The 115,343-nt window shown below is 40.4% G+C and carries 111 protein-coding genes (2 of these 111 running past the window's edge); 68 read left to right on the forward strand and 43 right to left on the reverse strand.

Annotation, left to right across the window (positions count from 1 at the left end; genetic code table 11):
* From J8M01_RS02530 to J8M01_RS02555, 6 genes are all read left to right on the forward strand, one after another.
* On the forward strand, positions 1 to 483 hold the 3' end of the coding sequence (locus J8M01_RS02530; protein ID WP_211056894.1) for a bi-domain-containing oxidoreductase. It extends 1,656 nt beyond the left edge of the window; 483 of the gene's 2,139 nt are visible here — the last part of the coding sequence; its start codon lies beyond the left edge, outside the window; the stop codon is at positions 481 to 483.
* Positions 484 to 521: 38 nt separating this feature from the next.
* A complete protein-coding gene (locus J8M01_RS02535; protein ID WP_348772707.1) occupies positions 522 to 2,123 on the forward strand; it encodes an alginate lyase family protein in 1,602 nt (533 codons plus the stop codon).
* Positions 2,120 to 3,280: a glycosyltransferase family 4 protein gene (locus J8M01_RS02540; RefSeq protein ID WP_211056896.1), complete on the forward strand. Its 1,161-nt coding sequence runs from the start codon at positions 2,120 to 2,122 to the stop codon at positions 3,278 to 3,280. The genes J8M01_RS02535 and J8M01_RS02540 overlap by 4 nt, the downstream gene beginning before the upstream one ends.
* Positions 3,281 to 3,282: 2 nt before the next feature.
* A complete protein-coding gene (locus J8M01_RS02545) occupies positions 3,283 to 4,221 on the forward strand; it encodes an SDR family oxidoreductase (RefSeq protein ID WP_348772708.1) in 939 nt (312 codons plus the stop codon).
* Between the two features lie 9 nt (positions 4,222 to 4,230).
* Positions 4,231 to 4,779 (forward strand): sugar transferase, encoded by a 549-nt coding sequence (locus tag J8M01_RS02550; RefSeq protein ID WP_211056897.1) that lies wholly within the window; start codon positions 4,231 to 4,233, stop codon positions 4,777 to 4,779.
* 357 nt (positions 4,780 to 5,136) lie between these two features.
* Positions 5,137 to 7,092, forward strand: a complete 1,956-nt coding sequence (locus tag J8M01_RS02555; RefSeq protein ID WP_211056898.1) for a nucleoside-diphosphate sugar epimerase/dehydratase — start codon at positions 5,137 to 5,139, stop codon at positions 7,090 to 7,092.
* Positions 7,093 to 7,164: 72 nt separating this feature from the next.
* Here the strand turns inward: J8M01_RS02555 and J8M01_RS02560 are convergent, their stop codons facing one another.
* Positions 7,165 to 9,294 (reverse strand): YjbH domain-containing protein, encoded by a 2,130-nt coding sequence (locus J8M01_RS02560; protein WP_247670956.1) that lies wholly within the window; start codon positions 9,292 to 9,294, stop codon positions 7,165 to 7,167.
* Between the two features lie 486 nt (positions 9,295 to 9,780).
* Between J8M01_RS02560 and J8M01_RS02565 the strand changes: the two genes are divergently transcribed.
* On the forward strand, positions 9,781 to 11,391 hold the full coding sequence (locus J8M01_RS02565) for a hypothetical protein (protein ID WP_211056899.1): 1,611 nt from the start codon (positions 9,781 to 9,783) through the stop codon (positions 11,389 to 11,391).
* A 307-nt stretch (positions 11,392 to 11,698) separates the two neighbouring features.
* Here the strand turns inward: J8M01_RS02565 and J8M01_RS02570 are convergent, their stop codons facing one another.
* The gene (locus J8M01_RS02570) at positions 11,699 to 12,376 is read right to left on the reverse strand and encodes a hypothetical protein (protein ID WP_211056900.1); all 678 of its coding nucleotides are present in this window, start codon (positions 12,374 to 12,376) and stop codon (positions 11,699 to 11,701) included.
* A 610-nt stretch (positions 12,377 to 12,986) separates the two neighbouring features.
* On the opposite strand from J8M01_RS02570, the gene J8M01_RS02575 reads away from it, so the two are divergent.
* The 4 genes from J8M01_RS02575 to J8M01_RS02585 are packed head-to-tail and all read left to right on the forward strand — an operon-like array spanning position 12,987 to position 14,172.
* Positions 12,987 to 13,127, forward strand: a complete 141-nt coding sequence (locus tag J8M01_RS02575) for a hypothetical protein (RefSeq protein WP_211056901.1) — start codon at positions 12,987 to 12,989, stop codon at positions 13,125 to 13,127.
* Positions 13,124 to 13,249, forward strand: coding sequence for a hypothetical protein (locus J8M01_RS24130; RefSeq protein ID WP_282100498.1), 126 nt, complete (start codon positions 13,124 to 13,126; stop codon positions 13,247 to 13,249). Before J8M01_RS02575 ends, J8M01_RS24130 begins: the two co-directional genes overlap by 4 nt.
* A gap of 18 nt (positions 13,250 to 13,267) precedes the next feature.
* Entirely contained in the window at positions 13,268 to 13,816 is a 549-nt protein-coding gene (locus J8M01_RS02580; RefSeq protein WP_211056902.1) for a hypothetical protein, read from the forward strand.
* Positions 13,816 to 14,172 (forward strand): hypothetical protein, encoded by a 357-nt coding sequence (locus J8M01_RS02585; protein ID WP_211056903.1) that lies wholly within the window; start codon positions 13,816 to 13,818, stop codon positions 14,170 to 14,172. The genes J8M01_RS02580 and J8M01_RS02585 overlap by 1 nt, the downstream gene beginning before the upstream one ends.
* Positions 14,173 to 14,180: 8 nt before the next feature.
* Here the strand turns inward: J8M01_RS02585 and J8M01_RS02590 are convergent, their stop codons facing one another.
* Positions 14,181 to 14,645, reverse strand: coding sequence for a helix-turn-helix transcriptional regulator (locus tag J8M01_RS02590; protein WP_211056904.1), 465 nt, complete (start codon positions 14,643 to 14,645; stop codon positions 14,181 to 14,183).
* 157 nt (positions 14,646 to 14,802) lie between these two features.
* Here J8M01_RS02590 and J8M01_RS02595 point away from each other — a divergent pair, with 157 nt between their 5' ends.
* From J8M01_RS02595 to J8M01_RS02680, 21 genes are all read left to right on the forward strand, one after another.
* A complete protein-coding gene (locus J8M01_RS02595; protein WP_211056905.1) occupies positions 14,803 to 15,057 on the forward strand; it encodes a pyocin activator PrtN family protein in 255 nt (84 codons plus the stop codon).
* Positions 15,058 to 15,060: 3 nt separating this feature from the next.
* Positions 15,061 to 15,288: a hypothetical protein gene (locus tag J8M01_RS02600; RefSeq protein WP_211056906.1), complete on the forward strand. Its 228-nt coding sequence runs from the start codon at positions 15,061 to 15,063 to the stop codon at positions 15,286 to 15,288.
* On the forward strand, positions 15,285 to 15,464 hold the full coding sequence (locus tag J8M01_RS02605) for a hypothetical protein (protein ID WP_211056907.1): 180 nt from the start codon (positions 15,285 to 15,287) through the stop codon (positions 15,462 to 15,464). Before J8M01_RS02600 ends, J8M01_RS02605 begins: the two co-directional genes overlap by 4 nt.
* Positions 15,461 to 15,667 (forward strand): hypothetical protein, encoded by a 207-nt coding sequence (locus tag J8M01_RS02610; protein ID WP_211056908.1) that lies wholly within the window; start codon positions 15,461 to 15,463, stop codon positions 15,665 to 15,667. The genes J8M01_RS02605 and J8M01_RS02610 overlap by 4 nt, the downstream gene beginning before the upstream one ends.
* A complete protein-coding gene (locus J8M01_RS02615; RefSeq protein ID WP_211056909.1) occupies positions 15,664 to 15,888 on the forward strand; it encodes a hypothetical protein in 225 nt (74 codons plus the stop codon). The genes J8M01_RS02610 and J8M01_RS02615 overlap by 4 nt, the downstream gene beginning before the upstream one ends.
* The gene (locus J8M01_RS02620; protein WP_211056910.1) at positions 15,881 to 17,899 is read left to right on the forward strand and encodes a replication endonuclease; all 2,019 of its coding nucleotides are present in this window, start codon (positions 15,881 to 15,883) and stop codon (positions 17,897 to 17,899) included. Before J8M01_RS02615 ends, J8M01_RS02620 begins: the two co-directional genes overlap by 8 nt.
* A gap of 121 nt (positions 17,900 to 18,020) precedes the next feature.
* Entirely contained in the window at positions 18,021 to 18,218 is a 198-nt protein-coding gene (locus J8M01_RS02625; protein ID WP_211056911.1) for a hypothetical protein, read from the forward strand.
* 3 nt (positions 18,219 to 18,221) lie between these two features.
* The gene (locus J8M01_RS02630) at positions 18,222 to 18,668 is read left to right on the forward strand and encodes a hypothetical protein (protein ID WP_211056912.1); all 447 of its coding nucleotides are present in this window, start codon (positions 18,222 to 18,224) and stop codon (positions 18,666 to 18,668) included.
* A complete protein-coding gene (locus J8M01_RS02635; protein ID WP_211056913.1) occupies positions 18,580 to 19,053 on the forward strand; it encodes a hypothetical protein in 474 nt (157 codons plus the stop codon). Before J8M01_RS02630 ends, J8M01_RS02635 begins: the two co-directional genes overlap by 89 nt.
* A complete protein-coding gene (locus J8M01_RS02640) occupies positions 19,043 to 19,831 on the forward strand; it encodes a hypothetical protein (protein WP_211056914.1) in 789 nt (262 codons plus the stop codon). Before J8M01_RS02635 ends, J8M01_RS02640 begins: the two co-directional genes overlap by 11 nt.
* Positions 19,832 to 20,070: 239 nt before the next feature.
* The gene (locus tag J8M01_RS02645) at positions 20,071 to 20,901 is read left to right on the forward strand and encodes a major capsid protein P2 (protein ID WP_211056915.1); all 831 of its coding nucleotides are present in this window, start codon (positions 20,071 to 20,073) and stop codon (positions 20,899 to 20,901) included.
* Positions 20,902 to 20,910: 9 nt separating this feature from the next.
* Positions 20,911 to 21,234 carry a hypothetical protein gene (locus J8M01_RS02650; RefSeq protein ID WP_211056916.1) on the forward strand — a complete coding sequence of 108 codons (324 nt, stop codon included), beginning with the start codon at positions 20,911 to 20,913 and terminating at the stop codon, positions 21,232 to 21,234.
* A complete protein-coding gene (locus tag J8M01_RS24135; RefSeq protein ID WP_263973689.1) occupies positions 21,231 to 21,356 on the forward strand; it encodes a hypothetical protein in 126 nt (41 codons plus the stop codon). Before J8M01_RS02650 ends, J8M01_RS24135 begins: the two co-directional genes overlap by 4 nt.
* Positions 21,353 to 21,583 carry a hypothetical protein gene (locus J8M01_RS02655; protein ID WP_247670957.1) on the forward strand — a complete coding sequence of 77 codons (231 nt, stop codon included), beginning with the start codon at positions 21,353 to 21,355 and terminating at the stop codon, positions 21,581 to 21,583. The genes J8M01_RS24135 and J8M01_RS02655 overlap by 4 nt, the downstream gene beginning before the upstream one ends.
* A gap of 9 nt (positions 21,584 to 21,592) precedes the next feature.
* On the forward strand, positions 21,593 to 22,522 hold the full coding sequence (locus J8M01_RS02660; protein WP_211056917.1) for a hypothetical protein: 930 nt from the start codon (positions 21,593 to 21,595) through the stop codon (positions 22,520 to 22,522).
* Positions 22,522 to 23,544: a hypothetical protein gene (locus J8M01_RS02665; RefSeq protein ID WP_211056918.1), complete on the forward strand. Its 1,023-nt coding sequence runs from the start codon at positions 22,522 to 22,524 to the stop codon at positions 23,542 to 23,544. Before J8M01_RS02660 ends, J8M01_RS02665 begins: the two co-directional genes overlap by 1 nt.
* Positions 23,544 to 23,999 (forward strand): virion protein, encoded by a 456-nt coding sequence (locus J8M01_RS02670; protein ID WP_211056919.1) that lies wholly within the window; start codon positions 23,544 to 23,546, stop codon positions 23,997 to 23,999. The genes J8M01_RS02665 and J8M01_RS02670 overlap by 1 nt, the downstream gene beginning before the upstream one ends.
* Positions 23,992 to 24,369: a hypothetical protein gene (locus J8M01_RS02675; RefSeq protein ID WP_211056920.1), complete on the forward strand. Its 378-nt coding sequence runs from the start codon at positions 23,992 to 23,994 to the stop codon at positions 24,367 to 24,369. Before J8M01_RS02670 ends, J8M01_RS02675 begins: the two co-directional genes overlap by 8 nt.
* 4 nt (positions 24,370 to 24,373) lie before the next feature.
* Positions 24,374 to 24,508 carry a hypothetical protein gene (locus tag J8M01_RS24140; RefSeq protein ID WP_282100499.1) on the forward strand — a complete coding sequence of 45 codons (135 nt, stop codon included), beginning with the start codon at positions 24,374 to 24,376 and terminating at the stop codon, positions 24,506 to 24,508.
* A complete protein-coding gene (locus tag J8M01_RS24145) occupies positions 24,505 to 24,630 on the forward strand; it encodes a hypothetical protein (protein ID WP_282100500.1) in 126 nt (41 codons plus the stop codon). Before J8M01_RS24140 ends, J8M01_RS24145 begins: the two co-directional genes overlap by 4 nt.
* Positions 24,631 to 24,936: 306 nt before the next feature.
* Positions 24,937 to 25,599, forward strand: a complete 663-nt coding sequence (locus J8M01_RS02680; RefSeq protein ID WP_211056921.1) for a DNA adenine methylase — start codon at positions 24,937 to 24,939, stop codon at positions 25,597 to 25,599.
* Between the two features lie 31 nt (positions 25,600 to 25,630).
* On the opposite strand, the gene J8M01_RS02685 is transcribed toward J8M01_RS02680, so the two are convergent.
* The gene (locus J8M01_RS02685; protein ID WP_211056922.1) at positions 25,631 to 26,701 is read right to left on the reverse strand and encodes a site-specific integrase; all 1,071 of its coding nucleotides are present in this window, start codon (positions 26,699 to 26,701) and stop codon (positions 25,631 to 25,633) included.
* Positions 26,702 to 26,811: 110 nt separating this feature from the next.
* Here J8M01_RS02685 and dusA point away from each other — a divergent pair, with 110 nt between their 5' ends.
* The 7 genes from dusA (at position 26,812) to J8M01_RS02720 (ending at position 32,272) form a co-directional block, all read left to right on the forward strand.
* Positions 26,812 to 27,822 carry a tRNA dihydrouridine(20/20a) synthase DusA gene (gene dusA / locus J8M01_RS02690; protein ID WP_211056923.1) on the forward strand — a complete coding sequence of 337 codons (1,011 nt, stop codon included), beginning with the start codon at positions 26,812 to 26,814 and terminating at the stop codon, positions 27,820 to 27,822.
* Between the two features lie 228 nt (positions 27,823 to 28,050).
* Complete coding sequence (locus J8M01_RS02695) at positions 28,051 to 28,728, forward strand: PspA/IM30 family protein (RefSeq protein WP_211056924.1); 678 nt, start codon at positions 28,051 to 28,053, stop codon at positions 28,726 to 28,728.
* 69 nt (positions 28,729 to 28,797) lie between these two features.
* Complete coding sequence (locus J8M01_RS02700) at positions 28,798 to 29,013, forward strand: PspC domain-containing protein (RefSeq protein ID WP_210995433.1); 216 nt, start codon at positions 28,798 to 28,800, stop codon at positions 29,011 to 29,013.
* Positions 29,014 to 29,023: 10 nt separating this feature from the next.
* Positions 29,024 to 29,344 carry a hypothetical protein gene (locus J8M01_RS02705; RefSeq protein WP_210995434.1) on the forward strand — a complete coding sequence of 107 codons (321 nt, stop codon included), beginning with the start codon at positions 29,024 to 29,026 and terminating at the stop codon, positions 29,342 to 29,344.
* Between the two features lie 88 nt (positions 29,345 to 29,432).
* Positions 29,433 to 29,957, forward strand: a complete 525-nt coding sequence (locus J8M01_RS02710; protein ID WP_211056925.1) for a copper chaperone PCu(A)C — start codon at positions 29,433 to 29,435, stop codon at positions 29,955 to 29,957.
* Between the two features lie 2 nt (positions 29,958 to 29,959).
* Positions 29,960 to 30,946, forward strand: coding sequence for a DUF2333 family protein (locus tag J8M01_RS02715; RefSeq protein WP_211056926.1), 987 nt, complete (start codon positions 29,960 to 29,962; stop codon positions 30,944 to 30,946).
* Positions 30,947 to 31,510: 564 nt separating this feature from the next.
* On the forward strand, positions 31,511 to 32,272 hold the full coding sequence (locus tag J8M01_RS02720) for a TIGR04219 family outer membrane beta-barrel protein (RefSeq protein ID WP_211057019.1): 762 nt from the start codon (positions 31,511 to 31,513) through the stop codon (positions 32,270 to 32,272).
* 51 nt (positions 32,273 to 32,323) lie between these two features.
* Here J8M01_RS02720 and J8M01_RS02725 read toward each other — a convergent pair whose 3' ends face one another.
* Complete coding sequence (locus J8M01_RS02725) at positions 32,324 to 33,202, reverse strand: TIGR03899 family protein (protein WP_211056927.1); 879 nt, start codon at positions 33,200 to 33,202, stop codon at positions 32,324 to 32,326.
* Positions 33,199 to 33,708 carry a hypothetical protein gene (locus J8M01_RS02730; RefSeq protein WP_211056928.1) on the reverse strand — a complete coding sequence of 170 codons (510 nt, stop codon included), beginning with the start codon at positions 33,706 to 33,708 and terminating at the stop codon, positions 33,199 to 33,201. The genes J8M01_RS02725 and J8M01_RS02730 overlap by 4 nt, the downstream gene beginning before the upstream one ends.
* 208 nt (positions 33,709 to 33,916) lie before the next feature.
* On the opposite strand from J8M01_RS02730, the gene J8M01_RS02735 reads away from it, so the two are divergent.
* Together J8M01_RS02735 and J8M01_RS02740 are read left to right on the forward strand one after the other, a co-directional pair.
* Positions 33,917 to 36,133 carry an EAL domain-containing protein gene (locus J8M01_RS02735; protein WP_211056929.1) on the forward strand — a complete coding sequence of 739 codons (2,217 nt, stop codon included), beginning with the start codon at positions 33,917 to 33,919 and terminating at the stop codon, positions 36,131 to 36,133.
* A gap of 143 nt (positions 36,134 to 36,276) precedes the next feature.
* Positions 36,277 to 38,457, forward strand: a complete 2,181-nt coding sequence (locus J8M01_RS02740) for a YgiQ family radical SAM protein (RefSeq protein ID WP_211056930.1) — start codon at positions 36,277 to 36,279, stop codon at positions 38,455 to 38,457.
* A 73-nt stretch (positions 38,458 to 38,530) separates the two neighbouring features.
* Here the strand turns inward: J8M01_RS02740 and J8M01_RS02745 are convergent, their stop codons facing one another.
* Positions 38,531 to 39,856: a peptidoglycan DD-metalloendopeptidase family protein gene (locus tag J8M01_RS02745; protein WP_210995441.1), complete on the reverse strand. Its 1,326-nt coding sequence runs from the start codon at positions 39,854 to 39,856 to the stop codon at positions 38,531 to 38,533.
* A gap of 158 nt (positions 39,857 to 40,014) precedes the next feature.
* On the opposite strand from J8M01_RS02745, the gene tyrS reads away from it, so the two are divergent.
* Positions 40,015 to 41,214 carry a tyrosine--tRNA ligase gene (gene tyrS, locus J8M01_RS02750; RefSeq protein ID WP_192508589.1) on the forward strand — a complete coding sequence of 400 codons (1,200 nt, stop codon included), beginning with the start codon at positions 40,015 to 40,017 and terminating at the stop codon, positions 41,212 to 41,214.
* 108 nt (positions 41,215 to 41,322) lie between these two features.
* On the opposite strand, the gene J8M01_RS02755 is transcribed toward tyrS, so the two are convergent.
* From J8M01_RS02755 to folE2, 4 genes are all read right to left on the reverse strand, one after another.
* The gene (locus J8M01_RS02755) at positions 41,323 to 42,231 is read right to left on the reverse strand and encodes a cobalamin biosynthesis protein (protein WP_247670958.1); all 909 of its coding nucleotides are present in this window, start codon (positions 42,229 to 42,231) and stop codon (positions 41,323 to 41,325) included.
* A 49-nt stretch (positions 42,232 to 42,280) separates the two neighbouring features.
* Positions 42,281 to 42,988 carry a 5'-methylthioadenosine/S-adenosylhomocysteine nucleosidase gene (mtnN, locus tag J8M01_RS02760; RefSeq protein ID WP_192508368.1) on the reverse strand — a complete coding sequence of 236 codons (708 nt, stop codon included), beginning with the start codon at positions 42,986 to 42,988 and terminating at the stop codon, positions 42,281 to 42,283.
* A 123-nt stretch (positions 42,989 to 43,111) separates the two neighbouring features.
* Positions 43,112 to 43,702 carry a DUF2726 domain-containing protein gene (locus tag J8M01_RS02765; RefSeq protein WP_210995442.1) on the reverse strand — a complete coding sequence of 197 codons (591 nt, stop codon included), beginning with the start codon at positions 43,700 to 43,702 and terminating at the stop codon, positions 43,112 to 43,114.
* Positions 43,703 to 43,799: 97 nt separating this feature from the next.
* The gene (folE2, locus tag J8M01_RS02770) at positions 43,800 to 44,720 is read right to left on the reverse strand and encodes a GTP cyclohydrolase FolE2 (RefSeq protein WP_211056931.1); all 921 of its coding nucleotides are present in this window, start codon (positions 44,718 to 44,720) and stop codon (positions 43,800 to 43,802) included.
* A 211-nt stretch (positions 44,721 to 44,931) separates the two neighbouring features.
* On the opposite strand from folE2, the gene arcB reads away from it, so the two are divergent.
* Positions 44,932 to 47,265, forward strand: coding sequence for an aerobic respiration two-component sensor histidine kinase ArcB (arcB, locus tag J8M01_RS02775; RefSeq protein ID WP_211056932.1), 2,334 nt, complete (start codon positions 44,932 to 44,934; stop codon positions 47,263 to 47,265).
* A gap of 89 nt (positions 47,266 to 47,354) precedes the next feature.
* Here the strand turns inward: arcB and arcA are convergent, their stop codons facing one another.
* The 5 genes from arcA to trmB all read right to left on the reverse strand — a co-directional run bounded on the left by arcA (position 47,355) and on the right by trmB (position 52,350).
* A complete protein-coding gene (gene arcA / locus J8M01_RS02780; protein WP_192508364.1) occupies positions 47,355 to 48,071 on the reverse strand; it encodes a two-component system response regulator ArcA in 717 nt (238 codons plus the stop codon).
* A 107-nt stretch (positions 48,072 to 48,178) separates the two neighbouring features.
* Positions 48,179 to 48,694: a YfiR family protein gene (locus J8M01_RS02785; RefSeq protein ID WP_210995445.1), complete on the reverse strand. Its 516-nt coding sequence runs from the start codon at positions 48,692 to 48,694 to the stop codon at positions 48,179 to 48,181.
* Positions 48,694 to 50,313, reverse strand: coding sequence for an ATP-binding protein (locus J8M01_RS02790; protein WP_211056933.1), 1,620 nt, complete (start codon positions 50,311 to 50,313; stop codon positions 48,694 to 48,696). The genes J8M01_RS02785 and J8M01_RS02790 overlap by 1 nt, the downstream gene beginning before the upstream one ends.
* A 236-nt stretch (positions 50,314 to 50,549) precedes the next feature.
* Positions 50,550 to 51,587: a methyltransferase gene (locus tag J8M01_RS02795; protein ID WP_211056934.1), complete on the reverse strand. Its 1,038-nt coding sequence runs from the start codon at positions 51,585 to 51,587 to the stop codon at positions 50,550 to 50,552.
* Positions 51,588 to 51,624: 37 nt separating this feature from the next.
* A complete protein-coding gene (gene trmB, locus J8M01_RS02800; RefSeq protein WP_211056935.1) occupies positions 51,625 to 52,350 on the reverse strand; it encodes a tRNA (guanosine(46)-N7)-methyltransferase TrmB in 726 nt (241 codons plus the stop codon).
* A 126-nt stretch (positions 52,351 to 52,476) separates the two neighbouring features.
* On the opposite strand from trmB, the gene mutY reads away from it, so the two are divergent.
* Both mutY and J8M01_RS02810 read left to right on the forward strand, forming a co-directional pair.
* Positions 52,477 to 53,535, forward strand: a complete 1,059-nt coding sequence (gene mutY, locus J8M01_RS02805; RefSeq protein WP_211056936.1) for an A/G-specific adenine glycosylase — start codon at positions 52,477 to 52,479, stop codon at positions 53,533 to 53,535.
* Between the two features lie 34 nt (positions 53,536 to 53,569).
* The gene (locus tag J8M01_RS02810) at positions 53,570 to 53,845 is read left to right on the forward strand and encodes an oxidative damage protection protein (protein ID WP_010361512.1); all 276 of its coding nucleotides are present in this window, start codon (positions 53,570 to 53,572) and stop codon (positions 53,843 to 53,845) included.
* A gap of 71 nt (positions 53,846 to 53,916) precedes the next feature.
* Here the strand turns inward: J8M01_RS02810 and ispB are convergent, their stop codons facing one another.
* A complete protein-coding gene (gene ispB, locus J8M01_RS02815) occupies positions 53,917 to 54,888 on the reverse strand; it encodes an octaprenyl diphosphate synthase (protein WP_211056937.1) in 972 nt (323 codons plus the stop codon).
* Between the two features lie 365 nt (positions 54,889 to 55,253).
* On the opposite strand from ispB, the gene rplU reads away from it, so the two are divergent.
* The 5 genes from rplU (at position 55,254) to J8M01_RS02840 (ending at position 58,189) form a co-directional block, all read left to right on the forward strand.
* A complete protein-coding gene (rplU, locus tag J8M01_RS02820; RefSeq protein ID WP_010361515.1) occupies positions 55,254 to 55,565 on the forward strand; it encodes a 50S ribosomal protein L21 in 312 nt (103 codons plus the stop codon).
* A 17-nt stretch (positions 55,566 to 55,582) separates the two neighbouring features.
* Entirely contained in the window at positions 55,583 to 55,840 is a 258-nt protein-coding gene (rpmA, locus tag J8M01_RS02825; RefSeq protein ID WP_010361516.1) for a 50S ribosomal protein L27, read from the forward strand.
* 173 nt (positions 55,841 to 56,013) lie between these two features.
* Positions 56,014 to 57,174: an Obg family GTPase CgtA gene (cgtA, locus tag J8M01_RS02830; protein WP_010361517.1), complete on the forward strand. Its 1,161-nt coding sequence runs from the start codon at positions 56,014 to 56,016 to the stop codon at positions 57,172 to 57,174.
* Between the two features lie 68 nt (positions 57,175 to 57,242).
* Positions 57,243 to 57,734, forward strand: coding sequence for a type 3 dihydrofolate reductase (gene folA / locus J8M01_RS02835; RefSeq protein ID WP_318782612.1), 492 nt, complete (start codon positions 57,243 to 57,245; stop codon positions 57,732 to 57,734).
* 80 nt (positions 57,735 to 57,814) lie between these two features.
* Complete coding sequence (locus J8M01_RS02840) at positions 57,815 to 58,189, forward strand: DUF3718 domain-containing protein (protein WP_192508356.1); 375 nt, start codon at positions 57,815 to 57,817, stop codon at positions 58,187 to 58,189.
* Positions 58,190 to 58,375: 186 nt separating this feature from the next.
* On the opposite strand, the gene J8M01_RS02845 is transcribed toward J8M01_RS02840, so the two are convergent.
* Positions 58,376 to 58,735 carry a RidA family protein gene (locus J8M01_RS02845; protein WP_211056938.1) on the reverse strand — a complete coding sequence of 120 codons (360 nt, stop codon included), beginning with the start codon at positions 58,733 to 58,735 and terminating at the stop codon, positions 58,376 to 58,378.
* 193 nt (positions 58,736 to 58,928) lie between these two features.
* Here J8M01_RS02845 and J8M01_RS02850 point away from each other — a divergent pair, with 193 nt between their 5' ends.
* The gene (locus tag J8M01_RS02850; RefSeq protein WP_211056939.1) at positions 58,929 to 59,849 is read left to right on the forward strand and encodes a DMT family transporter; all 921 of its coding nucleotides are present in this window, start codon (positions 58,929 to 58,931) and stop codon (positions 59,847 to 59,849) included.
* 22 nt (positions 59,850 to 59,871) lie between these two features.
* Here the strand turns inward: J8M01_RS02850 and J8M01_RS02855 are convergent, their stop codons facing one another.
* Entirely contained in the window at positions 59,872 to 60,687 is an 816-nt protein-coding gene (locus tag J8M01_RS02855) for a sterol desaturase family protein (RefSeq protein WP_192508353.1), read from the reverse strand.
* A complete protein-coding gene (locus J8M01_RS02860; RefSeq protein WP_211056940.1) occupies positions 60,677 to 61,084 on the reverse strand; it encodes a hypothetical protein in 408 nt (135 codons plus the stop codon). Before J8M01_RS02860 ends, J8M01_RS02855 begins: the two co-directional genes overlap by 11 nt.
* Positions 61,085 to 61,141: 57 nt before the next feature.
* Here J8M01_RS02860 and J8M01_RS02865 point away from each other — a divergent pair, with 57 nt between their 5' ends.
* Positions 61,142 to 62,119, forward strand: coding sequence for an AraC family transcriptional regulator ligand-binding domain-containing protein (locus tag J8M01_RS02865; protein WP_211056941.1), 978 nt, complete (start codon positions 61,142 to 61,144; stop codon positions 62,117 to 62,119).
* A 52-nt stretch (positions 62,120 to 62,171) separates the two neighbouring features.
* Here the strand turns inward: J8M01_RS02865 and metK are convergent, their stop codons facing one another.
* On the reverse strand, positions 62,172 to 63,323 hold the full coding sequence (metK, locus tag J8M01_RS02870) for a methionine adenosyltransferase (protein ID WP_211047853.1): 1,152 nt from the start codon (positions 63,321 to 63,323) through the stop codon (positions 62,172 to 62,174).
* A gap of 267 nt (positions 63,324 to 63,590) precedes the next feature.
* Here metK and tkt point away from each other — a divergent pair, with 267 nt between their 5' ends.
* Positions 63,591 to 65,588, forward strand: coding sequence for a transketolase (gene tkt, locus J8M01_RS02875; protein ID WP_192508349.1), 1,998 nt, complete (start codon positions 63,591 to 63,593; stop codon positions 65,586 to 65,588).
* Between the two features lie 704 nt (positions 65,589 to 66,292).
* On the opposite strand, the gene J8M01_RS02880 is transcribed toward tkt, so the two are convergent.
* From J8M01_RS02880 to lptD, 7 genes are all read right to left on the reverse strand, one after another.
* Positions 66,293 to 68,308, reverse strand: a complete 2,016-nt coding sequence (locus tag J8M01_RS02880; protein ID WP_211056942.1) for a methyl-accepting chemotaxis protein — start codon at positions 68,306 to 68,308, stop codon at positions 66,293 to 66,295.
* Positions 68,309 to 68,424: 116 nt separating this feature from the next.
* Positions 68,425 to 69,225, reverse strand: coding sequence for a symmetrical bis(5'-nucleosyl)-tetraphosphatase (locus J8M01_RS02885; protein WP_211056943.1), 801 nt, complete (start codon positions 69,223 to 69,225; stop codon positions 68,425 to 68,427).
* A 6-nt stretch (positions 69,226 to 69,231) separates the two neighbouring features.
* Positions 69,232 to 69,621: a Co2+/Mg2+ efflux protein ApaG gene (gene apaG / locus J8M01_RS02890; RefSeq protein WP_211056944.1), complete on the reverse strand. Its 390-nt coding sequence runs from the start codon at positions 69,619 to 69,621 to the stop codon at positions 69,232 to 69,234.
* Positions 69,605 to 70,411: a 16S rRNA (adenine(1518)-N(6)/adenine(1519)-N(6))-dimethyltransferase RsmA gene (gene rsmA, locus J8M01_RS02895; RefSeq protein WP_211056945.1), complete on the reverse strand. Its 807-nt coding sequence runs from the start codon at positions 70,409 to 70,411 to the stop codon at positions 69,605 to 69,607. The genes apaG and rsmA overlap by 17 nt, the downstream gene beginning before the upstream one ends.
* Entirely contained in the window at positions 70,411 to 71,400 is a 990-nt protein-coding gene (pdxA, locus tag J8M01_RS02900; protein ID WP_211056946.1) for a 4-hydroxythreonine-4-phosphate dehydrogenase PdxA, read from the reverse strand. The genes rsmA and pdxA overlap by 1 nt, the downstream gene beginning before the upstream one ends.
* 13 nt (positions 71,401 to 71,413) lie before the next feature.
* Complete coding sequence (gene surA, locus J8M01_RS02905) at positions 71,414 to 72,706, reverse strand: peptidylprolyl isomerase SurA (RefSeq protein ID WP_192508343.1); 1,293 nt, start codon at positions 72,704 to 72,706, stop codon at positions 71,414 to 71,416.
* A 16-nt stretch (positions 72,707 to 72,722) separates the two neighbouring features.
* Positions 72,723 to 74,969, reverse strand: a complete 2,247-nt coding sequence (gene lptD, locus J8M01_RS02910; protein ID WP_211056947.1) for an LPS assembly protein LptD — start codon at positions 74,967 to 74,969, stop codon at positions 72,723 to 72,725.
* 89 nt (positions 74,970 to 75,058) lie between these two features.
* On the opposite strand from lptD, the gene J8M01_RS02915 reads away from it, so the two are divergent.
* From J8M01_RS02915 to djlA, 3 genes are read left to right on the forward strand one after another with little or no spacing between them, the layout of a single operon-like run.
* On the forward strand, positions 75,059 to 76,069 hold the full coding sequence (locus J8M01_RS02915; RefSeq protein ID WP_348772709.1) for a phosphotransferase: 1,011 nt from the start codon (positions 75,059 to 75,061) through the stop codon (positions 76,067 to 76,069).
* Positions 76,066 to 76,743 (forward strand): N-acetylmuramate alpha-1-phosphate uridylyltransferase MurU, encoded by a 678-nt coding sequence (gene murU / locus J8M01_RS02920; protein ID WP_211056948.1) that lies wholly within the window; start codon positions 76,066 to 76,068, stop codon positions 76,741 to 76,743. The genes J8M01_RS02915 and murU overlap by 4 nt, the downstream gene beginning before the upstream one ends.
* Positions 76,733 to 77,572, forward strand: a complete 840-nt coding sequence (djlA, locus tag J8M01_RS02925) for a co-chaperone DjlA (RefSeq protein ID WP_192508339.1) — start codon at positions 76,733 to 76,735, stop codon at positions 77,570 to 77,572. The genes murU and djlA overlap by 11 nt, the downstream gene beginning before the upstream one ends.
* Before the next feature lie 29 nt (positions 77,573 to 77,601).
* On the opposite strand, the gene J8M01_RS02930 is transcribed toward djlA, so the two are convergent.
* Positions 77,602 to 78,417 (reverse strand): DUF3530 family protein, encoded by an 816-nt coding sequence (locus J8M01_RS02930; protein WP_210995464.1) that lies wholly within the window; start codon positions 78,415 to 78,417, stop codon positions 77,602 to 77,604.
* A 269-nt stretch (positions 78,418 to 78,686) separates the two neighbouring features.
* Here J8M01_RS02930 and J8M01_RS02935 point away from each other — a divergent pair, with 269 nt between their 5' ends.
* The 4 genes from J8M01_RS02935 (at position 78,687) to J8M01_RS02950 (ending at position 83,391) form a co-directional block, all read left to right on the forward strand.
* A complete protein-coding gene (locus J8M01_RS02935; protein ID WP_211056949.1) occupies positions 78,687 to 79,415 on the forward strand; it encodes a GGDEF domain-containing protein in 729 nt (242 codons plus the stop codon).
* Positions 79,416 to 79,553: 138 nt separating this feature from the next.
* On the forward strand, positions 79,554 to 80,489 hold the full coding sequence (locus J8M01_RS02940; RefSeq protein ID WP_348772710.1) for a DUF368 domain-containing protein: 936 nt from the start codon (positions 79,554 to 79,556) through the stop codon (positions 80,487 to 80,489).
* A 212-nt stretch (positions 80,490 to 80,701) separates the two neighbouring features.
* Positions 80,702 to 82,111, forward strand: a complete 1,410-nt coding sequence (gene nhaD / locus J8M01_RS02945) for a sodium:proton antiporter NhaD (RefSeq protein ID WP_210995585.1) — start codon at positions 80,702 to 80,704, stop codon at positions 82,109 to 82,111.
* A gap of 296 nt (positions 82,112 to 82,407) precedes the next feature.
* On the forward strand, positions 82,408 to 83,391 hold the full coding sequence (locus J8M01_RS02950) for a hypothetical protein (protein WP_211056950.1): 984 nt from the start codon (positions 82,408 to 82,410) through the stop codon (positions 83,389 to 83,391).
* A 62-nt stretch (positions 83,392 to 83,453) separates the two neighbouring features.
* On the opposite strand, the gene J8M01_RS02955 is transcribed toward J8M01_RS02950, so the two are convergent.
* Positions 83,454 to 83,846 carry an MmcQ/YjbR family DNA-binding protein gene (locus J8M01_RS02955; protein ID WP_210995467.1) on the reverse strand — a complete coding sequence of 131 codons (393 nt, stop codon included), beginning with the start codon at positions 83,844 to 83,846 and terminating at the stop codon, positions 83,454 to 83,456.
* 547 nt (positions 83,847 to 84,393) lie between these two features.
* On the opposite strand from J8M01_RS02955, the gene J8M01_RS02960 reads away from it, so the two are divergent.
* Entirely contained in the window at positions 84,394 to 84,588 is a 195-nt protein-coding gene (locus J8M01_RS02960; protein WP_192508334.1) for a hypothetical protein, read from the forward strand.
* A 3-nt stretch (positions 84,589 to 84,591) separates the two neighbouring features.
* Here J8M01_RS02960 and J8M01_RS02965 read toward each other — a convergent pair whose 3' ends face one another.
* Both J8M01_RS02965 and J8M01_RS02970 read right to left on the reverse strand, forming a co-directional pair.
* Positions 84,592 to 86,844 carry a bifunctional diguanylate cyclase/phosphodiesterase gene (locus J8M01_RS02965; protein WP_211057023.1) on the reverse strand — a complete coding sequence of 751 codons (2,253 nt, stop codon included), beginning with the start codon at positions 86,842 to 86,844 and terminating at the stop codon, positions 84,592 to 84,594.
* 94 nt (positions 86,845 to 86,938) lie between these two features.
* The gene (locus J8M01_RS02970; RefSeq protein ID WP_211056951.1) at positions 86,939 to 89,611 is read right to left on the reverse strand and encodes an insulinase family protein; all 2,673 of its coding nucleotides are present in this window, start codon (positions 89,609 to 89,611) and stop codon (positions 86,939 to 86,941) included.
* Positions 89,612 to 89,772: 161 nt separating this feature from the next.
* Between J8M01_RS02970 and sixA the strand changes: the two genes are divergently transcribed.
* The 6 genes from sixA (at position 89,773) to yegD (ending at position 96,483) form a co-directional block, all read left to right on the forward strand.
* Positions 89,773 to 90,240, forward strand: coding sequence for a phosphohistidine phosphatase SixA (gene sixA, locus J8M01_RS02975; protein ID WP_211056952.1), 468 nt, complete (start codon positions 89,773 to 89,775; stop codon positions 90,238 to 90,240).
* 492 nt (positions 90,241 to 90,732) lie between these two features.
* Positions 90,733 to 93,042 (forward strand): TonB-dependent receptor, encoded by a 2,310-nt coding sequence (locus J8M01_RS02980; RefSeq protein WP_211056953.1) that lies wholly within the window; start codon positions 90,733 to 90,735, stop codon positions 93,040 to 93,042.
* A gap of 132 nt (positions 93,043 to 93,174) precedes the next feature.
* Positions 93,175 to 93,474, forward strand: coding sequence for a hypothetical protein (locus J8M01_RS02985; RefSeq protein WP_192508330.1), 300 nt, complete (start codon positions 93,175 to 93,177; stop codon positions 93,472 to 93,474).
* Between the two features lie 38 nt (positions 93,475 to 93,512).
* Entirely contained in the window at positions 93,513 to 94,172 is a 660-nt protein-coding gene (locus tag J8M01_RS02990) for an HAD family phosphatase (RefSeq protein WP_210995471.1), read from the forward strand.
* 48 nt (positions 94,173 to 94,220) lie between these two features.
* A complete protein-coding gene (locus tag J8M01_RS02995; protein ID WP_192508328.1) occupies positions 94,221 to 95,060 on the forward strand; it encodes a DNA ligase in 840 nt (279 codons plus the stop codon).
* A 52-nt stretch (positions 95,061 to 95,112) separates the two neighbouring features.
* Complete coding sequence (yegD, locus tag J8M01_RS03000) at positions 95,113 to 96,483, forward strand: molecular chaperone (protein WP_211056954.1); 1,371 nt, start codon at positions 95,113 to 95,115, stop codon at positions 96,481 to 96,483.
* Between the two features lie 134 nt (positions 96,484 to 96,617).
* On the opposite strand, the gene J8M01_RS03005 is transcribed toward yegD, so the two are convergent.
* Both J8M01_RS03005 and J8M01_RS03010 read right to left on the reverse strand, forming a co-directional pair.
* Positions 96,618 to 97,247 carry a LysE family translocator gene (locus tag J8M01_RS03005; protein WP_211056955.1) on the reverse strand — a complete coding sequence of 210 codons (630 nt, stop codon included), beginning with the start codon at positions 97,245 to 97,247 and terminating at the stop codon, positions 96,618 to 96,620.
* A gap of 218 nt (positions 97,248 to 97,465) precedes the next feature.
* The gene (locus J8M01_RS03010) at positions 97,466 to 98,650 is read right to left on the reverse strand and encodes a multidrug effflux MFS transporter (RefSeq protein ID WP_211056956.1); all 1,185 of its coding nucleotides are present in this window, start codon (positions 98,648 to 98,650) and stop codon (positions 97,466 to 97,468) included.
* A 176-nt stretch (positions 98,651 to 98,826) separates the two neighbouring features.
* Here J8M01_RS03010 and J8M01_RS03015 point away from each other — a divergent pair, with 176 nt between their 5' ends.
* Positions 98,827 to 99,291 carry a hotdog fold domain-containing protein gene (locus J8M01_RS03015; protein WP_192508324.1) on the forward strand — a complete coding sequence of 155 codons (465 nt, stop codon included), beginning with the start codon at positions 98,827 to 98,829 and terminating at the stop codon, positions 99,289 to 99,291.
* Here J8M01_RS03015 and J8M01_RS03020 read toward each other — a convergent pair whose 3' ends face one another.
* The 9 genes from J8M01_RS03020 to J8M01_RS03060 all read right to left on the reverse strand — a co-directional run.
* Positions 99,292 to 99,687: a polymer-forming cytoskeletal protein gene (locus J8M01_RS03020; RefSeq protein WP_192508323.1), complete on the reverse strand. Its 396-nt coding sequence runs from the start codon at positions 99,685 to 99,687 to the stop codon at positions 99,292 to 99,294.
* Entirely contained in the window at positions 99,677 to 100,732 is a 1,056-nt protein-coding gene (locus tag J8M01_RS03025) for a M23 family metallopeptidase (RefSeq protein ID WP_211056957.1), read from the reverse strand. Before J8M01_RS03025 ends, J8M01_RS03020 begins: the two co-directional genes overlap by 11 nt.
* 121 nt (positions 100,733 to 100,853) lie before the next feature.
* Positions 100,854 to 102,167 carry a fumarylacetoacetase gene (gene fahA / locus J8M01_RS03030; protein WP_192508321.1) on the reverse strand — a complete coding sequence of 438 codons (1,314 nt, stop codon included), beginning with the start codon at positions 102,165 to 102,167 and terminating at the stop codon, positions 100,854 to 100,856.
* 110 nt (positions 102,168 to 102,277) lie between these two features.
* Positions 102,278 to 103,324 carry a 4-hydroxyphenylpyruvate dioxygenase gene (hppD, locus tag J8M01_RS03035; protein ID WP_192508320.1) on the reverse strand — a complete coding sequence of 349 codons (1,047 nt, stop codon included), beginning with the start codon at positions 103,322 to 103,324 and terminating at the stop codon, positions 102,278 to 102,280.
* Between the two features lie 454 nt (positions 103,325 to 103,778).
* Complete coding sequence (locus J8M01_RS03040) at positions 103,779 to 105,212, reverse strand: peptide MFS transporter (RefSeq protein ID WP_192508319.1); 1,434 nt, start codon at positions 105,210 to 105,212, stop codon at positions 103,779 to 103,781.
* 265 nt (positions 105,213 to 105,477) lie between these two features.
* Entirely contained in the window at positions 105,478 to 106,689 is a 1,212-nt protein-coding gene (locus tag J8M01_RS03045; protein ID WP_211056958.1) for a DUF642 domain-containing protein, read from the reverse strand.
* 164 nt (positions 106,690 to 106,853) lie between these two features.
* Positions 106,854 to 110,936, reverse strand: a complete 4,083-nt coding sequence (locus tag J8M01_RS03050) for a poly-gamma-glutamate synthase PgsB (RefSeq protein ID WP_211056959.1) — start codon at positions 110,934 to 110,936, stop codon at positions 106,854 to 106,856.
* Positions 110,926 to 115,206: a hypothetical protein gene (locus tag J8M01_RS03055; RefSeq protein WP_211056960.1), complete on the reverse strand. Its 4,281-nt coding sequence runs from the start codon at positions 115,204 to 115,206 to the stop codon at positions 110,926 to 110,928. The genes J8M01_RS03050 and J8M01_RS03055 overlap by 11 nt, the downstream gene beginning before the upstream one ends.
* On the reverse strand, positions 115,185 to 115,343 hold the 3' end of the coding sequence (locus tag J8M01_RS03060) for a hypothetical protein (RefSeq protein ID WP_211056961.1). 603 nt of this gene lie beyond the right edge of the window; only the last 159 of its 762 coding nucleotides appear in the window; its start codon lies beyond the right edge, outside the window — the gene reads right to left on this strand; its stop codon occupies positions 115,185 to 115,187. Before J8M01_RS03060 ends, J8M01_RS03055 begins: the two co-directional genes overlap by 22 nt.

Consider the following 115,343-nt stretch of genomic DNA (forward strand, 5'->3'; position numbering starts at 1 on the left):
CATTGGACTCAAGATATCGCTGTCGGTGGTGGGCGAATTATTGGAGAAGCTTGTCACTTTGTAGACCTAATGCGCTTTCTGGTTGGTAGCGAAATTGTATCTGTACAAGCGCTTAGAATGGGTGATAGTGATGCAGTAGAGATTACGGAAGACAAAGCAGCGATCATACTCGGATTTGCTGACGGCTCATTTGGTACAATTCATTATTATGCGAATGGTGCCGCAAGTTTCCCTAAAGAGCGGATTGAAGTGTTTGCAGACGGCAAAGTTCTACAGCTAGATAACTTTGTTAAGTTAAAGGGTTTTGGCTTTAAAGGATTCAAGAAAATGAACCTTTGGAAACAAGATAAAGGTCAAAACCTTTGTTCGCAATTGTTCTTAGACTCAATCCGCGATGGCAAGAGCGCGCCAATTGATATCCATGAAATTTTTGAAGTTGCGAAGATATCTATCGATATAGCCGAGCAACTTAGACAACAATGAGTGGCCAATTAGAAAGGGTACTTAAGATATTTCACACTGTGAAATATCTTAAGTTTAAGCAGGTATATTTCAGAGTTTACTACCGATTCCATAAGCCTAAGTTTATCGAGAGCGGTCAACCAAGCAATTCTGAATGGCAATGGTCAGGGCCTTTACTGAACAAGCAAAGCTTATTTAGTAACACCGATGTTAGGTTCCTTCACCAAGCGGGGAAAATTAAAAGCCCTACTGATTGGAATTGTTCGAGTAAACCTAAGTTATGGCTATATAACTTACACTATTTTGATGACTTAAGTTCACTGGATGGGGTAGAGAGAAGCTCTTTACATCAACACTTTATTGATAAGTGGATTGAGGAAAACCCGCCGTGTAGCGGGAATGGTTGGGAGCCTTATCCAATATCTTTGCGATTGGTTAACTGGGTTAAATGGTGCAGTGTTCAACCCCAAGTCTCACCTAAGTACCTTAAAAGTATGCTTGAACAAGCAAATGTGCTGACGCAGCAATTAGAATATCATATCCTTGGAAACCATTTATTTGCTAATGCGAAGGCATTGACCTTTGTTGGCGCTTATTTACAAGGAGAAAACTCTGCGCAGTTGTTAGCGCAAGGGATCAAGCTACTTAATGAAGAGCTTGACGAGCAGTTTTTAGTGGATGGTGCGCACTTTGAACTTTCGCCAATGTATCATGAGATCTTGTTATGGGATTTACTTGAACTAATAGATTTGGCGATGACGAGTAACAGGTCTGAGCTAAATGAGTGCCTGCCAAAGTGGACTGGTGTAGCAAGAAAAGCATTGAATTGGCTGTCATCTATGATTCATGAAGATGGCGAAGTAAGCTTTTTTAATGATGCTGCTATTGGTATCGCAATGCAACCACAACAGATACTTTCTTACGCACACAAGTTAGGGCTCAATCATGATAAAGTAAATCAGCAGTTAATTACCAATCAAGATAGTGGATATAGCCGTGTTTCTTTCGAGCAATATGCCATTATTTTCGATCATGCTAATGTTGGACCTGACTATTTACCTGGGCACGCACATGCTGATACGTTGAGCTTTGAATTATCGATGGGTAAACAACGTGTCTTCGTAAACTCTGGCACATCTTTATATGGCACATGCGCTGAGCGTATAAGGCAACGTAAAACAGCAGCACATAACACGGTCTCTGTTTTAGGGTATGATTCTTCACAGGTTTGGTCAGGTTTTAGGGTGGCTAAACGGGCGTATGCAAAATTAGAAAAATCTATTTGTAGCACGGATAATGTACAGCTAGTCGCCTGTCACAATGGCTATTTGCAGCAAAGCCCCAAGGTTAAGCATACACGAGAGTTAGTGTGTTCTCCTGACAGTGTCATTGTCAGTGATATGTTATCAAAACAGCTCCCTGCTTGTTTTCACCTGCATCTTCACCCCGATGTTGATGTCATTAAACTTTCTGACAAAGAGATTAAAATCACGAAAGATGATGAAGTAATTTGCTTACTCAGTAGCTCTGAGCCTTTAAGAATAAAAGACAGTACTTGGCACCCTGAGTTTGGTATGTCCATTGTAAATAAAAAGATTGAAATAGAATTTACAAGCGGCAATTTAAAAACAGAAATTAAACAAATTAAGAGGGACTCGTGAAAATACTGGTTTTATCATTTTATTTTAAGCCAGACCTCTGCGCGGGCTCGTTTAGAACGACTGCTTTGGTTGAGCAGTTAAGGCAACAAGCAGGAGTAGAGGTTGAGGTAGTAACAACAATGCCAAATCGATATGCAAGCTTTGATGCTGGGGCTAAAGCTGAAGAGATTGATGGCAATGTAAGAATAAGGCGTATATCGCTGCCATCTCACGAAAGCGGGATGCTAGACCAAATAAAATCGTTTAAAACGTTTTATCAGCAAACTCAAAAGCTGGTTAAGAGTGAAAACTACGATCTCATTTTTGCTACGAGCTCTAGACTGTTCACTGCGTTTTTGGGCGCTCGCGTCGCTAAAAGTAAGAAAGTACCTTTGTACTTGGATATACGGGATATTTTTGTAGATACAATTAAAGACGTTCTATCCCCTAAAGCGGTATTGCTATTAAAGCCAGTGCTTTCAGCCTTTGAAAAATATACATTCTCCTCAGCTAAACACATTAACCTTGTTTCTAAGGGGTTTGCGGGGTATTTCAAAGCCCGATATTCAAAGGCGAATTATTCTTGGTTTACCAACGGTATTGATGGTGAATTCTTAGATTTGCCTAATATTAAAAGGGAAATAAATTCCGAAGAAAAGGCGAAGCGACTCGTCTATGCGGGTAATATTGGTGAAGGACAAGGGTTACATATGATTCTTCCTGAATTTGCCAGTTCATTAGATAAAGGCATTCAAATTAGTGTTATCGGTGATGGTGGTCGAAAGCAGCAATTGATTGATAGTATCTCTGGTATAACAAATTTAGAATTGCTACCTCCAATTAATAGGCAAGAGTTAATCAAAGAGTACTTAGATGCAGATATTCTTTTTTTACACTTAAATGATTACCCTGCATTTGAGAAAGTACTCCCTTCTAAGATATTTGAATATGCCTCAACGGGTAAGCCAATTTTAGCCGGTGTTTCTGGGTATGCTGCTGAGTTTATAAAATCAGAAGTTTCTAATGCAGAAATTTTTTACCCTGGAGATCATAAAGGAGCTATGGATGCATTTAATAAATTAAAGCTTGTGCACACAGATAGAAGCGACTTTATTGAAAAATACACCAGAGCGAACATAATGAAGGATATGAGTAACTCGATTGTTGAGTTAGGATAGTTATGATGAGTAAAGTTTTAATTACTGGCTATTCGGGGTTTGTAGGTGGTCACTTACTGAATACCCTAGGTAATTTGGAAAATGTTAATTTACTTGGACGTTCTACACCTCCAAAATGTCATGAGCATTTAAAAGCAAATATAGACCCTCATTCAGATTATTCAGCGGTGCTACAGGACGTTGATGTTATTGTACACATAGCTGCCCGTGTACATGTTATGAGTGAGGCAGCAGAAAAACCGCTGGAAGAGTTTAGATTTGTTAACACAGACGGAACACTTAATCTTGCGAAGCAAGCTGCGGTGACGGGTGTGAAGCGCTTTGTGTTTTTGAGTTCAATCAAAGTAAATGGTGAGAGTACGACTGAAAAGCAGGCTTACAGTGCTTTGGATAAACCAAGTCCAGAGGACCCATATGGTGTCTCCAAAGCTGAAGCCGAAGAGCAATTGCTTGCCTTGGGTAAAGAAGTTGGAATAGAAGTGGTCATCATTCGCCCACCGCTAGTATACGGCGAAGGTGTTAAAGCTAATTTTGCATCATTGATGAAACTCGTTGGAAAAGGTCTTCCTTTACCATTTAGAGCGATAAATAAGAATAAACGGAGTTTGGTATCTGTTTATAATTTAGTTGACTTAATAAAAGTGTGCATAGACCACCCGAATGCTGCTGGCCAGGTTTTCTTGGTAAGTGATGGTGAAGATGTGTCGACAGCTGAAATGGTTGCAATGATGGCTAAAGCACAAGAAAAACCGAATTTATGTATCCCAATACCTAATTGGTGTTTTAAAATGGTAGGGAGATTGTTCTCAAAAGAAGACATTGTTGATAGATTGACAGGGTCTTTGCAAGTAGATATAACACATACAAAAAATACGCTTAGCTGGCGTCCTCCATATTCGATGGAACATGGATTTCGATTGGCTTGTAAGCAGAAAAATTAGGAAATCAACATGGTCCGCATACTCGACTTTTTCTTTGCACTATTTGGCTTACTATTTGCGTTCCCGTTTTTAGTGATTTTATACATCATTGCTTTGTTTGACACAGGTTCACCTATATTTATACAGGAGCGTGTTGGTCGTAATAGAAAGCCTTTTATGCTTGTTAAGTTTAGAACAATGAGCTTAGACACCGCATCAGTAGCGAGTCATTTAGCGAGTACAACGTCAATCACCCCGTTTGGTGGTTTTTTACGGAAGACTAAACTTGATGAATTGCCTCAGCTTTGGAATGTCTTAAAAGGTGAGATGAGTTTAGTAGGCCCGCGTCCTGGTTTATTTAATCAAGAAGAGTTGACTTTAGCACGCATGGAAAAAGGTATATTTAGTGTACGCCCAGGTATTACAGGCCTTGCTCAAGTAAGCGACATAGATATGTCGACTCCTGAGTTACTTGCTAAAACAGACTGCGAGATGATTGATAATTTTACTCTCGGTGATTATTTTAAATATATTATTATGACAGTAACAGGCAGCGGTAGCGGTGATAGGGTGAAGTAAATGTCTTAGTATGCATAATAATTGAATGAGGGAAATTTGAATATAATATTTCTCCTCAATCTGAATTGTTAGTTGGTCACTAAAGTCGCTATCTAATAGCTAGCTGGGGGGGAGTTTATTCTGTTTTCAATACTGTAAATTCCCCAAATTAGCGAAAATCAAGGAAAACCTTTGATTTTTCTAGGTGAAGAAGGTCAGTTTGTGTGGGTTTTTAGGATGCTCTGTAATAGTTAACTTTATGGAGCTTCATATTAGTCAGTAGATCCTCCATATTTTTTCCATACATTAAAGTCATGATAGTATATATTTAACAATACCCAGCTAGGGCTGGATGTAGAAACTAAAATAGGAAACTTCATGGAACGTTTGTTTCACTCATTATTAGATTTGTCTCGTTCGCGTAAACGAGTTGTTACTTTACTAATTGATTCAATATTTATATTTTCAGCATTTTGGCTCGCGTTATTTGTGCGGCTTGATAGTTTTTCTTCATTTTTTAATTTGGATAATTGGTTAATACTTGGGGTTATTCTTCCTGTAAGCTTGGTTGCTTTTATAAAACTAGGCTTATATAGAGCTGTATTACGTTATGTCGGCGCAAATGCGGTAGGAGCGGTATCGCTAGGCACACTGATAAGTACCATAGTTATGGTGCTTAGCACTTTTTTTATGCAGGTAAACATTCCAAGAACCATGCCTGTGATATATGCGATATTGTTGGTTATGTCTGTCGGTGGTTCTCGAATCATGGTGCGCGCAATGATAGGGCGGTTAGTTGCCGTGGGTAAAACGCCAGTTGTTATTTATGGTGCAGGAGATGCGGGTAGGCAATTAGCAATTGCGTTAGTGACAGGCCCTGATTACTATGTCACGGCATATATCGATGATGATGAGACTAAGCATAATTCGGTTATTCAAGGGGTACCGGTTTTTGGCTTCAATGCAATTTTTAACTTGATTGATCAAAAGAAAGTTGAAAAGGTATTGTTAGCCATGCCGAGCTCTAGCCGCGCAAAACGAAAAGAGATATTACTTAAGTTAGAAAAGTTACCAGTAGAAGTAATGACTGTTCCTGGTATGGCTGATGTCGTAGAAGGAAAAGCTAGTATCAATGAAGTTAAAGCTGTTGAAATTGAAGATTTGTTAGGTCGAGATTCAGTAGCACCCAAAGCTGAACTATTAGCTGCGAATATAGCCGAAAAAGTTGTCATGGTGACGGGGGCTGGTGGTTCTATTGGTTCTGAATTATGCAGGCAAATAATTCAGTTAAAGCCGGCTAAATTGGTTTTATTTGAAATCTCCGAGTTTGCTTTATATAACATTGAGAAAGAACTTTCTGAGTTTAACAATAAAAATAGGCTTGATGTTGAGTTGATCCCGCTAATGGGTTCAGTACAAAGAATTAACCGTATTGAAACGTGTATGAAGTCATTCGGTGTGCAAACAGTTTACCATGCAGCTGCTTATAAACATGTTCCGCTTGTCGAGCAGAATGTGGTAGAGGGAGTCAGGAACAATGTTTTTGGTACCTATTATACAGCTAAAGCCGCTGTGAATGCTGGGGTTGATACATTTGTTCTTATTTCAACTGATAAAGCCGTTAGACCTACTAATGTGATGGGCGCGACTAAGCGCATGGCAGAGCTTGTATTGCAAGGTTTAGCACAAGATTCGGCCAAGCATAAAACACGTTTTTGTATGGTGCGCTTTGGCAATGTATTAGGCTCTTCTGGCTCGGTTGTTCCTTTATTTAGACGTCAAATCCAAGAAGGCGGGCCAATTACTTTGACTCACCCTGAAATCACACGTTTTTTTATGACCATTCCAGAAGCAGCGCAATTAGTGATTCAAGCAGGTGCTATGGGACGTGGTGGAGACGTATTCGTATTAGATATGGGGGAGTCTGTAAAGATTAAAGACTTGGCGACAAAAATGGTGCACTTATCAGGTTTGGAAATACAGACAGATACTAACCCTCATGGTGATATTGAGATTAAATGTACCGGTTTAAGGCCTGGTGAAAAGCTTTATGAGGAATTGCTAATTGGAGATAACGTAGAGCTAACAAATCATGAAAGGATCATGACAGCTAAAGAAGTGATGTTGCCGATAGCAGAGTTAACGGTATTTCTAGATGCAATGGATATTGCGTGCCATAACTTTGATCATGAAACAATACGTCAATTATTGTTAGATGCTCCGACAGGGTTTAATCCTAAAGATGGAATCGGGGACCTCGTTTGGAATAATCGTGGTAAGGCCAATTTACCGCCTAGCAGTTATAGTGATACCAAAGTAGTTAAGTTTAAATAATAAGTATCTTTAATACTGTATGATCTTAAAAAGCTGCTAGAAAAAGGCTAGCAGCTTTTCTTTACACCGACATCACTTTTTAAATGTGTTGTACGCTTCTCTGAGTCTAGGTAAGTGATGTTGAATATAGCTTTCAGACAAACGACTTTGATTAAACAACTCTGTTTCAATTGATGTATCATTAAATGGCAGTTGAGCTAATCCAAAAGCCACAGTGTTAGCGTCGTTTCCAACTCTTGTTTGTATACGCTCTCTCCAGTTACTCTTACCTTTAAGAACACCGTACGGGGTTGTATAGTCTTTACGAGGGGTTAAAGGAACTGTTAAGCCTACGCCGACAAAGCGACCAGTGGTATCTAGGTAGTAAATGTCTAAAGAGGTGTCACCAAACCAAAATTTACTGGTGAGTTTATAGCCGCTATCTTTGTTGAAAAATTTACCAACGCTTGCTGAGAGGCTGATATCATATTCAGATAAGTTGTATTGGTAACTGGTATTGTAAACTGTTTTGTCACCATCATAGTCTTGATAGTCAAAATAGCCTAATTGCGCACTAACTTGATGTCGGCCATCTTCGCTCATCCACATACTTTGATGTTTAAAACCTAAATAGTCTGTAAAGTCATAGTAGTAGCCAATTTGTGTTTGATTGTAGATATTGAACGACAGCTGCCAATTTTGTTTGTAGGTTAAACTGGTAAGGCCATCTTTATGCCTAAATCGCGTAAAAGGCTTGTTATCTTTGAAATCATCGGAAGTGGCAACACCTTGTGTGCCTGTAGCGACGAAAGAACCGCCTTGCCAAACTGGCACCTCTAGTTGTGCTTTTAAAGCGAGGGAATAATCAAGTACGCCAAGCTCAGTAGCAACGCCTTTAACAATATCAGGGCTTAATGTGAGACGTGGTTTGTAATACGGGCTATTAGTCGAGCCAAAGTTAACCCAGGTTAACCCACCATGTTGTATATTTACACGGTTGGTGATCGCCAAGTTAGGTGCACTACCAGATTGTATAAAATCTCTGTATTCATCTAATTGACCTGATATTTGGATTTGCGGCACTTCAAGTTTTTGTAGCACCAAATTGAAGTCCATACCTGGGTAGTTAAAGTGCGCTTGTAAGCGACCTAATATTAAGCCAATAGCATCCAGTTCATTTTGGTTGAAGACATGGTTTTCAATAATGATGTGTACACTTGATAGGCTATAACCAACATGGATGTTTTCGAACCCATCAGCAAGTAATGCTGCTTTAAAGGCCATGGCTGTTTGTTCTAACTCTGAATCTGTTGCATTGTGTGTCACTACTTTTGATTTTAGGAGTGAGGGCTTACCTTTGCTAACTGTGTTTTCAGCTTGTTGAGAGCGCTGACTTGTGAGTGAAGCGGCATTTACTTTTGGGTTGTTTGAGTCAGAAGTGATGCTCACCATTTGCGGTGCTGGTTTCACAGGTCTATAATTTTTATGCTCAGATTTATTGAGTTGGTATTTAAGGTTTACCCCAAAATAAATGTCGTCTTCACTTTGCTTATGGTCATAATAGTTTGCAGCCAAACTGATGGCTAAATTATTACTTAACCATTTTTTAGGTACGTGCACTTTAACCCCTGAGCTTGCGGCTTCACCATCATGTTCGGCTGTAATACTTAGCCAATCAGTCGCATGCCACTGTACACCTGCAAATGCCCCGTCTAATCGATTTGTTAAATTATCAGTTGAGCCAGCACCCAAAGTTAAATCGAAATCACCTAAACGTTTTGTGGCTACTGCGTAGTAAGCTTTATAGTTGTTTGCCGCGCCGCCAATATCTTGCGCACCAATAGCAAGCGAAAACCACTCATGGGGAACAAACGGTAGCTGATACTTGGCATTGAATGATAAGTCACGAATTTGCTTATTGTCTTTTGCAGTTTCGTGAAAAAGGTTATCGTGAATACTCACACTGGCAATTTTACCACCGACCTCTAGACCCTTAAACACACCCGCGTTAATAGTAAAATTATGGCCATCAACGATATCTTGCCTAAATTCAAGTTGGTTATTATATTGTGTATGTAGACTGCCAAAATCAGCAGTATAGGCATTAGGAATGTTAATTAACCCAGTGTAGCCATAAAAAGATTGATTATCTGTTATTGCAGCCATCGCTGGGGAGCTTGCTATAAAGCAAGACCATATCATGGTGTTGGTTTTTTTGCGCATGAGTCAACCGTATTGTTGTGTTATTCCGTGTCGCAACAACTCAAAAAAGAGTTTATATGCGTTAAAATATGATTGTATCGAGGTTAATTAAAAATACCAATGGGTTGTGGCTAAAGATGTGTAAATTAAGAAGGAAAATTAAAAGTATTAACTGAAATTTATGACTTATGACAAATGTTTATCATATTAGTATTGTAAAGTACGATCTAGCGTCACACATCGCCATTATTCTGTTGGAACTTTGAGCTTCATATGCTACATTTGTAACGCTAAAAGTTAAAACCAGTTGCTTGTATAAGCTTTAGGTATAACTTAATTTGGCGGAAGTTCAGGGAGTGAAAAAAGTCCCTGTTTAACTTTATTAAATTTTAATGTCTAAATTGCCATTAACTGCTGCTATGCATATAGTAGTAGTTGAATTTAATGTATTGTTAACAGCGCACTTAAAAGTAGTTGTTAATTTTGAAAGGAACACAAGGATCAACCATGTTTGCTAATAAAAAATCACTTCTCGCTCTATCTGTTGCTTCTGCACTAACCCTTACTGGTTGTTTTAGTGACGACGATAATAATGTGGTTGTAGAACCACCAGTAACACCTACAGACCCAGTTGTTGTCGCGCCAACAGCGCCTGCTGAATTAGGTCTCGTTGTTAATGCAAATGTTGTTGATGCAGTAACGACGAACGTTGTAAATGCGAAAATTTCATTTTTAGAAAATGGCCAAGAAGCAACTAACATTGTGGATGCTAATGGTAATCAATTGAAGGTTGTGGATGCGGCTAACGGTAATGTTGTATTTACTAAAAAAGCAGACTCTGAAATCACAGAGGTTACACTGAGTGTTACTGCTGACGGCTATATTGGCAAAAGCTTTATTGTTGATTTAACGGCTGCAGAGGGTGTGTCATCTATAGCCGCACAACTGGCATTAACATTGGCGAATGGACCTGGTGTTAAAACTGTCGTTGAAACTGTTGGTGCTGTTGGCGGTTCTACTTCAACTGAAGTAAAAGCTGAATCAACGGGTAAAACTGGTGCTGGAGCAAGTATCCCAGCTGGCACTCAATTATTAGATGCTGCTGGAAATGCAATCTCAGGCGAGCTGTCATTAAATGTAAGTGGGGCTGATAGCACTTCTGGTGCAGCTGCTGCGATTGTTCCTGCAGGCTTAAATGCTGCGGACGCTGCAAGCACCGCTAAATCAGCGGGTGTAGCAAATATTATTATGGCTGATGCCAACGGGAATAAAGTAAAAAGCTTTGGTGACAGTGAGATCACAGTAACTATGGCAATCCCTGCTGACACTATGCAAAATGGTGCTGCAATTCAAACTGGTGATACGCTTAAGTTGAAGTCTCATAATGAAGACACCGGTGTATGGGCTGATGAAACAAATGTTGTTACTATTGGTGCACTAGATGGTGACTCAAACACCTTCACTGGTACATTCCAAACTAAACACTTAACGTTCTTTACATCAACAGTAGATATTACACCATGTACTTCAGACATCTCTCTAAACGTGTCAGGTGATGCTGTTCCAGCCGGTGGCTTATATGTTCAGTTTGCGTCAAGTGATGCATCTGCAAATAGCTTCATAGCTGCGGGTTCAACGGCAACCACATTAATCTCAGCAGAGAAGGCTAAGCGTTTTGGTATATCAGCAGATGCCAAAGCGTCAGTGTCAATCGTTGATGTTAATGGTACTGAATGGTTTAATTCAAATGGTGAAGTAGATGTGTGTGGTGCTGTTACAGCAACACTCGTAAACCCTGTTGCGCAGCCAGTTAGCGAAAACTTTACTGTGACAGCTACATGTAGTGACGGCACAACAGTAGATATGAGTAATGCTGTTGTGACGTATGGCTTAGCTGGTAAAGCGCAATCTATAGCGGCAAGTGCTGGTAATGGAGCATTCGCATTGGCGAATATGGTTCCAGCCACTACTGCTACGTATACTGTGGCGGTTGATGCTCGTATACCTCTTGACAATGGTACAACTATGGCAACAGGTCCAATCACAGTTACTCCAGATGGAACTGCAGAATCGCTTCCGTTAACAGCTGATTGCGGTGACTTAACAGGTGCTAACTAATTTAATTAGTTAATACCTTAGTTAAAAAAGCCGCTTTTTAGCGGCTTTTTTGCGCGTGTTTATTTGTATACGTTTAGTGATATGAGCTTAGTGATATGAGCTTAGTGATATGAGCTTAGTGATATGAGCTTAGTGATATGAGCTTAGTGATACGCACTTACTTATACGTGTTTTTATCGTTATCTGGCTGCATTGCCATATGACAGGGAAAAGGGGTCCTGTTTTTTGTGTGGGCATGTAAGCCACAAAAGGTAATATGGTGTCACTGAGAGAGAAGTTTGGAAAGAAGTTGCCTTTTTATGACATATCAGTGGTGTCGGGCTAAAAATCGCTGCCAATGTACGTTGTTATTAATCACCCGAATAGGGGCGACGACTTGCTTTAAGATAGCGAATTGCGGTGGCGCTGTTAACACCTCATCTTTTAAGCCCAATAAATAATAAAAAGCCGATTTATTGGCTCTTTGTAGCGCTGCAATCCGTATCTGTTGTTCAAAGTTGAGTCTTAAGCTGCTGATTGCGGTTTTTTGGCCTTGTTGATCAATGGAGGGCAAGTCACACTTTTGTAAATAGCCTAACCGTTCACCTTCACCAGAAAACCATATTCTGACCTTTTCACTATAACGACCCGACTTACTGGGTAAGTCATATAGCAACCGAGCGTGTTGTTCATCGATTACATGTTTGATGTAATCTTCAAGGCCAGCTTGCCACAAGGCGGTATGAATGGGAATGAGTCGGTGGCGAATTTTCCCGTGTGTGGTAAAGCTAAAGCAATGTACGCCGTCTTTTTTAATGATATCAGATAGGTTAAGACTGCCAATCTCATCGCTATAAGCACCTGTATAGTAAGCAATTAATGGTAGCCAAAAGTGCCAATGTTTAGGTTGTTCGCGTTTCTGCCTTTCATCAGCGTAAATATAACCATTAAAAAGCGTGTGTAGTTCCATAGCTGAAAATGCTCGGCGGCCTAAATGCGACTTCATGTAAACTATTTACCTACTTAATACCTAAGTCGCTAGTTTATATTGTATTTGTACGCTGGAAAAGAGGCTTGGCAAATATGCAGGCAACTTTACATGGCAATTGGCCGCTTAGTTAACCAGCCGTTACTTACATGTGCTGATAATACCTGCCCAACCAAGTTACTTGGCGTAAGTAATACCGAGGTGTGAATACATGCAGTTTTAAGGGAGATAGTGTATACTGCCGCTCCTAATTTATGCGCTGTTATGATTGGCTTATAGTATGTTTGCCTCGTAATATGATCGCGGTTTAAATTCGTTTCTGGATGGGGTTGTCAATGAGCCAAATGAATCAAGTCAAAAGCAATGATCACTTAATAACACAATCAGGTGATTTTAGACGCTTTTCCGTGGCACCTATGTTGGATTGGTTTAATTAACCCATTTTTGCTGGTCTATATTGGTGTGAGGGTTCCTATTGGGACCCTCTTTTTTTTGAGGGTTCCCGAAACTAGTATCTCTGTTTCTATTTTTGGTTTAATATTTTATCTCACTTTGTTGTTGTTTTATTGCTTTTAAGTTAACATCGGCGTAACAAAGTGCTTTAGTTATTTAAACAAAGGAATTTTTTATGAAAGTACTGAATAAACTTGAGTTTTTAAAAGTGGTAGGTGGGATAGGTGGTAGTGGCGGTGGTGTTGTACCCCCGAAAGCTGCTAGCTATCCAATGGTTACGGCTAAATTCAAAGGTGTAGAGAAGGATTTGTCATGAGAGAGCTTGAGCGGTCACTAGTTAAGAAAGTTTTCGGTGGAACAGGTGGTAGTGGTGATGGAGTTGTGCCTCCGAAAGCAGCTAGGGCTAACCCCGATGTGAAGTTGGCGGTTGGCGGTTAAGGGGGTTTAAGGAAAAGCATGAATGATTTTTTTGTGGTTACAGGCTGGGTTATTAAGTGTTTCGAAGTATTCTTGGTAGCGTACCTGCTACTGAGGTTTAAGGCTCGGCGGTGGTCGCTGTTTTTTGGTGGCGCAGGTAACTTAAAAACAATAGATGACCATGAGCTTCATTCGTGCTTTTTATCTGCGCTAGCTGTGCTTGTGTTGCATTTTACTGGGTCGTTAATGACACAGCATATATTGACGTTGCAGATGGGTAAGATGGAACTGCGTCAGTTTTTCTATTTTACAGTTTTCTGTAACTCGGTTGCATTTTCAGTGGCGTTGATTGGGCTTCACTATCTAAGAAAGTGTTCGTTTTCTCGTTGCGCTAGACAGTGTTTATATTTAACTTTAATGGCAATGGCTCTTCAAATTACACAGTATGTTATTCATGCTGTATACGATAGTTCAAGCTTTACACCCATATATCAATATGGAGTCGTATTAATTAATTTATCATGTCTCTCAATAGTAGCGCTGTACCCAGTGAAAATGCTATTTAAATCAAACGTAAAGGTTGTGTAATGGATTTACTATTAATTATGTTTTTCGGTTTTTCACTTTGTAGTGTGTTTGTTTTGTTTGTTGTTGCAAAAGGGCATAACACGGGGGTTGTTGAAGAGAAGGTAGCGGCAAAGGTTGAAGAGTTGGTACGTTCAGTAGTTCACGATAGTGATAGAGTAGATATGCACGGGCGTGCACATGTATTAGTCATGGATTTAGCTGATACGCTTGAAGAAAGGGATGCGTTAGAAAGAAGCACTCAAATGAAATTAATTTACACAAGAGCAAAATCATACAAGCGTAGTGCTAAAGTGAATAATGTTGTGCAATTCAGCGATGAAAGTAGCGCTGTGCCAGTACTGAAATCAATCAAGTAAGCTGACGCTTACTTGATTTTAACTATATTTTCTGCCTCTTCTTGCTGCGTTAAAAATGGAGAAAGCTCTTTTAGCAGCAACCTACCACAGTCACGTAAATCAACAGATTTTTCAGGGTTTGCTATAAACCAATCCATATCAAGAAATAGCGCTACAGTGTCAGCAGATTTATCAATGAACATTGATTTAACTTCATCTTGAGATAGTAGCTTATGATGCTCTATGGGCTCACTTGGAGTTCCTTGGCTGCCGTGTGATGGCAGTTCACCAGTAAGCAGCCAGTAACCAAATTGAGAGCATTTATCATTGTTTGCAATTTTATTTGCGACTGACAAAGGCGGCTCTCTGCCTTCTTCATATTTTCTATATGAAGCTGCTGGAATTCCCACCATATCCGCAAACTTTCTCTGAGACATATCAAAATAAATACGAATTTCTCGCAATCGAGAGGCAAAATCACTTGACATAATCATAATCCGATCTAATAATTGCTGCACTGAGTCCAATTGAACGCACTTTAATTTAATTTGGTTTTAAATGTGTTCATTTTGGGTGTTTAAGTTCCTAATATCATCAAGATTAGCATATCTAGAGACGATGCGGGAGCAGTTATTGAACCAAGGAAAGCATATGAACATGTCGTTTGCATTATTAGCTCGTTTTGAGTCTCCAGTAATACAGTTAAAGGATATTAGCGAAGAGTTTTTTGGTATATCACCACGCACAGCGCAGCAAAAAGCAAACGCTGGTGAGTTCCCTGTGCCCACATTTAAAGCGCTGGATTCTGAGCGCTCACCAATGCTTGTAAATATAGCCGATTTGGCGGAGTACCTAGAAAAAAGGTACAAGGAAGGTCGTAACGAATGGCAACAGGTGAATGGGTGATTTATGACTAAAACAATCGAAGAGCAATACCCAATTTTAAACCCAGACCACCGCGCTTTGCAGCATGCAAAAGCAAAGCAATTACAGCAATTTGTTAAGCAGCAAGTAAGAGCAAAAGAGGCTGAGGAGCGTCAAATGCGAGAACAAGCAAAAGCAGCGGTTACTGATAATTCACTGGTTAAAAAAGCACTGGCAATGGCAGCAATGAACAGAGCGAGGGTAACACTATGAGAGATTTTTTATTTACCTGTGCGCTTTCGCTTTTTGTGATTACCTTCATGGAAATCGCAATGACGTTCACAGTGGTGCACATGTATGAACAGTGTGTTGAGTCAAGCGAAGTGCAAATGTCAACAGTATTTTCTCGCGAATACAAGTTCAAATGTGAAGCGGAGTTGGTCGAATGAGTGGTTTTATTAGTCGTGTAATAGAAGAAAAGAAAGAGTTGGATTTGAAGCTAGAAAAGCTAAATGCGTTCTTAGAGTCCAGCGCTAGTGACGAGCTATGCAAAGGTGATGAGTATTTGCTGCGTAGGCAGCGCCAAGTAATGACTGAGTATTCGTGCGTACTTAGCACAAGAATAGAAAGGTTTTGGGGGACGCTATTATGATACTCAACTCTGGAATATCAATCAGCGAAATCATCGAATACCGCGTGTGCATGTACAAAAAAGTGCTCAAAGATATGGCGGGAAAAAGAGCTCAATATAAGAAATGCGATAGATATAAAACAATGGTTGATGATATTAACTTACTCGGTGACTTGGGTTGTCTGTCAGAGTTTTATGAGCTGAGTGAATTGCTTTCAAAGTGTGATTTTATCGATGCGTAGTTTACCCATCGCTTGGGAAATCGCTGATACGAAAAACCCCAAGCCCATTACAGTTGAAACCCATCCATACTTGTTTGAGTCTGAGTCGGGCAATAACGAGCCTGTAGATTTTGACGTTGCAGCATCAAAGCGCCTTGAGCCGATAGAGATTACAGCTCAGGCGCCATTCTGCTATGGTAATTTTGGTTTTGATGGCATAGCAGAGCGAACCCGCGAGCAACTAAAACTAATCCCGACCAATCGCTTGCGCCGCATTGCAGCAAAAGAATTTGCTAAACGCTTTCATAGTAAAAAATCTAAGAATCCAGAGCGTTCAGCAAACATTTATTTGCGTGAAACAATCGAGCGTGTAAAGCAAATCACTGACCGTTCACCGCTCACTATCCGTGAGTTAAACAGCAAAAAGCACAGAAAAGAAAAAGCCGAGCAATTAGCGCTGATCTCTCAGCAAATATGCATAGTTGATTTTGATGAATCAACAACACTTGAAGACGCTGAACAGCTTGTATTTGCTTGCTATATCAAGGTCCATGATTTTGCCTTGTCGCAAGGTGTAACCCCGCCGTACGGCACCACATTCAATGCAGCTAAATCTGAACGTAGGTACGGTGCTTGGGTGCCATGCGATACAGATAAATTAGCGAATAAGCTGGAGTATGGCGTTAGGCGTATGACGTGCGAAAAGTGGTGGATGCGCAAGCTAACACGCTTACGTGATATGACGCTTGAGCATCTAAATATAACGATGGGCCTTGTCAACAAAAGGGTATCTCCTTACGCCAGTAAAGACGCGGTTCGTGAGTTCAAACACGCAAAGCGCTCACAGTCTGAATGGGTCAAATCAATGCAGCTTGAAAGCGAAAACGGTGATTTAATTTCTCTTGAAGAAGTGTTTAAGGGTTCTGTGGCAAATCCAGAAATTAGGCGTATAGAGTTGATGGTTCGTTTGCGTGGTTACGAAGAATGGGCCGAGCAAAACGGCTTGATAGCCATGTTTTATACAATCACAGCACCGTCTAAATATCACGCAGTATCAAAGAAATATAACAATGCTTCACCACGCGAAACGCAAGCATATCTTGTCAACCAGTGGGCTAAAGCTCGCTCAGCAATCGCAAGAGATGATATGCCGATGTTCGGAATGCGAGTGACTGAGCCACACGCCGATGCAACCCCGCATTGGCACATGCTTGTTTTTATGAATAAACGCAATGAAAAAGCCATTACAAGCATATTGAAAACTTACGCGCTTGAAGATGACCCGTTTGAAGACGGCGCGCAGAAGAATCGCTTTGATGCTGAATACATCGACCCTAGCAAGGGGTCGGCAGTTGGTTATATCGCAAAGTACATTTCAAAGAATATCAATGTAAATCACATTGAGGGCGAAATTGACCTTGAGACGGGTGAAGCGTTCACGCAAGAGGATGGTTTAGCGCTGAACGTAGGTGCGTGGGCAAGTCGCTGGCGTATTCGTCAATTCCAGTTTTTTGGCGGTGCTCCCGTTGGTTTGTGGCGTGAATTCAGACGCATTAAGCCTGAATCTGTTGAGAAGCTTACAGAATTGGCGAAGGGCATATTCGATGCTGCTGATAACTCGCGTTTTGCGGAATTTATGGAGCTGATAGGCGGTGCGTTTGCTAAGCGTGAAAGCCGTACAGCAAAGGTGGCGGTAGAGAGTGATGGTGCGAACGATTACGGCGAAGAAAAGCGCAGGACTGTAGGTATAAGCACTTGTAGTTATGTCTTTATAACGCGTAACACGCGTTGGGCCCTTAGGAAGGACGGCAGTCCTTCTCCTTGGAGCACTGGAAATAACTGTACGCAGCGTACTGATAATCGACAGATTCACGCGGCGGGTGAGTTTGACCCGCTCTTATTCATACCCCCTGAGATAGCTGGGGCAGTTCGAAATGGGGCTGTTTATCATGAGGTTGACGAAGAGTTAAAGCAGATTAAAGAATTTAAATTTACAAGTAGTGGTTTGAGTCAAAGCACTGCATTTTATTGACGGGGTGATTTATGGGTGAAAGTAGAGGGTTGATTGACGGGGCTTGGTGGTGTGTAGGTGTGTCTATTGTTGTTGTGGTTGTTAATGCGCTGACGGGGGTTTACTAATGCTAGGGGGTTCGATGTTTAATCGTATAGATGAAATAAGAAAGAAAATAGATGATGCAAAAGCAACGTCAAAGCTAAATGCAGCAAAAAAGACGCGGCTTGCTGAAGAGGCGTTGGATGAAACTGTTTTGCTGATGTATGAAATGGCGGGCAAGATTAATCAACTTGAACTCAAAGCAGAGGTTGATTTAATTGCGGTAGAAAGAGGGTGACGAATGGCTAAATCGACCAAAGAAAATTTGGGTGTTATTGAGTGTAATGCGTGCGGTGTGTTTGCAAATATACGACGCAGAGCGAATGGACAGAAGTTGCTTTATATTGCTTGCCCAAATTGCGGCAATGACCAGCGAAGTGGAGCGGCCCAACAAGCGAAATTAGAAAAAGTAATTTCTACAGAAACGCAGCAATCACAAGCTATACAGAGCGAACGGCAAGAAGTTTTAAATCACAATCCCGCTCATGATGAATGGGCGCCAAAAACAGAGCAAATCAATAGCGAAATAGGAGCGAAATTAGATGACAGCGAACAGCGAATTACCAGCGGAGTTACAGAAGACAGCAATAGCGCAGAGCATGGAAAATCTGGAGTATGGGGGTGGCTCGGACTCGCAGTTGTCGGAGTCATCGCAATCGCAACTGGGGCACGATTACAGTCATCTTGATAGCTTTACAAAATCGAGCGAAGTGAGTGTCGCGGATGATGTTACAGAATCGGAAGAAATGACAAGCGAAGACGTGAGCGCACTAGCGTGTTATGGCGTCTCGTCTGCTGCTGATTTTGTTGAATCAATGATTGAAGCGCCTGTCACTATTGATAATGATACTCGCGAGCTAATCGCTGAAAAAGCGGCCCCTGTGGTCGCGAAGTACTGCAAGGGTGGAATGCCGCCGTGGCTTGTGAAATGGAAAGAAGAGATAGAGCTAGGGTTGGTGCTTGGTACTGCTGCAATTTCTGTTTATAAGCAAATTAAAGCGCATGAGAAAGAGGAGCAAGGCAAAAGCGAAAATAGCACAAATACCACAGAGGTTGTAGCGCATGGCAATTAATAAAGATAATGAGCTTAAAGCACGTCATACGTGCTATTTGGCGGGAACTGGGGGCGGAAAAACAGCTGCTGTTAATTTGCTTAAGCTAGTTGGTGAACAGGTCGCTATTTTTGATTTGTACGGTGATTATCGTTTCGATGGTCGTAAAAAGTCGCATTTTAACGGGCTGGGTGGTCGTGCTGTTTACCACTACACAAACCGAAAGGGCTTTGCCACTGCGTTTGTTGAAGCTTGGCGCTCTGGTAAAAAGTTCGTTGTTGCATATTCGCCTGATTTTCCCAAATCACTGCAAGGTGCAAAGCTGAAAGCAGCAAAGCAAGCGGAACTTTATTGGTTCGGTCATCTTATTTGGGAAGCGGCGGACGGTAATAGAGAGTTGAATGTGGTTATCGAAGAGCTGGCAAAGCTTGTTGAGACTGCGGGAAAGGATGATTCAATTATCGGCGAGCTGGCTACGGGTGGTAGGAAATTTGGATTGGTACTGCACACTGTTTTTCAGCGTTCGCAAGAAGTGCCAAAAACAATTTGGAATAATTCGCCGCGTAAAGTGCTCGGTGCTCAAGAGTCACAAGCAGATGCGAAGCGAATATCAATCGAATTAGATGCAGATATTGATGATGTGTATTTGATAAGTCAGTTAAACAGCAAGTACGAAGATGAACGGCTATATTATCTTGTCAAAAGCAAAGGGGGTATCGGGAATATCGAACCAAAAGTAATACATTTGAAATCTGGAAAAACTGAAAATCTCACATTTGAGCAATTTAGAGCAGCTTAAAAACCGAAAAAAGAGCGAAAATTTCGCTCTTTTCGCTATAGGGGGAGCGAAAACCATTTTACTCAATAGCGAAACGTCTGATTAATTACTTAGCGATTTTTAACGCAAAGGTAATTTAATCGCATGAATAAAACAGTAATCACATCAGTTGCAACCACGCTTGCAATTCTCGCGGTACTTAGCAATGTACGCGCTTTACGTTCAGTTAAACGCATCATCATTAAGTAAGGGGCTGCATCATGTTTGATATTTCAAAATTAAATAAAGTGACTGGTGTCATTAAAGGTGGTACTGCTTCAATCGCTTTGCCAGTTAATTCAACTTACGAAAAACTACATTTTAAAATTGCAGGTTGCACGCCAGCCGATTTGCAGAATATTCGACTCGACTTAAATGGTGACATGCTGTGTGAGTACGAATCTCTGCAAAATATTGTTGATGAAAATAGCTATTTTGAACGAGACCAGGTGACGGGTCTAATCACATGGCACTTTGCGCGACCCGAAGTAAAAAGCCCAATTAACTCTGATTTATCAGTTCAGAGATTTTTTGCGCTAGGCACAACGGGTTTATCTACGGTGCAAATTAAGTTCGATATCGACAGAAATGCAAAAAACCCAGCTGATGAAAGTGAGGCGCTAGATATTTCTGTGTTCACAGAAAAGGATATTGGGTCGGCGCCGGGTTGGCTTTATAAGCGTCGTTCGTTTCGCTATTCGTTTAGTCAGGGTATCAATGAGGTGTCTGACATACCAAAGCCGCTAGGGGCGTTTATTTCAATGATTGAAATTAAAAAGGAAGGGGTTAAAAGCTCTGAGTTTTTAGTGGATAACGTGAAGTGGCGCGAGCACATACCGAAAGACTTACATAATCATATTTTGAAGCAGCGAGGGCGCACGCCTATTGATGGGGTGCACGCAATTGATTTAGCGATGTCGGGTGATGTGTTTAGCGCACTTAGAATTACTGAAAATATATTTGATATGCGCTTACGTATTGATTGTGAATCAGCAGGTTCGGCTGAGGTTATCGTGCATTATTTCGCTGATTATGCTTCAACGTCATTCTAAGGGGGTTGTATGTCAGGATATGCAGAAGGTCCACCGACCCAGCAAACGCATGGGTGGCAGTCGTCAGTTGGGGGTTTTCTTGGGGATGCTCTGGCAGCGTGGGGGCAAGTTGAGAAAGTTAAAGCAATTCGTAATTCGGCGGGTGCACAGCAAGCAGATAAGAAAAACACGGTTGAATTAGATAATGGCGCTGCGGTTGTTGTTGATGCACCGAAAACAACCCCTTCCGCTGCAAGCAATGAAACGATGATTTTTGGTGTACCACAAAAGACCGTATTAATGGGCTTTGGTGGCTTACTTGTATTGGGTGTTGTACTAAAGGTGATGAAATGAGTGGAAAGAATTTAAAAGCATTTGCTTATGGTGTCGCAATTGCGGCAATGGGTGCCATTGTTGCTGAGGTTGGGCGCGATATGTATCGCAAGTTTCGCGCGAATAAGGTAACTGCGGGATGATTGGTGCATTGCTGGGTGCTGGCCCTGCAATGCCAGCAATGCCAAACCCCATAGCGGGGCTTGGTGGGCTTGGGCCTATAAATGGCTCTTCATCTGCGGCGACTGGTGACCAAAAGCAAAGCATTGGTTTTAATGCCCAAGGCGTGAGTTTTGGCAGTGATAGCAACAATACACTGTTAATTGTGGGTGTCGTTGTTGTTGCTGCTTTATTTTTGTTGAAAAAATAAGGGGGTTGAATGGGTTTATTTAGCTCTAAGTCGCGTAGTACAAGTAATCAGACGACTAACAACACAAGTACAAATTTTGGTATTCACGGTGATAACAATGGATATATCACGAACGGTGATGGCAATACGTACAACATAAGTCAAACTGATTTCGGTTTAGTTAGTGCGCTCGAGTCCATTGGCGGGAATCTCGCAGATAGTCAGATTGCGGGTTTTGGATTTGCAACCGATGCTGTAACGGGGGCGCAAGATATGGCGCTCGATATGACAACGGGGGCGTTTGATTATGCGTCTGATGTTAATCGAGATAGCTTAGACTTTGGCCGTGATGCAATGTCGGAATTCGGGGGGTTTGGTCGCGATGCTATGGACGGTATGGCGGGGCTTGCAGGTGATAGCATTGGTTTTAGTCGTGATGCAATGTCGGAATTCGGGGGATTTGGTCGCGATGCAATGGACGGTATGGCAAGTCTTGCGGGTGATAGCATTGATGCGCAGTCGGGGCTGGCACAAGCTGCAATTGCTGAAAATAGCGACTTAGCAAATGCAATGCTTGGTTTCTCCTCAGATGCGCTTAATACGTCAGTTGATGCGATAAGTGACGCAAACGGACGCATAACCGACATTGCGACATATTCAATTGATGCGTCAGACAACTCAAATGCACGTATGTCTAATCTTGCAGCAATATCAATTGATAATTCAAGTGATTTAGCGCAGTCACTTAGTGCGCAAGCTATGACTGCCGCTCAAGATGCATATAGTGACGCTGGTGAGCAAACAATATTAGCGCATAGACAAGCTATGCAATTCGCAAACAATGCAAGTAGAAGTGATGGTCAGCAGCTCGCTATCAGTACCAATAAAACAATGATGTATATCGTCTTGGGTATGGTTGGCTTAGGTATAGCTGCGATTGCGGTAACGAGGAGTAATTAATGATATTAAATCAATCAGTAAATCGCGGTGAAGTGTGGGAAATTAACGAGCAAGGCTCGTCATTTGCTGTCATTCGTGCGCAAGTCGGTCTGTATGCCAAGTTTTACGATGCAGCAGGCTCTGTTGTGATGAATACAGAATTGAATCAAGGTATTAACTTGACTGTCAGCTATGCAAAAATCGTACTTTTGTCAAAAACTGATATGCAAGTGCAAGTCTGGGTATCAAAATTTGCTTATGATTTTACAGCGCAACCAGACCGAGCGCGAACTGCTTTATCAAGAATCAGACCGCTGACGTATGGCGTAAATAAGCTTTTAGACTATGACCCGCCACGACTGCGTGCTTCGATTAAGAGTGATGTGGGTATGTATATCGGCGGTGAAAATATGCGAGTGAACTCTGGTGTTGTCGAGAATGCGCGCTATTACCCAGCGAACAGTAATATAGAAACAACTGCATACGGTGATGTGATGTATTTTGTTTCAAATGAGACTGAGCGTGTGTTGTATAAAACTGAGAGTGCACAAGCAATGAAATATGTTACGCAGCACACGATTACACGCGCAGAGCTTGAAGCAAATAACGTTGATTATTTTGATATTAAAATACCACCCCAACTTCACAATAAACAGTTCACAATCAAATGTATCGCAAGACATGACACATTGTCGCATGAAACTGCAGAAACTGGCTGGCTCAATATAACAATCGCGCCGCGCTTGCTTGTTACTAATGATGATATTGAATTAGAAGATGCGCAAGATATGTCGAGAATAAGCGTGTTCGGGGCGGCGGGTCGCTTTTCGAACGAGATACCAAAAGTTAATGATGTCACTCTTTCGCTTAGCGCTGGTACGCATCGAGTTTTTATGGTTGAAAGCGCGCTGGACCATGATGCACAAAACAAGTTGAATCACGCGAACTTTGGTCAAAGTTTTGGTTATTTTGAATCAATATCGAGCAGTGATGATGTGTTTTTGATACTCGGTAACGCTGAAATTTTCGAAGAGCGTGCATAGTGAAGTTGCAAGCAGCACTAATTGCTGTCGTAGCACTGGGGGCTATTTTCATGACAACAAAGCAAAAAGCAAAGGGCTTGCGTAACAATAACCCGCTCAATATCGAGCGTGGTGAAAATTGGCAAGGCGCAGTCGGTGATGATGGTCGCTTTGTCATCTTTGAAACTGCAAAACACGGGCTGAGGGCTGCGGGGCGTATCTTGCGTACTTACTCAAATAAGTACGGTATTAAGTCGATTAATACAATCATTGCAAGATGGGCTCCGCCGAGTGAAAACGACACTGAAAATTACATACAGTTCGTATCACAAAAAACAGGGATTGAGCAATCTAAACAGCTTGCGCCAAACGATTACGCGCCAGTTGTTGCTGCAATGATACATATGGAAAATGGGTCGCAGCCATACGACATACAGCTAATTAAAGAGGGTGTCGAGTGGGGGTTATATGGGTAACTTTATCAGTAAAAATGTGAGTCTGTTTTTAACTGTTGCAGCGCTCGCTTATGCGTATAAATACATTGATAACAAGTCAAAAGCAATCACAAAGCCCGTGGGTGACGCTTTGGCAAAAATCATGATGGCATACAACGGTAATTTTGAAATCAAACGCGAGTGGTCAGGTTTTGTGTTAAAAGCATCAAAGCTTAACGACAGGCATGAAGTGATTAATATGCGTTGGTATGAAGCGATGGGAAAGCTGAATGACAACAATCATGTGTTACTCGATGAGATATTTGATAACTACCGACTTAAACCGAAATACATACCGCTGATTGACGGTGAAGTGTCACCCGCCAGCATTGCAACGATAAATAAGAGGTGAGCAGGTGGATATTAGTCAAGATACAGTACTGACGATTATTACTAACGCTATATTCTTGTATGGCGCTGTCACGACAAATAAAACGGATATTAAGTGGCTTAAAGAGACTGTTAGAGAAATTAAGGAGCGAATTAAGTGATAGCAATACTCGGTAAATACATCATTACACGTCTTTGCGTTGCAAGTGCTGAATATTTAGCAAAGCGCTCAGATAACAAGATAGATGATGAAATAGTGAAAACAATCAAAGCAGCTTTATAGTTGCTTTTTTACTGTATATTAGGACGTTGTTGTGGCGTTGTTGTGACGCTATATTTTTAGAAATGATTTTATTTTGATGTAACTTGTTGATTGAGTTAAAGAAAAGATGGTCGGTATGGAGAGATTCGAACTCTCGACCCCTGCCACCCCATGACATAGGTTTAAGGATGCTTTTTCGTTTGCTTCAGCATAGTTAAAAATATCTATGCTCGAGCATAGTTAAAAGTATCTATGTTGGCCATTAAATTTCTGGCCAACATAGTCATTTATGTCTATGATACCTGGCAATGAAAAGTAGGGTTGTATATGGATAATTATCTAGGTGCTAAAAATGGTAGTGGTGTTTATCAAGCCATAATTAATTTGCTTCCACCACACGACACATACATAGAGCCATTTCTTGGCACCGGTGCAGTAATGCGCAGAAAAGCACCATCATCAAGGTGTATCGGTGTCGACTTAAACAAAAAGTGTATAGATAGCATTGACTATGCTGCAGAGCTATATAATGAGTGTGCGTTTAAATTCCTAACGTCATTTGATTTTAGCACGCAAAGTAGAACCGTGGTTTATGCTGATCCCCCCTACCTCCCATCAACAAGAACAAGTAATGCAAGATATGAGCATGAGCTTTCATATGAGCAACATGTTGAGCTTTTAGACATATTAAAAAGCTTACCATGCTTTGTTATCTTATCTGGGTATCGAAGTAAATTGTATGACGACATGCTTTCGGGGTGGTGGTCAACTAGTTTTCAAGCAATGACAAGAGGTGGTGTAAGAACAGAGACAATATGGTGTAACTTTGAACCAAAAGAACAGCACTACCACACATTCGCTGGGAAGAATTTCACAGATAGACAAAGAATAAAAAGAAAGGCAGAGCGATGGGTAAAAAATTATTCAAATTTACCTAAGGGTGAAAGGCAGGCTATTTTATCAGCGCTTTTGGAAGTCGACCATAGTTAGCTTTGTCTATGTGGTACCACATGGCAGTGCGTTAAGAAAACTTATCATGCAGCTTATGCGGGAACAGTTGCGTGTAAACTTGCCATAGTACATTTAGGTTTCTATGGCCCGTTACTTGTGCGACTTCTTCAATGCTATAGCCCTTCTCAAACAGTCGGCTAGCGCCTTCTCTGCGTAAATCATGATAACGCAAGTCTTCAATACCTAAGTCATTTCTAACACGCTGAAAGCCAGCAGTAACGCTGCGCGGGTTAAATGGAAATATGCGATCATCTACATTCGGTTGCCTGTTAGCAATATCAAATGAACCCGCAAGCAATGGTACAATCATGTGATTACCTTCTTTTTTACGAGGGTCTTTTCTGTCGCGCACTACAACAGTTTTATGTTCTTTGTTTAAATCAGCCCACGTGATTTTGCACACTTCGCCAACGCGCATACACGTTAATATTGAGAAGTCTAAAATATCTAGATAAGGTATTTGTGCCATGCCTGAGTTGCGGTTTTCCATTCTGCCTTCAAGTCCATTACGCAGCCTGTCCAGCTCGTTTTCAGTTGGTCTACGTGTGCGCTTTTTACTTTTGCCAACTAATCCCATTTTTATCAGCACCGGTACTGCGTCTTCGAAAATTTTATAATTCGCGTCGATGTTCCACACTGGATAAGCTTCTTTCATGACTGAGCGTAAATAAGCAACATCATGATAAATTGTTGCTGGGCCAGCACCAGCGTCACGACGGTTTGTGCAGTGCTCGATTAAATCACTTACTTTTAATTCGTTCGATGTTACTTTTGCAATGTCGCAATCAATCAGCATTTTAATGACATACTGCTTTGTACGTCCTGTGCGATTCCATAAATCATGATTTTCGAAATACATATTTAAGAGGGTTCCCAGAGTGACCGTATTTTTAATTTCAGTCACCCTTGCCGACTCTAGTTCACCAACGCGCTTTTTCCCCCAACTTTCTGCCAATTGATTTTTTCTGAAAGTTTTACTTTCATTGTGTATAATCTTGCCCTTAGATTTTTCGCGAACAATGCACTTATAGCGGGGTTCGCCTGATGCGGTTTTACGCTTTTCGATGGTGAAAGAAGCCATTTTATAGTCCCGTAAAAATATTTTTTGTCCAACCCGAAGAGGGTGACACTGGGGTGACTGTATATCGAAATTCGTAGTTATTCAAGTACGTTCGGAGCAATTCAGTAGTCATGTTAAATGTAGATAAAACAAGTGCAAACCCTTTAAACACAAGCGATGCAGCGTTTAGGCGCTTTTCCGTGGCACCTATGTTGGATTGGACTGACAAACATTGCCGCACTTTCCACCGAAAATTAAGTAAACATGCAGTACTATATACTGAAATGATCACAACGGGTGCGATTTTGTTTGGCAAGGGCGATTACTTGGCATTTGGTGCGCATGAAATGCCAGTGGCGCTTCAGCTTGGTGGGTCTGACCCTAAAGCGCTGGCAGAATGCGCCAAGCGTGCAGGTGAATACGGTTACAATGAAATTAATCTAAATGTGGGCTGTCCATCAGACCGAGTTCAAAACGGTCGCTTTGGCGCGTGTTTAATGGCTGAACCTCAGCTGGTTGCAGAATGTGTGGCTGCTATGAAAGCAGAGGTAGATATACCGGTAACGGTTAAAACTCGTATTGGTATTGATGAGCAAGATTCTTATGCATTTTTAACTGCGCTTATTGATGCATCGAAACAAGCTGGGTGTGATGATTTTGTTATTCATGCACGTAAAGCATGGTTGAAAGGGTTGAGCCCCAAAGAAAATCGAGAGGTGCCACCGCTTGATTATCCACGTGTATATCAGCTGAAACAAGATTTTCCAGAGTTACATATTAGTATAAATGGTGGCGTTAAAACATTGGAAGACTGTCAAAAACACTTAGTGCACCTTGACGGTGTGATGATTGGCCGAGAAGCGTATAGCAACCCGTATATGCTGAGCCAAGTTGATGCACTTTTATATGGCGAACCCGCTTTTACACTAAGTCGGCACGATGTTGTACGCAGCATGTATGATTATTTTGAAGCCCAAATGACGCAAGGGGCTAATTTTTGGCACATTGCGCGTCATATGCTGGGTATTTTTCAAAGTCAGCCTGGAGGCCGCGCGTTTAGGCGTCATTTGTCTGAAAATGGCCATAAACAAGGGGCGGATATCCGCGTGATGGAAAAAGCGTTGGAATGCGTGCCTGAGTAATTACTAGGCTACATTTATTTAATACAGCCATGCAATTAAATTGTGTGGTTTTTTAGTTTAAAACACCACTTTTTAGTCAAAATTATCAATTATCTTTTCTCATAATTTTATTTCTTTCATGTTAACTAGCTGATTTTTAGTTTCTTTTTATCTTTGGCATAAAGATTGGAATGTATTGTTTATACATTATGTCAGTATTTTATTTACGCCAATGCAAAGGAGCCGACCATGGCCTTAATTAATCGAATTGAAGATATTATTAAATCAGAAGTGTCTGCGTTTTTAGATAAAGCTGAAGATCCACAGAAAATGACATCTCACATTAAAACCGAGTTACGAGATGCCTTGGCTGAGTGTCGATCTATGGCAGCGACCATTATTTGTGAACAAAAGGCACTCACACGGCAAATTGAAACAAAACAAAAGCAAGCTGATGATTGGCAGCAAAAAGCCGAGCACGCATTAACTAAAGCACGGGATGATTTAGCAAAAGCAGCGCTAAATCATAAATATACATTGATTGGACAGATTGATGAACTACAGCCTCAGCTATTAAAGCTAGCTCAAGCGCTTGAACAGTTAAATGCTGATGCAGACCGCTTAATAACTAAAATTAATGCGTTAAGTCATACCGAACAACAGTTGTTGCGACGTGAGCGCGTGGTATCAGCACAAGTACGAGTGAGACAAGCGCTCGCATCAGATAATGTTGACAATGTATTGGCTAGGTTTGAGCATTTAGAACGAAAAGTTGAGCGGATTGAATCTGAAGTAGAAAGCTATGATGTTGGTCAACAGAGTACACAAGCACAATTCGATGCGTTAGATAAAGAGGAAAAGCTGAGCAGTGAATTGGCGTTATTGAAACAGCAAATAGCGGCACGTACATCTCAGGTTAGCGCTTAACTAAAGCCCGTTTTTTTGCAAGTCAGTACATAGCAATAAAGCAACAACATCAGTTATTTTGGAGTTATTATGTATACACAATCTAAATCGAATTTTAAACAGCAGTGTTTTCGTCATATAAAAAATAAGAAGTTGGGCGGTGTGTGTGCTGGGCTTGCAGAGCGGTTTAATATGCCGCGTTGGCTGACCCGGGTTGTCGTCTTGTTTTTATTCTTAAAGTTTCCGGTATTAACCCTGATTGCCTACGGTGTTGCTTATTATACACTGCCAACAAAGAGCCATTAAGGAGGGCGCCATGAAAACTGTTTTCTTAATTCTGATTGCACTTTTTCTTTATTCAACGATTTCATGGCTAAACGCGCCACTTGCATGGCTGGGTATCTCGAATTTTATGGGTGAACTGAGCTGGGTTGGTATGGAGTTAGCGGGATTGCTTGTTGGTATTGTCGCGGTTATCGCTTTGTTCGCGCTGGCAAGTATTGGTGTGGTTGGCCTTGGTTTAGTGTTACTTGTTGGAGGTATACTGGCTTTATTATTTAACTCTGTGGTTATTGCGATCCCGCTGTTGATGCTGGTGGGGGTCGGTTGGTTACTGAGCGAGGGGGTGTCGACATGATTTTACACGCTATCATAGGCTAATTAGCACGAAATAGCTGACTTCATGGTATGATTTGAACTGTGGCTGTTTTATTTAAGGAAAGCATATGATTGCTAAGTATATTATGTTGAGTTCGAGTTTATTTTTTACAACGTTCGCCTTTTCTAATCAAAATCATGAGCATGCATCTGCTGGTGCACAAAAGCATCATCACAGTGAGACGTATGTATCGATTGATGATGCAAAAATACGGGCTTTTCTTCCTGCTGCAAAATCAACTGCAGCCTACTTTACTTTAGAGAATAAGAAAGATACCAAACTGACTTTGGTTAAGGCAACCATTTCAGGCCTTGGTCGCGTAGAGATCCATGAGCATGTGCACCACAATGGTATGATGAAAATGCAGCAAGTGGACAAACTTGTTATCAAAGCAAAAACGCAAGTGAAATTTCAACCTGGAGGTTATCATTTAATGGCTTTTGAGCCAAAATCAGCGTTAACGACAGGTGAAAAACGCAAATTAACATTACACTTTGCAAATGGCGAACAAGCCTTTACACAAATACACGTTGTTTCTTTAAAAGACTCATTTAAGAAAGTTAAAAACGCACACCATCATCATGAGGAGTGATCATGCAACAACATTTAAATAAAGTAATAGCAGGCTTCGTCACCTTGTTGCTAGGTGGCTATATACTTGCTATTTATTGGAGCTCTGAGCCAGCGTTGTTTGATGTTATCGCAGCAGCTGAGCAGCAATCACAGCAAGGAACACAGCAGCGAGTGGTTGGCTATGTGACGGCAAATACATTGGTTGAAGTGAGCACGACGTTGTTAGACAAACCCGGTGGGTATTTGTCGAATGATGTGCTGCCGCCAAGTGTGTTTATGGATAATATGCCAGCATGGGAGTACGGCGCACTGGAAATGGTACGTGATTTGGCCTTGTCTATGCGCAAAGACTTTAGTCGTTCTCAGTCACAATCTACAGAGCATTTGGCACTTAAAAAAGCACAACCTCAGTTCAATATTAGTTCTACAGCGTGGGCTTGGCCGAGCGCTGAAGGCGAATACCGAGTGGGTATTGAGCATTTAGTGGCGTATCGCGATCAGATTGCTGATCCGAATAACAGAGACAGTCAGTTTTATGCCAGAGCCGATAATTTACGAGGGTGGTTAAAAGAGGCTGAAAAGCGTTTAGGGAGCTTAAGTCAGCGATTGAGTGCCAGTGTTGGCCAAGATAGAGTAAATACAGACTTAGCTGGGGACAGCGCAGCTCATCAAGCAACCTATGCACCGAGTAGTACCCAAGTTAAAACGTCTTGGTGGAAAATTGATGATGTATTTTACGAATCGCGTGGCGCGAGTTGGGCGTTGTTACATTTTTTAAAAGCCGTTGAACACGATTTTGCAGATGTATTGGAAAAGAAAAATGCTCGAGTGAGTTTACAGCAGATCATTCGTGAATTAGAAGCGACTCAAGAAACCGTGTGGAGCCCGATGATCTTAAATGGCAGTGGCTTCGGCTTTGTGGCGAATCATTCATTGGTGATGGCAAACTATATTTCGCGAGCGAATGCTGCACTCATAGAATTAAGTGAGCTATTGGCTCAGGGATAAACTCGTGTTGCGACGTTACTTTGTTGCGTGCTGCTCATTATTTAGACGAGCAGTCGAGTTTATCTTCAATTGACTACGGGACGCATTACAGTAATCCCTATTCGGGATGAGGTATTACTTGTGGTGAGTTACACTTGAATATGACCTCACTCTAGCGTCCAAATAAGGATATTATTAATAACGGCTATTCATCACTGTGGTGTATAAAAAGGCTTGTATAAAGCCTTTTTAGTACGCGTTATAAAATAGTCGGGTGTTTTACAAAGCTGCTTTACTATACCTATCTATACTTAGTGCTTTAGCTTAATGACTTAGACTGCGAGTTTTAAGTCAGTGCGGGTTAGAATCTATCGTTAAATAACTCGGTGGTTATGTATTAATCTAAAGGAGGGATGATAAGGCTTAGCACATTACAATAAACTACAAAAAATACTCTTAATTCTCTCATATCTTCATATTTTTTCTGTATAGTTAGCGTAAGTTTGGAATAATTATGGCACGCTTCAATTCATGGCTGAAATAGCTGGTATTGAACTTAGTGAACTCTTAGCGCAAGGATCAAAAATGAAAAAGTACTGTTTAGTCTCTGCTTTGTCTATGGCAAGCTTAGCACCTGTAGCACATGCTGATACACTGCTTGGTTTATATTTAGGAGCTGAAGGTTGGCAGGCCGATAGCTCGGGCAGTTATCAGGAAAAAGGTAATGCACAAACATTTGATTTTGAAGATGAAACTTTTACAAGTTTTTATGCTGCGTTGGAACATCCGGTTCCACTGGTCCCTAATATAAAGCTCAGGTACACAGAGCTTGAGCTGAATGGCTCGGCAACGCTTACAGAAACTTTTGAGTTTAATGGCAAGAACTATACCGTTGGTACTCAGGCTAATACCATAACTGACTTAAACCATATCGATTACACTTTGTATTATGAATTGTTTGATAATGACTTAGTGTCATTTGACTTTGGTGTTAACTTTAAGCAGTTTGATGGCTCAATTAAATTGACCGGTACAGCCGACGGACAGTCAGTGACTGAAAGTAAAGACTTCTCTGGTGTGGTCCCTTTGGGCTACGCGCGGGCAGAAGTTGGACTACCAATGACTGGGCTGAGCTTATTTGCTGAAGGAAGCATGCTTGCCATTGACGATAGTAAGATCAGAGATTATCAAGTGGGTATTGCGTGGGAGTTTATTGATAATTTAGCGGTAGATGTCGCTGTACGTGCGGGATATCGTTCAATGAAACTTGAACTTGATGATGTTGATGACATTAGTACAGATATTGAATCATCAGGGCCATTCGCTGGTATTCAGCTGCATTTCTAAGCAATCTTATCTTTAAGGTTTTGTAAAAAACCCTGAGTGTTCAGGGTTTTTTTATGTCCATTGATACTCAAACTCTTCACTGAATATGTGCTCTAGCTGGTTTTTATATTGCTTATTGATGGGCATGGTGATCAGTTTTTTAAGTTCATCACCAGTTTGTGTTAACTTGTAATAGCTGAGTACAAGTTCGTTGCTTTTGGGGGTTAATATGAGTTTTTTTCCTTGAAAAGACAGCGTAAATGGGGTTTCGGGCTTTAGGTTTGATGATTCTATTTCTTTTCTATAAAGTAAACCAATATCCATTAAAGTCAGAATATTAGGAAAGCTTAACCCCGCTTTACTTAAATTAATCGACTCCTTATTACCGTTTTTCAGCAAGTCAAAAAATGATGGTTTTTTGTAATAGCCAATCAAAATTAAGTAGCTGTCTTCTTTTTCTAAATAGCCGCAAAGTGGCGCACACTTTTGTAGCGCAGTGGCTTCTCTTTGCGTCATCAGTTTCAATGTTTGCAAGCTTTTTATTGAAAAAGTACCAGGCGAGACAGTTTCACCAACGAGAATTTTGGCCCACAGTTTTTGCATGGCTTGGTTCGCAATGTCCTCAGCTAATCCGATAAAGTGTTCTAACCAGTCAGGGTCGGGCCGACCTCGGCTTGTGACATCGGGGCACAGTGCTAATGCTTGACCCATAATGGTTTCGATATTTAACTGTCTTTGAATTTTACTCAGCTGTTGACGCTTTAACGCGCGTTTCAGCGGACTTTGATTACTTTGCACAACGTAATCAATTTGCGTTTTTCCTTTAGCACTATAACTATCATCAGAGCCACTATGATTGCCCCTAAAAGGCTTTTTAATCATGGTGATCCCAAGTTTTTCTTCGATTAATAATGCCAGACTGGATTTAACTTGTGCATTTTTTACGGTCATGGGTCTGCCTGTAATTTTAACTGTGAGTTTAGGTTGTTTGTAGCTGAGATAATCATTTGTTTTAAAAAGAATTCACAGTAAAGTGCCATATACCCTCCGAGTATGCTCGAATGAATGGTTCCGTTCAAGTACCATTCAATTTTTGTACTAGATCCTGTAGGCGTAATGGTGAGTTCTCCGTATCCTGTGTGCTCGTCATTAATGAGCACAGAAAACGCCATTCGGTTTGTGGTTTGCTCTACAATGGTTATTTCTAAATAGCCAATGGTATGTTCAAGTTTTATATGTGCGCCTATACCTGTACTAGGAGTAGATATTTTAGGAGACGTTAACCCCGAGTAGGTATGCCAAGCCATGATTTCAGGCCAATTTTTAAGGTCTAACAACAAGTTAACATCTGAAGTGTTTTGAGTTTGGATTGTTCTGCTTTGAGTAACTTGATATTGATGTGGCAGTATTAGCCCAAAGATTATGGCTAATAGCACAACAGATAGCAGTGCTTTCACAGCAGATATGAATAGTTTAATAATTAACTCCTAGCTTTATTTATCAACTTACTTCACGCAAGTGTTTGAACATCGTCTATAATATTTCTTGGGTGTTAATAAATTCTGAACGTGGTAGTAAAAATGTACCACATTTCGTAGTATGGTAAACAAGCGATTAAGCGCAAAGCTTTAACTTTAAAGCGGTAAGTGAGTTGAAGGATAGAGAATGGCGTCTGAGCAAGATGATTTTTTGTTTTTAGATCATGATGAAGATACGCACGAACAGGTGACAACCAGTGACTTTTGGGATGTACTTGTTGTAGATGACGATCCTGAAATTCATTCAGTGACGAAATTGGCTCTCTCTGGAGTTGAATTTTGGGGCCGTGCACTTCGTTTTCATCATGCTTATTCAGGAACTGAGGCGATTGATGCTTTAGTACATAATCCTGAAATATGTATTCTGTTACTTGATGTAGTAATGGAAAGTGATGATGCGGGGCTTACCGTAGTTAGACGTGTGCGCGATGAGTTACAAAATCATAATGTTCGTATTATTTTGAGAACGGGACAACCAGGATATGCGCCTGAAGAGCAAGTGATCCGTGAATACGATATTAATGACTATAAAATGAAAACAGAGCTTACTCGCAGCAAACTTGTCACTTCTTTAATGACAGCGATCCGTTCCTATCAACAAATCTGTGAGCTGGAGGCACAAAGCACAGCATTAACTCGTATTCTTGAAGCGTCTCATGCCATTTTAGGGCATAGCGATATGAAAACGTTTGGTTTAGCTGTGGTTATGCAGTTAGCTAAAATATTGGGCAGTGAGCCCAATGGTATTGTCAGTGGTAATCATGGAGATGATAAACGCATTGTGGTGCTCGGTGGTACATCGGATTATCAAGCTTTTTTTGGTCAAGGGTTAGAGCAGCTAGACAATGGCAGAGTTATTATGCAGGTTCAGAACTGTTTTGACTTTGCCAAGCATCAACAAACAGAGCACGATATTACGGTGTTGCTGCAAGGAAAAAACCGCCGTGCAGCAGTCTATCTAGAGCTCGATGTTAAACCAAATGCAGCGCAGCTGCAGTTTATGGAAATCTTTCTGGCGAATGTGAGCGTTGGTTTAGATAACATAAAATTATTCAATGAGTTACGAGACGTAGCTTATAAAGATCCTTTAACAAAATTACCAAATCGAAGTAGTTTTTCTCAACAAGTTGAACGTTATTATATCGAAGATAGTACGACACCTTCGGCAGTAACGAGTGAACTGCTTTTTGTTATTATTGATATAGCGCAATTCTCAGATATTAATAATGGTTTAGGGCAAGAAGTCGGTAATCAGTTGCTATTAGCAGTGATGCAGCGGTTACAGCAAGAGTTTATCGATGCGGAGCTTATCGCAAGAATAGGTGCCGATGTATTTGGTTTGCTACTACCTAAAAGCAGCTTTGATGAGCAACATTTTATTGAAGCGTTAATGATCCCCTATCAAGTTAACGAGCATATTTTAACGATGCATTTTCATGTAGGGATTTGCGAGCAAAGTGATTTCAGTAAACTGGGTATCGATACTTTAAAGCTTGCGTATATTGCGTTGAATCAAGCGAAACAAGGTAAAAAGTTTATCGACTGGTATTCACCAGATTTAGAAGAGAAAATGGCGTGGCGGTTAGGACTCATCCGACAATTGCGACAAGATTTCGAACAAGGCAAACTGGAAGTGTGGTATCAGCCCCAATTATCTCTTGATACATTAGCGGTAATAGGGTGCGAAGCTTTGTTACGCTGGCCTTCAGGTAATGGCCGCTATATTTCACCGGCTATCTTTGTACCACTTGCAGAAGATGCCGGGTTAATTGTGGATATTGGTCAGTGGGTTTTAGAGCAAGCCTGTCAACAGCAAAAGCAGCTTGTGAGTGTTGGGCTAGATATCAGTGTTGCAGTGAACGTGTCGGTCCCACAGTTTAAAGTTGCAAATTATGCTCAAGGTGTAAAGAATACATTATTGGCACATCAAGTTGATCCAAAAAAGATAGAGTTAGAGGTTACTGAAAGTGTGGTTATGGACGAAATCGGGGTTGTTATTGACACTTTGCAAGAGCTTCAAGAGTTTGGTGTTGAAGTCGCAATTGACGATTTTGGTACTGGGTTTTCATCATTAAGCTACTTACAGAAGTTGCCTCTGGCACGATTGAAAATTGACCGTGCATTCATTAAAGATATTCCAGACAATGACAGCGGTGCAATTGCAGATCTTGTGGTTTCATTAGGGCGTCACTTAGGGCTAAAAACGATAGCTGAAGGGGTCGAGACACAAGCCCAAGCAGACTTACTCAAGCAATTAGGGTGCGATGAAGTGCAAGGCTTCATGTATGCTAAGCCAATGCCGAGCCACGAACTCATGGATTTTTTGAAAAACTATAAACCTTAACCGTAATCAAAGTGACGTATCAAAAGGTGTATGTTGCTTGTTCCAATAGCGCATTTGTTTATCCTGTTCGTTGGAATATTCTATAGTATGAGCATGCAGATAATTAAGTTATAATTCGACTCTTTTTTCCTGCAGGTACCACTATGAGCGCACTCAAAGCAGAACGATCGTTATTTTCTTACCCAAAATATTGGGCTGAGTGTTATGGCGTAGCCCCATTCCTTCCGACGACACGTCAAGAAATGGATGAATTAGGTTGGGATAGCTGTGATATCGTACTTGTAACGGGCGATGCTTATGTTGACCACCCTAGTTTTGGTATGGCGGTTATTGGCCGAGTATTAGAGGCTCAAGGGTTTCGGGTGGGTATTATTGCCCAGCCAGATTGGTCAAGCAAAGATGCATTTATGACATTGGGTCAGCCAAACCTATTTTTTGGGGTAACGGCCGGTAATATGGACTCGATGATCAATCGTTATACTGCTGAAAAGCGTATGCGCCATGATGATGCTTATACACCAGGTAATGTAGGGGGAATGCGTCCCGATAGAGCTGTTGTTGTTTATAGTCAGCGTTGCAGAGAAGCATATAAAGAAGTGCCTTTGATCATTGGCGGTATTGAAGCCAGCCTTCGTCGAATAGCACATTATGATTACTGGCAGGAAAAAGTACGCAGAAGTATTATCTTTGATGCAAAAGCAGATATTCTAATTTATGGCAATGCAGAACGGCCTCTGGTTGAAGTTGCACATCGTATTGCCAAAGGGGATCCGGTAGCCTCCATCCAAAATATTCGTGGTACAGCAGTGATCCGTAAGGAGCCTTTGCCACAATGGAGAGGAAGTGACTCTACCGCGATTGATAAAGTGGGTAAAATAGATCCTATCCCAAATCCTTACGGTGCGGATGATGTGGGTTGTAGTAAATCAGAGTTCGCCAAAGCAGGTGTAAACCTAGCAGAAGAAGCAGCAAAACCGATAACAGTTCAGCCACCAAGATTAAAGCCTTGGGAAAAAGTGTATGTAAAATTACCTGCTTTCGAACAAGTTAGTGTTAACAAACCTCTGTATGCTCATGCATCTCGCATTTTACACCAAGAAACGAACCCAGGTTGTGCTAGAGCGTTGTTTCAACGCCACGGCAATCGATCCGTATGGGTAAACCCGCCTGCATTCCCTTTAGAAACCGAAGAAATGGATATGGTGTTTGGCCTGCCATATCAACGTATACCGCATCCAAGTTACGGAGATGCGAAAATTCCAGCATATGACATGATAAAAACATCAGTCAATATTATGCGTGGGTGCTTTGGTGGCTGTAGCTTTTGTTCTATCACCGAACATGAAGGGCGTATTATTCAAAGTCGCTCTGAAGAGTCTATTATTGAAGAAATAGAGCAGATCAGAGATAAAGTACCTGGATTTACAGGGGTGATATCTGATCTTGGCGGTCCGACGGCAAATATGTATAAGTTGCGCTGTAAAAGTAAGAAAGCAGAAAGTACATGTCGCAGGTTGTCTTGCGTCTACCCTGACATATGTAAGCATATGGATACTGATCACACGCCTACAATTGATTTATATCGAAAAGCCAGAGATGTGGAAGGGATTAAAAAAATCCTCATTGCATCAGGGGTTCGTTATGATTTAGCGATTGAAGACCCAAGATATGTTAAAGAGCTCGTGAGTCATCATGTGGGGGGCTATTTGAAAATTGCGCCAGAGCATACAGAGCAAGGGCCGTTATCTAAGATGATGAAGCCTGGTATGGGAACATATGACAAATTTAAAGCGCTATTTGACAAGTACTCAAAAGAAGCGGGCAAAAAACAATATTTGATCCCTTATTTTATCTCAGCTCACCCAGGTACCACTGATGAAGATATGGTAAATATGGCGCTGTGGTTAAAAAGTAATGATTTCAAACTTGATCAAGTACAAAATTTTTATCCATCTCCTATGGCAAATGCAACCACGATTTATCACACCGAAATGAATTCATTACGGAATATTAAAAATAATAAGGAATCAGTTGCTGTGCCTAAAGGTGCTCGGCAGCGTCGTTTACATAAAGCGATATTACGTTACCATGATGCATCAGGCTGGCCTATGATCCGTGAAGCACTGCGTAAAATGGGTAAAGCAAACTTAATTGGTAAAGGGCCTAATTGTCTCGTCCCTGAAGAAGGGCGCAATGAAAAAGTAGCCTCTAATAAAAGGGGATCTCGTCCAGCTTTAACAAGGCACAGTGGGTTCAGCCAGTTTAAGAAAGCGAATACCAAGCCAAAAGTGACAAGTAATAGACAAAGAAATAATGCAAGATAATAGGCATTATTCCCATAAAAAAACCTCGCTAATGCGAGGTTTTTTTATTTTTTGACCTTTTGGTAAGTGGTACTTAATTATTCAGTGCTAATTGCAGCTCTCTATGGCGTTGTAGCTGAGCCAATCGTGTTTTTGCAGCGGGTTTAAATTTAGCTAACTCATTTTTTGGTAAAGATTGAGATTTTGGTAGTTTTACTGTTTTTGGATTCTTATGTACGCCATTCACCAGAAACTCGTAGTGTAGATGTGCGCCAGTGACACGGCCTGTTGCACCAACGGTCCCAATTTTTTGACCTTGCTTAACTTTTTGACCACTACGTACGTGTCGTTTATTTAAATGTAGATATTTGGTGACGTACTTACTGCCATGTTGAATGAACACGTAATTACCATTGAGGTGATTGCGGCCTGATTTTATGACCTTACCGTCACCAGACGAGACGACAGGGGTACCTGTTCTCGCTGCATAATCAATTCCTCTATGTGCAGAACGTTTTCCTGTGACAGGGTGAAGGCGACGAGGGTTAAAGCTCGAACTGATATACTTAAAGTTGACAGGGGCGCGTAAAAAAGCTTTTCGCATACTGCGTCCCTGTGCGGTATAAAAGTTATCATCTGTGTGGCGAATTGCGGTATAGCGCTCGCCTTGATTAATGAACTCAGCGGCGATTATTTTTCCATTGCCAATTTCTTCACCATCAACAAAGTGGGACTCGTACACGATGGAAAATTGATCGCCTTTACGAATATCATTTGCAAAGTCCACATCCCAACCGAAAATATCGGCAAAGTTCATTATTTGGCGTTCGCTTAATCCCGCAGCAATACCAGCGGTCCAAAAGCTAGATGATATAGCACCACCCGCTGACTTTTCTACCGTCTCAATTTCCTTGCTTTGTATGGCTGTATCATAACGGCCCTCAGTATTGCGAGTGACGAGCAAAGTATCTGTTTTTGATAATATGTACTTAAGCTGAGCGAGGTTGCCTTCAGGGCTGGTTGCAAAGCTTAACACTTCCCCTGGGTGGATTTTTTTTAGTTTTAGTGTTTCAGCATTGGTGTTAACTAAGGTATGCAGGGTTTTTGCTGAAAAGCCTGCCCGTTTAAATATTGTTGCTAAACTGTCACCCGATTTAACTGCGTGATCTTCAAAATCAAATATAACCTGTGACTCAACATTTTCTGTAGTCACCGAATTTAATTCAGTTAACTGCTCAGGTGATTCACTGACTTTAACCGGCAATTCATAGCGCTTGCCAATTTCGAGTGCTTTCTTATCATGATCTTTGGATGCGGTTGCTTTTTCTGATGGGATCAGAGCAATAATAGCCATTGCCGATGCAACGCCCAGAATTAGCAGTTTGTGTTTTTTAGGGAGCTTGTGCACCACGTTAACCATAAAGCGCCTTTTCTGATGTCAAGAAATATTATAGATATTATAGATATTATTGCAGGATATACGCAATAAAGCGCTAATACCAGTATTTTGTGCATTTAAACTGATCCCAATATAGGCTAGAATCGACAGATAAACTGAAATTTTTGGAGCGATGAATGGTGGACTTAGATACTGCATTTGCAGAGATAAAGCGCGGTGCAGAGGAAATCCTGATTGAGGACGAATTAAAAGAAAGACTCAAGTCAGGTAAAAAGTTAAAGATCAAGGCAGGTTTTGACCCAACAGCCCCTGATTTGCATTTAGGCCACACTGTTCTAATCAATAAATTAAAGACCTTTCAGGACTTAGGTCATGAGGTGATTTTCTTAATTGGTGATTTTACAGGGATGATAGGTGATCCAACCGGCAAAAATGTAACACGAAAGCCATTGACTCGTGATGATGTGCTAGCCAATGCAGAAACCTATAAAGAGCAAGTATTTAAAATATTAGATCCTGCAAAAACGACAGTTGCGTTTAACTCTACTTGGATGGAACAATTGGGCAGTGCAGGCATGATTAAGCTTGCAGCTAGCCAAACTGTTGCTCGTATGCTTGAGCGTGATGATTTTAAAAAGCGTTATGCTAATGGTCAATCAATTGCAATCCATGAGTTTCTATACCCTCTAGTTCAAGGTTGGGATTCGGTTGCATTGAAAGCTGATGTTGAATTAGGTGGAACAGATCAGCGTTTTAATTTGCTGATGGGCCGAGAGCTGCAAAAATCAGAAGGGCAAAAGCCACAAACGGTACTAATGATGCCGTTACTAGAAGGGACCGATGGCGTTCAAAAAATGTCTAAGTCTTTAGGTAATTATATCGGGATCACCGATGCACCAACGGAAATGTTTGGTAAGGTGATGTCTATTTCAGACGATTTGATGTGGCGTTACTATGAATTATTAAGTGCTTTATCACTTGAAGAAATAGCGAGCTTGAAAGAAGAGGTTACGAATGGTCGTAATCCACGAGACATCAAAATCGAATTTGCAAAGGAAATGATTGCACGTTTTCACAGTGAAGAGGATGCACAAGCAGCGCATCAAGATTTTATTCAGCGCTTTCAAAAAAATGCGCTACCAGATGATATTCCAGAACTGACCATTGAAATTGCAGACGCTACAACGTTTATTACCGCTTTGTTGAAAGAAGCAGGTTTAGTTGCAAGTACTTCTGAAGCGATGCGTATGATTAAACAAGGTGCGGTTAAGCTAAATGGTGAAGAAAAAGTGACGGATACCAAGTTAGTTATTGAAAAAGGCAGTACGGCTATTTATCAGGTCGGCAAACGTAAATTTGCTAAAATAACCGTAAGCTAAATAGTGCGTCCCTTCGTTTAGGGTAAAGTAAAAATGGTCAGCAATGCTGGCCATTTTTGTTTGCGTATTTTGAACTCACGTGTCAGCTAAGTATGGATTTGTCAGCCGTTAAGAGTAGTTAACTAGAGTTTGATACACTATCCAAACTAGGGTTAATACTAACGCACTAAATAGGCGTACGCGGTTCAATAAGGTAAGTAACTGTATTAGGTCATCAGGCTCAGGTGGTCGATCACTGCCAATACGCATTTTATTAAACCGTTTAGCTTGATACATACAAGGACCGCCTAATTGAGTGTGTAGATTTGCTGCAAAGAAGCATAAAATCCAGCCTGAGTTTTGTTGGTAAAAAAAGCGCGCGTAATGCTTTAAGTAATGGCGAACTTTTTTATAATTGAGACTGAGTGAGATTAAGAAAACAAACCCACGAATAGGAAAACACTCTATAACTGTAATAATGGTATTTAGTGGCTTCATAAAATGCATGTTGGGGGCAAGGTGCGCTCGCCATGCGTGATTACAGAGCAGCAGTAGTTTGTATATGAGAGCCAGCATTGGCCCACCAAGTAAATAGAATACGACCATTACGTAGTAATGTCTTATGGTCCGTAAAGCGGTACTATCAATGCAAGCTTTAGCAACTCCCATGCTTGAAAGGTTTGCCACATCCCGTGCAACGATAGTGGCCAAAAGTTGCCTTGCTGTGGCTTTTTGGCCCTGCTTTAATAAAGTGGCAATGCGTTTAGTGCGATTTGTTGTTTGAGTGTCAAGACACAAATACAGTGCAACACCTCCTAACCATTGAGGATGAAATGCAAGTACGCTTATACCGACGGATAAAAGTAAAAATACAAGAATTGGAAGACAGCAAGCCAGTGTGCCTGATAAGTATTGATGTGCTTTGTTGTTTGATGGTTGGTAGACGCGCTCAGCAATACCTTTAAAAACCAATTCTAAAAGAGTAAATGGGTGATAGTTATAGTGCATAGGAAACAGATGAGCACATGCTATAGCCATCACAAAAATAAGCAAGCCCTGCTGGGCCTGCAGTAGCTCGAGTATCACGCTAAAGGGTTACGGTTGTTAGTTGCTCAAGCAGTTCGTTAACCAGCTTTGATGAGTTAATAGAAGCAACTTCCAAGTATTCTTCAAAGGACTGTGGCGACTCTTTTCCTGCAATATCAGATAATGAGCGTATCACAACAAAAGGAGTATGCAGAACGTGACAGGCTTGGGCAATGGCTGCTCCTTCCATCTCAACCGCGAGCATAGTAGGGAAATCTGTACGGGCTTGTTCAATGCGTGTCGGTTCACACATAAATGAATCACCAGTACAGATCAAACCAATCATAGTTTGTGTATTGGACAAGGTTGCAACACTTTTTTGAGCTGCTTCAATTAAAGCTGGATGTGCCGCAAAGCCAGCAGGCATCTGGGGTACTTGACCAATCTCATAACCAAACGCTGTAACATCAACATCGTGGTGACGTACTTCGCTTGATATAACCACATCACCGACATTCAATGAAGGCTCAAAGCCACCTGCTGAGCCGGTGTTAATAATACAGTCCGGTTCGAAATTATCGATGAGTAAAGTTGTTGCAACGGTTGCAGCAACTTTACCAATGCCCGACTGAACTAGCGTCACGGTATGACCAGAAAGTTCGCCAGTATAAAATGTAAAGCCACCTTTGCTGGTTTGTGTTTTGTTGGCAATAGCATCTCGCAATATGGCTACTTCCGGCTCCATGGCACCAATAATACCTATTTTCATGATTTAGTTCCTAAACAAAGTTATTGAATATTATACCTAAGGTTGGCTTAAATGCGAGTTTGTAAAATATGCGTTTGCACAATAGAAAATAGCAGGAGGTTACCTGCTACTTTATTCTAAGTGTTAAATTTCTGCTAAATTAGTTGAATGGGCTTTTGCTTGTGAAGGCGACATAACCGCAGGTTTCTCGACTCGAGATCGTGACTTTTTAGGGGGTTGTGGGGTTTTACCTAGTTTAAATAAAATGGCGTTGCGTACTTCACTTGCTTTGTACCCGGCTTTAACTTTCATACGAATATGGGGGATATTGGCAGATTCAAGAGCCCCATTGACGAACCAATCTCGTTGCGCTTTGTGCCCACCTTTATTACTGTTGTTTACGAGATCAACGGCAGCGACAATATTCAATGTTTCTTTATCGACAAGTACGTAATCGAGTTGTTTGTTTTTTGCTTTTGTGAGGGCAGCTCTGCGTGCTTTTTTTGATAAGCCGGGTTTACATTCAATTAAGTCAATGAGCTTTACCCGGCTCACAATTTTGAATTTATCACCAACAGCGCGCTCTAATAAAGTAAGAAATGATGCTTCAACGGTACTAAAAACAGATTCTTTACGGCTAAACGGATAGGGGTTGCCACCGGCATCACTATATTTTGCCGCAACAATCGACGCAACAACAACCAAAGCTAAAATAGATAATAAAGCGAATTCCATAGAACACTCCACAACAACAATTTGACACTTAATGTCATTAAGCAAATGCTGTGCCGAGTTGTAGAGTGGTTCTAGTTTATTTTTAGATTGGCTACGATTAAGCTTTGTAGCCTTGATCTATGCCTTTGACTGCGTAGGCAACCGCATCGTGCGCATGCAGTGATTCATAATGGTTAATTTTCACAAAAAAATCTTGGTAGTTGGTCTGGTTGAACAGCGCTTTAAGTTTTCTGGCCGCGTCTTCGCAAAACATGAGATTTTGACCATTTAAACGTGCAAACTCTTGCTCGTCTTCACGCTTTACGGCTGCTTGGACTGGGGTCTTTAGTTCATCTTCAACTTGATTTATGAGGGTCAATATATCGAATTCTTCGCAATCGGATGCTAGTAAAACCTTTATATTGGCGATACTTCTTTGTGAGTGAGGTGTAGCAAGAACCCCTTCAGTGGTACCTAACCATGCATGTACTTGCTTAGTATCAACGGTTTGTTGTTGAAACTTGTCTGCAAAAGCATTTTGAATTAGCTGTCTAGCTAATGCTGCTGAACACGGGCAAGTGGATGAATAAGTAACGTCAACAGCAAGTTCAATACGCGCAACACCATCGTTGAGTGTTGCGGTTACTGTCACGGGGTAACTTTTCCAACCTTGCTTTTGACTTAATAATGACTGACGGCGTAATGGTAATTCGAAGTGAATTGAGACTTTAGCCGCATTGCTTAAATCTTGGTGACTTGAGATAAAGCTATCAAGAACTTGAGTGAGCGTTTTAGGTGTAAGACTTTGTTCACACGATAACGTGTCTAAAGCCAAAAACAGCCGTGACATATGAATGCCTTTAGCATCTTCTTTTTGTAAGTTTACAAATGCATCGGCTTTTGCTGTAACATGCGTATCGCTTAGACCTTTACTGGCAAAAAGTAGTGGTAGTTCGATATTGCCCATGCCCACCCAGTCTAGCTTGCCTGTTTGCAAAGCGTCGGCTGAATGTGCGATGTCTGGCATTGTTGTTTGCATGTATACCCTCATTGTCACGACAATTAAAGTCGCGCATATTACACTAAAACTTGACCATTTGCCTATGAATGTAAAAGAAATGGTATCGATAAAGTGTCATTTCGTGCAGTTGGCTATACAGTATAGAAACAAGCGATACGAATAACAGGGATAATTAGCTTCTTATTAGTGCTTAGGTATAATGGGCAGGTTAATAGGGTAAGTGGTAACTATGATTGAATCTTCTTTTGGCCCGTGGGGCCGTGTATTGGTAAGCCTTCTCAATAAGTTTGGTGATAAAGCAGCTGGATTGTTTTGCTATGCATTTTTGTTGCTAGTATCCCTTATTTTATCTTGCATGTTCTATTACATTGCATTGGGTGAAATAATCATTGTTGATGTGTTAGCCGTACTATTTTTTGCAGGTGTAACGTCCCCAGTACTGATTTCGATAACCATTTATGCAATGCGGCAGCTGGAAGCATCGAAAATTTATTTAGAATCTGCCACTCAGCAAGAAAAGCTATTAAACCAAACACTCAAAGACAATATTAATCGTTTAAATAATGAGGTTGATGAGAGGAAAATGGCATTGCACGCAAAGCATCGTGCAATCGAAGAGCTGCGTAAAGAAATAGCTGAACGCAAGAAAACGCAGCAAGAGCTTGCACAGCAAAGTATGCTATTACGCTCAATAGTCGACTCTTCTCCGGATTTGTTTTATTACCGAGACCAACATGGCATATTCGCTGGGTGTAATAAGATGTTTGAACTGGTTATTGGCAAAAGTAGTGGAGAATTAATTGGTCAGTCGGTTGAGAGCATTTACCCTCAGGATTACTTACCAGAGGTACTTCGTACCGATACTGAAGTTGCGACAACACAACAACCCATGACCTTAGATGTAGAGTATCCGGTTGATGGTGAAAGTCGTTGGTTCGAAATGCGAAAACTACCTTTTATTAATGATAAAGGGGAATACATCGGATTACTTGCGTTTGGCCGCGATATTACAAGCCGTAAAGAAGCTGAGCAAGCATTGGAAACCGCTTATAAAGACAAAGGTAAATTTATTGCAACCTTAAGCCATGAATTAAGAACCCCACTGAATGGTATTGTTGGTCTTACTCGTATGATGCTGGACTCCGAGCTCACCCAGCAGCAGAAAAGTTGGTGTAATACTATTTTTTCTAGTGCGGAAACACTTGGCAATATTTTTAATGACATCATTGATTTGGATAAAATTGACAGAGAGCAGCTTGATATTGCAACCGACAGTATTAATGTCTCTGATTTTATTAATGACGTGGTCAATTTTACCGGTCTTATAGCGGATCAAAAAGGTTTAGAGTTTTTAATTCATCGCACAGGGATTTTGGACATTTACGCATTGTTAGATCCAACTCGTTTAAGGCAAGTATTATGGAATTTGATTAATAATGCGGTGAAGTTCACTCATCGAGGTAGTGTGACATTAGAGTTTAAAAGAGAGAACCGAGAGTCGGGTCAGTGGTTATCATTTAGTGTTATCGATACTGGAATGGGCATACCCAGTGATCAACAAGCGCGTATCTTTGACATGTATTATAAAGCGCCAGATACAACTGGTGCGAATGCGATTGGATCGGGGATTGGTCTGGCAGTAACAAAAGCGCTGGTTAGCGCTATGAACGGACAAATACATGTTAGCAGTATCGAGGGGCAGGGCAGTCGATTTGATGTTGAAATACCACTGACACTCTGCAGTGCACCTAAGGTGCAAAGCTATGCAGGTAGAAGCCTATATATTTTGCTGGTGGAAGATGTGCCATTAAATGCTGAAATAGCAACTAATTTATTAGAGCAGCGCGGGCATGAAGTGATCTGGGCTGAAACGGGTGAAGATGCTTTATCGCTGGTCGCAACAGAAGATGAACTTGATTTAATTCTACTGGATATGCAACTCCCAGATATTAATGGTGATGTAGTAGCAAGGGAAGTGAGAGCAGATAGTCACTATGATAACTTGCCAATTGTTGCCCTGACCGCAAATGTGCGAAGTGCAGAGCAGGAGTTGCAAGGGATTAGTATTCAAGGCGCATTGGCGAAGCCAATTAATACAACACGTTTAGATAAAATGTTGGCAGAGTTATTTGGAATTGACTCAAATAAAGCGCATACAGGAGGCGACGAACAGTCAGTGATAGTGCTCAATAGTGAAGACTACCGTTTGCTTGATGTAGAAACGATCATCGACTTTGTCTCCTCTATGGGTGTTAAGCCTTTTAAGCGCAGTAGTGATTTATTTGAAACGTTAAACCCTAAATATTGTGAAGAGTTACGCAGTGCATTAAGTGCTGGTGATATTGAAGAGTATAGTTCGGTTGCTCATAAGCTTAAAGGAGCCGCAGGCTCTGTGGGTTTACAGGAAGTGCAGTTACATGCCAAAGTAATGGAACTCGATGCAGGTAACGTTGGAGCTGACAAGTTAAGTCAGTGGGTTGTTGAACTCGAAGAGAAAATAAAAGACGGTCAAGCATCGTTAAAAGACGCAATTAGCGTACTCGGTTCTAATAAAGAGAGTTAGTGTTTCTTTAGCAGGCTCGTATGTAGGAATAAGAATAAATAAAGGGGCTAAATAAGCCCCTTTATATAAGTGCAAAACAGCCAGTATAATTAACCGTCAATTTTACCGATAAAACGATAACCTTCACCATGAATAGTGCTGATCAATTCGCTGGTATTGCTGTCACTTTCAAAGTGCTTACGTATACGACGTATCGTTACATCAACGGTACGGTCATTAGCACGAAGTTCGCGACCTGTCATGTGCTTAATTAATTGCTCACGGCTAAAAATTCTACCCGGTGAATCTAGCATTAAACGAAGTGCTCGATACTCACCTTTAGGCAAGCGCTTTGCTTCTCCCGCAGGAGACGTTAAGCAACGACTATTTTCATCTAATTCCCAACCATTAAACGTGATCACACCATTACTCTCGATGGCTGACTCTTCACCTGCTGAACCAGTTCTAGAGATCAAGTTACGAGCACGAATAGTTAACTCTCGTGGGTTAAATGGTTTTGTGATGTAATCATCAGCACCAATTTCCAGCCCAAGGATGCGATCAACATCGTTATCGCGACCAGTTAGGAAAATTAAGCCGATATTTCTTTTTTGGCGTAGTTCACGCGCTAAGATTAAGCCGTTTTTACCTGGAAGATTGATGTCCATAACAACAAGATTGACGTCGTCATGCGTTGTCAGTTTGTCATGCATGTCATCGCCATCAATGGCTTCAATTACTTTGTAACCTTCTGCTTCAAATAAACTAACGAGGTTCAGGCGAGTTACGTCTTCATCCTCTACAATCAGAATGACTGGCGTTTGCATTATAAATTAACCTTTTCGGAATATATTATTTACATGTTATTCGGTGCTATCTAATAAAACCGAATATTTACGATTATAGGAGTATATCCAATTGTTAACAAGTAAAATCAGTTGGGATGAAACTTAGAAACTGCAAGTAATCTAGATAACACAGTAAAATTATGCTGTGTGACCTGTTGCTTATTTATATACAGTCGGATTTTACTCCCTTCTTGGACCAATGAAGCGACACCACCATCTTCTAGAAACTCTATGCTATCTCCAACCAAAACCATATTTAAAGAGGTTGTATCGGTCCAAGTAGACAGTATATCATTTTCATTCGTTTCATCAATGTATGTGATATCACACTGTTGAGAAAGTTCCATTATATTTGAACTATTTGCTATTTTAATAACTTCGATTGGCCGTTTTCTTATTTTTAGTTTTTTATTTTTAGCTAAAATAGCACCAGGTCCGGTATTTATTTGATAAAAACAAAAGCGAGTCGATATTTTTGTTTGTTGATTAGGGAACTCAATAAATTTAGCCATTTGATATAAAAAAGCAGAACGTACCTCATTTGGGCTTTTTGCACAGGCAGGATATGCAAAAAGTACCAGTATAATAAATATACTTCGCATTACCCTATCTCTACCAAAGGCAATGTAATGATGAATCGAGTGCCGTTGTCATATGCTTCATCTAACGCGATATTACCATTTAATGCTTGCGTTACTAAATTATAGACTAAATGCATACCAAGGCCGCTGCCCCCTTCACCTCTTTTCGTAGTGACAAAGGGGTCAAAAATTCGTTTACGAATGGAAACGGGTACTCCACCGCCATTGTCAGCATAAATAATGGAAAGCTGTCCACTAGTCCGTGTAATATTTATATGAATTATGTTGTTTTCGATGCTTTTAAAAGCGTGGAGCAACGAATTAGAAATGAGTTGCTCGAAGACCTGTTGTAAAGGGCCAGCTTTACTACTAACGGTTAAGTCTGTAGAGCATTGGACATCTATAACTGGGTTTTTGGTTACAATATCAGCTTTCATTGCTGTCATAATATTGTTCAGTAAGCTGGTTACGTTTACATCAGAGCTGAGCTCTAGATCTTGGCTAACTGCAACGCGTTTAAAGCTAGAGATAAGATCGGCAGCTCGATTTAAGTTTCTATAGATTAAATCGAGGTTTTCTATACCATCACCAATGAATCGCTCGAGCTGCTTGGATGTTAAACTTTTTTGTTCGAACGCTGTTTTTATATCAGATAACTTATCGCGTAATAGAGTAGAGCCTGTAACGCCTAAACCGATAGGGGTATTTACTTCGTGAGCAACGCCTGCAACCATTTGTCCAAGCGAGGCCATTTTCTCGTTTTCAACAATTTGATTCTGGTATTGGTGCATTCTTTCGAGGGTATTGAGAAGTTCTTGATTTGCTTCTCTTAACGCGATAGTTCGCTGATTTACTTTTTCTTCTAGGCTTTGATTAAGTTGTTTTATTTCTTGTTTATCAGCTTTATGGCGCTCTAATTGGTTTTGAGTTCGCGCTAGCATAACGTTTAAATTGGTGGCGAGTGTATTAACTTCTTCTATATTACTTCGCTCTGCACGTGTATTGTAATTATGGTTTTTGGAAACATCTTGTAATAATAGAGATAGTTCCTCTATTGGGGTTGCGATGCGTTTTTGTATCCCTCTAGCAACCAATAAGACTAACAACAAAACAAATAAAGTTAACATTATATCAACGAGTATTTTTGTATTAATATACTTATTTAACCTTTCCAACCCTCCTCGAATATAAACATAGCCTTCTATTTTCCCTTCATAAACAACTGGCTTAACAAGTTCAATATAATCTGCCGTTATTCTAGGGACTTTTAAGTCTTCTACACTATTTACTTTTAATGGAACAGGGGGGGTTTTGCTGGCGTTATAACTCGTGAAAAAAACGGGTTTATTGGTGACATCGTCAATGTCATAAATATGAATATTTTTTACTAGTTCAACTTTATTGAAAGATTTTAAGCGTTTTTCTTCTGTTTTTCTATCTTCGAATATCAGGGTGATTTGCGCATTAAAAGCGATGATTTCTGCAATCATATCAAGCTTATTGATAACCAGTTGCTTTTGTTCTTTGACATCAAGATAGGTAGAGATTGAAATTGATAACGATAAACATAACGCAGTGACTAACATCACAGCGCTGACTAGGACTTTTCTTATACTTGTTTTTGGTGTCTGCTTAGCCATTAAGGACCTTTATTCAGCGTTTGAAAAACTTGATCCAAATGTGTTGATATGAATACATAACGCTTATCAATTGTGCTGTAGGTATTAGCTGTATTTGGAACACATACAACATCAATATTTGATTCAATGATTGTAAACTATTCACAAGTGTAGCAAAGAGAATGGATAAAATAACAATAAAATCCCTGATTATTCGTGTTATTTTATCCAGTAGAGTGAGGAATCAACCAGTCTGATTAGTTTTTATTAGCCTCATAGACAGTGAATTTGGTATTTCTTGCTAAGGTAGAAAAAGAACCAAATTGTTGTTCAAGTATAGGGGTGTACTTTAAGAAGTTATTGGCAACAATTTGTATTTTCCCTTTTGACTTTAAAAACCCTCGACTGTCGCTTAAAAAGCGGTCGGCAATCCCGTAGTCGGTTGCGATGCCCGTATGAAATGGTGGGTTGCTAATTACTAAGTTGAATTGCCCCGTTACATCCATCAGGCCGTCACTGAGAATCAATTTTGCTGATAGGCCATTTACCTTTAATGTATGCTCGGTAGCATACAATGCAAGTGCATTTACATCTAAGCAGTTAAGCGTGAGAGCAGCTTGCTTAATACCCATAAATGTCGCAATCAATCCAGCACCACAACCAAAGTCTAAAATTGCTCCTTTGTATGGTACATCAATATTCTCAAGTAAAAGTTTAGTCCCCACGTCAAGCTTTCCGTGATTGAATACGCCTGGTACGCTGACAGCGGTAAACTCTAATTCACCTACTTGTACTTGAAATTCAGACTGGTATTGTGCGATATCAAATTTAGGCGATAGGTGAAGGTCAGAGAATTCATACAAAACACAGTGTTTTGCGCTGTCTAATTTGCAGAATAGATCAGCGTGTGGTTTGAGTTGTTTCTCAATTGATTTCACACCGCCTTTGTTATGCCCTACAACTAATAATCGGGTGTTACTGGTCGCAATGGCTCTAATATTATCGAGCATCATCATCGCTTCTGGCTTGGATTTAGGGTAGAAGTAGATGATAAGATCTAAGTTGTCAATTGATGGCAAGCTATGGTCAACAGAACTCAAGATACCAGAGTGTTTTTCTGCTGCTTGATGATCTGCAATATTATAACTAAAAGCATGTACATCACTACTTGGGTTTAGTTGTTGTAATTGCAATAGGAAGCTATCCCGATTTGCATTGATCACAAGAATCTTGTTTGCTTGCAACTCGTCATCATTGCGCATTAACAACAAACTAGGGTTTGATAACTGACTCATAAGGCCTCATTAGGTTAGAAAGGGCAGGTACTTTCAATTAATTACAGCGTTTAAACATGAGATCCCAGACCCCATGTCCAAGGCGGTGACCGCGTTGCTCAAATTTAGTCAGAGGCCGGTTATCAGGGCGGGGCATATAATCAGATGTTTTTGATAAGTTTTCGTACCCGGGTGCTGCATTCATTATCTCAAGCATATGTTCAGCATAGTTTTCCCAATCAGTTGCCATGTGAAATACACCACTGATTTTTAATTTACTTCTAAGGCTTTCAACAAACTCTAGTTGCACTATACGGCGTTTGTGGTGACGCTTTTTGTGCCATGGATCAGGGAAAAACAGTTGCATTGTGGTTAAGCTTGCATCTTTGATGCAATCAGCCAGCACTTCTACCGCGTCATGCTCAAATACACGTAAGTTGGTAATACCCGCTTCATCCGCTTCCATCAGGCACGCCCCAACTCCGGGTTTATGAACTTCAATGCCAATAAAGTTTAGGTGAGGTGCATTTTTTGCCATCTCGACCAATGATTTACCCATACCAAAGCCAATCTCTAGTACCACGTCGTTGTCATTACCAAAGACTTCTGATAAATCTAGTAAACCTTGGCTATGCTCGAGGCCCATAGTTGGCCAGCATTTCTCAATGGCCGCTGCTTGGCCTTTGGTTAAGCGACCTTCGCGCTTTACAAAGCTGCGTATTCTGCGGATATATTTGCCTTCTTGCTGAGCTTGCTCAAGCCTAGTTTTACTCGAATCGTTCATAGTCATTCTGCACAGTGAAAAGTGGGCGCATATTATCCCTGTTCGGCGCGATAAGTACAATAGCTTGACTGTTTTTAAAAGCTCCTTACACTGGCGGCCAAGTAGAATTAGTAAAGTGCACCGTCAATGCAAGTATCAAATAGTCAGGCTAAATGGTTTGCTGAGCAAGTTGTTAGCTGGTATCACCTTCATGGTAGAAAAACATTGCCGTGGCAATTAGAAAAAACCCCCTACAAAGTATGGGTGTCAGAAGTGATGCTGCAACAAACTCAAGTTGTGACTGTTATTCCTTATTTTAATCGCTTTATGGCACGGTTTCCGAGCATCATTGATTTAGCTGATGCACCAGAAGATGAAGTGCTACATCACTGGACAGGCTTAGGGTATTACGCGAGAGCACGAAATTTACATAAAACCGCTAAAATTGTACGTGATGACTATCAAGGCCAATTTCCTCAGACAATGGAGCAAGTAGAGGCCTTACCCGGTATTGGCCGTTCTACCGCTGGTGCTATTTTATCATTGGCTTTAGGGCAACATCATCCTATTTTGGATGGCAATGTGAAGCGCGTACTAGCAAGATTCTTTATGGTTGAAGGCTGGTATGGTGTAAAGAAAGTAGAAAATAACCTTTGGGAGTTGATCGAAAAAATAACCCCGCAAGATAATGTGACTGAGTTTAATCAGGCCATGATGGATTTGGGTGCGAGTTTGTGTTCTAGAGCTAACTTTGATTGTCAGGCTTGTCCACTAGTGGCTGACTGCTCAGCGTATAAACACAACCAAGTAAGAGATTTCCCTAATTCAAAGCCGAAAAAAGCGAAACCGAAGAAAACGGTGTACCATTTAATTATTAAAGCAGAAAATAAACTGTTGATGGAAAAAAGGCCAAGCTCGGGTATTTGGGGCGGATTGTTTGGCTTTTTTGAATTTGAAGCTCATGAACTGATAGAGCTATTTATAGCGCAACAGGGTATTGACGGTAATATACAATCATTAGCGCCTTTTGTGCATATATTTACTCACTTTGAACTTACTATCAATCCAATAATCCTGCACCTAGATAGTGTACCTGATTGCGTGCATGAACAGCCATTATTATGGTATGACTTACATGACCCTGCACAAGTTGGTTTAGCTGCACCGACCAAAAAGTTAGTTAAAGTCATAGGCACAATGAGTTAAACTAACAGTATCTTCCTTAAGTAGGTAATAAGTTATGGCTCGTACTGTATTTTGTCAAAAATTACAAAAAGACGCACCTGGATTAGATTTCCAGTTTTACCCGGGTGAATTAGGTGAAAAAATATTTAATAACATCTCAAAAGAAGTGTGGCAGCAATGGCAGCATAAACAGACTATGTTGATTAATGAAAAACACTTAAATATGATGGACCCAGCACATCGAGAGTTACTTGAAGAGCAGATGGTTGGTTTTTTATTCGAGAATAAAGAAGTGGAAATAGAGGGTTATCGCCCACCAGAGCAAAAGTAAGTACGGTGATACTCTAAATCGTTTTAAAAAAGCCGCACTGCGGCTTTCTTGTTACGTAGACGTTGTTTGGATTAGTGATCTCTTGAGACTGATATTTCGGCTAACCCAATTAATGCCTGCTTATACGGCGAATCAGGCAGAATATTGAGCATTTGAATGGCTTTATTAGCTTCAACTCTCGCTTTATCCATAGCAAATTCTAAGGCATTCGTTTCTGTTAGAGTGATTAGTATATCATCTAAATACTCTAACCCGTCGCCTTGCTCTATAGCATTACGTATTTGTGTAATTTGTTCAGCTTTTCCATGCTGCATAGCATATATAAGAGGTAGAGTCGGCTTCCCTTCAGCAAGGTCATCACCTAAGTTCTTGCCCATTTGCTCAGCATTTGCACTGTAATCCAATACATCATCAACAAGTTGGAACGCTGTGCCTAAATGCATTCCATAATACTTGAGAGCGTTTTGCACATCGGTTGATTGCTCAAGTACAACAGCAGGGAGTAGCGTTGCAGCTTCAAATAATTTTGCCGTTTTACTATATATAACCTGCATATAGCTTTCTTCTGTGGTGTCTGGGTCATTACAATTCATTAATTGCAACACTTCCCCTTCAGCGATTACATTTGTCGCATCAGCTAAAATTTGCATCACTTGCATATTTTGTAAGCCAACCATTAATTGGAACGACCGAGTGTATATAAAGTCGCCAACCAATACACTGGCTGCATTACCAAACTCAGCGTTTGCGGTTGGTTCACCTCGACGTAATGCTGATTCGTCAACTACGTCATCGTGCAATAATGTAGCAGTGTGAATAAATTCAACGATAGTTGCTAAAGTGACGTGCTTTTCACCTTGATGACCAAGCGCTTTAGCAGCCAGTAATGTCAACATGGGTCTTATTCTTTTTCCACCACTGTTAACAATATACAGACCAAGCTGGTTAACTAATGCAACGTCAGATTGCATTTGTGCGTGTATTAATTCATTGACGTTAAGCATATCGGTTTCGATTAACGCCTGGATAGCCTTAATATCCATCTTACTCCAAGCCAGGTTAAATAGATAAACGAGGCGAGTGTACTACAAAATTCCATTTAGCTCGATATTTTGTCAAAGAACAATAAAAAAAAACCTCTTAGCAGGCCATGCTGTTGAAAATACGTTCAAATACCGTTGTTTTTTTGAGTTATAGAAGGTTGTCGTAAAAGAAGAAAAAAGCGCTTTGGTTTATGGCTTTTTTTGGATAGACTAGCAGAAAATAATGATTCGCTCTCTTAGCCGCTATTTTTTATTCAGTTTATAGAAAAATGGGCTTGCACGTAGGTTCGCATTAGCGTAAACTTCGCGCCCTATTGAAGAATATTAAGTTGCGTCGATTTGAGGGCGCACAAGCGGAGTTAATTATGTACGCGGTTTTCCAAAGTGGTGGTAAACAGCACCGTGTGACTGAAGGTCAAACGATTCGTCTAGAAAAATTAGACGTTGAGACTGGTGCAGCAGTTGAATTTGATTCAGTACTTTTAGTTGCTGATGGTGAGAAAATCGAGATCGGTGCACCGTTCGTAAACGGTGGCAAAGTGACAGCTGAGGTTGTTTCACACGGTCGCGGTGAGAAGATTAAGGTCGTTAAATTTAGACGTCGTAAGCATTCTCGTAAGCAGATGGGCCATCGTCAATGGTTCACTGAAGTTAAAATCACTGGCATTAGCGCTTAATTTAGAGGTACAGAAAGATGGCACATAAGAAGGCAGCTGGTAGTACTCGTAACGGTCGCGATTCAGAAAGTAAACGCTTAGGTGTTAAACGTTTTGGTGGCGAATCAGTTTTAGCGGGTAACATCATCGTACGTCAACGTGGTACTCGTTTCCACGCTGGTTCTAACGCAGGTATCGGTAAAGACCATACAATTTTTGCAAAAGCAGACGGTAAAGTTGTTTTTGAACAAAAAGGTCCATTAAACCGTAAATACGTTAGCATCGTTGCTGAGTAATCGGTAAAAATTAAAAAAAACCCCGCTACGGCGGGGTTTTTTGTTTTTATAGAACCTCCTAACGAAGTGATATGCAGTGGCAAAGTGAAGCAAACTGCAATAATGACTAAAGATTTTGTCTTATTAGTATTATACTTCGGGAATCAGAACCCCCCAGTCAAAAGAGAGTAACCATGAAGTTTGTCGATGAAGTTGAAATTCGCGCAGAAGCGGGCGATGGCGGTAGTGGCATTGTGTCATTTCGTCGTGAGAAATACGTCCCTGATGGCGGCCCTGATGGCGGTGATGGTGGTGATGGTGCAAGTGTATACTTACTAGCAGATGAAAACTGGAATACATTGGTTGATTACCAATTTGAACGTTTTCACCGTGCGGAGCGTGGAACGAATGGACAGTCACGTAATTGTACGGGTAAAAAGGGTGTTGACCTTTACCTGAAAGTACCAGTAGGTACGCGTGTAAGCGATGTTGATACGGAAGAGTCACTTGGTGATTTAACACAGCATGGGCAAAAATTACTTGTTGCAAAAGGGGGCTTTCATGGATTGGGGAATGCGCGCTTTAAGTCAAGTGTAAACCGTGCACCTAGACAGAAGACGTTAGGTACTAAAGGTGAAGTTCGTAACTTAAAATTAGAATTACTACTACTCGCTGATGTTGGTTTGCTTGGCCTACCTAATGCTGGTAAGTCGACATTTATTCGCAGCGTTTCAGCAGCAAAACCTAAAGTGGCAGATTACCCATTTACTACCTTGATCCCAAATTTAGGTGTTGTTCGCCCTGAGGCAAGTAAGTCGTTCGTAATCGCTGACATCCCAGGTCTTATTGAAGGTGCGTCGGATGGTGCAGGCTTAGGTATTCGCTTTTTGAAGCATTTAGAGCGCTGTCGTGTACTTTTACATATTATCGATGTGATGCCTGTTGATGGCACCGATCCAGTAGATAATGCATTCTCAATTATTAATGAGTTACACCAATATAGTCCTAAACTAGCAGAAAAGCCTCGCTGGTTAGTATTGAATAAAATAGATCTATTGCCCGAGGACGAAGCTGAGGCCATTTGTGAACGTATTGCACAAGAGCTTGATGCAGAGAAGGTGTATCAGGTCTCCGCTATTAATAAACTAAATACCCAGCCATTATGCTACGACATTATGACATTGCTAGACAGCATGCCTAAAGACAAGTTTGAGGTAGAGCAAGAGCAAGAAGAGGTCGAGTTTAAGTGGGACACCTATCATCGTAAAGCAGCTCAAGAAGCACAAGACGATGATGACTGGGATGATGACTGGGATGAAGATGACTACGATGTAGAAGTTGTCTACGAACGATAACCTGAGATGGTAATATTAAAAAAGGGCTGTAAGCCCTTTTTTAATACTTAATAAGTATAGGAGTGAATGTGATAATTTCAATGATTGCAGCAATGGCGGATAATCGAGTGATTGGACAAGGTAATAAAATGCCTTGGCACCTACCGGCAGACTTACAACACTTCAAACGAGTTACGTTGAATAAACCAGTCATTATGGGTCGGAAGACTTTTGAGTCTATAGGACGCCCTCTTCCCAATAGACGGAATATAATTATTAGTCGTAATCTAGATTATGATGCGCAAGGAACGGAGGTTGTTACATCTGCTGACGCTGCACTTGCGTTGGTTGAGGGGGAAGCAGAGGTTATGATAATAGGAGGGGGCTTGGTATATGAACAATTCCTTCCTTTATGTGAACGACTTTATTTGACTTTCATTGACTTAACGGTTGAAGGAGATACCTGCTTTCCAGATTATGAGAAGGTAGGGGAATGGCAGGTGATGGAGACGCAACATAATGAAGCGGATGATAAAAATATATATAGTCATAAATTCGTAACCTTACAGAAAAAATTATGAGTTTGTTGCTAACAATTATATAGATTGCTACAATTATATAAGTATTGGGGTACGAATAAAGTATTATTGAAGGGTCTAAAATGAAATTAACTACCGTGCTAGTGTCAGCTTCTTTATGTGCTGCGTCTTTGTCTTTTAGTCAAAATGCACATGCAGATGCACAGCTTGCAGCATCTTTGTGTGAATATGTTGCCGCTGATGACAAAGGGCGTTTACGTAAAAAGCTAAAAAGCTCACGAGTGAAAATTCGTAATATCTACGATGCGATTCAATGTAATGGTAATAACTTGTTACGCCATGCAATTGCGAGTAATGCTGCAGGTGCAGGTGAATACATAGTTAAAAATTTACCGAAAAGTGCGCTAGTTGATGGTGCTGATATTTCATGGGCTGAAGGTAATGGTCACAGTGGTTCGCCACTTATCGCTGTTATTAAAGCGCGTGCAGGCCTATAAATTATTAAACGCGGATTTCGTGTTTATGTAAGATAGGTTGAAAACCTTGGAAGTATCCAAGGTTTTTTTTGACTAAGGTAGTTCCCTTTTTTAAAACTTAGTCGCTATTAATAATTGCATCCAGATGTTGTACATCACACTACTAGCGGCTACGTGTAAGCTATAAAAGGATTTTGGGTTTACTACTTACTTGTTATTTTTTACTGCTGCTACGATAGAGACCTCAACGAGTAACTCAGGTCTGGCCATTGCAGCTTGCACACATGCTCTAGCTGGTGCGTGCCCTTGAGGTACCCACGAGTCCCATACGGCGTTCATTTCTTTAAAATATGTCATGTCACTAATATACATGGTAGCGCTGAGTAAGTGGTATTTGTCGCTATTAGCTTCAGCGAGTAATATATCTACTTTGTCTAACATGGTTTGTGTTTGTTCTGTTATCCCTTTGGTTGCATCACTACATACTTGGCCACATAGATAAATTGTATTGTTATGGATGACAGTCCGACTCATTCTTTGATTGGTTTGTTTGCGCTCAATATTCATTCAAGATCCTAACAGTAATAGTTACTCTAATTATAAACAGGTAACTAGCCGATATGTATCCAAATTATATAGTCTTTTTACGTATATATAATGGATAAGTACTATGACTGAGGCCGAAGTATCCTGTCCTATTTTGATGTACACTGAAGGTAAAAATGTTACACCATTATAAATAGTGAGCTAAACAGGGATTATGATTAAGACTAAAAACTCTACAGAGACTGTATTGATAATTTCACTTATTATCGCAATGTTGTTATGGGGGACAAGTTGGGTTTCTGGGAAGATTATTGCTGAGATGGCGCCGACCAAAGTAACAACATTTTACCGCCTAGCGATAGCTACTTTGAGTATGCTACCAATATTGTTTGTTGTGCGCAGATTTAAATTTGTGACGCTAAAGTTTTCTCGTAACGCTTTGCTGTGGTCGTTACCTGCAGGGGCGTTGCTTGCTGGATACAATCAACTATTTTTTCTCGGACTTCATAATGGCTTACCTGGAAAGGGTGGCATGCTTGTGACGACGATAAACCCGTTATTCACGTTTTTATTAACGAGTCTTGTATTTCAACAGAAGCTAAAAGTAGTGCAAGGTATGGGTCTAACATTTGGGCTAATTGGTGGGTTGTTTATGATTGAAATATGGAGTTTCAACTTAGACCAATTACTTGCATCAGGTAATCTCTACTTTATTCTCGCGGCTTTCACGTGGGCCATTTTAACAATTATTAGTCAAATAGGCGGCCGATACGCCGATTTCCTACTGTTTAGTACGTTTATGTATGGGTTCGCGAGCTTAATCAGTTATGGATTTGCGTATAGCTACTCACCACTTAAGTCGATGGTAATATATTCTTTAGAGTACTGGTTACATATGGCTTTTTTATCAACTGTCGTGGTAAGTGTTGCTACGAGTATTTTTTTCTTGGCGACACAGCAGCTAGGCTCTAGTCGTTCAAGCTCTTTTATTTTTGTCGTACCTACTTCAGCGATGGGGTTGTCTGCGTGGTATTTTGGTGAAACATTGTCTGCACCAGTAGCTTGTGGTGGCGTGTTGGCTATTTCGGCTGTTTATTTACTGAATTTTAATAAAGGAAAAGTAAGCAGTAATTGATTGTTGGCAAGGGGGGCATTGTTTACTTGTGCTTTAAAGGTGCTCCAAACAGTGTTTTTATTATGTTTCGTACATTTTTTTGTTTTTTTAAATTATTAAAAAGTATGCCCCATGGTGTAAAAATAACGTCTAAAAATGACATCGAGTAGTGATGTTCATTAACACCAAATACGAGTACCTCATTAGGGTTATGAGTTTGAAAGGTACCGAATAGTTTATCCCAAATAATAAGTACTCCTGCGTAGTTCTTATCAATACAATGTGGATTCGTTGCATGGTGAATACAGTGGTGGTGGGGGGTATTAAAAATGCTCCCAACGTATTTTAATTCAGGCCCTAGTTCGGTATGAATAAAAAATTGAAAAGCTAAGTTCAATGCAACTAAACTGAAAACGAATTGTGGCGGGTAACCAATTAAGATCAATGGTATCCAGAACAGCCACATCCCTGTTAGAGGATAAAATAAGCTTTGCCTTAAAGCGGTTGAAAAATTCATGTGGAGTGAGCTGTGGTGGACAACGTGTGCACTCCACAACCAAGCACATTGATGGCTAGCTCGATGAAACCAATAATAAAGAAAATCTTGTAATACAAAGGCTGGGAGTACCGCTAAAAATGAGACTTCAAATGAAAATAAAGAAAAGTTTAAGTGTAGCCAGATTAGTACTGGCATAAGCAATATCATGACAAGCATATCTACTATTTGATGCGACAGAGCCAAAGAAACATTTAAACATAGCTCTTTGAGTGAATATTTATTTTTGAGCTTTAACCGCTCTAGCATAATCGCAGTTATAAACAGTGGACTAAGAAGTATGAGTATGTATTCAACTTTCATTGAGTACGCTCCACAAGCGTTTACCAGCCCGTTTGAAGTCGTAATATAGCACAGCTTTTAATAACCACGAGGGTAGCCAGGTATTGCTGGTTCCTGAAATTTTATAGTGCAAAAAATGTTGCGTATTTGAATTGGTGTAATTAATTTCACCGAGGTGCAGCTTAATTGGACCGTTACCTTCTATCTGATAAGTTAGGGACGTATCTGAAAGTTGAATAACACGCTCTGTAAATTGATGTCCTCGCATTGAAACAAGCCGACGCTCTGTCTGTTCTTTGTTGTCGAGAGCTGTAATTTGGACGCGAAAAATATGACTTAAAAACTGACAATCAGTCAGCTGATAAAAGTTGAATTCACCTTCTTTAGGTAGCTCTATGATTATATCAAGTAAAGTCATTTGCGTTCTTTCTACAATAAAGTCAAAGCTAGCATATTGTATTTAAGGTGGGCATACTTGACTGAAGAAGCCATTAATTTGTCATTAGGCGCCAAAGTGTCAGATGTTAGTCAAGAATATTGTAAAGTCGTTGCGCACTATTTACCTGAACGGTATTGCGATTGTAGGCGCATTCCTATGGCTGCTTATTTACAAGCAATCGATACAGCCGTAAAAATACAAGGTGATAGTTTATGGGGGTTTAATACCGGAAAAGCGATTACGAGTGCAGAGTATGGCTTATTGGGGTATTTGGTAGAAACCAGTGATACCGTCGGATGCGCAATAGATTGGCTACTGCAATTTGACAAAACGGTTGCTAATATTGGTGATATACAATTCACGGTTTGCGATAGCAGTGCAACACTGGTGTGGCGACCTTACTTTCATAACCGTCATGCAGTACTGAGAAACATGACTGCATGGGTTGCAACAGTTAGACGGATATCAGGGCAAGCCTTAACACCGAGTGAAATGCATTTTAGTGATGCGTTTACGCATGAACAGCTACGTTTGATGGAAGTGTGGTTTAATTGTCCAGTTAAAGATAAGCAAACATCGAATAGAATTGAATTCCCAGTTTCATTGTTAGCTGTGAAATTAATCACCCGTAATGAGGTAATTCAAGCTCATTTATTAATATCGATAAACGAGCTTGCTAGTGGCTCTGCTGGTGAGCATCAATGGCTCTCTCAACTACAACTTGTTTTACATAGTTGTGATTTACATACTCTCACGTTAAGCGTATTAGCCCAGCACTTGAACGTGTCGACACGGACTTTACAACGAAAACTAACAGCACAAAAACTGAGTTTTAGCCAACTAAAAGATAAAGAACGGTTACGGCGGTTTGGGCAATTTGGGTATGTTATGCGAAAACAGGAATTAAGTGATTTGTTGGGTTATAAAGAGCAGGCGTCATTAAATCGAGCGGTGCGGCGTTGGTATGGGATGTCGCCAAGTGCATACTTAAATGAGACTAAAAATCAGCTATAAAAAACGCGGTGTATGGTACACCGCGTTTTTCAGTAGTATATTTCGGGCTAGATTATAACCCAGCGGCAGCTCGCAGAGCATTTGCTTTGTCAGTTGCTTCCCATGGGAACTCTTCACGACCAAAGTGGCCATATGCCGCTGTTGGTTGATAAATAGGGCGTTCAAGGTCAAGCATCGTTAACAGTCCGTATGGACGCAGATCAAAGTGTTCACGAACAAGTTCAACTAAACGAGATTCTTCGAGTTTACCGGTGCCGAAAGTTTCAATACTGATAGAGGTTGGTTCAGCAACACCAATGGCATAAGAAACTTGCAGCTCACATTTATCAGCCAAACCAGCCGCTACAATGTTTTTAGCAACATAACGAGCGGCATAAGCAGCTGAGCGGTCAACCTTTGATGGGTCTTTACCAGAGAAAGCACCACCACCATGGCGCGCCATACCACCATATGTATCTACGATGATTTTACGGCCAGTTAAACCACAGTCACCCATAGGGCCACCGATCACGAAACGGCCAGTAGGGTTGATGAAAAACTTAGTTGCTTTAGAAATAAGCTCAGCAGGCAATACTGGTTTGATAATTGTTTCCATTACAGCTTCAACTAAATCAGTTTGCGAAACAGTATCACAATGCTGAGTTGAAAGAACAACAGCGTCAATACCAACGGCTTTGCCATTTTCGTATGCGAATGTCACTTGAGACTTTGCATCAGGGCGCAACCAGTTAAGCTCACCGCTTTTACGTACTTGCGCTTGACGTTGTACAAGGCGGTGAGAATAAGTAATTGGGGCGGGCATGAGTACGTCAGTTTCATTACATGCGTAACCGAACATTAGACCTTGGTCACCTGCACCTTGCTCTTCAGCTCGAGCACGGTCTACACCTTGGTTGATGTCAGGAGACTGTTTACCAATTGTGTTTAAGATGGCACATGAATCAGCGTCAAACCCCATATCTGAATGAGTATAACCAATATCACGAACGGTCTTACGTGTAAGTTCTTCAATGTCTACCCATGCGCTAGTAGTGACTTCACCACCAACCATGACCATACCGGTTTTGACGTAAGTCTCACACGCCACACGTGCTTTTGGGTCTTGTTCAAGAATTGCATCAAGTACCGCATCGGAAATTTGATCGGCGATTTTATCCGGATGGCCTTCAGACACAGACTCAGAAGTAAATAAATGTTTTGCCATTGTATGTATGCTCACAAATATGCGCTTCACAAACAACAGGGATAGCGCAGGAAATAAAAATGTATACTCACTATTCTAACCAAAACAAGCAGCTCTGCATAGTTTTTTTACGCCTAGACGTCTAAATAGCTTCTCTAAAAAGAATGTGAATATAAAATTCATCTTGTACCTGTTTTTTCTAAGAAATGTCGTTGCAGTCAACCATTGAAATGAGTAAGAATGGGGTACTTAACAATTATACCCGCGAATTTTAAGGTAGGAGAATTCATGCCATCTCGCAAAGAACTAGCAAATGCAATCCGCGCCCTGTCAATGGACGCAGTTCAACAGGCCAAATCTGGTCACCCCGGTGCCCCTATGGGTATGGCGGATATCGCCGAGGTACTTTGGCGCGATTATTTAAAACATAATCCAAACAACCCTGAATGGGCTGATCGTGACCGTTTTGTATTGTCAAATGGTCATGGTTCAATGCTCATTTATTCTTTGCTACATTTAAGTGGTTATGATCTATCAATTGATGACTTAAAGAATTTCCGTCAGATGCATTCGAAAACACCGGGTCACCCAGAGTATGGTTATGCGCCAGGTATTGAAACAACGACGGGGCCATTAGGCCAAGGTATTACTAATGCTGTAGGTATGGCGATTGCCGAGAAGTCATTGGCAGCACAGTTTAACCGTGATGAACACGATATTGTTAACCACTTCACTTACGCATTTTTAGGTGATGGCTGCTTGATGGAAGGTATTTCACATGAAGCTTGTTCACTTGCTGGTACGTTAGGGCTGGGTAAACTTGTCGCTTTTTGGGATGACAATGGCATCTCAATTGATGGGGAAGTGGAAGGCTGGTTCAGTGATGACACTCCTAAACGCTTTGAAGCCTATGGCTGGCATGTTATTGCTGATGTTGATGGGCATGATAGTGATGCCATTAAAGCCGCAATCGACGCTGCGCGAGCTGAAACAGGTAAACCAACATTAATTTGTTGTAAAACGATTATTGGTTACGGCTCACCAAACAAATCAGGCAGCCATGACTGTCACGGTGCTCCACTTGGTGACGAAGAAATCAAAGCGGCACGTGAGTTTCTTGGTTGGCAACATGGTGCATTTGAAGTACCTGATGATGTATATGCAAAATGGGATGCATCTGCACGCGGTCAGCAAGCCCAGAGCCATTGGCTGATTAAATTTACTGAGTATCAAATTGAATACCCAGAATTAGCGGCGGAATTTGAACGTAGAATGAAAGGTGAGTTGCCGCAAAGTTGGACTGAACAGTCAGAAGCTTATATTGCACAACTTCAAGCGAACCCTGCAAACCCAGCAACTCGTAAAGCATCGCAAAATGCGTTAAATACTTATGGTCCTTTGTTACCAGAGTTTATGGGTGGCTCAGCAGATTTAGCCGGATCAAACTTAACAATTTGGGATGGCTCAAAAGGATTGACTGCTGAGGACGCTTCAGGTAATTACATTTATTATGGCGTACGTGAGTTTGGGATGTCGGCTATTATGAATGGTATCGTGCTTCATAAAGGTTTTATTCCATACGGTGCTACGTTCTTAATGTTTATGGAGTATGCACGCAATGCTGTTCGTATGGCTGCACTCATGAAGCAACCGAGTATTTTTGTTTATACGCATGATTCGATTGGTCTTGGTGAAGATGGGCCGACGCATCAACCTGTAGAGCAAATTGCAAGTATGCGTTTGACTCCTAACCTTGTTAACTGGCGTCCGTGTGACCAAGTTGAATCAGCCGTATCTTGGCAACAAGCCGTTGAGCGTAAAGATGGTCCTACGTCGTTGATATTTACTCGACAAGGTTTACAACAGCAAAGTAGGGATGAAGCGCAAGTGCAAGCCATTAAGCAAGGCGGCTATGTATTAAGCTGTGATGGTAATCCTGAGCTAATCATTATTGCGACGGGTTCTGAAGTGCAGCTGGCAGTTGATTCAGCTCGTGCGTTACGTTTAACAGGAAAGAAGGTGCGCGTAGTATCTATGCCATCAACGGATGTATTCGATGCCCAGTCAGCTGAATATAAAGAAAGCGTTTTGCCTGCTGCCGTAACACGTCGTGTTGCAGTAGAAGCGGGAATAGCAGACTACTGGTACAAATATGTTGGTTTAAACGGTGTTGTTATTGGCATGACAACATTTGGTGAATCAGCACCTGCTAGTGAACTATTTGAACACTTTGGTTTCACTGTAGACAACATAGTTACCAAAGCTGAATCATTATTCTTAGCTTAAGATGTGACAAGTATTGAGGTAGATTGACACTTACTTCATATTAAAACGCCTGATGAGTTTTCATTGGGCGTTTTGTATTTTACTCCCGTATGTGGCATCGTGGGGTGCCTTAGTTGGAGCTACTATCGTTTGGATCTCCTACCTTAATAAGATTTCGTTAGATAGTGCTACTTGCGGCTATTGTATCTGTCGCTCACTGAGTGCAGTAGCAAATGAAGCTTATTAATGTATCGATATATAGACGGGGGACTAAGTAACCTGATTAAAATGAGCGGGCAAACAAACCTCGTTTGGCTATGGAGGAGGTCGGCCAATTCATGCTAAAGGCGATATAGAGTCGCCGGCTTAGCGTATTCGATTGAATATTACAGCGACAATTGAAGTGCGGCTTATGCACTCGATACAGCACAACGTCAGACAAAATACGACTCAGAAGAAGCTCGCTGCATTCTATTTAATTCCCCTTTTACAGCATGACACTCTTATATGAATGTTGGACGCAAGCGTGCTTACATATCAGTTGGTGCTGCCATTTACTGCTCCTCGATGATAACGAGAGAGGTATTTGAGTATTATAAATAAGTGAGAAATGAATCAAGTTATCTAGCATTAGGTTGGCCAATAAAAAAACCTGCAATAGCAGGTTTTTTTAGTGTTTTTATCTTTAAAAGTAGACGTTTAATACTATGTTTTATCTATATTCATTAAACTTTAAATTGGTCTACTGACAAGCGGAGCTCTTCAGCAAGCTTGGCCACTTCAGTACTTGAAATAGAAGTTTGATTTGCCCCTTCCGCAGTTTGTTCAGCAATCGATACGATGGACTCGAGTCGCTCACTGATTTCCTGTGAAACTTGTTGTTGTTCATTGGCAGCAGTGGAAATCTCTTCGCTCACATCATGCGCTTGAGAAACCGCTTGAGTGATACTGTTCAATGCTTCATTTGCCAAATCACTTTTATCCACACATGATTCAGCTTGTTGTTTACCCTTTGACATAGCTGTTACAGCTTCTTCAGCCCCTGCTTGTAAGGACTCAATCATTGATTGTATCTCTTGAGTCGACTCTTGTGTTTTACTTGCAAGAGAGCGGACTTCATCAGCAACAACAGCAAACCCTCGGCCCTGCTCCCCAGCCCTGGCTGCTTCAATGGCCGCATTTAGTGCTAATAAATTGGTTTGTTCCGCAATGCCGCGGATCACATCTAGAATGCCTCCAATTGAAGCACTATCTTGATGCAATTTGTTGATAACTCTGGAAGCTTCGTCAACTTCTTTCGCTAATTGTTCAATGGTATGTTTATTATCGTGAGAAATACCCTTAACACGCTCAGCTTCTTTATCAGCATTTTTGATTTCAAGTAATGCTTGATTAGCACTGTTACTTACGCCGTGAGATGTACTACTCATTTCTGTTGTAGCGGTAGCTGCTTGCTCAACTTGCGCTTGCTGGTTTCGAATTGCTTGACTTGATTCTGTGGTAATCATTGAAGTTTGTTCTGAGGCCGCAGCTAACTGTGTCGAGCGTGACACAATTCCGGTTATTAACTCCCTCAAACTACTAATTAAAGCATTACAGCTGCGAGAAAGATCACCAAACTCATCTTTAGCGCTATCATCTAGTCGTTGTGTCATATCGCCGCGGGCAACGATAGTCAGAACACGGTTGACTTCAGCAAGAGGTTTGGTGATCAAGTTAACTGTGACGAACGCGACAACAATAGCGATAATCGTCGCAATTACCATCCCAACCCATGTCCACAAGTTTGCTGCACTGACATCTTCGCTAACACCTTTTTGTAGATTAAATGCCACTTTACTCGCTTCATTGAGTAATTGATCAAGTTGCTCTAACGCCGCCTTGGTAGCTTGCTCAGCTTCTGCCAATTCAGTTCTTGTCATACTAATAGCGTTGATTAAGCGTTTTTTATTTGCTGAAAGACTATTTGACCCTGAGGCTTCGGCTTTTAACGTACTAAAGTAAGACTCCAAGTCTGAAAATAAGCTGTCATCAATTGCAATAACTGTTGGTTTCATCAGCTCTATGTTTCTCTGCAACTCTTCGAGCAAGTAATCTTGGTCTTTTTTGACAATAGCTAGGGTATTTAAATTATCAACGGTCAGCATATCAGCACTATTTGTCACCAAAGCAGAAAAGTTATTTTCCATACTATTGGCTGCTTGATATGCTCGGTTGCTAGATTCTTTTAATCCGTCTAAATCAATAATATCAAGTACTGCTGTTGTTGCATCTTCTGCATTGAGTTCAATATCTTCCAATTGCGATGCGGTCGTTCTCTTTAGCTGTAACTCGAGGGCTTTGTCACGAAGTAGATTGTTAACCGATTTCAGGAAATCAGAGTATGAGTTGCCAACACTTTGAGAGTTGCGCGCTAAGCTTTGGTTACTACTGACAATATCTTGTAGTTGCGCATAAGTTTTATCGAATACAACTTGTCGTTCATTAAACTGTGCCTTAAGCGCATTTAATTCTGCAGGTGTTTGCGCATAAAAGCTACCTTGCGCGACCTTGCTCATTAATGAAAACTCAACTTGCAGCTCTGAACTTTTATTTAGAGCCGGAAGAGATAAGCTATTCACTTGTTGTGTAGAGCTATCTATGTTTGCAATCCTTAGCAAAGAGTTTCCACCTATCATTAGGAGTAGTGAGGTGATAAGAATAAAACCACCCCAAATTCGTTGGCTTACAGTCAAGTTCATACAATTTCCATCAATTTTACTAGCAGGATTGAGTACTTATCGGTTTTATTGCGGATAAGTTAAGTATTTTATAGCAGATGTGACTAAAAAATTCAGTAAAAAGGGGCGAGAATAGATTATTTGCTTAAATATTGTTCGTTAGTTGCAATATTCAGCATACTCATCGGTCCACCCCAGACACATCCAGTATCCAACGCAATCATGTTTTTCATGTTAGTGACGCCTTTAAGCGCTGCCCAGTGACCAAATATAAAGGATGTTTTTGACTTTTTAAAGCGTTTGCAGTCAAACCATGGAACTAATGTTGGGCAATCATTAGTACCACCTTTATTTAGTAAGTCTAGCTCACCTTGAGTAGATAGATATCGCATTCGTGTAAACGTATTCACGATTGCTGTGAATCGAGCTTGCTTAGAGAGCATACTTAATTCGCCTACAGGGTGCTTTGCATACATATTTAGGTAGTATTCATTGGCATCTTTTCCGCGATAACATTGCTCCACAAAATGTGCATACTCTAGTGCATCTTGAATTGACCAAGTCGGATGAATGCCGGCATGAGAAATGAAAGAGTTATAATTTGGTAGGTGAACGGCAATAGGTTGAGCGCGCAATAAGTCTAAATATTGGGGAAGTTTAGGGCTATCAAAAACCGCTTGTAGTTTATCTTTTGGATTCGGCGAGCGATTTAACGTCGTACAAGCGAGCAAGTGCAGGTCATGATTACCTAATGTAATAGTGATTGCATCACGGTGGAGATATAAAAATTCTAAACAAGCAAGAGAATCAGGACCTCTTGCTACAACATCTCCAACGAGATAAAGGTGATCTTTACTCGGATTAAAAGCCACCATATCCAATAGTCGAGAAAGAGGCGCAAAGCACCCTTGTAAATCACCTACTGCGTATAATGCCATAAGATATCAATGTAACGCTGTTAAACAGGTCAGTCTAAACACAGGAATGGGAGCTTCAAATTCAGTCCCAAATTCATTACGCATTAAGTAATGCCCTTGCATTGTTCCTAGAGGTGTATCAAGGACAGCACCACTGGTATATTTATAACTGTCGCCAGGGGCAATAGATGGTTTCTCTCCGATAACGCCTTCACCATCGATTTCAGACTCTTTACCATTAGCATCGGTTATAAGCCAGTGGCGGCTCTCTAGTTTCACACTACACAAGCTATGGTTTTTAATGGTAACTGTATAGGCGAACACATACTTATTTTTTTCAGGTTGTGATTGAGCTTCCACATAAAAGGTTTCAACAGAAACCTTTATGGGAGAGCCTAGATTACTGCTTATTGTCATAAATCCAGTTTGCTATATCAATAAATTGAGAAAGGGACAGGTTTTCTGCACGTTTAGTCGCATCAATACCAATTTCAGTCATTTCGTCACTTGTTAACAAGTTTGATAGACTGTTTCTTAATGTTTTTCGACGTTGGTTAAACGCCTCTAAACATACCGTGTTTAGAATTTTTGTACTTTTTGCAGATCTTTGCTCTGGTTTTTTAGGTATTAGACGGATCACCGCAGAGTCAACCTTTGGCGCGGGTTTGAAACACTCTGGTGGTACATCTATCACAGGCATGGCGTGACAGTAATATTGTGTCATCACACTCAATCGGCCAAAAGCTTTAGAGTCAGGGCTTGCAACCATGCGCTTTACAACTTCTTTTTGAAGCATGAAGTGCATGTGCTCCACATGGTCCGCAAATTCAAATAAATGAAAAAGTAAAGGAGTTGAAACGTTGTATGGTAAATTACCAAATATTTTCAGTTTTTCACCATCTTGAATAAGCGAAGAAAAATCAAACTTCATAGCATCGCCTTGATGGACTGTTAGCTTGTCACTCATAAATGGATGTTTTATGAGACGCTCAGCTAAATCTTTATCAAGTTCAACAACGGTAAGTTTGTCACTTAATTCCACCACTGGCTCAGTAATAGCACCAAGGCCTGGACCAATTTCGACTAAGTTGTCTGTTGGCTTAGGGTCAATGGCTGTTACTATTTTGTCGATGATCATGTCATCGTTTAAAAAGTTTTGGCCAAAACGCTTTCGGGCACGATGCCCTAAATGTACTTTATCAGTCATTAATTCTGTGCTTTTTTATGGGCGAGCTTAATTGCTTCGCGGATAGCTAAATCAAAACTACCTACCTCAATGTTACCTGTAGCGGCTAAATCTAACGCGGTACCATGGTCAACAGAGGTTCTTACAAAGGGTAGTCCAAGGGTAATATTAACCGAATTACCAAATCCTTTGTATTTTAACACAGGTAAGCCTTGATCGTGATACATTGCAAGCACAGCGTCGGCATTATCTAAATATTTTGCTTGAAATAAGGTATCAGCAGGCAGTGGTCCTATGAGGTTCATCCCTTGTGTATTTAATTCTGTGAGGGCTGGAGTAATCGTCTCTATTTCCTCTCGCCCTAAATGACCATCCTCACCAGCATGCGGGTTTAAACCACAAACTAAGACTCGTGGATTATTAATACCAAACTTACTTTTGAGATCATCGTGTAAGATATTGATAACTTTAGTCAGTCGTTCTGTCGTAACAGCTCTCGATACATATGCTAGGGGTATGTGGGTGGTGACTAACGCAACTCTAAGGCCCTCAGTTGCCAGCATCATTACCACATCGGAAGTATTGGATTGCAATGCGAAATATTCAGTATGGCCACTAAAAGAAATGCCTGCACGGTTAATAATGCCTTTATGAACAGGTCCTGTAACCACCGCATCAAATGTACCATCCATATTTTTTTCAGATGCAACCTTTAATGTTTCCAGTACATAATTACCATTTTTTTCATCAAGGACACCCGCTTGTACATTACAGCCTTTTTCTACTTGTAAATAATACAAACAGCCTGCTGGTGCAGGCTGTGCCTCTTCATTCGCATCGAATGGCAGCAATGTGATAGGGATACCTAGCTCAATCGCGCGCTTTTCAATAATAGTACGATCGACGACGGCAATAATTTGCGCAGACCATACTTTTTGAGCCAGTTTAATAACCAGATCGGGTCCAATACCAGCAGGTTCTCCTGGCGTAATTGCAATTCTGAGGCACATATTTATATCCATTTTATTCTGTAGGGAATACATCAATATGTGCTTGTTCCCGAATTTCACGCTGCCACTTAAAGCTTTCTTCTTTGAATTTCCTGTTAAATAGTAGTCCGTGAGCACGGCTTAGCTTCGCTTGGTCTGTTTTGTCAGCTGTGCGTGTATCTAACAATTGAACTATGTGCCAACCAAATGTACTTCTAAATGGTTCACTGATCTCATTTTTATTTAGTGAAAGAAGGGTGTTTTTAAATGCGGGTACGTAAGTTGTTGGATCTGTCCAATCATATTCACCGCCTTTGAGTGCCGAACCTGGATCTTCTGAGTGCTCTTTTGCTAGTTCTGCAAAGTCAGCCTCACCTGCGCGAAGCTTAGTCGCAAAATCAGAAAGCATATCACGGGCTTTTTCTTCACTGAGGATAATCGAAGGCTTAATGAGAATATGACGTGAGCGTACTTCGGTTGTTTCTACAACTTCACGCCCGCGAATATCTTGTACTTTTAGAATGTGGAAACCGGCACCAGAGCGAACGGGCCCAACGATGGCATCTTTTTTCTGGCCTTTAATTGCCTCTGCAAATAACGATGGCATTTCATTAATGCTCATCCAGCCTAATTGTCCGCCTTCAAGCGCTTTTGGACCACTTGAAGAAGCGATTGCAATACGTTTAAACTCTTTACCGTCGTTTAAAAACTCCATTACGTTATCAGCACGTTCACGCGCATCTTGAATCTCTTCCGGGGAGGCTTTATTTGGAATTTTAACAAGAATATGACCAACGTCGTACTCTTCAGGGTTTCCTGTTTGTTGTTCTAGAATTTTTTGTAAATTAGCAACTTCTTGTGTACTAATATAAATGCGTCGGTCGACATTTGCTCGGCGAACTTGACCAATGGTGATTTCTTTTCGAAGCTCCTCTCTGTAAGCTTGGAAGCTTTCTCCACTGGCTTCTACTGAGCGTCTGAGATCAGCTATAGTCACATTTTGATCCTTAGCGATATTTGATATCGTTTGATCCAGTTGAGAGTCTGAGATCTCCATACCCATGCGCTCAGCAAGTTGTAGCATTAAGGATTGGTCGACTAGTCTGTCAATAGCTTGTACTCGAAGCGTTTTATCGGAGGGTAATTCCGTGCTTTGCTGTTTAGCTTGCTCTTTAACCCGAGCAATAATTTGATTAACCTCACTTTGTAATATGACACCTTCGTTTACAGTGGCAACAATCTTATCCATCTGAACACGTTGAGCCAGTGTTGTGTGACTTATACTGATACCCAATAGGGTAACTAACAATAACTTTTTAAAATTCATAGTAATCTAATATTTATTAATTATTTAAAAAATAAGGTCGACGGTAGCCGAAGATACCTTGTTGTAATCGCTGACTTACAGCATTATTTGATTTGCCACCCAATCCATTTAATACAAAATTAAACCCAATGCTGGTGTCGAATTGTGCATCATCATGTGTAATCGTTTGGTTTAAATCTGTTTCTATGTGTCTTCCACCCGTTATTTGAATAGCCCAACAGCAACTTTCGTATTGTATACCGGCGAAGACTTCGACACTCCGAGAGGCATTTAAGTCTCGGTGATAGCTTGCTATAAATTGCCAATTATCATTGATTGGTAGGCTGCTAAACAGACCAACTTGATCAATTTCATATCCTGAGACACTATTTGCATAACGATGGTTCAATTGTACTAACTTATTATTGTCTCCTCGGTAGTCTAGTGTCGTATGAGACTGAATTAGCTCTTTAGAGTCTGCGTCATACTGTATTCCAGCCGAGAAATACCAACGACGATGCCAATGTACCATGGTTTCCGCTGCAAACAATGCATTGTAGTTGGTTTCTGAATTATTGGCTTGTTCAGTAGGCTTTACATCGTCACTGAGGTAAATTATTTGGCCGATACTGAAATTGAATCTTTCTGTGTTTTTAGTATCAAAAAGGCGTGTTGTGGCACCTAGAGTAAATTGGTTCGCTTGCGCTATCCTATCAACACCTGAGAATCGTTGTTCACGAAATAAGCCAGCAAAGTCATCTTGCATTTTGGTTGTATCAAAAAGACCTATGCTGTCTTGCTCTCTTTTTGGTGTGTACAAATATTGAATTTGCGGTTCTAAAGTTTGCGTGCCACCTTCACTAAAAAATAGCGTGTCTCTTTCCAAATTCAGCTGTGCATGCATTCTTAATTTTGGCATGGTTCGAGTAACAGAATCTTCATACGGTGTATTGTGTAAATCACCATGCTGCTCATATCGTGTATGTAATAAGCTAGATTCAGCTAAGAAAGACCAAGCGTACTCTTCAAATGATAGGCTAACTTTTGGTTCTAAGTGCAACCGAGAAGCTTCTGTTATTGTTAGTTCGTCGTTCCGAAAATGACTGAACTCACCCAATATAGATAGTTGCAAGTTATGCCACTGAAAAGGTACTCTGTTTTTCCAAGTTATTTGTGGTAAAGCAGCGTATGACTCTGTGTGGTCGCCTAGTACCTCGAAGCTTTGTAATTTTATATCAGTGATCCAGTCATCGCCGAGGTAGCTGATGATACCAGTACGATAAAGTTGAGTATCGGTTTCGTTGGCGTATTTTGAGCCTAAATCGGTTAGATATGCATCATCACTGACATTGGTAATATCAATATTTAGGCGCCATTGGTCGGTTAAGTAACTCTGTTGCTGCCAATGGACTAAATAACGGCTTTCTAGCTGCGGGTCAGCATCGTCTTTATCTATATACTCAAGACCTAAAAGGCCTTGATGTTGTTTGGTTAGGTACCTAAATTCAGAAGTAACTTGGAGTCCTTTGTTTGACATATACCTAGGAGTGAAGGTCGCATCATAATTGGGTGCTATATTCCAATAGTAGGGGGTTGCCATTTCAAATCCGTATCGACCAGAGCTGGTCAAAGTCGGAGTTAGTAGGCCAGACTTTCGTCGTTCATCTATGGGAAATGTGAAATAGGGAATGTAGATGATAGGTGTATCAAGAATCTTCAAAACTGCGTTGTAAGATTCCCCCCACCCATTGTGCTTAGATAATGTGATAGTACTTGCTTCGATTTGCCAAAAAGGGGCTTCGACTGGGCAAGTGGTAAAAGTTGAATTATATAAGCTAATTTCAGATTCTGATGCATATAGCTTCTCAGCACCACCACGACCAATTTGTTGTGTTAATTGATAGTCAGCGCCGAGTAAGCTGATATCATTATTATTTAAATCTGCGTATAAACCGGTGCTATTAACGAGAGTAAAAGCATCTTGATAGACAAGTGGGCCTGTTGCATTGAGCAAACCTCGTTCTTTGTCGATTAAGGCTGAACTTGCTGATAGACGTATTTTCTGAGTGTTGACATCGACGTTACCTGAAAACTCAGCACTGGCTGTGCCTTGCATTTCAACGTCATCTGCCTGAATATCTATGGCATTGGAAGGCAAAGATTTAAGAGGTTGCCAGTTTGTCGGTTGAAAATACTGACTGCACTGCATCGGTGTAGAATTTGATATTGCTAACGCTGGTGCGCTACTGAGTGTCAGTGCGACGACCCCCCAAGTTTTACTCATTTATTAACCTTGTTGGCCTAGTATAATTATCTAAGCAAGACATAATAAAGTAAAACTCAGTTAAATACAGTAATTAAGAATGGAATTTTGTGACAAATAATAAAGAAAGACAAACCTATATCGAGCAGTTTTTAGTTGGGTTTTTTAATGATGGAGCATATCGCTGTGAAGTTGTAACCGCAGATGCGAGTTTTCGTCGCTATTTAAGGGTATATCATGGTGAGAAAAGCTACATTTTGATGGACTCAGAGCCCAATAAAGTGGATAACCAGCCGTTTGTAGATCTTAATGCAAATTTTGCCCTCGCAGGCATAAAAGTACCTCAAATTTTAGCACAAAATATGCCGCATGGCATATTACTGCTGGAAGATTTAGGCACAGAGCATTTGGCTGATCATATCAGTGGTCCGAGCAGGTTGGAGCACTATATGGCCATTTTAGATATTTTACCATCAATAGCGACAGTCACTAAATCAACCTCTATGAAACCGTATGATGATGGTTTTATAACTCAAGAGTTGGAAATATTTGAAAATTGGTTATTAAATTCTTGGCTTGATTATGAACTCGAAGGCACTGTTAAAGAGCGATGGCAAGAAACGAAACTGTCATTGGTAAATAGCATAGTAGAGCAGCCAAAAGTCACTATGCATCGTGATTTTCACAGTCGTAATATTATGCGATATGATCATCAATGGGCTGTGATAGATTACCAAGATGCTGTCCAAGGGCCTATAACATATGATGCTGTATCCTTATTGCGAGATTGTTATTTTAAGTTACCAGCAGATGACTTTTTAATACTTCAGAAATACAGTTATAAAACACTGAAAAAAGAACAGCTATTGGGAGAAATGACATATCTCGAATATCAGTATTATTTTGATTTAACTGGGTTACAACGGCATTTGAAAGCCGCTGGTATTTTTGCCCGGTTATTATTAAGAGATAATAAAGCGGGCTATTTGGACAATATAGTACCTACATTACAGTATGTTGTAGAAGTAGCTAAGCGATATGACAATTATCAATGGCTTGCAACTTGGTTAGTGAGTGAGATAATACCTTTAATTAACAGTCAGCTGAATAAGTTTAAATGAAAGCAATGATCCTCGCAGCCGGACGTGGCCAACGAATGATGCCGTTGACAGAAAGTACGCCAAAACCAATGTTGCAAGTCAATGGGCAACCTTTACTGACTTATCATATCAATAGGTTAAAACTCGCAGGCATTAGTGATATTGTCATTAATTTAGCGTGGTGTGGCGAGGTAATCGAACAGTATTATGGAGATGGAAGTGAGTTTGGGGTCAAGGTCACTTATTGCTATGAACCCGCTGGAGGCTTGGAAACAGCTGGTGGCATTATAAATGCGTTGCCCTTGCTAACGGAGAGTGAGGAGGCATTTATTGTTGTGAATGGCGATGTTTTCACTGATTATGATGTGGCTGCGTTAACACAATTACAGCTATACGCAGGGGAAGCGCATATTGTGTTGGTAGAAAACCCAGAACATAATCTAGATGGGGATTTCTGTTTGACAAATCAAATAATAAATACTCAAAAGTACACCTTTTCAGGTATTGGTTTATATACGCGTGACTTCTTCTCACCCTTGTCGGTAGGTGTTCTTCCTTTAGGTCCATTGTTGAGACGAAATATTGAGACCGGTCGAGTTTCAACGGAGTTATATTTGGGTCTATGGTCGGATATTGGTACTCCGCAGCGGTTAATGGAAATAAATAAAAATCAGGAGCAAAACAGTGTGGGGTAAATTATTAGGGGTTTGTTTCGGGTTTATGTTTGGTCGTTGGCTAGGCGCTATATTCGGTTTCTGGCTTGGGCATATGTTCGATAAAAGCTTAAAGCAGGACTTTGATAAAGTGGGCGGGTTTCAAGGCTTTTTTAAAGGTGATGATTTACACCAGCGTCAAGCATTGTTTTTTTCAAGTTGCTTTGCCGTAATGGGCCATATTGCGAAATCGAATGGGCGAGTGAGCGAAACCCACATTAAAGCTGCAACATTATTTATGGACGAAATGGGACTGCACGGGGAAGATCGTCAAGAAGCCCAAAATGCATTTAGGTATGGCAAAGGTAATGATTTTGAATTAAAAGGCGCGGTTAACGATTTTAAAGAGGTTTTTTCTCGTCGTTACGATTTGCTGCAGCTTTTTTTAGAGATTCAAATTCAAATGGCGTTTTCAGATGGTCATTTAGCGCCTCAGGAAGTGCAATTATTGCAAAAGGTGAGTCAATTACTCGGTATTTCGAATACGCACTTTCGCTTTATTTTGAAACGTTATCAAGCCGAATTTAAGTTTCGAGAACAACGCGCGCAACAAGGTGATTATCAAAGGCAAAAAGGCTCTCAAACAGCTCAGCAGTCAGAAAGCATTACTCGAATGCAAGCATTGGCTGTTTTAGGGTTAACTGAACAAGCGACAGATAAAGACGTAAAACGCGCTTATCGAAAATTGATGTCGCAACATCACCCAGATAAGCTGGTATCCCAAGGGTTGCCTCAACATATGATGGAAGTCGCTAAAAAGAAAAGTCAAGATATTCAAGCTGCTTACGAGTTTTTAAAGCACCCATCCTAGTGTTAGATAAAAACAAGCAACATAGGTGGTCATAATTGACGAAGAAAACCATCAACTTCTTTTCTCAGCCGCTGATGTTGCCTGGTTTCTGTCGTTAATCCAAAGAGCTGGCGTTGTCGGTAGTCAAATTTACTATTGCGTTTTACCCACCTTATTCTTTCGGGCATGCTGCGAGTGACAGTAGGGTTATCATTGGTATAAAAGATATCAAGTAAAGGTGGGCTGATCACAGATAGGTTTGCAGGTAAATGACGTTGCCTGCTGCTATTTGGTAACTGTGCACTAATGGCCACAAAAGCGTCGAGTTTTATGTTGGGTAAATCAGCAAGGTATTCACTAAACACGCCGGCGCTAGTACCTTGTGCAATGACGACAAGCTGTTCTTTCTCTAACATCGTTAATTGTGAATATAGTGCTTTGAAAATGTCTATGAGTTGTGCTTTATAGTCGTCTAGTGAATTCTCAGGGACTCGCTCAGCCAGAAATTTAGCGGGTTTTTGCATTTTTTTTTCAATGCTTTCTTCGCTGGCTGTTTCTGTATTACTGGAATTACTTGTGTCATCTTTTGGTAGTGTATCATTAAATGCAATGTCTGGAATTTGTATGGCGTAGGTATCAAACCCGTCATCGGTTAACGCGTGGTGGAGGTAATTGAATCCATTATATGAAAGGGGAGGGTGGCCAATATCAGGAATCAAAATGACAATGCCACGTTTGGTTGAGGCCATATATGGAGAATAAATAGCAAAACTATTCCCTTTTGATGTTTCAATATCAATCAATGCATTTTCATCGATAAATTTCGTTAAATCTCGTTTTTCTACCTCTTGCTTTGCCTCTGGCATGACAAAGTCTGCTGAGGCGGCGCTTCTGCATAGTACTAGTGCGCATATTAATAAGAAAAGGTTTATAATTCGCTGAGACATAATACTTCGTAGCTGCTAGGGTTTGATAAGTTATCGGCATAAGTACGTTATTGTTTAGCAGAACACACGAAAAAATAATAATGTACATTGTTGTATATCGATTTATTCTGTGTTTCCATAAGCGGTCCTGTTGCAGGGTATATAGGCAAGATAGTCATTATATCTGTATTGTTGAGAGAGTATTTTTTATGTTGTCTGGCCGTATGAAGCCTTTAAAAATCAACTACAGGCAAGAGTTATTCATTCTTTTTGTTGTCAATATTCTTTGCTTTTTCATTTTTTCAAGTTATGACACATTAGAGTGGCTTTATCACTTTTCAAGGTCCCATGAAGATTTAGAGTTAGACGAGTTTATTCCCTTATGCTTTTCACTGACAGTAACCTTCGCCTTATTTTCTTATCGGCGTTGGAAAGAAGCACAATTGTTTTATATCGAGATTGAATACCTGTCATTTCATGATAGCTTGACAGGCTTATTAAATCGCAGAGGGGCACAGTTAAAAATGGCACATATGCCACAAATCTACACTGAAGCCGCTGTTGTATTTATCGATTTTGATAATTTTAAACAGCTCAATCAATTGTATGGTTATGAAGTGGGGGATGAAATATTAAAGCAAGTTGGTAATGCGTTAATGCGTCATTATAACCACGCAGTACTCGCGCGTTGGGCCGGTGAGGAGTTATTAATTATTGCTCCATGTATTAGCCGTCAAATGCTCCCAAGCTTTGCTGATGAAGTTTATCGATGTATCACTAAAAGCGTTGCTCTTTCGGCCTATTCAGTCTCCGTAAGTATGGGGGTAGTATGGGGAGATGCTCAGTCTGATAGTCAGCATTTACTTATGTTGGTTGATGAAGCGTTATTGCAAGCTAAGCGCCGAGGCGGTGCTCAAGTTAATGTCTTCGATCATTAATGAGTCGCTCACCTAAAAGTTTGATACATAATTACGTATAGCTTCGCTGTTCGTCGTGCCATAATCAGGATAAGATCTAATTATAATAGTATTTTTCTGAGTTACACTTGCATTTCATTTTATACGGAGAGTTCGTCAGTGACAAAACGGTCTGATTCTAAACGAGACTATATTTTTTTATTTTTAAAAGGCGCAGGCATGGGGGCAGCTGATGTTGTACCAGGAGTGTCGGGTGGGACTGTAGCATTTATTACTGGGATCTATGCTCGGTTTTTAAGTGCGATAAAAAGTGTAAATTTCGAAGCCATCGCATTATTGAGACGGCATGGCGTTAAAGCAAGCTGGGACTATATTGATGGTAGTTTCTTGGTAGCAGTTTTTGCTGGTTTAATAACCAGTGCTGTGTCTTTGGCTAAAGTGATTACTTACTTGCTATCAAATCACCAATTGCTAGTGTGGTCATTCTTTTTTGGCTTGATCTTGGCCTCTTTTATATTTATAGCTAAGCAAGTTAAACAATGGCAGTTAGGTACTATTGTAAGCTGTATTACAGGCGCTATTATTGCTGTGATTATCACATCACTGGCTCCTACCGAAGCAGAGCCACATTGGTGGCTTTATTTTATTGCTGGCGCTATTGCTATTTGTGCCATGATTTTACCTGGAATTTCAGGTAGCTTTATTTTGTTACTATTGGGAATGTATGGCCACGTATTATCAGCCATTACTCATCAAGAAATATTACTAATCGCGCTATTTATGATGGGCTGTGTTGTTGGTTTAATATTATTTTCTCGTGTTCTTTCTTGGTTACTCGCATCATACCAAGAGGTAACGTTTGCGTTATTGGCCGGATTCTTACTAGGGTCCTTAAACTTGTTATGGCCATGGAAGGTGGTAGTCTCAACGTATATCAGCTCAAGTGGTGCAGAAAAACCCTTAAACCAACAGAATATATCTCCACTTGATTACGCAAATTTGGTGGGGCAGGAACCGCAGACATGGTTATGTGTTGGTTTGGCTATATTGGGCTTAATGCTGATTTTAGGTATTGAGAAACTAACTGCCAAATAATGCATTTTAGGGCCCATCCTAATGGGCTCTGACAAACCCCTACCATTAAACGCAACATTCCTCATGAATTCGATAATAAACCAGTAAATTTAGACTTGTGTACAATTGGCACGATTAAAATTTATGCTATCTTCTGAGCTTTAAAATTTAACATTTTTTCAATATAAAATTTAATAGGTATATAAATGAGGATTTGGGGATTAAAGCTTGGGATGATACTGGCTACCATGTTTGGGGTGTCTAATACCGCGTGGGCTGGTGCTGAGAAACTTGATTTAACTACATCAAATGTAGGGATGCTATGTATAGGCATCTTCATTGCTGCGTACACGTTAGTCATGCTTGAAGAAAAATTACACTTACGTAAGTCGAAGCCCGTATTAGTTGCTGCTGGCCTCATCTGGATTTTAATAGGTGGATTTTATGTTAACCATGGCTCCCCCCATATAACTGAAGAAGCTTTTCGCCATAATTTATTAGAATTTGCAGAGTTGATGCTCTTTTTACTCGTTGCGATGACTTATATCAATGCACTGGAAGAGCGTAAGGTTTTTGATTCTCTCAGAGCGTGGATGATTAGAAAAGGCTTTAGCTATAAAAACTTGTTTTGGATTTCAGGGTTTTTAGCATTTTTCATTTCTCCTATCGCAGACAACTTAACAACGGCGCTATTGATGTGTGCCGTGATCATGAAGGTGGCGGAAGGGGACAAGCGGTTTATTAATTTAAGCTGTATAAATATAGTGATAGCGGCAAACGCTGGTGGTGCATTCAGCCCGTTTGGAGATATTACAACATTGATGGTTTGGCAAGCGGGTTTAGTTCATTTCAATGAGTTTTTAGTATTGTTTTTCCCATCTCTTGTTAACTATTTGGTACCCGCCGCAATTATGAGTTTTTATGTTGAAGATAAGCAGCCTAGTGCCGTTTACGAAGAAGTCGAGTTAAAACGAGGGGCATTGCGGATCTTAACGTTGTTTTTACTAACAGTTGCAACCGCAGTTGCATGTCATACCTTTATACATTTACCGCCTGTATTAGGCATGATGATGGGGCTAGGGTACTTACAATTTTTTGGCTATTTTTTAAGGGTGACTTTGCCAGGTTCTTTAGCTCGTAAAAGAGCGCTTGCAGAGCAAAGCGGAGACAAAGAACGATTAGCAAAATTAGGCAGTGTAGTACCGTTTGATGTGTTCAGCAAAGTATCTAGAGCTGAATGGGACACGTTGTTATTCTTTTATGGCATTGTGATGTGTGTTGGAGGCTTAGGGTTCTTAGGTTATTTAAGCCTTATGTCAGAATTACTTTATGGAGGGTGGTCTGCGACATCAGCGAATGTATTTTTGGGGGTTATATCATCTGTTATTGATAATATTCCTGTTATGTTTGCTGTATTGTCGATGCAGCCTGAGATGTCGCATGGGCAATGGCTGCTCATTACATTAACCGCAGGTGTTGGCGGAAGTTTACTGTCAATAGGATCAGCAGCAGGAGTGGCATTAATGGGACAGGCTCGAGGCTACTATACCTTTTTTGGGCATTTAAAATGGGCTCCAGTTATTTCACTTGGTTATATCGCAAGTATTGCAATGCATTTGTGGCTTAATGCAGATCTTTTCTAATACGCAATTGAATATGGGCTTTGAGGGCCCATCTTTGACTTTTTTATACACGCCAATACTTGATAGCAATAATACGCAGAACTGCATCGACTCTATGTGATTGTTGTATCACACATAAAGAACAACGTTCGTTTTTCCATCGCTTCTTTTAAAAATAATTATGATTTGAAATAAAAAAGTCATTTTTACGGTTAATACTCAAGACACTTATAAAATAAATAGGTTGTTTCAAATGATCTATTTGCCTTTGCATAAGCGTATTTTTGTCGCTAGTTAAGAATAGTGAGTAGGAGAGTATGGAGATTGCCAATTCAAAGATGCAGATATATCAGGATTATGAGTGCGCTATAAATCATGCGCCAACCGTTCAATTAACAAGTGAGATAGAGGTAACACCCCAGCACTTCTTAAAGTATCATCATACACTAGATAGTGTGCAGACATTATTGTCTGAGATAACTTTTGATCCAAGTTATCGTTTAGTCGCGAGTGAAAATAATGGGCATCTACAAATACAAGTAGCAATGCTCAGCAGCGATAATTATCAAAAAAAGAGTAAAAAGTTATTATTTGGGCGCAGTTGGCCAGTAGAAGTGAACCTTCCGACATCTGAGCTATTACAAACCGCATTCTTGGCTTTATATGTTGCGAGAGAGCATGAGATCAGAGAGCGTTTAACTTTACAGTGTGACGGCGCAACGACTACGCCTTTGAATAATCACCAAGATATGCCTTTAATTACGCAAGCTGCTTACTTGCTGCGCGACACCGTATCTTCTTTAACCGAAACTAAAGTCAAAGAAATTTTAAAAACACTTCACTTTTTGGGGCAGTCTTTCACCCTTGAAAGTTATATGGTAGTGGATGCTGCAAAAGTATTGATAGTGCTATCTTTGTCTGGGAGTGATGATGAATTACCTGAATTTAATGCATGTCAACTATATTTGGTCACATCAAAGCAAGATGCAAATCAGTTTTACTATGACGTAATGGATGGTTTATTAAAAATTTCCAAGAAATATATAACGGAGCACTTTAAATTTAAAGGCGTAGCACGATTCAGTCATTGTCACGATGTGCTTAAACTTGCTAAATTAAATAGGCATGTCAGAGATCCAAAGTTACTGGCTTTGTGTGAACAAACGAGTATTCATGCAGCTCAGCTGAATTATGAAGTTGATTCGACGAGAATGCCGAATGGGTGTGAGCAGCAGATGGAGAATTTCCTAAGGGATAATGGAAATATCGAAATTGCCAATCGACATTTATATACATTTTAAAGAATGAAAAAATGGCCCTCGCAATAGTTGCGAGGGAAACCACGACGTTATCAAAGATTGCTTTAAGATTGAACCATCTTTAATAACGCTTCTTTTTGAGCTGTTGGTAAATTGTCAACTACAATGTCATATGACGTATCAATCATACGACATATTTCAGCTTCAGGAACTGAACCATCAAGTATAATGGTATTCCAAAGCCGCTTATTCATATGATAACCCGGCACAATTGACGGATATTGATCTCGAAGTAATAGTGCTTCGTCGGGATCACATTTTAAGTTCAACCACCAAACAGGCTCCCCGCTTTCATTTACCTGCCCTTCTTTCCCTTCCGAGAGTGTTGCAAACATCTTATGTTGTACTTTGTAGACATCGACATCTTGCGCAAACGGCTGGGTAATAAATGTTGCAGGCTTGTCCTGCAAGTATTTATGTACGCTCTTTTGATCCATAGCTCGTGTCCTTGAAGTAACTAATTATTTAAAACTACATGGTTTAATTTTAGCAGCTATTGTGAGAATACTGTAATTCAGTATCAGTAAAAACTATCAGATAGTTTAGACCAAAATATACTAAAGCAAATAAATGTCTTCTATCTAGCTTATTGAATTTAAATTATTTCAATGAAAGGCTAGGCCTTTGTCAGCTAGATTCGATGGCGAATATCATTTATGTACTATTCCTATTACTAAATTTAATCTCGATGTGCCAAAGCTTTTATTACAGGCCACTTAGCACTTTTTAGCCGCTAAAATGGAGAAATACCTCTTCTCCAACCACAACATTATTATCAACTAGATTTGAAAATTCTTACAGAAAAGCAATTACTTTAACATTTTCAATGTGTTAAGTTTAAAGTTGCTTCAAATGTGTAATCGTTCCCAATTAATTGAATGGCTATTAAATTAAATAATGCCATATTTTGCAACAATTAAAGTTTTTTTGTACAAAAAAAATACCTAAGGTACACTTCGGACCTCTTTCATTCAGGACGCTAATATGTTGCTTTTTATCATCTCTCTTTTAGGGGCGGGTGCCTTGTTTATTGAAACGACTCGTATGGGAATGCCTATAAGGCGTTGGGTGGTTATCGGGGCAATAATAGGTCCATTAGCATGGTGTTTACTACGAGTGCACTATAGAAGAGCTTTTATGCGTTCACAAGATAGTACTATTTGTCAGTGGCTGCCGTGAACGCTAATTAACAACTTTTAAATTGGGCTGCTCTTTTCTTTGTCGTTGTTTTTGTCCTCGTAAGAATTCGCTGAACTCTTCTGGAGATAAAGGTTTGGAATAGTAGTACCCTTGTATGGTTTGGCAGTTCAGTTCTTCCAGTAGCACTAACTGCTCAGCTTGTTCGACGCCTTCTGCGACGACATGAAGGTCTAAGTTATGTGCAATGGTGACTATTGAATCTACCATATTACGGCCTCTATCAGTGTTCATATCGTCGACAAATGCTTTGTCCACTTTTAGGGTATTGAGCGGAAATTGCTTTAAATATGCCAAAGAGGAATAGCCAGTACCAAAATCATCGATGGCGAGGTGAATACCTCTGGCACTTAATGAACGCATAATCGCAATAGCTTCTTGAGGGTCATCCATAACGGTGCCTTCCGTTATCTCAAGTTCAAGGAAATAGGAAGGAAGTTGATTTTTTTGCAAGATGACATCAATACGAGTTGTTAAGTCAGGTAAACTGAATTGTTTTGCGGATAAATTTACAGCAACGCGACCATTGAATAAATCTTGGTCAATCCAGTTTTTGACATCCTTACACGCTTTATCCAAAACCACTTCACCAATTTCTATGATTTGTCCTGTTTCTTCAGCGATAGGTATGAAAACGCCAGGGCTAATAATGCCTTTTTTTGGTGTGATAAAACGTACCAGAGCTTCCATGCCAACCAATTCACCTGTTTTTATATCCATTTTTGGTTGGTAGTAAACTACAAAATGATCTTCTTTTAAGCCATAACGCATTAAGTTTTCAATTTGCAACCGCTTGACTGCCTGCTCATTCATTGAGTCATTGAAAAATAAATAGTGGTTACCTTTTTGTTTCGCATGATACATCGCTGTGTCTGCATTTTTCAGCAATATCTCTGGCGTTGATCCATCTTCTGGGAATAGAACGATACCCACGGAGGAAGTGATCACGAGCTCGTGGTTGGCCATTTTAAAGGGCGTAGCAATGGCCGCTAAAAATTGCTTTGCTGTGCGAGTGATTGTATGAATATCATTGGTGCCAGACATTACTAAAGCGAACTCATCCCCACCAAGTCGATAAAATATATCTTGTTGACGTGAGAGTTTGTTTAAACGCATCGCTAATTTGGCTAAGAGACTATCTCCTAGTTGATGTCCTAGGGAATCATTGATTTTTTTAAAGTTATCTAAGTCAAATACCAACAATGCATGATGCGTACCTTGCTGGGCTAGTTTTTTTAGATTAGTAAAGAATAGATTCCGGTTAGGGAGTCCTGTTGTTCGGTCTCTGTTGGATAAATTATGTAGTTGAGATTCGGCTTTTTTTCGTTCTGTTAGATCAGAAAAGACCACAACATAATTGGTTATTTGGCTATGGCTATTTTTTATTTCATCAATTGTGATTTCAATTGGTAATAAAATGTCTTTATGATTGCGCAGTTTAATTTCTTCTTGCCAGTGCTCAGTATCTTTTAAGCACGTCTTGATTTCACTGATATATCTATTGTCATACCCTGATAATGAGAATGCTCGCCCAAGATATTGAGCCCGGACACCGCCAAAGAGTTTTAAATAGCTGGGGTTAAGGTCGACCAAGTTAAAATTTCGGTCATAGATAGCAATTGCATCAGTGAGAGACTCAACGCATTTTGCAAAAAGGTTCAGGCGTTCTTCGGTACTTTTTAAGTGGCTAATATCACGGACTGTACCTGTCATTCTAAGGGGGTTTAGATTACCATCCTTTTCTATTATTTTTCCTCTATCAAGTACCCAATGATAATGGTCTAGGCTGTCTTTTATTCGGTAGCTGGCCTCAAAAAAAGCGGTTTTCTCGGCGAAATGTTGTTTTAATAGTCGGTCGACCACAATAATATCTTGGGGATGAATACGATTAGCATTGGGTATAAATTCTCCAGCTTCGCTTTTGTGCATCATGTATTTGTCATTAATGCGTATTATTTCACCTGTTGCTATATTCCAATCCCAAAGAGTATCTCCACTGCCTTCGACAGTACTTTTTAAGCGGTGCTCTGACAGTGACAGTGTGGTATGTGCACGCTGTAATTTTTTATTGTACAAATACTGTAAAATGATAACCAAAAGGAAGACAGCAGAAATTCCTGCCAGAAGAGGGCTAAAGGCATAGGCTTGTTCATCGAAGTTTAATGCAAAAACCGAGCTACTATACACGGTACTTAACAGCATCATGACTACGGATATTTTTGTTATTGGCTTTATCATAGATGCATAATCAGTCATTACCCTCCTAATCTAATAGAAGCGTGCTGTAGAGTCAAAAATATCGTATCACCTGTCGCGAGTTATTTCATTAAGTTCAATTACACGTTAAGCGTATTTTTGGATGTTCAGCAGAGAAAATGCGCAGTACAAAATCTGTAAACGCTTGTTTGGTTAAATTATCAAGCTCAGTTATTAGCTTTTTCTGCATACTAAAGCTGTGATCGTCATTGGTTATCGCAACCCAAAACCGCTGTGCTCTTAATCTTAAGTTTTTATCTTTTTCTGCAACTTGTAGTCGTAATGCCGCTTTTGCATTTAGCCATTGTTCATGACTCATGTCTGCAATATTTGTTGTAAACGCTTGAATAAATCCATCATGGTGTTGAATTAGAGCATTAGAAGCGTTGTTAGGTGATTGGATGTAAAATGCAACTCCTGCACGGGTGTTAAATGGTGCATAACCCGATCCCACGAGATAACCCAATTGTAACTCAGTTCGTAATTTGTCAAAGTATTCTTGGTTTATGATCTGATTCATAAGCATTAATGTGACTTTCTCACTTATTTCACTACTTAGAGCTTGAATATATTCAACTATGGCGTGATCGGAATCAGGCTTATTTATTTTTAGTGTTTGTGGTTTTTCAAGTACGTTTAATGGTCTTTTCAAGTCCTCAAGAATTTCACTATTTGAGAATAGCCCTCGAACTTTTTTTTGTAGGGATAAAGCATGCTCTTTTTGCCAGTTGCCATGTAAAAAAGCTTTGATGTAGATAGATTCGAAAAATTGTTGGCGAAAGCGCCTGAACTCGTTAAAACATGTGCCTTTTAACGCTTTGGCTAACGCGATTGGGTCAGGGTTCCATGGCATAAGTCGAGCACCTAATAAACCAAATAATTCACTTACAGGTTTGTTGTGATTATGGTTTTTCCAATGACGGATCAATTGTTTTTTATATTCAGCAAAGCGAGTGGCGCTAATTGGTTGCTCTAAAATCGCGGTTAATAACTCCAATGCCAATGTACTTTGGTTGCCAGATAATCCAGCTGTGTGTAGAGTCAAACCTCCTTGGTGAGAGCTGATATGGTAATTTAAGCCAGCTAATTCAGCAGGGTAGAATTGCTCAGCCATACTATCCATGAGTAAATCAGCAAATAACCTCGTAAGTGCCATACTCTTTACATTCGCAACTGCAATGGGGGAATCAATCTCAATATAAAAGTGACCTTTTGTAACACGAAAGGTGACATCTTGCTTGAACCAGAATGAGAAGCCTGGTTTGTCTTTTAGTAGCTCAGGTATATTGTTAGCAGGTTGAATATCATAGAGCGTATTCTCAACCTGTAAATATGGATTTACTTTTGGCAACATCATCTCAGGAAGTGCAATGTCAATGTCAGTTAATGCATTTAGCCAGTCAGAGGACAGCATTTCGACACTATAAGGAGTGTTATACCATTTGGCGGTGTTTTTTGCCGTGATATTTGGATGGATCAAAACCATGCGCATATTGTGAGGGACAAGGAAATGACAAAGTTGTTCAAAAATATGATGATTAAAGTCTGTCATAATGTAGTCACCATATAGGTAGTCTTGTGGCTCATAGTGATGCATGTTGACACTGATACTACTCACCCAGTCCAGTAGTCGACTGGGTTCTTGATTGTCAAAAGCAATATCAAGTAGTGTCTTTTTATCATGATATAAAACGGGCAAGTCGTTTAATTGTGATTTAATCAAGGCAATATATTCAAAGGTCATTTCTACGATGTCTTCATAGTAGCCAATGCCTTCATCGGTTAATGCAAAGCTTATATTAAAGTCTTTAAAGTTACTGCCACTGACTCCACCACCAGCGGAAAGTGCGTTGATCCACCCCTGTGCTTTTAAAATTGAATATAAAGAGCCTTCTCCTTCATATCCAATAAGGTGTGCCAAAAAACTCATACTTTTGTGTTTATAGAGACCTTCAATGCAAGGCATCGCAAAGCTAATAATGAGCTTTTGCATGTGCTTTTTTGGGGTTATTTGTATCAGTAAGCCTAGATCTTGTGTTCGGTATAGTGGTGTAGATATAGTCGGCTTTTTGATACCGTTCCCTACGATAGGACTAAATAAATTAGTAGCCCACTGTTCGAGCTCATCTAAAGGTTGGGGGCCGACTATGACGAGTGTCATCCACTGAGCTTGATAGTTACGTTCAAAAAAATTGCGAACTTCTTCTGCAATACATACTGCTCTGTTCGCCAATGTATCTTCGTTGCCGACGGAAAACTTTGTAAATGGGTGCTTTGGATTCGATGTTTCTTTATGTACTTGATAAATTCTTCGACCGTCATCTTTGATTTTCATTTTGAACTCGGCATCTATGGCATTACGTTCATTTTCTGTTTGAGAAGCGTCTAGTAAAGGAGAGATAAAGAATCCACTGAATAATTTGAGCGCTTGGTATAAATGCTGTTGATGACAATCGAAAAAATAACTACTGTGCTCCGTGCCGGTCCAAGCATTACTTTGTCCACCCGCTTGGCTAATAAATTGTGAAAAGTGGCCAGGCTCAGGGTATTCAACGGTTCCAAGAAATAGCATGTGTTCAAGGAAGTGTGCCATGCCTTGGCGGTCGCTTGGATCATCAAAGTGACCTGTATTTACTGTGAGTGCAGCAGCAGCCTTATCACTTGTTGCGTCGTTCGCAAGGAGTACTTTTAGACCATTGTTTAATGTCAGGCTTTCATAGGTACGATTATCATTGCTGCTTATTTTCAAGTTGGCGCCGCCGATGTAAGAGTTAATACTGTTCAAACATAAGTGTTTGAACGCGAATTCATTTCATGTTTATCTAATGTTTGTTTTAATATAGCGAACAAATGAGGTATTTAGCTACTGCGACGGTAGACAAATTTTTATTGACGATACTCAGGAGTGTTATGAAAACAATATTGATAATGCGTCACGGGGAAGCTGTACCAATGCAAGCCATGGATGAACAGCGAGCATTAACTCAAAGAGGGGTAGCACAAGCTCATGAGATGGGCTGGTGGTTAAAAACTCACTATTCGCCTGATGCTCTATTAGTAAGTCCTTATATACGAGCCCAGCAAACTGCTGAATGTGTCTTAACATTAAATCAAGTTGGCTTTAATGAAACCTGCAAAGATGTGATACCAAGTGGAGATGCGGCGTTTGCAATCGATTATTTAGAAACACTGATAAGTTTACACCCGCAGTACAATACTTGGTTAATCGTGGCGCACATGCCAATTGTGAGCTACCTTGTGGATCAGCTTTGCCCTGGAAAAATGCCAATTTTTAACACGGCGGCTGTTGCTGTAATTGATTATGATGAGCAAGCACACAAAGGGTGCTTACTTAAAATTCAATCACCATTAAAATAATATGCATAAGCGGACAGGTGTCCGCATTGTTATTTATATCTAAATGCTAAGCTGCTCATATTCCCTGATCGTTTATTATCAAAAAAGGGAATGCTTCCTCATGAGTAAAATTTCCTTCGAATTCAACATAGCCAAAATTGTTCCTAATACCTAGAAAATATGAATTCACAACCATATTAGCGCGCTTTTTAGTAAGGACATATGTCCTGTTTTTGTGGGTTTTTGTTGCTAAATGTTGTAAACGTCTGAATTCGTGTGGCGATAATTGCAAAAAAAGTTCAATATTATTGATGTAATTTACAGCAAACATATAAATTGCTGCTATAATTGTGCTCGTCGCATTCAGCCTCATAAAACCGCTTTGCACTCTCGGATTTGAGGTCCGCGTTTAATATTATCTCGCGAAAAATTGAATGCACCACGCCACCGTGATACGGCGCCCATACAAACCGTTGAACAATAAGAGTGCATATTTAAAGGTTAAAACCCAACATGAAAGCAATGAAAAGATCTACGTTAGCTACCCTGATTAATGCAACGTTGTTCTCTGCTGTAGCAGGTACTTCATTTTCTTCTATCGCAGCTGAAAACGACGCAAGTGCGAAAAGTAATCAATTAGAAGTTATTCAAATCACTGCGCGTAAGCGTGTTGAAAATGCACAAGAAGTGCCTGTATCTGTTTCTGCCTTACAAGGCGATAACTTGGATGCTTACAGCTCTGCGGGTATGGATATTCGCTTTATGAATGCAAAGATCCCGAGTTTATCGGTTGAGTCTTCATTTGGTCGTACATTCCCACGTTTTTATGTTCGTGGTTTAGGTAATACAGATTTCGATCTAAATGCCTCACAACCTGTATCCTTGGTCGTTGATGAAGTGGTGCAAGAAAACCCAATTTTAAAAGGCTTTCCTGTTTTTGATATCGAACGAGTAGAAGTATTAAGAGGGCCTCAAGGCACGCTTTTTGGTCGTAATACACCTGCAGGCCTTGTTAAGTTTGATTCTGTAAAGCCGAGCCAAGAGTTCGATGCATATGGTGCATTGTCATACGGCAGTAAAGGTTCTACAGATTTTGAAGGTGCATTTGGTACGGGCTTAACAGATCGTATTTCAACACGCGTTTCTGTGCTGTGGCAAGATAAAGAAGATTACATTGATGTTAAAGCGCCAGGGTTTGAAAAAGAAAACTCATTAGGTGGTTACAGTGAAAAAGCAGCGCGTGTACAGTTTTTATATGAAGGCGACGACTTCACTGGTTTATTAAATTATCACGTACGTGATTTAGATGGTCGCCCAATCGCATTTCGCGCTAACTTAATCGAAGCGGGTACAAACAACATTAACCCACTGTATGATAATGATGTGGTTTATCATGATGCTGCTTCTCGTGCGACACAGCAGGTTGACACACAAGGTCTTAGTTTAAAGCTTGAGTGGGACTTAAAAGAGCATACAGTAACGTCTATTACAGCATGGGAAAGTGCTGAGATTTATTCTAGAGCAGATGTTGATGGTGGTTACGGTAATGCATTTGCACCGTCAATGGGACCAGGTGTTATTCCATTTTCATCAGAAACTGCAGATGTTATCCCTGATCACGATCAACTTACTCAAGAGTTACGTTTATCAAGTAATTTCTCTGGTGATGTTAATTATCAAGTTGGCGTATTTTTGTTTGATGAAGACCTAACGATTGAAAGCTATAGCTTTGATACGGGTGCTTACGATGCTGCTAATAGTAACTTTGGTTTACAAAACGGCTATGCAGTGCAAGATCAAAGTACTTCAGCTTGGGCCGTATTTGGTTCTTTAGATTACACACTAACTGATGATCTGAAAATTACTGCTGGTCTTCGTTATTCAGATGATGACAAAGAGTTTTACGCTAAGCGTACTAAAACGCCAGTGCCATTTACTGGTGCATCAGATTTTAAAGAAGGCAGTGCTAACCCAAGTGATAGCCATGTAAGCTGGGACTTAAGTGCGGCATATAAGTACAGTGATGACATTAACTTGTTTGCACGTATTGCCAATGGTTTTAGAGCGCCAAGTGTTCAGGGCCGTATTTTATTTGGTGATGAAGTAACAGTGGCTGAGTCTGAAACGATTAACTCGATTGAGGCTGGTATAAAATCAGATGTATTAGATGGCCAAGGCCGTGTTAATGCCACTGTATTTTACTTCCAAATGAGTGATCAGCAGTTAACGGCTGTTGGTGGTGGGGCTAACTTTAACCGCTTAATCAATGCCGATAAAACCACAGGCTATGGCTTCGAGCTTGATACTGAATGGGTGCTAACGGATGAACTAAATGCGACATTTAACTTGAGCTATAATAATACAGAGTTAAGTGATAATGATTTAGCTGTGGCGGTTTGTAATCAATGTACAGTGACAGATCCGACTTATATGGTGCAAGGTCCTAATGGTCCTGAGCCTCGTGCAATTCTGGATGGTAATAGTTTACCACATGCACCTGAGTGGATTACGAATGCAACCTTACGTTATTCAAAAGAGTTAGAAGGTGGTGAGTTCTTCGTATACGGTGATGTTTCGTATCGTAGTGAAATTAACTTTTTCTTATATGAATCGGTAGAGTTTAAAGGCGATGCTTTGTTTGAAACCGGTGTTCGTGCAGGATATGCATGGGCCGAAGGTGATAATGAGTATGAAGCGTCGGTATTCGTTCGTAACTTATTCGATGAGCAAACCGTGATTGGTGGTGTTGATTTTAATAACAATACCGGCATGTTGAATGAAGAGCGTTTTGTGGGTGCTGAGTTTAAAGTGCGCTTTTTTTAAGTTCACTGATGTAATTTAGTACTATATGATTAGTAAAAAAGCCCGCGCTTCAGCGGGTTTTTTATTATCCGTAATGAAAAAGTGATACAGAGCTGATAAAGTCACGGATATCGCAATATAGAGAGAAAGAGTATGGCTGGTTTTTGGAATTATCGGGTTATTTTTTGTGATTCAACAAAAGATGAACCTGCGTTATATCAAATTCACGAAGTTGAATATAACGTCAATGGTAAAGTAAGTAATTGGTCAGAAACGGGAGCTGCACCGTTTGGACGTTCATTGGTTGAATTACAAGACGATGCAGAGCGATTAAAATCCGCATTTGATAAGCCTGTACTTAAAGTTGCGCGTAAAGAGCGAGGCTATGAGCTGGTGGAAGTTGAAACGGGAAATCCGGCAAGTGCAGAACCGCCAGCAGGGCTGGCTCAATAGTGTAAAGTGACGATTATCAAGTGGAGTAAGGAACATATATGGATATTAAAGTAATATTATTTGATTTTGATGGCACTTTGGTTGATTCGGAGGCGTTGCATTATCATAGCTGGATGAAGGTTCTTGCACCATTTGATATAAATTACAGCGAGTTAGAATTTTGTCGTGAATTTTCAGGAGTCCCTACATTAAATAGTGCGGAAGTTTTGAAGAAAAGGCACAGCTTAGCGCCAAGTAGTACATTTCTTGCTGCGCAAAAAAACCGTCTATTTGTTGAGACGGCTGATGAAATAAAGCCAACACTAATGGCCTATGCTGAACAGGTACTAAAATTGGCCAGTGACAAGTTTCAACTGGCTTTGGTGACGGGCAGCACTCGCTCAGAAGCTTTACCCGTACTTGAACATTATGATTTACTAAAGTATTTTAACGCCATTGTTTGCAAAGATGATATTAGTTACCCAAAACCACACCCAGAGCCATATCTGCATGCATTAACCTTAACTGAGCAATTGGCGAAACAGGCAATCGCAATAGAGGATACAAGTACAGGGCTTTCTTCAGCTTATGCAGCGCAGTTACGTACCATAGTCGTACCAAATAAACATTCTCAAGCGCAGAAATTCGATAAAGCAACCTATGTAGAAAAGGATTTATTCAAAGCCTGGCAGCGTATTGAGCTTTTAACTGCTATATAAAATACACTACACTTCAATTTTATTCTCATAAAGTGCAAGGAGCCTAACATGAGTATTAAAAGGATCTTATGGGTTGTTTTATTTCTATCCTTTTCGAGTTTTTCAGCCAGTGAATTACCCACCTCAGTACAGTTGGCAAAGCGTTACCAAGCTGAACTACCGGTTAGCTTTTACCATATAAGTGAAAAGTATGATGGTGTAAGAGCGATTTGGGATGGGAAACAGCTCAAAACACGTGGTGGTAATATTATTTATGCACCACGATGGTTTACTAATCAACTTCCTGAGCGTTGGCTGGATGGTGAGCTTTGGGCTGGTTACAATAATTTTGCTTATGTAAGCTCACTGGTACGCCGTAGAGTTCCTAATAACGAAAATTGGCGCCAAATTACATACATGGTTTTTGATGCACCAAATATAGAACAGCCATTTAGTCAGCGGTATCAAACGTATAGTGATCTAATAGACAACATTAAACAGCATCATGTAAAAGCAGTGATACAGCATCGATTTGAAATCCACAGTGAATTAGAGCGTTTTTTTAATAAAGTGATTCGTAATGGAGGGGAGGGGGTGATGCTGCATTTGAGCAGTGCTAAGCACAGTCAGGGCCGTAGTGGTAATTTACTAAAATATAAACCTTATCAAGATGCCGAAGCCAAAGTAATCGCGCATTTGCCAGGTAAGGGCCGCTATAAAGGGAAAACAGGCGCACTGTTGGTCCAAACTGATTCAGGTATTGAGTTTAAAATAGGCTCAGGGTTGAGCGATAATGAAAGAGCACACCCTCCAAAAATAGGCACTATTGTGACCTTTCGTCATCAAGGTTTTACTAAGTATGGTAAACCGCGATTTGCTGTTTTTATAAGGCCAAAAACGACATTTTAATCAGCATATAAGTGTGTTACTCTGCGCGACCTTTTTGTGTTGTGAGATTGTTATGATAGTTGGTTTTGATTACGGTAGTTCAAATTGTGCGATGGGTATAATGGCCAATCATGATGTTAAATTGGTGAACTTAGAATCAAATCGGACGTACTTGCCATCGACTTTATATGCACAACACAATGCATTGGTTATTGATTACGTTGCAAAGCAATTGCAACAACGCAGTGTTAGTGAGGCTGAGCAGTATTGTTTAGAGCGCGCAAATACTTTACGTTCGGTGCCTGCTATTCGACGTGATCTAGGTTTAACCCAAGCAGAATCGGGTTTGGCTATTGGCTCTGCAGCGATTACTGAGTATATTGATTTTCCTGAAGAGGGTTATTTTGTTAAGTCGCCGAAATCATTCTTTGGTGCGGTTGGATTAAAAGCACAGCAAATTGCATTTTTCGAAGATATTGCTACCGCGATGATAATGCAAATTAAACACCGTGCGGAGCAACAGTTAGGCTATGCTCTGACGCATACAGTGATAGGTCGGCCTGTTAATTTTCAAGCTATCGGTGGAGAGCAAAGCAACCAACAAGCGACGGCTATTTTGACGACCGCAGCAAAGCGTGCTGGCTTTTGTGAGGTTGACTTCTTGTTTGAACCTTTGGCTGCTGGCATCGATTATGAAACCTCTCTGACTGAAGATAAAAAAGTATTGGTCGTGGATATTGGCGGCGGAACGAGTGATTGTTCATTTGTCCAAATGGGACCAAGCTACCGTGGGAAAAGTATTCGTGACCAGGATTTTTTGTCACACAGTGGGAAACGTATTGGCGGCAATGATTTAGATATAGCACTGTCTTATCATACATTAATGCCATTGTGTGGACTCGGAAGTACGCTTAGATCAGGCTTACCTATGCCTAACCAACCTTTTTGGCAAGCATGCAAAATTAATGATTTACACTTGCAAACTGACTTCTATAGCAACGTCAATGCGCGCTCTTTAGAAGCGATGCTTCGAGATGTATCGGAGCCGGACAAGCTGGCTCGATTAGTGTCAGTACAACAGCAAAAGCTGGGACATCAAATTGTTAGGCAAGGAGAGCTGGGGAAAATAGCGTTGTCTGAAACGGATCACTTTGAGGCAAACTTAAGTTTTATAGAGCGTGCACTTAGTCAAAAGATATCGGTTAATGAGTTAGCGGAATCGATTGATGATAGTTTATTGCAGATTTGTACGCTTGCAAAACAAGCAATTCGTGATGCAAATACTCAACCTGATGTAATCTACTTAACTGGCGGCAGTGCACAGTCACCTCTTTTGAAAGCGAAGCTTCAACAAGCATTGGGCAATGTTCCTATGCTTAATGGTGATAACTTTGGCAGCGTTACAGCGGGCTTAACTAAGTGGGCGGAGCAAATATACCGCTAATCAAGTTTTTGCTCTTGTTATCGTTTGTATTGCTCGTGCAATATAAGCGATAGCATCTTGCAGACTTTTATGAAGCAATTAAAATATGCCTTTGTTTTATTCTTTTTTATTTATGCAATTCGAAATCGTCACGATTACAGCAATAAATTAATGGCTAACGCGATAAAAATGCCCCCTGATACTCTATCAATCCATAGTGGTGCATTAGGGTGGCGACGAAAGTAGCTCGCAATCTTGTCACCACCATAAATGTAAGCACAGTCAATCGGAAATGCCAAGATGGGGTAGAGCAATCCAAAGATAGCCAATTGTAGTGTTGTGGATGATAATGTAGGGTCAACAAACTGCGGGATGAAGGCAATAAAAAATAGTGCAACTTTGGGGTTGAGCACCTCAGTCATCATTGCTTGCAAGAATACATTCTTTGGCTTTTTAGTACTGACATGGGGCTTCTCGTTGGTGTTATCTGTCTTGAGAAATGAATCTTTAATTGTCATAAAACCTAAATAGCATAGATAGGCTGCACCTAAATATTGCACTGTGGCGTACGCGAAAGGCGATGCTTTTAAAACTGCTGATAGTCCTATCACTGCAAATAATGTATGTATTACTCCACCCATGGCAAAGCCCAAAGCACTTTGCATTCCTGCAGCCCGCCCATTTGTAAATGTTTGCGCCATGAGAAAAGCATTTGATGGACCGGGGGCGATTGCGATAACGGAACTTGCAACGATAAATGAAATAAGGAAGTCAGGATTTAACATAAGCGTATCTTATTATTGTTATTACGTCATAGTATAAATATCTAGAGGCGAAAATGCAGCTGCTAATTAGATAAAGACAAAAGCGGGCATGGTGCCCGCTCATAATTAGGTTGGGTTGGGACTGATCTGAGTGAGTGCAAGTGAAGTTGCGTTGAAACGCCCACATATACATATCTGTCTGACGCAATTAAACAATACAACTATGACAATAATATGAATTATGTACTATTGTGGTGCACTTTTTCTTTTAGTTTGCTCGTTAGGATGAGTAAAAAAGGTGCTGCTATTAATAAGTGCAATGCTAACTGGACTGGAGCATCAAGTAGCAATTGCTGTGAACTAAATGCTAATACGCCCGCCCCACTCATTTGCATAACACCTATCAATGCGGAGGCGGTGCCTGCTTGTTTGGGAAAGCCCGAGAGCGCTTTACCTGCTGCCGCGCCAAGGGTGAATGCAAAACCAATGGAGGCAATATACATTGGGATCATGATTGCACCAGGGTGACGGATGTGTTGCAAGCCTAACATCAGTAAAGCGCCTATAATAAATAAACTCAACCCGGTGAACAGGGCACCTCGACTGTTTCGTTTTATAAAGTGGGGGGCAATAAAGCTGACGACAATACTAATGATGGCATTAATCGTAAACCAGAATGTAAAAGTACTGACCGTGCTATTTAACTCGTTCATTATCCAGCCAGGGGTGGTGGTGACAAACACTAACATTGCCGCCATTCCAATCATTGTTAGTGCTGAGTTAAACATGAATTCAGTACTTTTTAGCATGGGAAAAAAACGTCTAAAATCAAGGAGGTGACCTTCGTAAATGGTACTTTTTGGTTTGGTTTCTTTAAAGAGTATTAATGTTAACAATAAGCCTAAAACAGCAAAACCGCTCAAGAAGATAAAATTACTGCGCCAACCAAATTCCACAGTAAGCCAAGCGCCAAGTAGAGGAGCAAAAGCAGGGATGAAGCAGACAATTCCGTTGAGGTATGTGAGCATCTGTCCAGCACCTTTGTGGCCAAAACTGTCTCTGACTATTGCGAATGCAGCAACGAATGTGGCACATGCTCCTAGTCCTTGCAGTGCTCTAGCAACCATGATGCCTACCCAGTTGGGAGAGAAAACAGCCAAAATTGCGCCTAGCGTAAAAAGCAGTATGCCTGCAGTGGCAATTGGCTTTCTGCCAAATTTATCGGCAAGTGGTCCAGCAATAAGTTGACCGAGCCCAACCGTTAGCATGTATATACTAACCGTTTGTTGTATCTGGCTTTCAGCCACATCAAGGCCTTGTTGCATCGCGACAAATGCGGGCAAATAAATATCTATTCCCAACGGACAAAAAATAACAAGTAGAGCAAGGATGAATATTAGAGATTTACTGGTGGACTGTTTCATTACTACATCTTTTGGTTGAGATCCCTGATGGGCGCTATTGTAATCATCATGAAAAAAAAGAACAGGACATAACACCGATCTGAAAAAATATTTTATTCGATTATATTGGTAGTGAATGTTTTATCATCTGGTCTGATGTGTTAGGTTTGATGAATTAATACAACGGGGATCATAAAATGACAACTCCACTTCTCAAAATATATAAAAAAATGAAATGGCTACCTTTTGGTAATTGGTTGTTTAGCAAAGCAGTGTGTAGAAAAGCGCCTTATTTTGGATCAATAAAGCCGACTATAACGCAGTTAGAGCCAGGGGTATGTATGGCTACCATCCCTAAACGCAAAGCGGTGTTTAATCATATTGGCACCATTCATGCGATTGCACAGTGTAACCTTGCCGAATTGTGTGCAGGGGTGATGGTGGATGCAACAGTACCGTACAAGACCCATCGTTGGATCCCTAAAGGAATGACGGTGCAGTATCTAAAAAAAGCTGAAACAGATATTAGTGCGGAGGCTAAAATAACACTACCGAGACAGTGGCTGGATAAAGAGGATTTAATTGTACCTGTAGAGGTTTTTGATGCGCATGGAACAAAGGTATTCCATGCGGATATAAATATGTATGTTACCAAGCGCTAGCTATTGTGCATTTGAGTGTTCTGAAATAGGGGTGATGTTGGTCACCTCTGTTTTATGTGCAAGCTTACCTTCAATTAATGCACCAGCCTCTATACTAAGCGTATCGTGAAGCACATCACCATGCACTCTAGCTGACTCTTCTAGCATGACTTGGTCTGCATTTATGCAGCCATCCACAGTTCCCTTTATAAGTACTTGATGTGCTTTTATATTACCTTCAATAACCCCATGCTGGCCAACAATGAGTATATTAACCATAAGATCACCGGTTACCTTACCATCAATTTGGAGTTCCCCCTCGCAGGTAATATTACCTTCTACATGGGTGTTTGGAGATATTAGAGCTGGAATACCTGAGGCTGTCTCAAGTTGTTTTTTCTTAATTTTACTGAACACGATTAATTACCTTGGCAAGCTTAACAGGGTTGATCTGCTTATTATTCTGCAGTACTTCATAGTGTAGATGAGTACTTGTACTGCGTCCAGTGCTGCCCATAAGTGCAATTGTGTCAGCTTTGTTGACCGGTTGTCCCTTTTTCACTTTGATAGTATGTAAATGACCGAAGCGTGTCGTGATGCCATTTGGGTGCTGTATCTCAATAAATTTACCATAGCCACCATTATTACCCGCTCTCAAAACGACGCCAGCAGCGGGGGCGATAATGGCTGTTTTATGCCAGCCAGCCAAATCAACGCCTTTATGAAATGCTCGTCTGCCAGTCATTGGGTCTTTTCGAAAGCCAAATGGACTTGATATATAGTAGTCATCTTTAGCGACTGGCATTTCAGATGGTAACTGCGTGATGAGTTGCTGTAACTCGCTGAGCAAAACGAGTTTATCGATTGTATCAATATAATGACTTGGGAGTTGCTCAAGTGGTAATTTATGATAAGGACCACCTTGGGCGGCATTATCACGATCATGATAAGCGATACCAGCTTCATCTAATAAGTTATTAATTGTATGTGTTCTTGTGTCGATTGTTTGGTTTAAGGAAGTGATGAAGTGCTCTTGCAACCAGTGTATTTGCGTGCTATTTCTTTGAAACTGAGCTTGTGGTGAGACTTCCGGCTGCGTGGGCTCTTCACTTAGTTTAGGTGGTAACGCTTCAATTAAACTCTGTAGCGCGAGTTGTTTTTCAGTTAACTCATTCAATTTACTTTGCTGTAAATTAAGCTGACTTTCTAATTGCAGCCTCTCTTTTTGCCATTGTTGTTGCTTGGTTTCATTGGATAAATTGAGCGTAGCAATGGTCGTTTTTTGTTCAAAAAAAGCACTGCTTACTATTGCTAGCCATACCGTCATCGCAGTAAGTATGATGACTATCGTGAATTGTAACCAGCTAGACAGCGTAACCATTCCCACTTCGCCGTTTTGGCGAAGCAACAATTGGCGCTTCTGAAATAACAGGTTAAATAGGCGATTGATATAATTTAGCATACACATATAAATTTATAATTAACGCTTCACTTTAACAATTTCTATACAAAAATCCAGTTTAAACATTCAAAAAAAGGCGTGCTTATGCACACCTTTGATTTATATGAATTTTTGGAACTGACTATTTTGCTGGTAGGATTGTGCCTTCAACAGAGCCAAATCCAATGCGATTAAAGCCTTCAGCTTCACACCAGCCACGCATGATCACGGTATCACCATCTTCTAAGAACTTACGCTCTTCACCATTGGTAAGCGTGATACTTTCTTTGCCACCACGAGATAGCTCAAGTAATGAGCCGGCTTCTTCGTGATCTGGACCTGATTGAGTACCTGAGCCAAGCATATCGCCAGGTAAAAAGTTACAACCATTCACTGTGTGATGAGTCACCATTTGTGCAACTGTCCAATAGCTATGCTTGAAACTAGATTCAGATACCTTACTTGGCGTATGGTTATCAGCACGCATCTTTTGTGTTTCAATAGACACATCCATTTGAATATCAAAAGAGCCTGACTCGCGGTTTTGCGTTGACTCTAAATACTCAAGTGGCTGCGGATCATTTTCATCACGTGTCCACTGCGTACGATAAGGTGCCAGTGCTTCAGTCGTTACTATCCAAGGAGAGACCGTTGATGCGAAGTTTTTCGCTAAGAATGGACCAAGCGGTTGATATTCCCAAGCTTGTAAATCACGTGCTGACCAGTCATTAAATAAACAGAAACCAAATACATGGTTCTCGGCATTTTCTATTGCAATATGATCGCCAAGTTCGTTGCCTTTACCAAGGTAAATACCAAGTTCTAGTTCGTAGTCTAAACGCTTACATGGTCCAAAAGATGGCATATCTGCGTCTGGCGCTTTAGTTTGGCCTTTCGGACGTGGGAACGCTTGGCCAGATACACCTATTGATGATGAGCGACCGTGGTAACCGATTGGTACCCATTTGTAGTTAGGTAAAAGCGGATTGTCAGGTCTAAATAAGCTACCAACCGCTGTTGCGTGATAAATTGATGTGTAAAAGTCTGTGTAATCTCCAATATGACATGGCATTGAATACTCAACGTCAGATTGTGAAACCAGTGCGGATTCAAGGGCACTTTGATGCTCAGACCCTTCACGTAATGCACGAGAAAGTGCAAGACGAAGTGCAGACCAATATGATTGGCCCATACCCATGAATTCATTTAATGCAGCGGCATTTGCAGCCGTCACAGCCGAGTGAGCTTCTCCTGAGAAAATACCGGCTTCAGCAACAACTGCCAAATCTAACACTTGATCACCAATGGCGACGCCGCCACGAAATTCTTCGTTGCTGTTTGTACGGCGAAATACGGCAAAAGGTAAATTTTGAATTGGGAAATCAGTACCAGCTAAGTTGGCGCTTGCTACCCAGCTCATTAAGCTATTATCGTGCGTTTCGTTAATAAAAGACATTATCTTTCCTGTTTAACTATCATTGAGACTATTTTGCCTCAACTTAAATAGAAAAGCAGCCTACTTAAAGTATAAGTAAGCTGCTTAGACACTTATTTTTATCAGCGGCGTTAAAGTACGCCGCGACGCTCTTGATCTCTTTCAATTGATTCGAATAGAGCTTGGAAATTACCCTCACCAAAACCACCGTCATCAACACGTTGGATCATTTCGATGAAGATTGGGCCAAATAGGTTCTTTGAGAAAATTTGTAGTAAGTAACAGTTCTCACTTTGGCTATCTACAAGAATTTGATGCTCACGAATTTTATCTTTATCTTCTTTTACCCAAGGAACACGGTCAAAAATGGTATCGTAGTATTCAGGGATGATGTCTAATGTTGCAATGGTTGATTGATCAAGTTGGTCAAGTGAACCTACAAGGTCATCGGTTAAGAATGCTAGATGTTGTACACCTGGACCATTGTACTCATTTAAATACTCATCAATTTGGTTATTATCGTTGCCTTTCCCTTCGTTGATAGGAATAGAGAAAGTACCACAAGGCGATTTAAGTGCATATGAGATCAGTGCCGTCTTTTGACCTTTGATGTCGAAATAACGCACTTCAGTAAAGCCGAATACGTCTTTATAAAAGTTAGCCCATGTTTCCATCGTGCCTTTATAAACATTGTTAGTAAGGTGATCTATACGGATGAATCCTTTATCTTTAACAATGCGCTGTTCTTCTAAATCAACAAAATCGTTGTTGTAGATAGAACCTTTGTCACCAAATACGTCGATAAAGTAAATCAGGCTGTCACCAATACCGTAAATTGCAGGGTAAGGTAAGTTTTTGTGTGTTGAATCTGTAGCTGGCTTTGCGCCACGCTCAACAGCCACTTCAAATGCTTTTTGTGCGTCTTCTACTCTCCAGCCCATTGAGCATATCGCTGGACCATGACTTTTTGCAAACTCAGCAGAGAAACCTTCACGTTCGTTATTCAATAAAAAGTGAATGTCGTTTTGGTTGTAGTAAGTGATATCTTTATCTTTAAAAGATTTAAGCTTTGAAAAGCCAAAATCAGTAAAGACTTTGTCCATATAATCTGCATCAGGTGTTGCGTATTCTGTAAACTCAATACCAACTAACTTTAGAGGGTTACTTACTTCACTCATTGTCTTACTCCAGCAATTAAGCACATTAGATTGCTTGTTTAGATGTGTTTCTCATTAACTGAATAATTCACCAAAATGAGACAAAGGGAAAGGTTTAGGGTAGATTTCACAAAGTCGTGATTTGTAAATTTACTTGCACAATGAGTCGATAAAGACGCTTGCATGCTGACAGCAATACACGTGGTAATTTTCTAAGCGGATATTCTCCGGTATTAATCGTGGAGGGAATACTTTTTATATGTAATTTTTATATTTTACTTATTGTAATGTAAAGCATTTTTTATTTTTTCTGGATTCTACATTTGAAAAGCAATAAGTGGGTATAGGGTGAAGGATGCAGTGTTCTTTGTCTTTAGAGTGTAAACCAGTGTATACAGATGTGGCTTTAGGGGCATGTATGAATGAAAAAAAACCACGCTTTATCGGCGTGGTTTTTTTGTAAAACGAATTAAAACTAAGATTTAACCGCTGAGATTTCTAACTCTTCCGCTAAAATATGCTCTTGAGTGTGTGGCTCATGATGGCCTTCTGCGCCGTGCATCCAATCGACTAAGCGGTCGCTGAGCAAGTACATTGCTGCTGCAGACAATAAAGCCGTTGCGCCAAGGCCTATGAAGATGCCCATCGCGTTGTTCATAGCTTCTTGTCCTTCACCTAAGAATGAGCCAACAAAGCCTGCAATTTTATTTGCGATGGCAGTACATAAGAACCAAATACCCATTAGCAATGATGCTAAACGCAGAGGCGCTAATTTACTCACCATAGATAAACCAATCGGCGACAAGCATAGTTCACCTAAAGTATGGAATAGATAAAACAGTACTAACCACATCATACTGATCTGTAATGAACCTTCACCAGATCCTTCAGTGATTAATGCTAACATCATGGTAAGAAAGCCAAGGGCTAGGAAAACCAATGCAATCGCAAACTTAACAGGGGAGTTTGGTTCTCGCTTATCAAGCTTTAACCAAATCATCGCGACAATAGGTGCAAAGATAATGATGAAAAGTGAGTTTAGAGACTGAAACCAAGAAGCTGGGATTTCAAAGCCCATCAACATACGGTCAGTATAATCGTTGGCAAAAAGGTTCATCAAGCCGCCTGCTTGTTCAAAGCCCATCCAAAAGATGATACTAAATACACTCATTGTAAAAATAACCTTGATGCGGTCTTTCTCAACACTCGTTAATGGTTCTTTAGTGCCTGTTGCTGACTGTGATTGTGATAATTTAGCTGACGGAACAACGCCAATATCACCTAAATACTTTTTACTCAGTATAAGCTGCATAACCACTGAAATAACCATGCCGATACCAGCGGCAATGAAGCCTGCTTGCCAGTTTATGACCGCTGCAACATAACCTGCAACAAGTGGCCCTAATGCACCACCTAAGTTGATACCCATATAGAAAATAGTAAATGCGCCATCACGACGTTTGTCGCCGTCATTATATAAATCACCGACCATAGTGGAAATATTTGGCTTGAATAAACCATTACCAATACACAGTAAGGCTAAACCAAGATAAAACACGTTAACTTCCATGCCAATGACTGCGCTGTGAGGAACCCCCATGATAAAATGGCCTAGCGCCATTAAAATACCACCTATGATAATAGCTTTACGCTGGCCTAATACGTTATCAGCTAACCAACCGCCAAACAGTGGGGTTAAATATACGGCCATGGTAAAAGTACCATATAGGCTAAGAGCGTCGGCATTTGACCAGCCAAACCCTCCGTCTTGGGTCATTGCAACAAGATATAAAACTAAAATGGCACGCATGCCATAATAACCAAAGCGTTCCCACATCTCTGTGCCGAACAGCAAGAATAAGCCTTTAGGATGTCCTAAAAACTCTCCTGCTTTAGGTAATGAACTCATATGTACTTCCTAATAAAATCAAATATGTTGTTAGGCCTTATAATAATCGTGACACATAAAAAATTATGCGTTTGAACGGGTGGCCAATGTTTTTGGTGTTTCTGCTAGTTATGACGAAATAACTGACTAACTATGCAAAAAGGGTGCGTTAGTATAACTAGCTGCTGCGTGTTGGGGAAGCCTAGAAGCCGCTTGTACCTTAAAAGAGGCAATAAAAAACCAGTCATTTGACTGGCTTTTTTAATAAAAAATGACCTATATACGATTAATTGCAATAATCGTCCACAAAAGTCAAATCATTAACGTGAGGAGCAGCATCCATTACATAGGTTGCGACAGCCGTTGCAGGGTTAACAGAGTATATTTTTGCATTTTCACCAGCTACTCGCCCTGAAATATACACAGTTCCATTGTCGCCAATGGCCAAACCTGATGCCCAATTGACGCCATGGTCACCAATTTTGTCTAAACTCATGTCACCGTCATCTAGAGTATATAAAGACTTTCCTGTCAGTACATATAACGTATTATTGTCCGCAGAATAGGCGATATCACCATGCTTAAAATCATCTCCTGCAAATGTTAATTTACCTAAGACAGTTTTTGCGCCAGTCTGTAAATTAAAATCATACATGTATGTTTTACTTGTAGAACGCAATGACTGACCATCAGGCGTTATAGCAGAGCGGTAAATAGGATATGACGTTGCATCTGCGGCCTCAGTTTCAGCGTTACTTGCTAAGTCCAAAGTCCACACTTTAGACGCTTTAGTGTTACTGTCTTGCTGTTCCATGAAATACAGTACGCCATCTTTGCTCGCAATATTGGATGCTGTGTGAGATACCCCTGTTAATTTACTATATGTACCAGTATTTACATCGAAGAAGTAAACATATCCAGCTTGCTCAGAACCAAAATCATTAATACCAAATAGGCCCGTTAAACAGGCTCTATTTGCAATACCAGTTACTGAGACATTGTCAATAAAAGCACCGTATGAGTCAGAGGTACCGGTGCCTGTAAACTTCAATTCAGTTGAAGCCCCAGCAGCTGTTACGCTGACAGAGATATGTTGCCAGCCTCTTGAAGTGCCATTTAGATTTGCCACTTCAGCACCATCCCAATATACCTTTGCTTGGTTGGTATCGCTGTTATTATTCACGCGAGGAGAATAATAAAAACTCAAGGTGTAGGTTTGGTTAGCTTGAGTAGAAAGCGTTTGCTTTACACTGTAGTTGGCTGTTGAGTCTAGCTCTATGTATTGATTACCTTCTTGTGGCGTGATGATACCAAGTGTGTTTGTTTGAATTTCAAACTTAGCCCCATCTCTTTGCCAACCGGTCATGTCATCAAGTAGAGTCCATTTTTTAGAAACAACATCCTGTTCAAATGAGCCATTCGTCACTAAATTACTCGCAAAAGCGGTGTTAAGCGAAACAAGAGAAGCTAAGCTCAAAGTTAAAAAAGACAGTTTCATATAGAACTCCTAAAAATAAGAAACAGTGGAAGCAGTTAAGCTCAATAGATAAATTTCTAATCTTATTGTCGTACTTTTTAGTGTCGCGGTCAATTAAACGACAAAAATACGCACGATGCTATTATTCCAAGTGATAAGAATAAAGTATTTATAATCCTTTTGGATTACTTTTCTTTTGGCAATGATAACCACCCAGGTTTTTGACTACGGTTTAGTTGTGCTAAAACTGTAATGGCCTTTTCCATTGTTATCCGTTGTTCAGCAATATCAATATAGACTTGTTGTGCGGTTTTTTTTCGTTTCACAGCAGCGCCAGCGTCTAAAAATGACTCGATAACTTGCAGTAGAAACATCGTTAATTTGGAGCGTTCCCTAGTTGAACGATTGGCAGTTATCAATTTACGTGATTTAGTGAGTCTGTCTTTTATATGTGTAATTTCTGCTTGGCTAAACTCATTTTGTGCATGGGCAAGTGCTGCTACATTCACTAAAGCGTTATCTAAATAATCAGTTTCTAAAATACTGAACCTGTCTTGTTGTGCAAATTGTGTGAGGAGTGAGCGAAACTCAGCTTGGCTTACTTGCTCGTTTAACAGTTTTTGGCACACTTGATACGTCTTTTGATACTTTTGCCATGTGTAAACATAATTTAAGCCAGCACCTTTAATATTTTGCATGCCAACAATCAGTTGGTGCTGATGATCGCATGCGAGGTGACTGATTGTGGTTGTTAGAGCATCAGGTGTAACTTGTGCATCATCAATTAACAGACAGCGTTCCGTAAATATCTCAACTAAAGGTTTTAGCATTAAGGTGCTGAGCGAGTGTGATCCTTTGATTGTATCCAAAATTAACTGTATTTGAGTAAACTGCGTAAAACTTGTTGTGAGCAGCTCAGCTTGTTTGTCATTACTATCGAGACGTTTACTTAAGGCGATGTTTAAGGTGTTAACCTCATTGATATCATCGAGGCTTAAGGGATTGTCTACAAGAGAAACATTAGCTCGTTCTAACCATTCAGCGGTGTGGAATGGTATTTTAAATTGATTTATTAAGCGTTTAAGATCGTCAAAATCTTGATTGCTAATAATTCGTGCAATCCGTGTGTGCAATGCCTGCTCTAAATATGAATAGAAACCATCAACGTTGCTGCCAACCACGACGACAAAATCATAGCTTAAATCTTCAATCACAATTTGCGCGAACACTTTTGAGCGCGCAACTCTATCATTGCGATTATTGATCAGTGCGATAGTTTGTATATGAGGCAAGTCCCCCATATCAAAAAGACCTAACCTGCGCCAGTTTTCCAATGTAGCTAAACGCTCATTTGCTGACATGCTGTTAACAAATGACTGCTTTATTTTACCAATCGGAGCGGCTTCAAAGTGTTGTAATACGCCAATGTCAGGCACTATACGCTCAGCAGTTTCCTTAAATACAAAGTCTTTTTCAATGCCAATATATTGTGCCATCTTCGCAACTAACGCGATGTTGTCTGGATGCTCATCATATGGGTAGAGAGCACGTATATCAGGTGTAATTTGAAATCCATCTCCCCAATGAACCTGAATTAAGGTTGTGTTATTTATGGTAGCGGCTTCATTGAGGATCGGCATCATGGTTTGTTCTGATGTAAATACTTGCGTATTTTTGCCAATAAAAGCAGACATTTCTCGCGCAACATCTATACCAGTCGGGCCTAGTATATCTTCATGGTCTGGGTAAGCATTGGTGATTGTGGCGAAGTTGTCTTGCATCCATCGGCGCAATATTTTTACGTATCGTGGTGTTAATCCCATACATTCCCATAGAAAGACATCGGCGTTGACTGATTTGGCAAACGAAAGCACATCACTTTGTTCCCAAATACTGGCTTTATCGAATGGTCTAAATAGTGGTATTTCACATTGTTCGCCAGAGCTTTTGGAATAAATCATCATCGCTTCACAGCCCGTGGTTTTGGTGATCACTCGCAGTGCTAGAGCGCTGAACAGAGCCGCTTTAAGCCGCTCAGTTCCCGATTTCCCCCGAGTGCCCCAGCCGCCAATACTGACTGGAATATGTTTACGGTTATGCATGATTTTTCGGCTAACATAAATGTGGCGACTCCAAAAATATCCCATAAAGCCAACAACAAAAAAAACCAATTGAGGCAGGGTATTTTGATAAATTGAATACAGGTACTCTTTAAAACTGAGCCAAATATTAAGTATTGGCGCAGACACAGAGAGTCTTTCGAATAACTTTTTAATGCTAGGCTCTACTGGGAAAGTGGCATTTTCAAGTGCCCCATAAGGCTTAAATTGTAAGATAAATCCCATAGAGTTTAATTGTTCTAAAAAACGACGCTGCTCTAGTTCATTGCCTTTTCTAAGCTTGTCTAACGCTTTGAAGTTAATTGATATACGCCAATAAGCAGCAGTTCTTTTCCACAATGTTGTGGGTTTTGTGATCTCTAGAAATCCATCTGGTGTATAGCTTTTCACTGGGCTTGGCAGGTTATCTTGGCTTAAAATTGAAAGTAGGTAATCAAGCAAAGGCAGATGTGGACGAGTACTTAATTCGGATAAATGATATAGCGGTTCTCCAGGGACGTTGGTTTCACTTATTTCTGCGACGGTGCAGCTAGGGACATGAAGTTGAGCATTGGGCTTTTTGGCTAATACATGGCTAAAGCTTTGTCGTTTATCTGTACTTGGGTGAAAAAATTCGTGCCAAATGCGCCATAACCTGCGACCCATTTTATAACCTACTTGAATGGACCAGGCTCCCTTATGTTGCTTACCATTAAACCCATGTTGCTGTTGTGCTCTAAAGCTGAGCGCTCTGCCTAGCGCTTGATGCTCAGTATCTGCCGATAACTTTATAGTGTGAACTGAGGTTATTTGTGCATCTATATTTGCGACTAACGATTGTTGGTAAAAGCTAGCTAGTTGCTCTCTAGTACGTGAGATACACCGTTTTATAGCAATATCTTGAGTCGTTATTAAAGCGTTATTTAGCTGCTCAATAAATTGAATAAATACAGTATCAGGTTTATCACTATCTAATTGCATATTAAGCATAATACGCGCACTTTGCTCTAACGTAATGCGCTTGATGGCCACACTTTCTTGGCCATCAATCACTTTTTTCCAAATTTCATAAGATAATGCGGCATCACAAAAGCGGGTCGCAGATAGCTGTTTAATAATCGTAAATCGAACAGCGTCACAATTTTCTTCTATAAAACGGCTTTGTAATATTGCTTTAGCCAATGAGTCAGAGAAGTTAGCAATTTGTTCAATGAGTGATTGACGGACCCTCGGATAAGGGTGATGACTACACTGTTCAATTAAGCGTTCATCTTGAGTACTGAGGGTGCTTTGCCGACATAATATCTTTGGAATTGCACTTAATATAAACAGTTGATCATTGTTTTTCGGTTTATGGGGATAGCTATTGACGGATTCGTCTAACAACGCCCACATATGGCTGCGAATAAAGGTGGGTCGTTGGTGAATGAGTATTTCAAGGATATCTATGACAGCAAGATAAGGTGTATCTTGATTTTCTAGCTGCTCAATGAGTTTAGAGGTTAACTCTGAGTCAAGAGCAGGGTCAGCATTGCACTCATGAATTAGCGCAACTTGATTAACTAAAGCCCGGATCATGCCATGACGAACATGTGCGTTAGGGCTTGCTTCTAACAGCCTCAAGAAAAAGGGTTGTAAATCTAGTTTTGCCCAAGTGTCCGTTAGTAATGCTTCATTATTTCTTAAGTACCGTTTGGTTATAGCACCTAATTTTGAGATCAGAAATTTAAGGCTTTGTTCAATGTCAGCTACTTGACTTTGATAGCGACCAATAACGGCTCCTTCGTCAAACCAACGTGAAAAAGCGGCTTTGTCGGCTTTTAATTGCTCTGAACTGGCGCCCAGTTCTTCTGCATAATTTAAAATATGTAGCTCTTTTTCAGCATCAAAATCGGCTTTTGCAAACCTTTCAATAAAGTTTTTATAACCAGCTTCAAGCCCTTGTAAATTAACATGTAATTGTTCTATTTTGTGGCGTAAAAATGCAATTGTTTGCAATTGTAGCCAGTCGATTTGTTGTTCAGCCTCAGGCTTGTGTTTGATTAACTCCCAGTTTGCAAGTTCATTAACCAAAGTTTGATATTTATGGTGATATAAATTAAGCCAGAACTTCTCTGTATCGGCAAAAAGTAAGTTTTCTAAGTGTTGTTGTATTTTATCAGTGGCCATAAATATCTTGTTCAGCAAAATGAGAGAGCTGGAGTGATTGAAATAAAATTTCATCGTGCGCAAAAGGGGTAAAGCCGGTATTTTGTAAGTTGCCTAAATTAACTTCAAATCCAATAGCATGTTCATTATTAAACCAATCTTGTGTCCAGCTGAGTTTTACCCAACCAGCGGTATTGTTGCTAAAATCATACAATGTTTGCCAGCTTAATTGCGTTAAATATTGCCATGTATCGTTGGGCCTATTTTCATCTGCAAATTTATAAATGCTTTGCAGTTGTGCAGCAAAGATCTGGCCTTGATAATATTGTTGTGTGGTGGCGCTAAAGTAGACATTATCAAAAGAGTGCCAATTCTGGTTCGAGATACCGCCCATTCTAAAGCTGAGTTGGTTGTCTACCCAAGGTTGATATCGATATTCATATTCGGCTTGCCAGCCGTTCATATGATCCTGTCTATAAAACCCGAAAATACTAGGGTTAATTTTTAAGTCATCTAAATAAGTTTGTGTGTCTACACTGGTGTAATAGTAAAAGGGCTGCCACCACCATTGATGCCTATCACTTTTATCGTTTCGCCAACTTTCACCAACTCTAAAACGTGCGAGTCCAGCATACTGACTCTGGGTGATATCACTACTGTCTTGCCAACGGTTAAATAGAGCAGTTTCGCTAAACCAGTGACTATTATCATCTTGCCAATTATGGACCGCGTTCATTACATAGGTATCATAATTATGATTACTGAGTGAATAAGCAATTTCTAACCTATACCAATGCTGCTTATTATTATTGCGTAACCTAATACCAAAATCTAAATTATGATTGGCAGGTAGGGGCTCGTTTGTTTCAAATATACCTGAGCGACTATAACGCATAAATCCTTCCACATGCGTTAAATTACCATCCATTTTAAGCGTATTATTAATAAATTCGTTGGCCGTTGGCTGTTGTATCAATTTTGGCTGTACAATGGCTAATGGTGTGGCCGGAGGGGAAACGACTAGTGTATGTTTATTGGGCTTTAGCTGCCATGTAAATACACGAGCGAGTTGGGCATGGGTACTGGGTAACGTTAATGTTCCAGCAGGGTGAAAAACTACTTTTTCAGTGCGTTGCATCGCGTTAATTGTTTCTATTTTTAAGAGTTGATCTCTATTTAATTTCAGCGTTGTGGGCTGCTTTTGTGTCGCATAGTAAAACAGTTGTTTGGTGTCTAAATCTACGTCCTGCCAATACCCCTCTCTAAAGACTAACACACTGACATTGAGTAGTTGTGATACATAAGGGTTTACCCAGTTGAGCATGACTTGACTGTCTGAATGCTCGGTGTTGTTTAAAGCATACTCTACTGGACTGTTTGGTGTTACGGGCCATAGAACATGATTATCACCCGTTTCAATCAATATGTTGGCATATTGATTGGGTAACAGCTCTGTTGGAGCAAATGTAAATTTTAGTTTGATGGGGAGCGTTTGTAGTTCGCTCATATCTAGATATAAAGTGTGATGAGGACGAAGCAATACGCCATCCAGTTGAATGTTTTTACTAGAATGACGATTTACTTGCTCAGCCAAGCTTCGTTTTAAAATAGCATCTGTATCAATTAATTGGGTTCCCGCATAATTGCTATAATGTTTACTCGTTTGCCAATGCCCAAAATGTTTCACGCGGCTCATTAGGGTGGCAAGCTCTGTTGGTAAGGTTTCAATTGCTAACCGAGTAAACAACAAAATAAACTCATGTTCAAGGAGTGATTGAGATTCAAGCCGCCACAGAGCATTCGTTAAGAGAGTTTGCAACGAAAGGCTTGGGTCATTAATTAAGTCATCAAATGGACGAGAAAACAAAAAGGGCACATTGGCAGTTTTAGGAGGTAAAGTCCCCAAACTTTGCGGGTGGAGTGTATTGATGCTCACAGAAGTCGGCATATCACTATGAATATACAACTGCTCACCTGCTTGCAAAGTGACAATACTCTCACTGGCAATAGATAACCTTGTGTTCAATGCCGGAATTTGGGCCGTTGAGGCAATATCTGAAAATATGGGGACAATCGACTGTGTTTTTTGTAAATCAAGATGTAGCCACTGTGTGCCGTTTGAATGCGATTCTTGCCAAGGCGCTCGCGCGCGCAGTTGTAATGTTAAATCTCTTTTTGCGGTTAAGGTTAGCCCTTTACCTTTGGAAATATTAAAGGCGCTATAATGGCTGGTTTCACCGAATATTGTGCTGCTGCCATAATGCGAAATTTGATAATATGGGGGCTCTTGTAAGTGCGCTTTCGACACGCTGCGATAATTACTGACTTGTAGCGGTAAGGGATTCAGATGAAGAATATCTTGTTTGTCATGTACTAACCAAAGTGCGTCTAAGTACTTTTGTTGCGATAAAAGCAGCTGCTCAGCGATCGGAGGACATATTTCTAACGCCGTATAAAATACGGCACATAGCCCTTGAAGCTGAAAACTATTTTTGTTCCTCTTATATATTTCAATCAGTTGTGCCGCGGCAAAAAGTTTTAGTTTTTGATCTGATGACAGTAATAAGCCTTCTAAATAACTTTGTGCCAAGCGTTGTTGGTTTAAGCTCTCAAGCGCCTTTATTCTGAGCTGCCATGCATTTTTTTTCACTTCAAAATGTGGATTTGTAACTAAGTGTTTTAAAATTGGTAATGCTTCTAAGGGGTTGCTTTTTAATAGTTGTAGGGCATTACCTAATAGCTGGTGTGAGTGTACGATACTTAATTGCGGATCGGGGTTTGAGACTGTTTCTTGACTGTGATTTGTATAAGGGGTGAGTCCGTTTATGTAAGCGTCTGCGGTGCGTTGAATCTGAGTATTTATATGCGTATTAAGCGCTGGAAGTTTGTCTTTTAATTTGCCTTTTTGGACATATAACAGTTCGTTATTCGGCAAGGTTAGTAAGTCATCAACTTGCAGTGCTAATTCAATGCTATTTTGATGCTGAGTGCTAAATTCGACAGTGCCTACATCTTGGGGCAGCGGTACTGTAAGCTTAATAAAGTGCTGGCTGGCTTTTAATGCGATGGTAAAATTTTTGTGTGGAGCTTTCATGTTTAAGGTCGTATCGATAGGCGTACGAACGAATAGGGTAATGTAGCTGCGCACACGACTGAGGTGTGACCAATCAAAAGCGAGTTTACCTTTTAAGCGATGTACTAGGGCATCACGAGTAAGTGAACTTGTATAAAGGTGGTTTAGGACTTTACGTTGACCTTGAACTATAGATATTTCTTGTGTTTCAGAGTAACCAGGGTCATTGTTTGGTGTAGGGAAAACAAAGCGTTGAGTGCTTATCGTTTTCATTAAATCTTGATAGCGCCTTTTTTCAATAGGATTGGCTTTTGCAAAGTTGAAATGCATAAAGTCATCAAATCGTTCATCAAGATAAATATGAGACAGTGTTGTATTTAGATTGTTTACCCAGTAAGGATTAAAATTCGCTTCTTGGTATTGTTGTGCTGCGTTTGAATCACGGATCCCTCGCTGCATTTGCTCCAGCTTAATAAGGGCAGGCCCATGGCTTTTGATTGTTAAATAGCTGTCTTTGGGGAGTGCGATATAGTCTGTATTCGCTGTACTCACTTTTTGTTGAATATATTCACTGGCCTGTGAATTACCTATATTGAGTATGCTCACCGGTTGTTGATTGACATAAAGACTGATGGTGCCTCTTTTATCTAGGTTATGAAGGGTTTTCCTCACCGTCACCTTGAGCTTTTTTGCATGCGCAAAGTAGGTAGTTATTTGTTCTTTATCCTCCAAGTTGTAGTAAGTTTCATGATCTTGAGCAAGCTTGAGCCGCGTGGTTTTCAGAGGTAATTTCAGACTGCGACGAAATGGAGAGCGATGATGATGATATTGCCCTAACCATATCTCATAGCGCTGACTTTGAGTGGAGGTGTTGGTAAATTTGATAAATTGATTGCTCTGCATTGCCGGTAGCTGACAGCGCTCGTTGTGACAAGTCAGCGAAGAGGCGTTGATTTTACGCATTGCTAATACGCTAGACCCTTGCCAAAGGTCTATAGCATTTAATAATTGAGCTGGTACTTCTAGCCAATTACCCTCAGGTACAAATACAGTTTGGCTATAGTTTTCTGCAAGTCGTAAATATTGAGTTGGCATAGTTAAAGAGTTTGGTTTATTTTCGTCTAGCCAAAAAGGCGCATTATACAGCGGTGTCTGTGCTGCATATGCTGGAAAAACCCAAAGGAAAATAAGGAAGCTTAAAGAGTACGGCTTAAACATGAGGTAAACTTTCTTAATAGAGGTTGATCTTGGCGTAAACGTACGCGTGTGACTTTGCTTAATTCAATATGCATGAATGAACGAGGTTTTAACCCGAGTTTATGTACTATATTTTTTGTACCGCCTAACTCTTTAAC

Origin of the sequence: Pseudoalteromonas sp. MMG005 (assembly GCF_018101015.1) — a bacterium.
Classification (GTDB): Bacteria; Pseudomonadota; Gammaproteobacteria; order Enterobacterales; family Alteromonadaceae; genus Pseudoalteromonas; species Pseudoalteromonas aurantia.

Coding starts and splice junctions, on each gene's coding strand:
- J8M01_RS02580 (WP_211056902.1), top strand. CDS start 13,268: ATGAATGATTTTTTTGTGGTTACAGGCTGGGTTATTAAGTGTTTCGAA.
- J8M01_RS02600 (WP_211056906.1), top strand. CDS start 15,061: ATGACTAAAACAATCGAAGAGCAATACCCAATTTTAAACCCAGACCAC.
- yegD (WP_211056954.1), top strand. CDS start 95,113: ATGATAGTTGGTTTTGATTACGGTAGTTCAAATTGTGCGATGGGTATA.
- J8M01_RS02705 (WP_210995434.1), top strand. CDS start 29,024: ATGAAAACTGTTTTCTTAATTCTGATTGCACTTTTTCTTTATTCAACG.
- J8M01_RS02550 (WP_211056897.1), top strand. CDS start 4,231: ATGGTCCGCATACTCGACTTTTTCTTTGCACTATTTGGCTTACTATTT.
- J8M01_RS02745 (WP_210995441.1), bottom strand. CDS start 39,856: ATGGTTAACGTGGTGCACAAGCTCCCTAAAAAACACAAACTGCTAATT.
- J8M01_RS02740 (WP_211056930.1), top strand. CDS start 36,277: ATGAGCGCACTCAAAGCAGAACGATCGTTATTTTCTTACCCAAAATAT.
- J8M01_RS02720 (WP_211057019.1), top strand. CDS start 31,511: ATGAAAAAGTACTGTTTAGTCTCTGCTTTGTCTATGGCAAGCTTAGCA.
- nhaD (WP_210995585.1), top strand. CDS start 80,702: ATGATACTGGCTACCATGTTTGGGGTGTCTAATACCGCGTGGGCTGGT.
- J8M01_RS03055 (WP_211056960.1), bottom strand. CDS start 115,206: ATGTTTAAGCCGTACTCTTTAAGCTTCCTTATTTTCCTTTGGGTTTTT.
- J8M01_RS02555 (WP_211056898.1), top strand. CDS start 5,137: ATGGAACGTTTGTTTCACTCATTATTAGATTTGTCTCGTTCGCGTAAA.
- J8M01_RS02985 (WP_192508330.1), top strand. CDS start 93,175: ATGGCTGGTTTTTGGAATTATCGGGTTATTTTTTGTGATTCAACAAAA.
- J8M01_RS02710 (WP_211056925.1), top strand. CDS start 29,433: ATGATTGCTAAGTATATTATGTTGAGTTCGAGTTTATTTTTTACAACG.
- J8M01_RS02990 (WP_210995471.1), top strand. CDS start 93,513: ATGGATATTAAAGTAATATTATTTGATTTTGATGGCACTTTGGTTGAT.
- J8M01_RS02605 (WP_211056907.1), top strand. CDS start 15,285: ATGAGAGATTTTTTATTTACCTGTGCGCTTTCGCTTTTTGTGATTACC.
- J8M01_RS02860 (WP_211056940.1), bottom strand. CDS start 61,084: ATGACTTTACTTGATATAATCATAGAGCTACCTAAAGAAGGTGAATTC.
- arcB (WP_211056932.1), top strand. CDS start 44,932: ATGATTGAATCTTCTTTTGGCCCGTGGGGCCGTGTATTGGTAAGCCTT.
- J8M01_RS02650 (WP_211056916.1), top strand. CDS start 20,911: ATGTCAGGATATGCAGAAGGTCCACCGACCCAGCAAACGCATGGGTGG.
- J8M01_RS02665 (WP_211056918.1), top strand. CDS start 22,522: ATGATATTAAATCAATCAGTAAATCGCGGTGAAGTGTGGGAAATTAAC.
- dusA (WP_211056923.1), top strand. CDS start 26,812: ATGTTAAATGTAGATAAAACAAGTGCAAACCCTTTAAACACAAGCGAT.
- J8M01_RS02585 (WP_211056903.1), top strand. CDS start 13,816: ATGGATTTACTATTAATTATGTTTTTCGGTTTTTCACTTTGTAGTGTG.
- arcA (WP_192508364.1), bottom strand. CDS start 48,071: ATGCAAACGCCAGTCATTCTGATTGTAGAGGATGAAGACGTAACTCGC.
- J8M01_RS02715 (WP_211056926.1), top strand. CDS start 29,960: ATGCAACAACATTTAAATAAAGTAATAGCAGGCTTCGTCACCTTGTTG.
- J8M01_RS02980 (WP_211056953.1), top strand. CDS start 90,733: ATGAAAGCAATGAAAAGATCTACGTTAGCTACCCTGATTAATGCAACG.
- J8M01_RS03050 (WP_211056959.1), bottom strand. CDS start 110,936: ATGGCCACTGATAAAATACAACAACACTTAGAAAACTTACTTTTTGCC.
- surA (WP_192508343.1), bottom strand. CDS start 72,706: ATGAATTTTAAAAAGTTATTGTTAGTTACCCTATTGGGTATCAGTATA.
- rsmA (WP_211056945.1), bottom strand. CDS start 70,411: ATGACTGATAAAGTACATTTAGGGCATCGTGCCCGAAAGCGTTTTGGC.
- folE2 (WP_211056931.1), bottom strand. CDS start 44,720: ATGCAAACAACAATGCCAGACATCGCACATTCAGCCGACGCTTTGCAA.
- rplU (WP_010361515.1), top strand. CDS start 55,254: ATGTACGCGGTTTTCCAAAGTGGTGGTAAACAGCACCGTGTGACTGAA.
- J8M01_RS02935 (WP_211056949.1), top strand. CDS start 78,687: ATGTTGTCTGGCCGTATGAAGCCTTTAAAAATCAACTACAGGCAAGAG.
- J8M01_RS02630 (WP_211056912.1), top strand. CDS start 18,222: ATGGCTAAATCGACCAAAGAAAATTTGGGTGTTATTGAGTGTAATGCG.
- J8M01_RS02845 (WP_211056938.1), bottom strand. CDS start 58,735: ATGAATATTGAGCGCAAACAAACCAATCAAAGAATGAGTCGGACTGTC.
- J8M01_RS02610 (WP_211056908.1), top strand. CDS start 15,461: ATGAGTGGTTTTATTAGTCGTGTAATAGAAGAAAAGAAAGAGTTGGAT.
- J8M01_RS02655 (WP_247670957.1), top strand. CDS start 21,353: ATGATTGGTGCATTGCTGGGTGCTGGCCCTGCAATGCCAGCAATGCCA.
- J8M01_RS03005 (WP_211056955.1), bottom strand. CDS start 97,247: ATGTTAAATCCTGACTTCCTTATTTCATTTATCGTTGCAAGTTCCGTT.
- J8M01_RS02955 (WP_210995467.1), bottom strand. CDS start 83,846: ATGGATCAAAAGAGCGTACATAAATACTTGCAGGACAAGCCTGCAACA.
- lptD (WP_211056947.1), bottom strand. CDS start 74,969: ATGAGTAAAACTTGGGGGGTCGTCGCACTGACACTCAGTAGCGCACCA.
- rpmA (WP_010361516.1), top strand. CDS start 55,583: ATGGCACATAAGAAGGCAGCTGGTAGTACTCGTAACGGTCGCGATTCA.
- tkt (WP_192508349.1), top strand. CDS start 63,591: ATGCCATCTCGCAAAGAACTAGCAAATGCAATCCGCGCCCTGTCAATG.
- J8M01_RS02545 (WP_348772708.1), top strand. CDS start 3,283: ATGATGAGTAAAGTTTTAATTACTGGCTATTCGGGGTTTGTAGGTGGT.
- J8M01_RS02930 (WP_210995464.1), bottom strand. CDS start 78,417: ATGCCAGAGGCAAAGCAAGAGGTAGAAAAACGAGATTTAACGAAATTT.
- J8M01_RS02880 (WP_211056942.1), bottom strand. CDS start 68,308: ATGAACTTGACTGTAAGCCAACGAATTTGGGGTGGTTTTATTCTTATC.
- J8M01_RS02675 (WP_211056920.1), top strand. CDS start 23,992: ATGGGTAACTTTATCAGTAAAAATGTGAGTCTGTTTTTAACTGTTGCA.
- J8M01_RS02785 (WP_210995445.1), bottom strand. CDS start 48,694: ATGCGAAGTATATTTATTATACTGGTACTTTTTGCATATCCTGCCTGT.
- ispB (WP_211056937.1), bottom strand. CDS start 54,888: ATGGATATTAAGGCTATCCAGGCGTTAATCGAAACCGATATGCTTAAC.
- trmB (WP_211056935.1), bottom strand. CDS start 52,350: ATGAACGATTCGAGTAAAACTAGGCTTGAGCAAGCTCAGCAAGAAGGC.
- J8M01_RS02615 (WP_211056909.1), top strand. CDS start 15,664: ATGATACTCAACTCTGGAATATCAATCAGCGAAATCATCGAATACCGC.
- J8M01_RS02790 (WP_211056933.1), bottom strand. CDS start 50,313: ATGGCTAAGCAGACACCAAAAACAAGTATAAGAAAAGTCCTAGTCAGC.
- J8M01_RS02850 (WP_211056939.1), top strand. CDS start 58,929: ATGATTAAGACTAAAAACTCTACAGAGACTGTATTGATAATTTCACTT.
- pdxA (WP_211056946.1), bottom strand. CDS start 71,400: ATGTGCCTCAGAATTGCAATTACGCCAGGAGAACCTGCTGGTATTGGA.
- J8M01_RS02590 (WP_211056904.1), bottom strand. CDS start 14,645: ATGATTATGTCAAGTGATTTTGCCTCTCGATTGCGAGAAATTCGTATT.
- sixA (WP_211056952.1), top strand. CDS start 89,773: ATGAAAACAATATTGATAATGCGTCACGGGGAAGCTGTACCAATGCAA.
- apaG (WP_211056944.1), bottom strand. CDS start 69,621: ATGACAATAAGCAGTAATCTAGGCTCTCCCATAAAGGTTTCTGTTGAA.
- J8M01_RS03045 (WP_211056958.1), bottom strand. CDS start 106,689: ATGAAACTGTCTTTTTTAACTTTGAGCTTAGCTTCTCTTGTTTCGCTT.
- J8M01_RS02565 (WP_211056899.1), top strand. CDS start 9,781: ATGTTTGCTAATAAAAAATCACTTCTCGCTCTATCTGTTGCTTCTGCA.
- J8M01_RS02640 (WP_211056914.1), top strand. CDS start 19,043: ATGGCAATTAATAAAGATAATGAGCTTAAAGCACGTCATACGTGCTAT.
- J8M01_RS24130 (WP_282100498.1), top strand. CDS start 13,124: ATGAGAGAGCTTGAGCGGTCACTAGTTAAGAAAGTTTTCGGTGGAACA.
- mtnN (WP_192508368.1), bottom strand. CDS start 42,988: ATGAAAATAGGTATTATTGGTGCCATGGAGCCGGAAGTAGCCATATTG.
- J8M01_RS02625 (WP_211056911.1), top strand. CDS start 18,021: ATGTTTAATCGTATAGATGAAATAAGAAAGAAAATAGATGATGCAAAA.
- J8M01_RS02840 (WP_192508356.1), top strand. CDS start 57,815: ATGAAATTAACTACCGTGCTAGTGTCAGCTTCTTTATGTGCTGCGTCT.
- J8M01_RS02660 (WP_211056917.1), top strand. CDS start 21,593: ATGGGTTTATTTAGCTCTAAGTCGCGTAGTACAAGTAATCAGACGACT.
- J8M01_RS02725 (WP_211056927.1), bottom strand. CDS start 33,202: ATGACCGTAAAAAATGCACAAGTTAAATCCAGTCTGGCATTATTAATC.
- J8M01_RS02735 (WP_211056929.1), top strand. CDS start 33,917: ATGGCGTCTGAGCAAGATGATTTTTTGTTTTTAGATCATGATGAAGAT.
- J8M01_RS02570 (WP_211056900.1), bottom strand. CDS start 12,376: ATGAAGTCGCATTTAGGCCGCCGAGCATTTTCAGCTATGGAACTACAC.
- hppD (WP_192508320.1), bottom strand. CDS start 103,324: ATGAGTGAAGTAAGTAACCCTCTAAAGTTAGTTGGTATTGAGTTTACA.
- J8M01_RS02620 (WP_211056910.1), top strand. CDS start 15,881: ATGCGTAGTTTACCCATCGCTTGGGAAATCGCTGATACGAAAAACCCC.
- J8M01_RS02960 (WP_192508334.1), top strand. CDS start 84,394: ATGTTGCTTTTTATCATCTCTCTTTTAGGGGCGGGTGCCTTGTTTATT.
- J8M01_RS02680 (WP_211056921.1), top strand. CDS start 24,937: ATGGATAATTATCTAGGTGCTAAAAATGGTAGTGGTGTTTATCAAGCC.
- fahA (WP_192508321.1), bottom strand. CDS start 102,167: ATGTCTTTTATTAACGAAACGCACGATAATAGCTTAATGAGCTGGGTA.
- murU (WP_211056948.1), top strand. CDS start 76,066: ATGAAAGCAATGATCCTCGCAGCCGGACGTGGCCAACGAATGATGCCG.
- J8M01_RS03015 (WP_192508324.1), top strand. CDS start 98,827: ATGACAACTCCACTTCTCAAAATATATAAAAAAATGAAATGGCTACCT.
- metK (WP_211047853.1), bottom strand. CDS start 63,323: ATGGCAAAACATTTATTTACTTCTGAGTCTGTGTCTGAAGGCCATCCG.
- J8M01_RS02965 (WP_211057023.1), bottom strand. CDS start 86,844: ATGATAAAGCCAATAACAAAAATATCCGTAGTCATGATGCTGTTAAGT.
- J8M01_RS02755 (WP_247670958.1), bottom strand. CDS start 42,231: ATGGCTATAGCATGTGCTCATCTGTTTCCTATGCACTATAACTATCAC.
- J8M01_RS02810 (WP_010361512.1), top strand. CDS start 53,570: ATGGCTCGTACTGTATTTTGTCAAAAATTACAAAAAGACGCACCTGGA.
- J8M01_RS02885 (WP_211056943.1), bottom strand. CDS start 69,225: ATGGCATTATACGCAGTAGGTGATTTACAAGGGTGCTTTGCGCCTCTT.
- J8M01_RS02560 (WP_247670956.1), bottom strand. CDS start 9,294: ATGCGCAAAAAAACCAACACCATGATATGGTCTTGCTTTATAGCAAGC.
- J8M01_RS03010 (WP_211056956.1), bottom strand. CDS start 98,650: ATGAAACAGTCCACCAGTAAATCTCTAATATTCATCCTTGCTCTACTT.
- J8M01_RS02765 (WP_210995442.1), bottom strand. CDS start 43,702: ATGGAATTCGCTTTATTATCTATTTTAGCTTTGGTTGTTGTTGCGTCG.
- J8M01_RS02595 (WP_211056905.1), top strand. CDS start 14,803: ATGAACATGTCGTTTGCATTATTAGCTCGTTTTGAGTCTCCAGTAATA.
- J8M01_RS02575 (WP_211056901.1), top strand. CDS start 12,987: ATGAAAGTACTGAATAAACTTGAGTTTTTAAAAGTGGTAGGTGGGATA.
- cgtA (WP_010361517.1), top strand. CDS start 56,014: ATGAAGTTTGTCGATGAAGTTGAAATTCGCGCAGAAGCGGGCGATGGC.
- J8M01_RS02950 (WP_211056950.1), top strand. CDS start 82,408: ATGGAGATTGCCAATTCAAAGATGCAGATATATCAGGATTATGAGTGC.
- J8M01_RS03025 (WP_211056957.1), bottom strand. CDS start 100,732: ATGCTAAATTATATCAATCGCCTATTTAACCTGTTATTTCAGAAGCGC.
- J8M01_RS02645 (WP_211056915.1), top strand. CDS start 20,071: ATGTTTGATATTTCAAAATTAAATAAAGTGACTGGTGTCATTAAAGGT.
- mutY (WP_211056936.1), top strand. CDS start 52,477: ATGCAAGTATCAAATAGTCAGGCTAAATGGTTTGCTGAGCAAGTTGTT.
- J8M01_RS02700 (WP_210995433.1), top strand. CDS start 28,798: ATGTATACACAATCTAAATCGAATTTTAAACAGCAGTGTTTTCGTCAT.
- J8M01_RS02855 (WP_192508353.1), bottom strand. CDS start 60,687: ATGAAAGTTGAATACATACTCATACTTCTTAGTCCACTGTTTATAACT.
- J8M01_RS02685 (WP_211056922.1), bottom strand. CDS start 26,701: ATGGCTTCTTTCACCATCGAAAAGCGTAAAACCGCATCAGGCGAACCC.
- J8M01_RS03040 (WP_192508319.1), bottom strand. CDS start 105,212: ATGAGTTCATTACCTAAAGCAGGAGAGTTTTTAGGACATCCTAAAGGC.
- J8M01_RS24135 (WP_263973689.1), top strand. CDS start 21,231: ATGAGTGGAAAGAATTTAAAAGCATTTGCTTATGGTGTCGCAATTGCG.
- J8M01_RS02635 (WP_211056913.1), top strand. CDS start 18,580: ATGGAAAATCTGGAGTATGGGGGTGGCTCGGACTCGCAGTTGTCGGAG.
- J8M01_RS02695 (WP_211056924.1), top strand. CDS start 28,051: ATGGCCTTAATTAATCGAATTGAAGATATTATTAAATCAGAAGTGTCT.
- J8M01_RS02995 (WP_192508328.1), top strand. CDS start 94,221: ATGAGTATTAAAAGGATCTTATGGGTTGTTTTATTTCTATCCTTTTCG.
- J8M01_RS02795 (WP_211056934.1), bottom strand. CDS start 51,587: ATGAGTCAGTTATCAAACCCTAGTTTGTTGTTAATGCGCAATGATGAC.